We start from the raw sequence: 115,343 nt of genomic DNA, 5'->3' as shown, positions 1-115,343 counted from the left end.
CTTTTTCAATTTCTAGGTTTCTATCTTGACACCACTTACGAAGTGGTTTCCAGTCATATTGTTCCAATGTCCAAAAACTTACTGCTGTTGTTGAAGCAGTTTTCCAAGCATTTGCCATTTTCTTTTCTTGATTTTCATTTACTGCAAATGTAGGTGTAACTAAGAAGCTAAATTAGTTATCTCTTTGTTAAGCCAAATATAATTAAGTTTTGGTTTTGATAGAGAGATTTTTTATGTCTAAGTATGATGAAGCCTTAGCCAGAATGCAGTTAAGGAGTAATGAAGCCTTTGAGCGAATTACAGGTCAAACAGTTGAGCAGTATCAACAAGAGCAAAGACAAAATAGAATGCCTACTACTGCCCAGCTAGCCAGTCAATACCATGACCCCAGTTTAAACCATATAACAACATTTGATGGTGAGTTAAGCCTAAACCAAGGGAAGAACCCAAGTAATGACACACTAACATCACTTCAAATTGGTTTAAATAACACCGCAAGGGGTGTAACTCAATACGGTGCTGAGAGGCTGACTGATATGTTCTCAACAGGGAAAATTTTTCCTGAGTTTGAGATTGGGGGTGTAACACTCAATCAAGGAAATAACAAAATACCAGTTGCAGTAAATACTATGGCTAAAAAAGCCGTAGTAGGAGTAAATGATTTTTATAGCAATAAGTTTGGTGTTAATGCACTTGAAACCTTAAAAAACTCTGACAGTCCTTTTAATCGTGGTGTAGCTAAGGTTCTTCTTGGAGAATCTGCTGATTTAAATGCTGTACATGATTGGGTTGATAATGTAGGTGGTTTTGAAGAAAGAAATCAAAGATTATTTGATGGTTACAGTAATCAAGCCCAACAAGCTATTTTAGGTACAGAAGAAGCCATTGCTAATATTGATACAGGCAATCAATTCAAAGACGCATGGGGAGCAGTTAAGACCAGTTTATCTAATCCAAAGTATTTATATCACATGGGGGTGCAAAGCGTACCTATGATGATTGCTTCTGCTCTAACAAAGAAACCCTTGGTTACATCAGCTTTCTTGGAGGGTGTAGCAAGTCAAGAACAGCTTAGACAGCTAGCAGTAGAAGAGGGTTTAGATTTAAACGACAAGAAAGTACAGCAATATTTAAACCAAGCAGGTTTAAGTGCATTATTAATTACCTATGGCTTTGGACATGTTGCAAGTAAAGTAGGTGCAAGTAATGTTGATACTCTAACCAAAGGAAGTGGTGTAAGAAGTAAAACAGCAGGTGTGCTACTAGATACAACCGAAGAGATGTTTTTGGCAGGAAGTGAGACAGGACATTCTAATGCAATGCTTGGTAAAAACCTTACTGATGATATAGGTAAAAATATAGGTCAAGCAGGTGCAATAGGTGGTACAGTTTCTGGCGTATTTAGTGCTACTGGTTTAGGTTTTGACGCTACTAAACAAGCCACAAAAAATGCTACAAGCAAAGCAACCAATACCATTAAACAAAAGCTCTCTACACCACATGAAGAGCTTATCAATCCTAACTCTAAAAAATACAATCCTACAACAGCTTATGCTAACGCAGTAGCTGAGCTTAACCGTGCAGATACTGATGAAGCCAAACAAACAGCTCAAACTAAAATCAATGAAGCCACTAATAGTGTCATGTCTGTGTTAGATGGTTTTGATAAGAAGATAGCTGATGCTACTAACCAAGAAGAAATAGATAAGCTAACTCATGAAAAGCAATCATATATTGATACCTATGTTACACCACTTCAAAATACCATTCAAAGTGTTAAAAATAGTGAAACAGATGTGCATTCTGATGAGTTCTATGAAAAGCTGATTGCCAGTATAACCCACCGTGTCAATCCTGTGGTAAGTACAGATGATGTATCAAAAGATACACAAAATCCAACAGTACACACTTCACATGGTTTTACCGATACCAAAGTAAGAAGTGTAAAAGACATTAATCATAAGTTTAGAATGCCTTTTCACAATGTAAATAAATCAGGGGGTAACAGTCTATTCTCTGGTGGCGTTGTTAAAGCAGATACTCTTGGTTTTATGGCTTTGTTAGATGGTGATGATGAAATCTTTAATGCTTCTGTTGGTTTCACTTCCATCACAGGGGGCAGACATAAAAAGACAACAGGTAACTCACATGGCAATGGTTATAAGATTGACCTTGATTTAAAAAATGCTGATGATGTAGAAACCTATGCTCGTATAGGACAGCGTATTGCTGACTTAGCCAAACAACATGGCTATATCGTACAAGTTAATGCTGAAAAAGCAGGTTGGGGTAAAATTGGTAAACGTGGTGATGTAAACTTTATCAATGGTGGTGGCAGTCATCTTGATATTACTGTGGTTGGTAGAGTAGGTGCAGGGCAAGGTGGTACAGTAAAGCAATCAAGCTCATCAATTACTAAGCACACAGGTATCGCTAGCGTAAAGCAAGGTACTTCGGTTACTTATACCAATGCTAATGGCACAACCACAACAAAGTCAGGGGGAACAATCTCATGGAGAAATAACAACTCTGGTAACTTGATGTATTCATCAGTTCAAAAAGCCAAACAAGATGGTGCAATAGGACTTGATACCAAAGGTTATGCTATTTTTGCTAGTGAAGCTGATGGAGATAAAGCTCGTGAAAAAGTCATCAAAAGAAATTGGGGTAATTTGACCATTGAAGCGATGATACATAAATACGCACCTGCTGATGATGGTAAGACACCTGCTTTAAAAGGTAATAACCCTGCTCAATATACTACAAGTGTAGCAAAACATAGTGGTTTATCTAAACACTTAAAAATTAATGAGTTAAATAACTCACAAATGCAGAGCTTGTTAGAAGCCATGAAAAAGCATGAGGGTTATAAAGTAGGCAGTGTCCAAGGAGCAGTTGCAGATACAGGTGTATATAATGTTGGCTCACCCATTAATAGTGAGCAAGCCATGAACCAACCTACCCAAACTCATCAAGATGAGTTATCTTCACAAGCACTAAGTCTAATCCGTGAATTAGAAGAAACCAATGATGATGATAGCAAGCGTATCCAAGAGCTACAAGATGAGCTAACTGCTGTTCAAGATAAGCTGGCTAATATCAATAAGCCAGAGCAATCAAGCCAAGCAGAACAGACCACAGAGCAAGAACAGACACAATCACAAACCAGTAGCTTAGATGAACAAGTGATTGCTGATGTTCGTGCTAATCAGTTGGCTAACATTACCAGACGTTTTTCTCAAATGGTGATTGAATCAGATGCTGATTATTCAAAAGCATTGACACAGATTAATGAGTTAAAAGAGACTGGCATTATCACAGAGAATGAAGCCAATGGTTTTATGCAACTGTTGGATGTTAAGCTAAGAATTAAAGGCAATACAACTGATGAAGTTAGTAACCAAGTCTACAATGGCAGACACGGTAACAGTGTCCTAGAAACCAACCTAGGCATTAAGGACTATGCAACACGTCTTGATTTGGCAGTAGCAAATAACCGTAATACAGATGATATTATGGCTAATCTTACTCGTTTTAGAGATGACCATGTATCAAAAGCCAATGCCATCAAAGAAGCCATTAATGCCTTTGACAGTTCACCCATTACACTTGCACCCAATAAAAACAATCAATGGCAAGTGGTAGATAATCCAAATGAATTACCTGCCAATGCTCGTAAGTACACGGTATCTGCTGGCAGAGTTACACAGCATTTTCAAGCCATCTTTGATGAAGCCAAAGATTTAGATGACTTTACAACAGCATGGCAGAATATTTTAAATGGTTCAAGTGAGCAAGCTCCCAGTGTATCTGTTAGTTCTACTCCTGTTACACCAAAAGCACCAGTAACCACCCCTACCCCTGATACAGTTATCAGTACACCAGAGCCTGTTACACCACAAGTACAAGGCAATATCGGTGTGGCTAGCAGTCATCATAGAATGAATGACCCTAATGGTGTGTGGGTGGGTATTGCCAAAGACAGCAGTGGTAACTGGATTTCTATGAGTGCATTAAGTAATCCAGACAAAAATATCACTGGTATTGTTGATGGTATTTTGGGTAATCCGTACAGCACAAAAGGTAGAGGCACTTGGAAAGTAACTAATGACAAAGAAGCAGAAGATAAGTACCGTAGTTTGTTTGCAAGTAATTACAACAACACTTCTTTTTTAAGAGATTATTTTGAAAGCCTAAGGGGTAAAACACTCTATGGCAGAGTAGGTAGTACCGAAGTCAGACCACTAAGTGAAATGTTATCTGCTACTGCTAACATGACAGATGAGCAGAAATTAGATTACATGAAATCATTGGCTAAACCACAAAACAATCAAGCCAAACAAGTTATCATTGCTAAAAATAAGCAAGCCAAGAGTGAACGTGATAAAGCTGAACAATCTCAATCAGAACAAGTTCATAACAGTAATGACACCGAAGAGACTTCTTTTTATATACCAGAAGATGTCTCTGATGAAGACATTAACCTGTTACTAAATGAGCTTAGCAACAATGAAAACAATCATGCTACTGATGTATCTAAGCCAGTTGATGACAGTCCTAGCAATACTAATACCCATACTGCTGATAATAATAAGTCTATTCCTCAAGAAAGAGAAAAATCATCACTCATAAAAGATGGCATTAAAGTTACCAAGCAATCTCTTAAAGATGGTATTAAAGACATTGCTAAGGGTAAGAATAAATTAATTGAAGTGATTAATCATATCCCATTTAATGATGATGAATCTGTAATCGCTCATGCTATCTTAAAAGTTTATCCTGATATTACTATTAGTTTTGATAACACAGATGCTGATATTAAAGGGGATTTGGCTAAACCAAAAGACATACTTCAATCATTGGTTTCAAAATCCACTCATCAGCTACTGGCTGTCATCAATGATGATACTGATGATAAGCAGTTATTGGCTTTAAAGTCTGAATTAGACTTTATCATGACCAGATTAAACCAACTTACAGATTTACCTGTTAAAGAGGGTCGTATTGCCCAAATGCTGACCCAAGATTATGAAAGTTTAATTGGTCTTGGTTTAAGAAGCAAAGCATTCTTGTCTAAAATCCAAACCAATGGCAAAGCTAAAAGCAATCTGTTTAGCACCCTTATCAATGGTATTAAATCATTCTTTGGTATTCCTAATAAAACTGGCGTAAGTAACTTGTATGAGCGTCTGTTGGACGTTACAGCAAGAGCCGTTGAGATACAAGCCAAAGATACCAGAGAGACTGGTAAGCTCTCTGTACTCGCTTCTAATAAGCAAGAACGTATTGCAGAAGCAACCAAACCAATTAAAGAACAGAATGTATTAAAAGCAGGTATCACTCAAAATAGTGAAGCCAATTTAGTCATGGTTAAAGATTTGGTTTTGCGTATCAGACGTTTAGGTATGGCTGAGCTAAATAGACTGGGTATTAAGAAACCAACAGCTAAACAGCAAGAGCAGTTAGAGCATTTCATGGGATTTGAAGAGTCATTCAAAGAAGCTCTGATGACTTCATTTAGAACCAAAAAAGATGGTTACAAATGGCAGGATTTAAAACAGTTTGCTAACACTGGCACAAAAGATAATCCTATTTTTGATGATAACCTAATGACTGCTATGGCTCATGCGGTATATGACCTTATCATCACTAACGGTGGTGCTAGTACCTTGACTAAGCGTCAGTTAAGAAGTCTTTTGGGTGTAGAACCAGATGCTCTAATACCTAACCATATCGCTAAGAAATACCGTAATCTGGGTGTATCTATCAATGACATGACAAGCTCATTAGGCAGAGCAGTTATCAGAGACTTAGGGCTTAAACAAACAGATGATGTACCTGAACAGACCTTAGCCAGACTAGAAGCCAGTTTAGGTGATTGGCTAGTCTCTGCCATGCAAGTAGCTAATATGGTGCATATTAATACACTGCCCAGTGGTGAGTTTAACCAAGATAAACTCATCGCACAAGGCAGTGATGAGAGTGTTCCTGAATCAGATTGGCTTAAACAAGCTCACTTTGTCAGTCTATCTACCAATGAGATTAATAAACAAATCGCTGATATTGGCAAAGGTACTGGCAGTTATCTGGCTGATGTATTAGGTGTGCAGTCTCGTAAAGTTTACCCAACACTTAAACCAAACAAAGAAGTTAAAGATAAAGTTGAGAGTACTAGTGCTAAGCTATCTGCCAAACAAAAAGACAGACTTTTAAAAGCACAACAAGAACCTATTGTTATAAATCAAGACATGTTGTCTTTGGTGGATAATCTAAGACAGCAAGATAATGAATTCTTCTATGACCTATTCCAAGCTCGTGTACCTGCTGATGAAGAGTTGGTTAATATACATGTCTCTAAGCATGAGAGTTTAAAAGAATCTGCTCTGGGTAACAGCAGAGACATTGATAATTTCTTTGGTTTTGTTGATGGTTTACCCAGTAAAGATACGCCATTTTATGACAGCATTAAAACAGCTAAGAACAGCCGTATGCACTATATGTCCAATGTAGTGAACTTTCAAACATCTAAGATACACCGTGCATTGGTAGAGCTTGCTAACTTCAAAGTGGATATTGATTTATCTGGCTTTGATGGTGTTACATGGTTTGATGATAAAGGTAAACCAAAACCTGAAACATTATTTCTAAGAGCTGTATTTGAAAATGCAGAGGGAACAGAAGACATCTTTAAACCAATCCTAAAAGACATGGGATTTGATGGCTTCACAGTAGATAAAGTACCCAGTGGAGCATTCTTACCTATTGCCTATGAATATCTAACTGCTGATATTAAAGTCAATAATGCGGTATTGGCAGTCAGAGACTTACAAGCAGGTAAGACATTAAGCTCTGAGCAAAAATCTCATATCAAAGAATTGGTAGATACATGGGATATGGGAGCTAATAGTTTTAGAGCGTTGATGGAAGTATCAAACTTCCTAACCGCTACTGAAAATAAAACTACTTTTACTACTTCACTGGGTTTAGGTTCTGATGGTGTAAACAACGGTACTGCCATTGCTTCTGTACTCATGGGTATCAAAGATAATAAGCTACTTAACATGGTTGGTATCTTTGGTAAATCATCAGAGTTTAAAAGTTACTTTGATACTCGCACAGACCCTAGTGTGGGTGATTACTACACAGGGCTAAAACCTGTACTAACAAAAGCCATTGATAGCTTATCATTTCCAAATGATTACCTAAACAATGCCAAGAAAGCCTTTGAAACATTAAACACCAATTTAAAAGAACGTAAGACACTAAAAGCTATCTTAATTCCTTTTGGTTATGGTGCAGGTATATCCAGACTTATCCAATCAGCTTCTGAGCAGATGATTAAAGACATCTATGCTACCACGGAAAAGACAGCTAATATGGATAAACCCTATGAAAAAGAACAAGCATTGGGTGAATTACAAAGCAATCTACAAGCCATCTTAGGTCATGGATTTAAACTGCCAGAAGACCTATTGAACTTTACGTTTAGCGATTATCAGCTTAAAAAGCTAAATGATGTCTATGCTAAGACCATTGGTACTGCCATCAAATCTGCCATGAAAACCTATGCCAGTGAGTTCTCAAACAGACGTTCATTTAACATTGCCATCCATAATATGGCTTATGATGCTTATGAAATCTTTAAAGCTAAGCTAGAACGTGAAGCAGAAGATGAGCGTATCAAACGTGTTAGGGCTAAATATCCAGATGCTAAACCAAATGAGTTAGAGCGTTATTTGGCTTATGAGACATTAACACCAAAAGAGCGTAAAGAATGGATTGATGATAAACTAGCCAAAGCATTTCCTACCATTGCCAGTAGTTATGAGCATGATGAAGAGCATGTAGGTTCTATTGAGCTTGCAGGTACTGAAAAAACATTGACTTCTGATAAGTCAGTGGATACCGTTACTACCGTGTTTGATGTTGATAAAGGTGGTTTGATTAACCGTACTCGTAATGTGCTTATCCGCACCATCAAAGCCATTAGCACAGGGGTAACAGCGAACTCACAGATGATACAAGGCAGTGATAGTGGTATCTCATCACAAGCCATGACAGCCAGTGATGTCATCTCTATCAACGTCCATGACGCTAACATTGCTAACATACTTCACTACATGAGAATGGCTAATGAACAAAACAAAGCATTCTTTGATGTAACCAGTAACTACCATATCTATCATGAGAGTTTGCTTGGTTTGATAAATATGCTTGAAAACCTAGACACACTAAGTACTGATGAACAACAACAGCTTGTGCATACGTGGATTAAAGCATTAAACCGTGATGGCATGCTTGATTTAAATGAGTTGGTTTGGCAAGAGACAGATTTATCCGTTGTGCTGACCGAAGTAGTTGATATGCTCATTGAAAAAGCCATTGATTATGATTTAGACAAAATCAGTCTATGGCAAGAACAAGGTGTAGTACATCAGTATGCAGGTGAGGGTGGTGAATATACGCTAACAGACGCTGATTATAAGTCCTTAAAGACACAACAAGCAAAACTACAACAAGCCAAAGAAGAGCTAAAAGAGCGTATGTTAAATGCTACTAAGAGCTATCAGGGTAAGTTAGGCGTGATAGAAGGTATCCACCATGGTGAAGACTATGGCTTTAAAAACACGGGTAAGGTGTCTAAGAGAAGTTTTGACATCAGTGAAGTTAATCTTAATGAAATCACTGACTCAGTGGCTTATGCTTTCTTTGTAGAGAATTTAAAGCTCACTGATACTGGTAGTAAAGACCAAACCAAAGCCAAACAAATAGCACAGTATTTGATGGATAATAAAGACAAATGGCAAGATGTGCTTGATACTGCCATGGGTGATAATACTGATGAAGCCAGTAAGATATACCGTAAACTTGGTACTAAGACTAAGACTGACAACATAATCATTGAAAGTGTTTATGGACAAAATGGTGTAAAAAGAGCCAGAGAAATAAACGGTGTATTCTCATTAAGAACTGATGGGAAGTATCACTTTGGTAATCCGTTTAGTAGCGATAAACACTTGGTTGAACGTGATGGTCTAACCCTAACCAATAGCACCAAAGAAAGTGTGGAACGTTACATTGAGTGGGTTATTAACTCATCTGATGAGAGGGCTGTATGGATTAGAGAAATACTTAAATCAGGTAAGTTAAAAGGTAAGTCAATCATTTATTATAAAGAGTTAGGTGAACCCAGTCATGCTAATGCTTTGGATTATTTGATAAATCAATATGATTGGGGCAATGAAGATACTGCTGATAATCAAGATACTTTATCAAAACAATCTGATATAATCTTAGCCAGTGCCAAATCAGCTACCCCTTACTCAACCAACTTGTTTGAGTACTTGGTTTCAATCAATCCAAACCTTAAAGTAGGTGTGGTAACAGAAGCTACGGATAAACAGAGAGCCAAAGATGTTGGTTTAAAAGGTGGTGGTGTTTACTATACAGATACCAATGAAGCATGGTTTAATCTAAATGATGCTAACTGGTACGCCACACCTTTGGAACTTGTAAATCATGAATTAATTCATTCTGTTACTTATGATGTCATCCAGAGTGGTAAGTATGATGAACGTATTGAAGAGCTGACCAACCATATTGGTAATGCTTTGATGTTAGGTGTAATCAAAGATACAGATGATGGTATCATTACTGATAGATTAATGTATGCCTTTAACAATAAGCATGAATTACTTACTGTTACTTTGGCTGAAAAGCAGGTAAGAGATAGTTTACCCAAAAGTATTATTACCAAACTTAATGAATTATTTACTGCCATTACAGGAGACTTTAATGCTACCCTTAGTACTGCCACAAGAAGAGATAATCAAGATGACAAGGGAATTTCATCTAAACACTCTGGAACAGAACAATCCACCAAACAAAGCAGAGCTGATAGAACAAATCAATCAAGCCAAAACAACCAAAGAGATGTGGGACATCATGATACCCAACAAGTTCAAGAAAATCCCAGAACCCAAGTGGAAGCAGGAAAGGGAGAAACAACTTCTAGCCAAGAAACAGTAACCTACTCTTTACCTGATTTAGAACAGTTTTTAAACAATCTTAACAGTGAAAACTATAAAGGTTTAACTGGTTTTATCGCAGAAGCTGTTAAAAAGCATAATCCAAATATCCAAGTGGTAATGAGTGATGAAGTATTTAAAAATAACGATAACTTAGTACCTGCAAGTTATGACACCAGTACCAATATCATCACCATCTACAAACCTACCTTTGACACGCTAAATGATAATGATAAAGCCATGTATATCAATCATGAATTAATTCATGGTTTGGTAGAGCAGTCATTTAATAATCCTAAGTTAAAGCAGTATGTTGATAAGCTAGAAGCCATGAGATTAGAGCTTACTCATGTATGGCATGATAACCAATTAAATTATACCCCTAGCTTTAATGCCAGATTGTCTCTTATGCTAACAGACCATTTAAGTGAGTTTATTGCTTATGGTTTAACTGACCCAGAGATGGCTAAATGGATTAATGATAATTTATCAAGCCATAGAGTTTATTCTAAAAGAGAATTTGTTAAGTATATCCAACAGTTCTTAAAGAATGTTTATCATGCTTGGTTTGGGGGTAATCCTAGCAAAGGCTTCGGTGATTTTGTCAAAGTAAGTAAGCATTTATTTAGCGACCATAAAGCAGGCAGTACAGTCAGATTATCACAGGTCATCAATGAAGCCAATGATATAGATGTGGTGAGTTTATTTACCAGTTTACCTAGTGGTAATACTTCTAGTGAACATAATGCTCAGCTAGACAGTCTTATCAATACATTCATTGGGGGATATTATAAACACACGGCTAACAAGGCATTGGTTGATTTGGCACAAGGTAAGATTAAGAATAAAGCACTCATCTATGGTCTTAAATCATCTGATAAAGAAGCATATGTTACAGAAGCTCTTGTAAGCGTGTTTAACGTATATCTAAATAACAATGCAGGTACACTGACTGTCAATGGCATAAACAAGCTATACAGCAAAGCACAGGCTCAATTTAAGACTGCTAAGGATTTATTCCCAGACTATGATAAAGTAAGTGATGATGAAAAAGCCAGACTAAGAGCAATCCATCAAGCAGTATTTAATCCTAAGAATAAAACTGCTGACAGTTTGGCTTGGTTTATGGCTTTGTCTGTATCTAATGAAGAGTTAGGTAGAACACTATCTAATCATGTGGTTAAAGGTGAACGTTCTAATCATTCATGGTTTGATAAATTCATGGGTATCTTAGAGCAAGTGGTTAATACATTTAACAATGTGTTCTTTCATGCCAAAGGTAGAGACGCTAAGTCTCAAATAGATGCTTATATACAAGCATTAGCTTTGGCAGAAACCAAAGCCAGAAATGCTCATGTGGATTATATTCAGTTAGGCTACTCTATGGCTCATGGTGGGTTAAGAAGATTGGCAGATAAACCAGTAAGAAAAGGGTTGGTCTATGCTTTTAATAGAGAAACGTTTAGACAATCTGAATTTAGTCCTGTAAGAACGCTAGGTAAAGTTGCTAGTGTTATTAAGGATGTAGATGAACTAAATAAAGCAGAACAACTAATTAATGAAATGGTATATGAGGGTCATGCTAATTTTAGTCCTAACAACCGTATGGGATTATTGGCTGACTCTATCAATGAAATTATTGGTTTAGGTAAGCGTGGTTTGAATGTAGATAAACTCATTCGTATGACCAAAACCATTGAGCAATACAGACAATCAGTAAAAGATAATACCTACAAAGCCATAAGAAAACAGTTTACTCGTGAACTAACCAAAGAAGAGAAATTTGGCATTACCAATATATTGCTTCGTACTGACATGGCTAGTCTGTTAAATCATGGTTTTAAACCAAAAGATGTATTGGCTATACTTGATGAAACCAAGCGTAAAAAGATGATTGCCCATTATGAGGATAAACTCATAGATAAAGTAGGTCATAAAGACTACGATATGCTACAACAGGTCTATTCATTGGCTTACTACATGGCAACAGGTAACAGTAAACCAAACATGATTAAATCTGCTCATGATGTGGCTATTGGTTTAGGTAGTGATTATCAGACTACTTTTGATAAGATGGATAATGAAATCTTTGAGATGGTGGATGTGTTATCTAGTCTTATTGCTTTGGATTTTAAAGACAGTGAAGAGATTAAAGTAATACAAAAACTCTCTGCTGACCAATCCAAAGGATTAATTGCCACACTTAATTTACATAAAGAGCTTATCCAAAAAGGCAGAACTGACTTTGAAAGCAATCCTTATAACTATCAAAAAGGTTATATTCCTGAGATAGTCAATCCTTATCGTAAAGTGGTTTATGCCACACAAGATGAAGTGGCTAATTACAAACGAAAAGGTTTTGAAATCATCAATGAATTAAAACAAGATGATGCTGATGATACGGATGGTAGGGTACTGATGATACACCCAGAGTACCAACCATTTAACTATGTCTCAGGTACGTTAGATATGGTGGATACTCATCACCGTGGTACACCAGTCTATGAAAAAGGGGTGAATGATAAAGGCATTAGAGAAGTGAATAAAGCCCATCTGGTTATCCGTAAAGCTAATGCTAAGCAAAGACCCAGTGTAAGTAGTTTTGATAGAGCTGGCAATGCTTTGATACCTACTTATGATACCCAAGGTGCTATTTTGGATTATCATTATGAGATGGGTCATACTGCCAGAGATGTCTTGTTAGAGCGTGATAACAGCTTTGATGAATTACTGGCTACATTAAATGGTGGTTTAGAATTTAAGCCAGAGATGTTTAACCAACAAAAACAGATAGCCAAAGCCATTGCACAAGATGCCAAACAGAATGTAGCTAAACGTCCTAATGAATATATACAGTTAGACTTTAATTCCAAAGACCCTGATGTACAACGTGTGATTAAGATGATACCTTATTCATTTAGAACAGAGCTACAAAAGCAATTTGGTAAGAATGCTAAGAGCTACCCTATTCATAAGTCAATGTATACAGCTACTTTTGGTTATCAAGCGTATTCAGTGGTGAATATCTGGGATAAACTAGATAACAATAAGAAGCTAAATCTGGCTGAGAATTTGCTCAAAAACGTGTTTGATTTGGCATTTAAAGAGAATGGGCGTAAGAGAGCATTACAAGCTGAAAGAATTATTCAAGACACCATGACTTTCATTAAAGACATGATTGTCATCAGAAGTGGTGGGGTATTGTTAGGTAATATTTTATCTAATACTTACCTGCTTATGACACTTGGTATTAACCCAGTTCGTATCTTAAAAGACATGACATTCTCATGGCGTAACTCTAAAAACTATCGTACCATGGTTAATAGAATTGAAGAGATTAATGCTCTTTTGATGACTACCAATTCTACCAAAGATAAGTCATTACTTAATCGTGAGAAGAAGCAACTGCAAGAAGCACTAAACCGTAATCCAATGAAAGAATATATGGAAGCAGGTTTGATGAGTACCATTGTGGAAGATTTAACTAAACCAAATGAAACCAGTTATAAAACCGAGCTACAAAAGAAAGTAGACAGTTATGTAGATTTAATTCCTAAACCAATCAGTAATACCTTTAATGAGCTTACTATTGGACAAGGCTCTATGTTACATAATTTCTTATCAGAAGCTACTCAATTCTCTGACTTATCAGCCAAATATACATTGGCTAAATATCTACACGAGAATGGTACTGACAAAGACAAAGCCATTTATGAAGCACAGTTAAGTTTTATTAACTATGACATTCCTACCAATCAGTTTTTGGATTATATGAATAGAATGGGATTAATGATGTTTACTAAGTTTTTCTTACGTTTTCAAAGAGTGATGGTTAAATTGGCTTATAATGCACCTGTGTCTTCTTTAATGGGTCATTATGCTGTTGGGTATATGGGTGGGCAAGGTGTATATGACCCATTCTGGCTTAATAGATTAGGCAATCCATTAGAGTTAAGTGTGTTTAATTTACCTAATGCAATGGGTGAAGTTATTAGTGCGAATGTTTTATTTTAATGAGGGTTCAAGTCCCTCCGTTCGCACCAAATAATATGATGAAAATCAAAGGCTTAGTTTGTATGATGGGACTAAGCCTTTTTTGTACCTATATTAAAAAAAGGGGGATATGGCAACAAAAGACATTGGCTTAAAAGATGGTGGCGTTTACCATACAGATACGAAGCATGGTTTAACCTACAAGATACGCTAAAAAATATTGTTAAACACACCCAACAACTTGATAATTTCCCACAGGAGTACACCAATGTAACATTCTTAAAGTACGAAAATATGACCGAAGAAGAGACATTGGGGATTTTAAGTGAGAATCCAGAGGCATCGCCAATGAAAATCAACCCAAAACACTTAGAGAAGTTTTTCAAAGACAACCATACCCCAAACACTAAAATATCAATATCTATCGCCAATAATGATATAATGCCCATTTTATGATACCCAAAAATTAGGCACTCATGACTCAGCATTTATCACATTTATCCACAACACCCAACACCCAAAAACCCATCACCTTATACATTAGCGGCTTAACTCATGACGGACGTGGCATAGCGACCTATGATGACACACATGGGGACAAATCGGGCAAAAAAGTATTCATCAGTCATGCCCTACCCACTGAGACGGTAACGGCACACTTGACCAAATCCAAAAAAAGCTACGATGAGGCTGATTGCTTAAATGTACTAACCCCAAGCCAAAAGCGTACCACCCCCATATGTCCACATTTTGGGGTGTGTGGTGGTTGTAGTTTACAGCATTTTGATGTGGATGAGCAGATTAAACACAAACAGTCCATTTTACAAAACCATCTCACCAAATCAGGCATTATCCCCACCACATGGTTAGCACCCATCATAGGCGACACGATGCACTATCGCACCAAAGCCCGTTTGGGTGTGCGTTATCTGCCAAAGACAGACAGACTCATCGTGGGTTTTCGTGAGCGGGCGAGTAATTTTTTGACAAACATTGATACTTGCCCAATTTTGGATCAGCATGTCAATGACAGACTAAATGACTTAAAACAACTACTCAAAAACCTAAAAAGCAAAAACAATATTACCCATCTAGAAATCGCTGTCGGCGAGAGCGTAGATAAGCACACAGATATTTTACCAAGGGTGGCACTTATCATTCGCCACACCAAACCCATAAATAAAGCTGATACCGTCAAATTTATCCATTTTGGCAAATCTGTCAACTGGCAAATCTACTTGCAACCCAAAGGACATGAAAGTATTCACCGTATTGATAGCACGGACAAGGCAATACTGCCAATGAGTCACACCACACCCCCAACAGGCGGGCTATTTTACCATTTGCCAACATTTGATTTGACATTACAAAGTAGCCCTACTGACTTTACGCAGGTTAATTTATCAGTCAATAGACAAATGATAGAACTTGCATGTGAACTTTTGGGCTTAAAGCAAGGCGAGCGAGTGCTGGATTTATTTTGTGGGCTAGGAAACTTCTCACTTGCCCTGGCCAAATGCGTGGGAGAGACAGGTAGAGTCATCGGTGTGGAGGGCAGTGCTGATATGGTCATGCGTGCCAAGATGAATGCCAAAGATAATGGACTGACCAACACTGAATTTTTCGCCCAAGACTTAACCCAAGATTTCTCAGACAAGCCGTGGGTTCATCAAGTTGATGCCTTACTCATTGACCCACCACGCACAGGGGCGTGGGAGGTGATGGGTTATTTGAGTAAATTAAATGCCAAACGTATCGTTTATGTCTCATGCAACCCCACCACACTTGTTCGAGACAGCGCCCGACTTATTGAGCAAGGCTATCGGGTGACTCATGCAGGGGTCATGGACATGTTTTGTCACACAGGACACGTCGAGAGCATCGTTCGTTTTGAGAAACAGCCTTAGCCCAAATAACAATATTTTGCCAATCAAGCGTCTTTTTTACGCCCAAAACGTTTACGATCATTCTCTGTTAGGTATTTTTTACGAATGCGAATGGATTTGGGTGTTACTTCAACCAGTTCATCATCTTCGATAAACTCCAATGCCTGTTCTAAGCTATATTCCAAAGCAGGAGTTAGGATGATGGCATCATCTGAACCTGATGCACGAATGTTGGTCAGCTGTTTGGCTTTGGTTGGGTTGACCACCATATCATCGCCACGAGAATTAATACCAACAATCATACCCTCATAAACGTCAAGCTGTGGTTTGGCAAACAGTCGTCCACGCTCTTGCAAGCTAAACAAAGCATAGCCCAAGCAAGTACCTGTTACCATAGAAATTAGCACACCATTTTGACGTTTAGCAACCGCACCCTCTTTCATCTCACCATAATGACTAAAACTTGATGTCATGATACCTGTACCAGAGGTCATGGTCAAAAACTCCGAGCGAAAGCCGATAAGTCCACGAGATGGCACGGTTGCCTCGATGCGAATGCGACCCTTACCATCCACTTCCATGTTGGTCAACTCACCCTTACGGTTACCCATTTGCTCCATAACCGCCCCTTGATGCTGTTCCTCAACATCAAAAGTAACATTTTCATAAGGTTCACACATGACGCCATCAATTTCTTTGATAATGACCTCGGGACGAGACACGCCCAATTCAAAACCTTCACGTCTCATGTTCTCAATCAAAACAGACAAATGTAGCTCGCCACGACCTGACACCTTAAAGCGATCTGGACTGTCAGTGTCCTCAACACGCAAAGCAACGTTATGAATGAGTTCACGCTCTAAGCGTTCACGGATATTACGAGAGGTAACAAATTTACCCTCTTTGCCAGCAAATGGTGAATCATTGACTTGAAATGTCATTGATACGGTTGGTTCATCCACGGATAATGCTGGCAGTGCTTCAACTTCTTTGGGGTCACACAGAGTATCTGAGATATTAAGATTATCAATACCTGTTACACAGACAATATCGCCAGCTTGGGCAAAATCCACATCTATCCTTTCAAGTCCATGATAGCCCATGATTTTTAGAATACGACCGTTACGCTTATTGCCATCTTTATCCACAACTACCACAGGGGTATTGGTCTTCACCGAACCACGCTGAATGCGACCGATGCCAATCACACCAACAAAGCTATTATAATCAAGACTTGAAATTTGCATTTGAAATGCACCATCTACGTCCACTTTTGGTGGCTCAACAATGTCTACGATGGTTTCAAATAGTGGGGTCATGTCAGAGGCAAGTTCGTCAGGCGACAACCCTGCAATGCCGTTAATGCCTGATGCGTAAACAATGGGAAAGTCAAGCTGTTCATCTGTGCCACCTAAGTTGTCAAACAAATCAAACACCTGATCAATCACCCAATCAGCACGAGCGGCAGGCTTATCAATTTTATTGATGACCACAATTGGCTTTAAGCCACGAGCGAATGCCTTTTGGGTAACAAAACGGGTCTGAGGCATGGGGCCCTCTTGACTATCTACAAGCAATAGTACACAGTCTACCATAGATAGCACACGTTCAACCTCACCGCCAAAATCAGCATGCCCAGGGGTATCCACGATATTAATGCGGTATTCAATATTGGTACGCTTATCCATCCATTTGATGGCGGTATTTTTGGCTAAAATGGTAATGCCACGCTCACTTTCTAGGGCATTTGAGTCCATGACTCGTTCAATTTCACCTGCACGTTCGCCCAAGGCACCTGATTGTTGTAGAAGTTTATCAACCAAAGTGGTTTTACCATGGTCAACGTGGGCGATGATGGCGATATTGCGTAAATGTTGGATATTGTTTGACATAAAATCTCAAAAGTGTAAATAAAATAGGCGTGTAAGCTGACAGCTCACACAAAAGCTGTCTATTATAGCATGAATTTGATCAAAAACAGCATTCAATCCTATATTTTGATAAATAAAAAACCACCCAAATCTACTTTGGATGGTTTTTGAACTCATTGTATGGGTTATTTAGTTTTTAGTTTCTACCACATTAGTTACTTTATTGCCTTGGATAACAGCATACACACGACGGTTAAGTGCTTTGTTTTCAGCAGTATCATTAGGCACTACTGGACGGTCAAAGCCATAACCTACCGCAGAGATACGGTTAGGAGCAATACCAAACTCGCTAGACAGCATAGATCTTACAGCATTTGCACGAGCCTCTGACAGACGTTGGTTGTAGCGAGCACTTGAACGGTTACTGTCTTTGGAAGCGTGACCTTCAATGGCAGCAGTTGCGTTCGGGAATTCACGCATTTTCTCTGCAACCTTAGCGACTTCTTCACGGAATTGTGGCTTGATATTTGACTTATCACGGTCAAAGAATACACGAAGTTCCATGCGTAGATCTTCTTGTACCGCACGCTCAACTGGGCAACCATTGGCATCTACCACGACATTACGTGGAGTATTTGGGCATAGGTCTAAATGGTCAGCAACACCGTCACCATCGCTGTCAACAAATTCTGGTGTCTCAACCACAGCAACTGGTACTGGTACTGGCACAGGAACTTGGGTCACAGGTGGTGGTGTTACCACAGGCTCACGAACAGGCGCCACAGGTACGGTAGGTGCCAAACGACCACCTAGGGTTACTTCAAGACCTGCTAGGGCTTGACCTTCCCACCATTTGTTATCAAAGTTATGAACAGCACGAGCTTCGCCACGCAATGCTAGGGCATCATTGATCAGATAACGAGCACCCAAACCCAAGTTACCGATGGTGTCTTTTGATTCAGATATCTGTGAGCCATTTTGACGGCTATTAACTTTATATTTGGCTTGACCAGCACCCACAAGCACATAAGGTTTGAACTTATTATTGGTATAGCCTGAGAACTGCTCAGTGCCAATTAGGAAGTTACCAGAGATGGTCTCTTCTTTGGCATCAAAGACGGCGCGATTTTTATCCCCACCTGATTTAACATACTCCTCAACTTTCTTTTTTGAGGGCTTTGCTTCGGTGTCAGTAACGCCATATTCTACCTGAAATTGAGTAGATGGGCTAAGCTCCACACCCAAGGCGACACCTGTATATAAATCACTTTCTAAGGCAACACCATCTTGCTCGCCAGCTTTTTGCGTATTATAATCTGTTCCAGTATGAAAAATCTCACGTTGCTTTTTGTGGGCTTCGTTTTGATGTTGATAACCGATAAGTGGGGTTACGGTTACGCCAGCGGTGGCGGCGGTAGTAGCAGTGGCAATCAATGCCAAAGCGATTTTATTTAATTTCATAATTTCCTCCAAAGGATGGTTTTGATGAAGTCAAAAACACCAGACTGTCATGTCTATTCTAACATTAAGCTGAAATGTTTTTCAATAGCAATCTTACAAAAATACTTCAACTTCTCAATGGTCATGGTCTACTTTGTGATAGATGGTCATAGCTTAACGGTAAAATAAGAATTTGACAACCCTTTTTTGTCAAAAAATACAGTTTATTACATAAAAGTTGCCAATATTTACAATAAAATGGGCATTTTTAGCAACAAATGGTCTGATACTCAAATACCAAAAGCCTGTTTCATGTTACGCACTGCTTTATCAAGCCCCATAAACACACTATCGGCGATGATGCCATGTCCGATATTTAATTCATAAATGCCATTAATTTGGGCAATGGGAGCAACATTGTCTGCCGTCAAGCCATGCCCTGCATTCACCAAAAAGGTTGGATTTTTTGATAAAGCAAACATCACGCCTTTTTTGACACGTTCTAGCTCAAAAGCGATTTGGACTGGGTCATTTGCAAGGCAGCTTTGGGCATACGCTCCTGTATGAATCTCAATGGCATCTGCTCCAAGCTCCATCGCTCTTTCAATCTGGGCAGTATCGGGGTCTATAAAAAGCGATACTTTGATACCAGCATTTTGTAGCTTTTTGATAAAATCAGGTAATTTGTCGTTGTTGATGACATCAAGTCCGCCTTCTGTTGTTACTTCTTGACGTTTTTCAGGGACAAGGCACACCCACTTAGGGCGGACATCACAGGCAATGGCAAGCATTTCATCTGTTAGTGCCATTTCTAAGTTCATCGGAATGTCAATCGCCTGCTTCATGGCGTACACATCAGCATCCTTGATGTGGCGACGGTCTTCTCGTAAGTGCAAGGTAATGCCATCTGCCCCTGCCCGCTGACACACTAACGCTCCTTTGATGGGACACGGATAATCCACACCACGGACATTACGCAGTGTGGCAATGTGGTCAATATTAACGCCAAGCCTAGGGGCTCTCATAGAAACTCCTTGATAATCAGGGGGTATTAGATTTATTGTCTGCTGGCATGGTCGGCTCTTGACTGTTGTCAAACAGTGCCTGTTCTAGCTCGGGCAATGCCGTTTTCATGAGACTACCAACATACATCTGTGGCTGTGATGGCACAAAACCCATGAGTGCTTCTAATTCGCTTACTCGATTTTTGGCATAATCATAGGCATTGTCAAAGGTATTTTTATTGCCACGCAAACCTTCGGCAAAAAATGCCCGCCCAAAATAACTCAAATCAGCGTTATAACTACACCCAAAAGATGCTCTATCGGCAGCTGATGCGGTAATGATGAGTGTGGTTGGTGATGCCAGACGCTCAATAAACGCACCAGAGTAACACGATGAGATGACAATCACCCGCCAGCGAATGCCTGACGCATCCAATGTTTCTTTGAGCCATACAGGGTCAATGTCATCCAAATCCAGCGGAGGATTGTCAAGCACCAAATCCCCCAAAATCTGACCACTTTCGTCTACCGCCCCATGTGAGCTTAACATCAAAAACAGCACATCTTCATCAGCGTTCATTTGTTTACCGATGGCTTGGAGTGTCTCATGGATACTGGTCTTGGTGGCGATGGGGTCAGACTGCCATGTCTTTGGGTTGTTAATTAGGGCAATGGATCTGCCTTGCGTGCCAAAACGCACATCAAACAGCTGTTTTGCCTGCGTCACTTCATTACTAAAAACATCCAGTCCGCCATAGCCTGCCACACCCATAAAATACCAGTCGCTCTCGCCTGTGGCAGATTTTTCAATGCCTGCTAAATGCTCTGTTAAAATCATCGGTTGGGCATAAAAAGCGGTCTCACTGATGGTCGGATTTTGGTTTTTTAGCTTAAAAATGGGCTGATCTGCCACATTTTTTTGCCACACCACCAACAAGGCAATCGCCCCCACCATCATAATGACCCGCTCCCACCATTGCCAGTGTAAACGCTTGGCAAAAATTAAAAGCAGTGCCGCTGTCTGCCACACAAATAACGCCACGAACACATCGGGTAAAAAGCGATACATCCAATTTGGCAGCCAGTTTTGCAAACTCAAAAACTGCATGCCACTTTGTACCAAAATCAGTAGCGTATCTGCCACAAGCCATAAAATCACAGGCACGAATAGCAATGAGTAGTTCAGCGTACGTTTGGCAAGCAAAATCCCTGCAATGAGCATGATGGTCGGCCAAATCAGATAACTGATGAGTCCTTGCTCGTTAAAATCACTGCCAAAATGTGCTGTCAGCCATGCCAACAAAATATTGACCGCCAACGCCAATAAAGCAAATAGCACAAACTGCCCAAACGTGGGCTTAACCCAATTAAAGGCACGTACTGACCCCACCAACATCCACAAGGCAGCGACGATATTGGCGGCAAAGTTTAGGGAAAATCTTGGTAAAGACTGTATTTTTAGGGATTGTAGTGACAAATGGCGACTCTTTATCAGATATAAAACAAAAAGCTAATTTGGCTTATTTTCGCAAAAATTTACAGCTGTGGCAAGTGATTTTGTAAAAAATCAGTGTATGGCTGTTCATATGGCTATTTATATGGCTATTTATATGACCATTTATCCATGCTATTTATCCATGCTAAACGTTTGGCATCACCTACCAAACATTAAATCGGTTCGGTCGGCTTTTAAGAAACTTTTAAGAAAAAAGTTATGTTTATCCAAAAACCATAAATTTTTTATGGGCTTTTAAAAATTTGCTGTCAAAACTGATAAATGTGTTAAAATGTGGATTATTTGCAAACACAATTTACCTAATGTCATGAATAAGATATGATTATTTGGTTGCACATAACATGACCACATAACGCATTTTATAAAAATACCATGAGTATGGGCATGCCCCAATCAATGACCAATATACATGCCCCAATCAATGACCAATATAAAAGATGAGTGAAAAGATAAAAAACCCTGATTTGGGTAAACTAGCAAAGAACTTGTGCTTTTGGAACAGATGACATGACCAGTATCTACCTACTCATTCCGCTAAGTCTTATGTTGTTCGTTGTGGCGATTTGGGCGATTGCTTATGCGGTCAAGTCCAACCAGTTTGAAGATTTAGACAATGCCCCCGACCAAATCATCTTGGATGACCGTCAAGCTCGCCGTGATGCCTTAAATCACGCCAGCAAGGCAACCCAAAACAACCAACGTAATAAGGATGACGCATGAGTATCGTATTATTAGCGCCCGCCCTTGCCATGGGCTTTTTGGGATCACCACACTGCATGGGGATGTGTGGTGGTATCGTAACTGCTTTTGGCATCTCCATGAAGAACCTAAGCCCACAAAAACGTGGCATGCTCATCGCAACCTATCACACTGGACGCTTGATGAGTTATATGGCTCTTGGACTGATTGCAACCATCTTTGGTGAGACGGTGCTTGCCCCCTTTATGACAGGTAATGCCCTGCCTCGTATCGTGCTGGGTTTGGCGATTGTATTTGCCTCTCTGCTCATGCTTGGTTTGCCATTTTTAAACCATCTTGAAAAAATGGGGCTGGGTCTTTGGAATCGCCTTGCCCCTGTCCGTCAAAAGGTACTGCCCATGGACAGCCTGCCTAAGGCTCTTGGGGCAGGACTGCTGTGGGGACTGTTGCCTTGTGGTCTGGTCTATGGGGCTTTGGTGATGGCGATGAGTGTGGCGGCGACAGGACATGAACCCATCATGGGCGTACTGTTCATGCTTGCCTTTGGACTGGGTACTCTGCCCATGCTTATCATGACCGGGGCAACGCTGTCATGGTTACAACAAAAGGTCAAGACCTTTAACCTGCGTAAATTTAGCGGTGCTGTCATGCTCATCTCAGGGCTGTTTGTCATGCTCTCGCCTACCGTCATGCACCTAATGCATGGTCATCATCATGGCGGACATGCCCATCACAATCATGAACACAGTCATGAACTCCATGAACACAGTCATGAACTCCATGAACACAGTCATCATCATGACAAGCATCAGCATAATCATGAACACAGCTCTCATGAACACAGCCACGCCCATCATTAAAGTGCCAGTTGGCATATTAAAATGACAGGATGGGTGCTTATGGGCATTTTCACTGTTTTTATACAAAATCTTAGCCAAAAGTTGTCATGTTAGAAATCCGACATTTACAAATGCTCTCCATTCTCGCTCGTCATGGTTCGCTTGTCATGACCGCCGATGAACTCAATTTAACAGCATCCGCCATCTCTCATCAACTAAAAGAGTTGGAGAGTTATTATGACATTACACTGGTTAATCGCCGTACTCGCCCCATAAGTTTTACACCAGCAGGCAGGTCTGTATTACAATTGGCAGATAATATCCTACCGCAAGTTGCTCGCACCAAAGCTGACATTAAACGTCTGGCACATGGACAAGCAGGACGGTTTAGGCTAGCAAGTGAGTGTCATAGCTGTTTTGATTGGCTCATGCCGATTTTGAATGTATATCGCAAAGAGTATAGCGATGTAGAACTGGATTTTACACCTGGCTTTGAGCCTGAACCGCACCAAATGCTCCTAGATGGTGATATTGACCTGCTCATCACCGCAAGCAATTTGCCAATAGACGCCATTTATTATCAGCCGTTATTTACCTATGAAAGTCGCCTTGTGGTGTCGCCTACGCACCGACTGGCAAGCCAAAGTGTGATTAATGCCAGTGATTTGGCGGATGAGACGCTCATCGCTTATCCTGTGGAACAGACCCGCCTTGATGTCATCGCCAAATTTTTAGAGCCAAATGGCATCTGCCCCAAACATATCCGCATCACTGAACTGACCGCCATGCTGATTCAACTGGTGGCAAGTGAACGTGGTGTGTCAGCGTTGCCCGACTGGGTGGCAAGTGAATATGAAAAAAAAGGCTGGGTGGTAACGCGTACGCTTGGGCAGGGGGTGTATTGTCAGCTGTATGCAGGGGTGCGTAAGAGCAGTAGAGATGTGGCGTATGTTGCAGGATTTTTGGAGTTGCTAAAAGCAATTAAAAAGCCGTAAAGGGGTAAATAAACCGCCGTGGGGGCGGTTTATTTTGTGGGGTGTAAGATTTTATTCGCCACAGACTTTGCGAATTACAGCATCTCTTGAAGGTCCCCAGTCCTTGCCTTTTGGTCCTGAGGCGTGCCAAATTGACTCGTCATAACTACGCCAAGTAAGAAAGCCTTGACCGTCATCACAACGACCGCTCCACCATTCGGTAGAAGAATCTGACTTGTTCTCTTGAAATTGAATGTTGTAAGCCATTGCACTACTTGTCATGGTGGCGATTGTGGCAAGAATTGCCAAGTTTTTGATAAATTTACCCATAAGATTTCTCCATGATTGGGGGTTAAAAAAGGTGGTAATTTGTTTGTATGTGCTTTATAATAATCCCAAATTATTGAATAGTCTAAGACTTTTAGAACATTTTTCTGTCCAAATTGAGTTTTTTATGCAAATTCACGAAAAAATCAAACACCTAAGAGAATTTAATCATTGGACACAAGAAGAAGTGGCAGAACGCATGGGTATGTCGCCAAGTGGCTATGCTAAGATTGAACGTGGCGAAACCAAATTACATTTAGATAAAATCCAACAACTTACCCAAATATTTGAAGTGAATTTATTTGATTTATTGATTGCGGATAATGGTGGCGATACGTTCTATAATAATATCCATAATAATGGCAATTCGGTCTATAATAAATATTATGCTCATAATGAAAATATGGCAAATGAAATTGAAAGTTTAAAACAAATCATCGCTTGTAAAGATGAAATTATTGCCGAAAAAGAAAAGCAGATTGTGCTATTAACCAAACTTCTAGACGGTCAAGAAAATCATTAATATAAGTGAATAAAGGGCTATTTTTCAGGTAAGACATACCGCCCTTTAAACAGTTGTAAAAAGTAAGATTGGATGACAGTTATTTTTCATAACAACTGTTCTCATTTTCGCTTGCATACGCCCCACCACCACCCACAACAAATTTTTATTGCAAAATCCTACCCATTTGCCTTAAAATAATCAATTTGCCTTTATAACCATTTATAAAATGGGGATTGCCCCCATAAACCCATCATATCTTTACCGAGCGTTAAATTTTTATGAACGTATTTGCCATTGGTCAGCGTTATTTGTCCGATTCTGAGAGTAATTTGGGGTTGGGTGTGGTCATCGACGTAGATGACCGCTGTGTTCACATCTTATTCCCCCAAAGCGAAGAAAAGCGAGTGTATGCCAAAGCATCGGCTCAACTTTCAAGAGTGGTCTTTGGCAGTGGCGACACCATTTTTGACCAAGACGGACAAGAGTTTGTGGTAGCAAGCTGTGAAGAGATAGCCCATGTCATGCGTTATCATCTGACCTGTGGTAAAAGCCTCATGGAAACACGTCTGTCAGCAAACATCACACTCGCCAAACCCTTAGAGCGACTTTTGGCAGGACGTATTGAGCATAATGAAGATTATGAGATTCGTCAAAATGCTTTGAAATTGACCACCATGCTCACCCGCCATCCTTTGCGTGGACTTATTGGGGCAAGAGTGGACGTTATCAACCATCAGCTCTACATCGCCCATGAAGTTGGCAAACGCCTAGCCCCTCGGGTGCTGCTGGCGGATGAAGTGGGACTGGGCAAAACAATAGAAGCAGGGCTTATCGTTCATCAACAGCTCATCACAGGGCGAGCCAACCGTGTGCTTATCCTTGTGCCTGACAGCTTGCAATACCAATGGATGATAGAACTAAAACGCCGTTTTAACTTAGATTTTGCCATCTTTGACTTGGTGCGTACAGCATCCATCAAAGAACATAACCCTGATGAAAACGTATTTGACACAGAACAGCTCATCATCGCCAGTATTGATTTGTTACTTGACCATCATGACCTGTATGAACAGGCACATGCATCAAACTTTGATTTACTTGTGGTGGATGAAGCTCACCATCTGCACTGGGACACAGAACAAGGCGGTAATGACAAATATGAACTGGTGGCGGATTTTGCCAATCACATCGCAGGGGTATTATTACTCACTGCAACCCCTGAACAGCTTGGCGTGGAGAGTCATTTTGCTCGCCTGCGACTGCTTGACCCACACCGATTTGATGACCTAGATGATTTTATCGCATGTCAAGATGCTTTTGCTGATGTGGCCATGGTGGCAACCTTGCTGATAGACGATAAGGATTTGACCGACAAACAAATCAAAGCGGTGGCAGGACTGCTTGGGTTTGATGTGCATGAGATTGCTGATATTAATACCAATGACAAATTACGCCAATACATCATCAACGAACTCTTAGACCGCCATGGTACAGGGCGTGTACTATTTAGAAATACCCGAGACAGCGTACAAGGCTTTTATGGGCGTACCAGCATCGCCTATCCACTGCCCCTGCCAACAGCATGGCAAAACACCCCTTATACACAAGGCAAATTGCGTGAACAACTGTGGGGTGAAGAGAGTTATCCTGACGGCTCATGGTTAGAGACTGACCCCAAAGTACCATGGCTCATTGAGCTATTAAAAAATGACCTAAAACACAAAAAAGCCCTACTCATCGCCCGTTCAGGGGCAACCATTGAAAGTTTAGAGGCGGTACTGCGTCTGCATGCTGGCATTAAAACCGCCATTTTTACCGAGCAGATGAGCCTGCTAGAACGTGATCAAGCGGCAGCCTATTTTGCTGATACAGGTGGCGCCCAAATCCTGCTATGTAGCGAAATTGGCTCAGAAGGACGTAATTTCCAATTCGTCCAAGATTTGGTGCTGTTTGATTTGCCTGCCAACCCTGACACGTTAGAGCAACGTATCGGACGACTTGACCGTATCGGACAAATCGCCCAAATCCGCCTACATGTTCCTTTTGTCGTTGGCACTGCCCAAGAACGCTTGTATCATTGGTATGACCACGCCCTAAATATTTTTAACCACATCAGTCCGACCGCCCAAACAGTACAAGAGCATTTCATCGCTGATCTAAAACCCATGCTAGAAGGACAAAACAGCTTTGATGACTTTAATAGACTTGTAGCAAATGCAACCGCTCTACGCATACAACTTGAAGAAGAACTACAAGCAGGACGAGATCGCCTGTTAGAGTATAACTCATGTCGCCCCAGCGTATCAGGGCGTATCGTACAAGCCATGCACGAGATGGATAACGCACAAGTATTGCCAGCATTTCTTGACCGCTATTTGGACGCATTAGGTGTTGAGTATAGCATTAATCGTGATGATTCGTGGGTCATTCACCCCATTGACAGCACCGAAATACAGGACATCTCGGTACTGCCCATCAACGAAGATGGCTTGACCCTAACCTTTGACCGCAATCAAGCCCTAAGCCGTGAAGATATGGCATACATGAGCTTAGAACACCCACTTGTCATGAGTGTGTTGGAGTCTATAAAGTCAGGCACATTTGGTAATACCAGCGTGGTTTTGTTAAAATCGTCTGTCATGCCACAGGGGCTTATGCTCATAGAGAATCATTTTCGGATAGAAGCCATCGCCCCCAAACATCTCAATCTATCTGCCTATCTGTCAGAGCAAATCATTCGTGTACTGCTTGCTGAAAATGGCAATGACCTAACCAAAGTGGCAACCTCTGACAAACTTTTACCCATCATTGCCAGACTAGACAAAACCAAAGCACGTCAAGCCATCAAAGCAAGGCATGAGATCATTAGCAACATCACCACGCTTGCCAAATCCAAAGCAACCGATGAATTATCCGCCATCAGTGCATCAGCCCAAAGCCAATTTGCCGACCATCTGGACAAAGAAATAGGACGATTACAACGCCTACAAGCCATCAATCCCAATGTACGAGATGACGAAATTCAAACTCTGATAAAAATGAAAGAACAGGGGTTATCAGCATTGGCACAGTTGTCGCTTGTCCCTGACAGCGTGCGTATACTGATTTGTGTCAAACCTGATTAAGCTAAAAGGAAGTTTTATGCCACATCTTACCCTAGAATTATCCAAAAACCTAAAAATCGCCGATGAAGCCGATTTATTATTAAAGCTAAATACCGCCCTATTTGAAAGCGGTCAGTTTGCTCAGTCCAAAGACATTAAAAGTCGTGTGTATCATGCCACAGACAGCCTTATCGGGCTGGGGTTTGATGATGGCGAGCATTTTGTGGTGGCACATTTGGCGATTATGGCAGGTCGCAGTGATGAGATAAAGGCGGATTTAGTCGGGCGTGTGATGAGCGTCTTACAAAGCGAGATTGGCAAGAGTTATAAAAACGTGCAATATGCGGTCAATCTCACCGAATTATCTAGCGTTTATCAAAAGGCGATTGTTTAAGCCATGTCCTTTGCCCAAATACACACCCGTTCTGTCATCGGTCTGACCGCACCATCTGTTACGGTAGAAGTCCACATATCGCAAGGCTTGCCCACCCTAACCATGGTTGGCTTGCCCGAGGCCTCCGTACGTGAGAGCAAAGACCGTGTTCGTTCAGCAATCATCAACAGTGGTTTTGATTTCCCCAATCGCCGTATTACCATCAATCTTGCCCCAGCTGATCTATCCAAAGATGGTGCCAGACTTGATTTACCCATCGCCATAGGTATTTTGACAGCAAGCGGACAAATTGATGAGACAGTACTGGACAACTTTGAGTTCATCGGTGAACTTGCCCTAAATGGTGATTTACGTGGAATAACAGGTTCATTATCAGTGGCTCGCATTTTAAAAGGTGGTGAACGGACGCTAATTTTGCCACGTGCCAATGCATCCGAAGCGGTACAAGTCATGGATATTTGTGTGCTTGGGGCGGATAATCTCACTCAGGTATGCCATCATCTCAATGCCATCAATGGCGGTAACATCCATGACAGACTAACCCCAACCGCCCTGCCCATCACCAAAGCTGTGGCGACTTATCCCTTAGATTTGTCTGACGTCAAAGGACAACACCACGCCCGCCGAGCGTTAGAGATTTGTGCCACAGGTGGGCATTCTGTGCTGTTTAAAGGTTCACCCGGCTCAGGCAAAACCTTAATGGCAAGCCGACTGCCAAGCATTTTACCGCCTTTGAATGATGATGAAGCCTTAGAGGTGGCAAGTGTGTATTCAGTGGCAGGGTTGCCTTATGATTTTGGCATGCGTCCATTTCGATCTTGTCATCATACCATGAGTGCGGTGGCATTATCAGGTGGTGGTTCACGCCCCAAACCAGGGGAGATCAGTTTGGCTCATCGGGGCGTGCTTTTTCTTGATGAGTTGCCCGAATTTGACCGTAAGACCTTAGAGGTCATGCGTCAGCCATTAGAGTCCAAAGAAATCATCATCAGCCGAGCCAACGCCCAGGTGGCTTACCCTGCCAATTTTCAGCTCATCGGGGCGATGAATCCGTGTCCGTGTGGCTATCATGGCGACCCATCTAACCGCTGTCGCTGCACACCCAATCAAATTCACCGCTATCAAGACAAAATCTCAGGCCCTTTACTTGACCGTATTGACCTACATGTTCATGTGCCTGCCATGGCAATAGATGACTTACAAAGCACGCCACAAGGAGAATCATCTGCTGTCGTACGTGAACGTGTCGTGCATGCCAGAAACATCGCCCTAAACCGTCAAGGCAAAGCCAACAGTGAGCTAACTCCCAGCGAGATTGACACGCACATACCGCTTGGTATGGTAGAAAAACAATTCCTTGCCGCCGCCCAATCACGACTAAACCTATCAGCCAGAAGTTATCATCGTGTGCTAAGGGTTGCTCGTACCATTGCTGATTTGGCAGGGGCAAAGAGTGTGGGGACGGCTCATTTGGCGGAAGCACTCAGTTATCGCTAAATAAAATGTTATATCATTGCTTATCTTTATGGATTAAAAATACTTGACAGGTACGGTTATTATTATAATTATTATAATCAAGAATGACAACCAAATTATCCACCCAACCACCCAATAGATGGATTTGTCTTTTGCTTTTGATGTGGATGTGCCACAGCAAATCATAAAATGAGAAAATGAATCTAAGAGCATTGTCATCTTAGCAAGATTGTGGTAGATTTAATGTTATTATTTTCATCATGATTTAATGAATCTTTGAAAAACTTTGAGACGATGGATAAATTCTCTTATTTCTTGGCAACAATGCTACTGTTTTCTATATTTCAATTTTTTAATACTTTCATAAAAAAAGAAAGTTTGACCTTGCCAAACATCTGTTTTGCATTAGTTTTTTTGCTGTTAATAGGTTTGCTATCATCAATCAAGTCATTGGGAGCATCAAATAATCCTTTGTATTATATTGGCATGTCTTTATGTTATCCTTTTATGGGCATGGTTGCCATATTGCACATTCTTAAAAAAGATGGTAAATAATAATGTGCTTGTCTGAGTTAATTTTAGCCATTGTCGTCTTGTTGTTTGCAAGTGTTACTCACACTGACCTACCGGTTAAGTCAGACAAAGGGCAGTACAATTAAAAATACTTAGCAAACACAGTTGCGGTTGTCATATGCAACAGTAACTGTTATTGCCTTAAAGCTGTTCACCATGAGAAACGAGCCACTGACCGGATATTTGTTACATGCCCGAGCCTATCAAGAAAAACGGGCAATTTATCAGTTTTTTAGTGCCGAACATGGCGTGGTGCATGGCATGGGTGTGCGTGGCATGCCATCTTTTGTGGTCGTTAAACTGTTTGCCAGTGGACAAAACGCCCTAAAAAACTTCACCCAAATTCACATCACAACCACATCTCCCCCATACCCATTGGGACAAAATCAATACGCCTTGCTTTATCTTAATGAGATCATCTGCCGACTCATCATCGCTGAAAACCCCTGCCCCATCCTATGGCAACACTATCATGACAGCGTAATACAACTCCAAACCATCAGCCATCATGACGTGGGTGATGATAAGATGGGTGATGATGCAAGTCATAAGATGACCAGGATAGATAAGATGAAACATACCCTAAGACGCTTTGAGAGTGCATTATTTTGTGAGTTGGGTGTTAAGATTGACTGGGATACAGACGAGTTGGGGCAGGAGATTGATGTTCATGCTTATTATGACTTTATCCCCACCCAAGGCTTTATAAAGAGCGATGGCACAAACCATGGCATATCAGGGATGATGATTAAAGCACTCAGCAAGGCAGAGTATCAACAATTTAACCCCGCCAATCTAACACTACTTGGGCAAGTGCATCGGGCAATGATGGACCACCTGCTTGACCACAAACCGCTAAACAGTCGCAAACTGTGGGTAGAGCAGCTCAGATATCGTCAGCTGTCTTGATATGATTTGATTTAGTTGTATTTAGTTGTATTTAACTAAACGTTAAAATCCCCAACCAAAGGTCAGGGATTTAATGGTAATCAGTATACAGATTAGAATCTGTGGCTTACACCCAAAGCATAGACCACAGGATTGACCTCTAATTTACCAATTTTTTCACCATCTAGCTTTAAATCAGTTTTTAAATCTACATAACGCACATCGGCGAACACACCCCAAGGTGATGATGGCTTAGAGTAAGTCGCACCAATCTGGGCAGCAGGAGCAACAACGATATCCGCTTCTAGTTTGTCGTTGCTACCCATAAATTTTTCTTTATAAGGAACAAGAACGGTTGCACCGATACCGATATTAGCACCAAAGCCATTAACTGTTGGGGTATTGTATTTAACAGTCAATGTGGGAGGTAATTGCTTGAATTTGGCTATATCTGCTCTTTTATTATTATCAGAAATAATACTGACTGTATGCTCAAATGGACTTGCCAATAATAACTCTGCTGAGAATGGGCTGTTGGCAAAGCGATAATCAAAAGAGGGCAATACTGCCATCTCGCTGCTTACTTTGGCTTTTGGTATATTTGGGGCAATGTCTTTTTTGGCAGTTGGGTCAAGATAGCCCAAACCTGCTTTAAAAGTTAAGTCGGCAGATGCTGCGGCGGACAACGCAAGTACGCTGGTCGCCAAAAGAACGTGTTTTAACATTGGGGATTACCTGTGTTAATCAAAATAAATTGCTAATGATTTTAGCTCTTCATTATAACGCAAATTTGATGCTTTTGTGGCATATTTATATAATCTAAAAACAATTTTTATATAAATAATCAAAAGCCATCATGATTGCTATGATTAGCCGTTCCTTAAAACCTACCTAAATCTACCCAAAAGCAAATTTAGCGTTTAATTCCTACTTCAACGCTCGTTGCCCTTGTCGTTTGACTTGGGTCTTACATAAGCTCCATAGGCTGACACGGTGAAACTCACCGCCAACTATTTTTAAGATAAAGTTAAAACCTTATCTGCCTGATTTAAAATATTGATACTTGCATTAATATCACGGTCATGATTGGCATGGCAACTAGGACAAATCCAATGTCTAACCGCAAGTGTCAAGTTTTCTTTTGCCATAATAAAACCGCAATTTGAACAAGTTTTAGAGCTTGGGTAAAACCTGTCCAATTCTTTGATGCTCTTGCCCCATTGGTTGGCTTTATAAATAAGTTGCCGTTTAAATTCATAAAATCCCAAATCAGAGATGGCACGGCTTAATTTGCGATTTCTTACCATACCTTTGGTGTTAAGGTTTTCAATGCAAATCGCATCAAATTGTTTTACTAAGTCTGTCGTGAGTTTATTTAAAAAATCTTTTCTGATGTTTGAGATTTTATAATACAACCGTGATGGCTTGGTTTTCACCTTTTCACGGTTGTTACTGCCTTTTTGTTTACGGCTTAACGATTTATTCAATCGTCTTGGTTTTTTCAATTTGTTTTTAAGTGGTTTTGGGGCTTGGATTTTTGTACTATCTGAAAGCGTGGCTAAATCGGTAATGCCTAAGTCTAAACCGACTGATTTACCTGTTTTGGGTAAAGGTTTTTGAGTGTCATCTAATTCAACAGCAATAGACACAAACCATTTACCACCCTTGGTAAAAACTTTGGCGGATAGGATTTTGCCATTGTATCTTAGATGTTCGGTCATTCTAACCAAGCCTAAATTGGGGATTTGAATGTGTGGTTTGTTATTTTTACTTTTAAGTTTAAATTGGTCGTTGGATAGGCTAAAACGGTCATTGACGCCTTTTTTGCGAAATTGGGGATATTTGCTTTCACCCTTAAAAAAGCGTTTAAAGGCGTCGCCTAGTTGCATGATGGCAAGTTGTGGACTGCACTTAGTAACTTCAAGCATAAAGGGGAATTGTTCACGTTTTATGGCGTTAAGTTGTTTTCTTAGTTTACCTTGTGATGGTTTGTTAAGTCGGTTTTCGTCAATGGTTGTGCCTTTTACTTGACATTCATCACGGTAGTTTTTGTCTTGTTCATATTGCTTTTTCCATTGCCCCAACGCCCAATTATAGGAAAATCTGGCAACGCCACACGCTTTTTTGAGATGGGTGGCTTGGGTGTTGTTTGGGTCTAAGGCAATGATGTGTCCACGAATGGTTGTCATTGTAGTACCGCCTTAACTGCTTCTAAGACTTTTTTGTGGTAGTTCATACCACTACCCAAATCACCCACGATTTCAAATTGCTAACCTTGACTTGCACAATATAGCTCAAGCACACCAATCTGACGGTCTAAATCGTCCTTTTGGTCGTGGCTTGATACTTGTGCATAGGTAATGGTTTTTCGGTCTTTGTTGCCTATGCCATGCAGTAGGTTTGGGTTGATTTTACTAATATCGTAACGTCTGTGTCCTTAGGTGTTCTTTGGGCAACAAGCACACCACTTTCGTCCCATCTGCATAAGGTTGAGATGGACACGCCAAGTTATTTGGAAGCTTCGTTGATACTGATTAATCTATTCATTTGGATGTTATAAGATAGATTTAGTTAGATTTCAAGAAACAGTTCAAAGCCCTTAGCTTAGTCATTGGTATGAAACAACAAAAACAGCTCGGTAACATTACTCTCTAAGCTGTTAGCAAGTTGTACCATCATGTCAATATCATCTCGCATCATGTTCAAATCTTCGTTCTCTTCATCCATCCCTGATAAGATGACCATCGGCAAAGTCAGCTCTGCCACATCTTCTTCGGTGTCAGCATCATCAAACCAATCCACAGACTCATCGCCATACATCGCTTCAATAAAGCCAACACACCATGCCACCACATCCGAATCCTCGCCAAAGTCTTCTTGTTCATCATCAGCATCAAAAGGCAACTCAACAGGTTCTTCATCTTTTAGGATTTGATAAATCTCATCTCGCCATGCTGTCAAGGCAATTTTGATGTCATCGCTGACGTCATTTTCATGCCCATCAAAATAAACTGACAACCAATCTGGCAAAGGTTTACCGACAATACTGGCTGTCAAAAACCCATGCGTGGCAACAGGGTCAAGTCCATAAGGGTTCATCTCTTCACGATATAGCAGTGTTATTAATTCATCACGGGTCATAAGCTGTACTCAGGTTTGGATTAAATGGCAGGAGCAGATAGCAGATAAATGACAATGCACTTAAATGACAACGAACATTTTAAACAATCAGAATGCAAGTCTAAGCATCAAAATCATCGTCATCTAAATCATCAAATTCATCAAAATCATCGTCATCCTCTAAGGCACGCATGAGCTTATTTAGGCGTTGCTCTTCAAGCATGGCATCAATTTTAAGGCGTTTTTCTAAGGGCTTAGCCTTGGCGTCATCTGCCATTTGGGCATCGGCATCTTCTTCAAAATCATCATCAAAATCATCATCAAGACCACTCATGATAACTCCTTTTGGATAAATGGGTTGGGTAAATAGGCATCAAAAAGTGAATGATGGGCAAAACCCAATCAATCATCTGAAAAAAATAAACTGACTTAATTTTAAAATCCTTATAAAGGTAAAATCATCTTTTGTCAAGTGTATTTTAAAAATATTGCCATTGCCATCTATTTTTTTATCTATTTTTACAAATCAACCAGATAACAACACTTTATCTCGTACTTGTTCTAAACTCTTAGCATGGGAGATGCTTAGGTGCCTTAGGTGATGGCATTCACGCTCAGCAACACTGACCGGATTGGTAAGTTTTAGGAAGTTGCCGTGGGGTAATAAACCAGTCATAACACGGTTTGGCAGTAATACCAACGGTGTTTTGCGATGTTTAATACCCACACCTGCCATCTCATCTTGACGGGTCATATCACTGACATAGGTACGCATGGGCAGAGCGAAGCGTTTTAATTCACGGTGCTTATCATAGATGATTTGGTTTAGCATGAGTATCAGATGTGCCAGTAGAATGGATGCCAAAGCGGATTTGCTGTATTTGTCTTTGCCTGACAACACGATACGACAACCTCGATCATCAAAGGGGGAGATGCTCTCCATACTCACTCCATGAAAAACTGGCAGAGCAAGCAGTTCTGTGGTCGCTTTGCTTAGTAGCTGATGGCACAGCGAAAAATAGACACTTTTAGTCTGATTGGCCACCGTGGTAAGCAGGTCATTGGGGTCATCAAAGCATGCTTGGACGATATAAGTATGCTCATTTTGTGCTTGATTTGGTGAGACTTGTGTTGGGGACGTGTCGTGTTTGGCGTGTAGCGTGCCAGATGAGTCATCAGAATCTCCGATGGGGCTATCACTTTCGTGAGTGTGGGCGTGGTTCTTTTGGCTGGCATCATACAATAATCCCTTGGCTAGCAAGCGGTTACGTACATCATGGGCAATCTCAATACGAATGGCATTGGTTGGACGTGCCAAATAACCATAAATGAGCAGAAGAAGCACATGCAAAAATGCCACACCCACCAAATATATCCAGTTATCAGAGATAATCTTAGCCCGATTAATCTCATGCGTCTGCACCATCACATAACCCAGCACACTTTGACTGTCTGTTACCACCTCTTTTGCGATAAATCCATTGGTCTCTTTACCCACAGGCACCAGCAGGTTTTCATTGACATCATACACGCCCACAAATGCCACATCATCACCTCTGATATGGCGATTTGCCACCACACTCATGCTAATACGGTCATTGATGCCAAGCGGTGCGGACAACTCTTCGGCAATCGCTACCGCTTGTGTCTGTGTGCTGCGTTCATAACGTTCTTCTAACTGTTGCTCGGTACTGATGACAAAAAATAGCAAATTTAGCGTCAAACTTGCCAAAATAAAAACGGCAAATAAGCCGTGGCGGGGGGCGGTATAGGTCATGACAGATCTTTGGTTGTGGGCATATGGACAAATAATATATGGGATGTGTTAAATACTAATGGGATTTTTAATTTTTACATAAAAAATAGCTAAATTCAACACGCCCTAGATTTTATCATTTTTTTTGTGAAATTTTAAGCACTTAAAATCATGCAGGCGTAATTTGGTTAATATTTTGCACAACACTGACTAAATCATCATCGGGTCTAATGATTAACCCTTAACAATCCATCCTAAACAGAATTTCGCTTTTCATTATTTATCCAAAAATGTTACAATAGGCACAAATCATCAAACAGCGAAGCATATATGAACACCTATGCACTTCCCAAAGATTCTAAGGCATGGCAAAACGCCATTGACCGTGTGGCACACCTGCTACCCATGGGTTCCATAGGCAGCATTCAAGCATTAAAACAACTGCCCGTTTTTGCCATCATCGTGGTCGTGGCAAAAACAGCAGTTGATGAACTAACAGCCAATGGTTGTCAAGTTGATGATGTGGTGCAGGCATGGACCAAAACGCAAAGGGGTTGGCAAGCGGTGGTCGTTTTTGATGATGATGCCTCCCTTGCCAACGCCCATTTGGTTGGCACTCATGAAAGTCTGACAGATGTGGCGGTATATCGTTATTTACTCATCCCAACCGACCACAAAGAGATGAGTGCAGACAAGCGTGAAGCGGTAGCTCATATCATAGACTAGCAGTTGACCGCTTATCTTAAAAAAACATTAACACCAAAGCCCAATTACCCATTTAAAATCAATGAGATGGGGCAAGTGTCTGAACTGACAGATGAACAGATGGCAGAGCTTAAAAAAAGCCATATTGACGTGCATATTTTATCCATCGCCCAAGTACTTCGCCGCCATAAACTCATCTGTTTTGACATGGATTCAACGCTCATTAACCAAGAGGTCATCGTTGAGCTGGCAAAAATGGCAGGTGTGGCGGACAAAGTAGAAAAAATCACCGAATCTGCCATGCATGGCGAGATGGATTTTAATGAAAGTTTTGCCAAACGTGTGGCATTGTTAGAGGGTGTGGACAGCTTGGTCATTGATGAGATCATCAAAGAGCGTATCAGCTTTTGTCAAGGAGCATATACAACCATCAAAGCTCTAAAACACAAAGGCTGTCGCACGGTACTGATATCAGGAGGCTTTACCCCATTTGCCAAATATGTGGCACAAAGTTTGGGTATGGATGAGTATCATGCCAACCCTTTACTCTGTGCTGATGGCAAACTCACTGGCAAAGTGGACAAGCATATCATTGATGGCAAAGCCAAAGCTCGTATTGTCGCACGTATCGCCGATGCCATGGCAATAGACATGGAGGAGGTGGTGTGTGTGGGCGATGGAGCAAACGATTTGCCCATGATGGCCATCAGCGATATTGGTGTCGCTTATAAAGCCAAACCCATCGTACGAGTAAAAGCCGATGCAGCGGTCAATATCACAGGGTTGGAGGGTGTGCTATACGCCTTAGGTCATCGCTTTGACAAACGATAAAAGACAAGTTACCAAAAAACACTTTATAAATATCCAGTTTTGCGTTAGAGTATTAGGCAATGCTAGCCCTTTACCATAAAGGTACAATACACCCTATTTTATTATTTTTATCATTTTGAGAACAATCATGCCAACCCTACCCATCATCAATGTAAAAACCGACCCTTTGGATGCCCTACTGTACGGCTTAGGACTGCGACTGTCATCACTGGCAAAGGGCGACAACGAAAGCTATCATAATCTGGTCAAAGACAAAGAGCTTGCCATTCAGTTTAAACGTGGTGATGACGTGGCACGTTATTACCGCTTTGTTGATGGGCATTTTGGGCAAGCGTCAGGTACTGCTAGGCATGCTGATCTGACCATTGAATTTAAGGATTCTATGACAGGCGTGCAACTGCTCACCAAAGGCGACATGACAGATTTTATGAGTGCCGTCCAAGATGGCGATGTGGTCATCTTAGGTGATCATAAACTTATTCTATGGTTTGCAAGCGTTGCCAAGCAGGGAGCGACCTTGCCTGAGCCTTATGCCAATTATGTTGAACAAGCCAAACCTTATATTGAACAGGCTCGTCCTTATTTGGATAAGGCAGGCGATTTTGCCAATAAGATTTTTGGTACAAGTTTTGGTCAATCTGGCAAAAAATAACGCATCAATCATCAAAGATACATCAAAATGGGGCACAACACATGTCCCATTTTTAATCAGCACCCCAATTCATCACCCTACCCATACACCAATTTTTTATCACCGACCAGTCCTGCCAACAGCTCTTTGATGCCATCCACATCCAGCACATCCTTAGCCCGAGTACAGGCAACATAAAGCAGGCGTAACTCTTCGGGGCTGATTTTGACCGTTTGGCGATTGACGTCATACAAAAAATCATCGTCTATCTGCACTCTGCCCCATTCTAAGCCTTTGGATTTATGGGCAGTTGAGACAACATAATCAGCGTGCAAGTGCGTGGTCAGATTACTGATGGCGGAGATGATGGTCTTAGTGCCATGCTCTTCTATGAGTCGCACCCATGTTTTTAGGTCTCTGCCTTGACCTGTCTCACTAAATTCTTGGACTTCACCCCAATGACCAAAAAAGGCAAGCTCAGGAGTGCCATAAGCAGATTTTCCATTTTTAAGACTGTCCGCTCCCTGACAAAATCGTAATATTCGCTCACTGTCGGCTTGTAGGGCAACTTTATGCCCCATCTTTTGCCCTGCCAACAGACGTGCCATGGCATTGGCATTGGTGCGACACAAAATGGCATCTTTTTGTCCATTTGCCAGCAGTCGTGCTGTCATTGAGTGTTTGGCAGGATTGCCTTTTAGGGGAATCTCTTCTTGCAATGCCTTTAAAAAAATATTGGCAACTTTGGCAATCTCTCCACCAAAGCGAAATGACTGTGTGAGTAATGTGGCAGGATAAGGCAATCGTTTCATGGCATTGGTTGCTCCACGCCACTCATAAATCTGCTGATGGGCATCCCCCACATAAATGGTCTGCTTATTTTGTTGTAATAACGCCCCCATCATGAGCGGGTCAGCATCTTGGGCTTCATCAAATAAGATAAAATCGGCAGGGATGATGGGATTTGAGAGCGTCCACAGTTTAAGATAGATGTCATGTCCTATCCCTGCACTGTGGCGTGGGTCAATGGATGACAACCAACAGTATTCAAGGGCAGGGTAGAGCAGTTCTTGTAATTGTAGCTTATCGGCATCTGACAACCACGATGGAGGTGTGATATGGCGTGGCGCAGGATAGGCAGATGAGGTCTTGCAAAACGTGATGATGGCTTCACTGATGATATTGGCAAGTTTGGTAGGGGTAAGTACCACAGACTTTTTTACCCCATCAACACTGCGTTCCACCTCAATGCCACTCAAACCAAGTTCCATCGCCAATCTGGCAGGGGTCATCCGTGGCAGACTCACTTTGGTAGTAATATTCCGTGGTACATGGCGGTAAGCAAGTGAGTGAAAGGTTTGGCATTTGACATTTGGGGGGAATTTGCCTTGGGCTTCGTTGGCGATGGATTTGTTAAATGCCAAATAAAGCCCACGCCCACGTAAATTTTCGCTGATGAGTTTTAAGGTTGTGGTCTTGCCCGCCCCTGCATATGCCACGATTTTAAAAGAATCGCCTGTCATCGCCATGGTTAAAGCGGATAACTGTTCATCGGTAGGGGTGTATGCGGTCATGGCAATGAGTCTGGATAAAATATGACATTATAACAAATTTTGTCATTGTGTTGGCAATTATCAATAATAAACCGCCCTTTTTGGCGGTTTGTCTGATGCGATAATCACAATGCAATGGTAGAATTAAATCGCATTAACCTATCATAGCGTCCTGATAATAGCTCGTTTTTGCCAAGCATTTCAAGTTCATTTAACTGCTTATTTAACAGATTTTTGAGGTTTGTCATCACCACATCAGACTCAATGTGCCCACCCTGCCCCTCATCCACGACTTCATCAATGAGTCCCAATTGGTGCAAATTATGTGCCGATAGTTTCAACGCTTCGGACGCATCAGGAGCTTTTTCTGCCGTTTTCCACAAGATGGACGCACAGCCTTCTGGGCTGATGACCGAATAAATGCTGTTTTGAAGCATGTTAACCTTATCTGCCACGCCAATTGCCAACGCACCGCCTGAACCGCCTTCGCCGATGACGGTTGCGATGATTGGGGTATTTAGACTGCTAAACACAGCAATGGCACGGGCAATGGCCTCTGCCTGCCCACGCTCTTCTGCCCCAACACCAGGATACGCCCCCGGTGTGTCAATGAATGTCAGCACAGGCAGACCAAACCGCTCTGCCATCTGGACAAGGCGAATGACCTTGCGATAACCCTCAGGGCTTGCCATGCCAAAATTGTGCGTAATCCGCTCACGAGTAGAACGCCCACGGTGCTGCCCGATAACCATAACGCTCTTGCCATCAAAACGAGCAAGACCACCCAAAATGGCACGGTCATCAGCAAAAGCACGGTCGCCGTGCAACTCATCAAACTCGGTAAATAGCGTATTGATATAATCCAAAAACAACGGACGGTCAGCATGACGGGCAAGTTTGACACGCTCCCAAACGCTCACAGGCTGGTTCATAAACTTTCCTTATAAATCTTACTAAGTATTACAAATGTAAACTTATATAGTTTAGCACAATTTTTGGGGTTTGGGAAATGGTTTGGGCATCACCATTTGGGGAATCGCTGTATTAATAAATTAACCCACAAATTAACCTACCACCGACAGTTTTATCCCCCATTTGGCAAATTGGGCGATGTCAGCGGTCAATTGACCACCAATAAGCTCTTTATGTAACCCATCCCCCAGTGTGATTTTCCAATGGTCTTTGTTCTTGTTCATGACCGACAGATAAATGGGGGCGGATTTTATGGTGCGTGAGTTATTGGCAGTAATGGCAAGGCGTAGGATGAGGCACAGATAGGCAAGTTTACGACCACCTAAATTTTCAATGGTATTTAGATGCTCAGATTTTAATTTTCGTCTGTGATTTAGAGCAATTTGAGCCATACTCGCCTGCTCTGTTTGGGCAAAGCCTGCCATGTCTGAAAATTCTAATAAATAAGCACTGTGGCGTTGATAATTGCTATGACCCACAGCAAGTCCAATCTCGTGCAAATTGGATGCACGACGGAGCAAGTCCCTGTCTTCGTCATCAAAACCCAAATCCGCCTTGACCATATCAAACAGTCGCCCACAAGTTGTCATGACACGCCCCGCCTGCTTTATATCTACCGAATATCGCTTGGCAAGGGCAGACACCGAACGGTCTCGCACATCTTCATTATCAAGCCGTCCTAACATGTCATACATAACCCCCTCACGCAACGCCCCATCTGAATAATAAAGCTCTTTAATATCAAGCGTTTTCATGATTGCAAGCAGCTGTGCCATGCCTGCTGGAAATACCGCTTGACGATGAGCCTTTACCCCATCAAAGGTGATTTTGTCAATGGAGCCAATTTTGATGAGATGCTTTTTTAACTTTATCATGCCATCAAGCGTGATGACATCTTGGACAAATCCAAGCTCTTGCAATACAAGTTTACACGCCTTTGCCGTGCCAGATGATGCAATGGCGTTATCCCAGCCTGTTTTCTTGTAGCGTTTGGCGATACTTAACAGCTCGGTTTGGGTTGCCGTCATCGCCCCATCAAACGCACGCTCGCTGATACGTCCGTCTGCAAAAAATTTGCGAGTAAAAGACACACAGCCCATTTGTAAACTTTCCATTTCAATGGGTTCAAAGCCTTCTCCGATGATAAATTCAGTACTACCCCCACCGATGTCAATCACAAGGCGTTTGTCGGTGCTGGCGTTAGAGTGTGATACACCAAGATAGATAAGGCGTGCCTCTTCACGCCCTGCAATGACCTCGATGGGCTTTGGTAGAAAGGCATTGGCACGGCGGATAAACTCACCTGCATTAACCGCCTTTCTTAGGGCATTGGTTGCAACAATCCTAAGGCGTTCAGGGCTAATCTCACTGACGTGAGGCAAAAATCGCTTTAAGCAGTCAATGCCACGCTCCATGGCCTCATCAGACAGAACGTTATTCTCATCAAGCCCTGCTGCCAATTGCACTTTTTCAGAGATGCTGGCGATGCGACGAACCTCTCCATGGTCAAGCCGAGCAATTGCCAGATGAAAACTGTTTGACCCCAAATCTATCGCTCCTAGCAGTTCATCACGGCAAAGCCCTGTGGCATGAATGGATTTGGCAATGGCTTCGTGGCGAGCGGTGGTGTCGGTCTGTACAGGTTGCATGAGATTTTTTCCAAAATAATAAATTGGTTACTGTAAAATAAAATTGGCAAATTGTCCAGGGGTTTGTTTTGACGCTTTGATGCCAATCAATCTGTTCATATGTGTATTATTGCATAGGTCGTATTATTGCATGGGTTTAGATGGGTACATGGTTTAAATGGATTTTAAGCAATAGATATGATCCCCCACAACCCTCCTAATGTCATCAGGCAAATCCACCTCAAATACTTGCACGCCCTCATCTGTTGGTAAAGCCATTCGCCAAGCATGCAAACACAGCCGTTTTATGCCCTTTTGGGTGGCAAGGCTCGCCTGCGTTGGCAATTGGTATTTATCATCACCAAGCAAGGCATGACCGATACTTGCCATATGCACACGGATTTGGTGCGTGCGTCCTGTCAGTGGGCTTGCCTTGACAAGGCTTACCGCCATGCCATCCACTTCAAAGTTTGCCAGCACTGTTATCAGTGTTTGGGATGGTTTGCCATCTTTATCCACCTTAACACGTCTTTCGCCGTTTTTTAGGACATATTTAAGTAGTGGCTTATCTATCGTCTGAGTACCTTTTTGAGTGTTTTTTAACGTACCATGAACCACACACAGATAATCTTTTTGTATGGTTTTTTGCCTAAAATGACTTTGTAAGTATTTGAGTGTACTGCGTTTTTTGGCAATGAGTAACAGTCCTGATGTGTCTTTGTCAATTCTGTGAATCAGCTCCAAATATTTTTTGCCCGTTGCCACTCGCATCGCTTCAATCACGCCAAAACTCTCACCACTTCCGCCATGCACCGCTAAGCCATGCGGTTTGTTAAGCACAATTAGACCCTCATTTTCAAATACCACTCGCCCAAGTAAGCCTTTGGCAAATTCATAAGATACCACAGGCTCATCACGCACAACAAGGCGAATGGGAGCAACACGCACAACATCGCCCATATTTAGTCGGTCATGGGGCTTACAGCGTTTTTTATTGATACGAACTTCATCATCTCTGATGAGTTTATACAGGTGCGAACGTGGCAAACCCTTTAAGCGAGCAAGCAGAAAATTATCAATGCGTTGCCCATCTTGATTGGCAGTAACAGTCAAAAAATTGACACGGCTAAAATCATCAATCACATCATCAGCCGATTGGGCATTTTTGGCAGAATTTTGGGTCATATTGTTAAATTTTTAAAATTTTGATAGGAAAATTTGGGTAAATCTGATATAGTTTAGCACGTTACCAAATAAAGTGATGACAAAAGTGAAATTTTTGCCAAATCATGGTATATTTTTTAAAATATCAAACAAATATGCGATATTTATAAGTAAAACTCATCACAGGTAACCCACCCAATTTTTATTTTGCACATCAAGGTGCGTAAGATTTTTTAAGCACACAAAAACACAAGACAAACACTGTTTTTGTAGAATTTGCGTTTGGTCTCATCGGTGCAAGCGATGACCATATGATAAGGGTTTTTCCCAACCAATTTTTTAGGCGTTGAACTGATTTGGTAGGGGGCGTGTCTGCCTTTGGTACTTTTAATGAAAATGCCTTGTTAAAAAAGCAATCTGACCACTTCATTTAAATTTAAATAACAATTTACACATTTTTGTGTTATATATTTATTTGTTATATATTTACTTGGTTGAATGGTCAAAAGCCATTTTTCATGCAAAGATTGATTAGAGCATCATACTTTCATCATATTTGATTTGATAAAGATTTTGATAAAGATAATGCCAACGGTAGCCACCCTCTAATAATTGACCAAATGGGTTTTTGGTTTGTAGATTTTAGTGTAAAAATCCAAAAAAGGATGCCGACGACATCCAAATTTTTGCAAACTTAACACACCAAAAAACCCAATCATTTGTCTCATAGGCAACGCCCCATCTTACCGCCTTGATGTTTACTTTTAAGGAACATCATGAAACGCATTCTTATCAACGCAACCCACAACGAAGAGATTCGTGTGGCATTGTGCAAAGACCATCACCTTTACGATTTTGACCTAGAAAATCGCACACGTGAACAAAAAAAAGCCAATATCTACAAGGGGTACATCACTCGTATTGAACCATCATTGGAGGCGGTATTTGTAGAATATGGCTCAGCTCGTCAAGGTTTTTTACCACTTCGTGAAATATCCGCTGAATACCTAAACGGCAACCTACGCACCGACAACATCAAAGACCTTATCAAAGAAGGGGACAGTGTCATCGTTCAGGTTGAAAAAGAAGAACGTGGCAACAAAGGAGCAGCCCTATCTACCTATGTGTCGCTGGCTGGGCGTTATTTGGTACTCATGCCTAACAAAAGCAAGGCAGGAGGCATCAGTCGCCAAATCTCAGGTAAAGTACGTGAAGAGATGAAGCAAATCATCGCAAGCCTATCAATACCTCGTGGCATGAGTGTCATCGTGCGAACAGCGGGGCTGGGTAAGGGCTTTGATGACCTACAAAATGACCTAAACCATCTACTACAAACATGGTCAGCCATCCAAGAGAAAAATCGCACACACCCCAGCCCCTGCCTTGTCCATCAAGAAGCAGGCGTGGTTACTCGTGCTGTGCGTGATTATCTGCGTGATGATATCGGTGAGGTGTGGATTGACAGCGAAAACGCCTATAACGAAGCGGCACATTTTATTGCATCGGTCATGCCAACCCAAATGGGAAAATTGCGTAAATACACCGATTATGAACCACTGTTTGGTCGTTTTGGTGTAGAACGTCAGATTGAGACCGCCTATCAGCGTGAAGTACGCTTGCCATCTGGTGGCTCTATCGTCATTGACCAAACCGAAGCGATGGTTGCCATTGACATTAACTCCGCCAAATCCACCAAAGGCTCGGATGTGGCTGAGACCGCTTACCACACTAATTTGGAGGCCGCCGATGAGATTGCTCGCCAGTTACGCCTAAGAGACATGGGAGGTCTTATTGTCATTGACTTTATTGACATGAACGACTCACGCCACCAAAAGGAGGTAGAAAAACGCTTAATTGAAGCCTGCCGTTATGACAGAGCCAGAGTGCAATTTGGTGAGATTAGTAAATTTGGATTGATGGAGATGAGTCGTCAGCGTCTACGCCCATCCTTAGAAGAGGCCACAGGCTATATCTGCCCACGCTGTCATGGTAATGGCATGATTAGGGATTTGCGTTCGCTTGCCCTGTCCATCATGCGTCAGATTGAACAAATCGCCCTAAAAGAGCGTATGGGCGAGATTCAAGCTGAGGTACCAACTGAGATTGCTGCCTTTTTGTTAAACGAAAAACGTGAAAGCCTTGTCTATTTAGAGCAAGATTCAGGCACACGCATTACCGTCTTGCCCCACGCCCATTTAGAATCGCCCAATTTTAGCTTGCACTTTAATCCAAATGGCTTTGCCCCATCAAGTTATGACCGCATTGTGGATGTAGAAGAACGTGAATCTGGCGACCGTGGTTATGATGTGAACTGGCAAACCAAAACGGACGAACCTGCTATCACTACCAACCGTTGGCAAAAAGCAGATAACGCAGGAGTCAAACCCCAAAAAGACACTGCTACCAATGGCAAGGATGGGTCTGCCCAAAAAGCACCTGCTCATCAATCACAGGCTGTGGCATGGCTGTCTAATCTGTTCGCTCCCAAACCACAAGCACATCTTGCTTACACCCTAAATAACAGAGATGCAGCCGCTGCCATTGAGTCTATTATTAATCACGGTGGTGTAAGTTTGGGTTCGTTTGGCACTCTAACTCTGCCCAAAGAAGAACACAAAGAACCAAAAACTGATGATAAAATCCACGACAAAGACAATGACAAACATCACGACAAGGCAGAACGCCCTACTCGCTTTGAACGTGATGACAAACACAAGAAAAAAACCAAGCGTGAACATGGCGACAATGACAATCAAATCAAAGCGGACAAGCGTGAAAGCCATGACAAGGATAAAAACGAAAAAACTGACCGTCGCAAAAAAGAACAAGACCACCCCAAGCGTGAACCAAACTCTGTACGCCAATCTCGTGGCGAGATGGTACGTGGCGAGACGCTAACGCCTGCTGATAAAGCAAATATGGCAAATACCGACAGCCATAAGTTGGACAACCCCCCCCATGATAAAGCAGACAAAAGAGCGGATAAGGGTGTAGATAAATCACAAAACAAACCCCAAACCCATGAATCAAAGCCTGTATCAAAAGCAGATAAAACTAATGACAAAACTGCCAAAGTTGACCACAACACACGCAAATCTGCCAACCCCAATGAAGTGGTGTTGCACATTAGCCCCATCAATAGGTCTGAGATGGCAGGTGATGTGGTGCATCTTTCGCTAGACAACAGCAAATCCACGCCAGAACGCACCAAAGCCGAACCTACCAAAGAGTCCACCCAAGATACCAAAGTAGCAGAGCTGACGGCACAAACAGAGGTACAGGCAAAAACAGCAGTTAGCACTCAAATCAGAACTCTAAGTGATGATACTGCCATCACTGTCAATGATGCAAAGGCAAATCAACAAGAGCAAGCTGCCCAAGCTGATACAACCAACACCAACGCCAACAATGCAGCACAAAAAGCGAACGCATCAACCGCTGATGTCATCAGTACAGAACGCCTAAGCACGCTTGCCTACAAGATGAACAAAGCAATCAACGACCCCCGAGTCGTGGCGGTCGCCCTGCGTGAGAAGTTTAGTCCAATCAAAACACAATCAGCCACTACCGCCACTGGTTCTACCATCACAGGTACGGCAGGCGAATTCATCCAAAGTGTGCTGGGTAATACCCTGCCCCAAGCGTGGCGTGATGACTTTGTGGCATACTTTTTGCGTGCGGTAGACGCCATTCACGCTGACAAACCCACAGAGACTCACTCTGTGGCAGACGGAGAGCAAGAGTTTGAACAGGCGTTCGCCAAGCAGTTCGCCAACTATGGATATGCTCCGCTATCAAACGAATATCTGGCGGACTTTGCCGAGCATACCACCGCGCAGCGTGCATGGCACATCGGACAAGGTAAAACCAAAGCCACACCACGCCCCATCGGTCAGCGTGCCAGTAATGACCCTCGTGGACAATACCCTAGCCCAGACACAAGCCCTGTTTCCAATGAGATGGCAGACGAATCTGCTCTGGGTACGATTGCAGATGGGACGATGACCTCTACCACAAAAACTCACTCATCCGAAGCTGTGGACAATTTTGACCAGCAATCAAAAAGTGACACCACGGATAAAGTGCTAGCATCTGATGAATCCACCTTAGAATCTTTGGTGCAACCCTTGGATGACATCACCGACCCAACCGATGAAGCCAAAGATGATGGCAAAGCGTCAGACATCAAAGCTCAAAAGATGGACGATAAGGCAGATGAGACCACCAAAACCAGTCCTGCCAGCTATAAGGACATGATTGAAAGTGTCTCAGGTCAGCTACTACAACCGATGGGGATTTTAAATTTGGTAACGCCCAAAAAGCCCAAACCCCCCAAAACAAAAACCCCAAAACCCCCCAAAACCCCTGCCAAACGAACATCCAAGGCAGCCCAAAAAGCAGAAGTCATCAAACGCAAATCCAAAGCCGATGATAATGCTGTGCTTGATAAGTCACCATCAGATGATAATCTGGCACAATAAAATCACCACAACAAACCGCCCATTCTTATTGGGCGGTTTTTTATGCACAAGAGACTTTGTACCCAAAACATGTTTGTTAAAAATCACTTGCAATCTGATTAAATCATGGTATAATGTCTGCCTATTCGGGGTGTAGCGCAGCTTGGTAGCGCACTTGCATGGGGTGCAAGGGGTCGCGAGTTCGAATCCCGCCACTCCGACCATATAACAGTCTAGGGCTATCTCACATTGTGCGGTAGCACTTGATTTTTCTTACTTTTAGCCCTTTTGGTTGTCTTTGGTTGTCCACCATAATCTATTGCTATCCATAAAAAACTGGTATACAAGTTCGTAACCAAAATATGCCAGAAATGAGCCTTACAGATACCGCCATTAAACGCTTACAGCCTAATGAAAAATGCACACCGAATAAGCCCAATAAAATCAGTGATGGTAATGGGCTATGGCTTTATGTGCAACATACAGGCACAAAAGTTTTTGTGTCAATTTACAGCCACAATGGCAAGCAAAAAGAAAAGACGTCAGGCAAATACCCCGCTTTATCGTTGGCACAAGCACGAACCAAAAATACAGAAATTAAAAAACAGCCAGCACAAGGCATAGACCCCAAAGAAGTTGCCAAACAAGCCAAAATCAAGCAATCCGATAACCGTTTTGATACGTTCGATAAGCAGTGGTTGGGGCACCCTTTTCACAAAAAAACAGCTTAAAATTACTTATAAGCTGTTTTTTATTTTTTATCTTTTGTAATAAATCAATCTTTTGTTTAGTGGTTTTTAAAAAGCCATGAAACATAGATCTTACCCACCCTTTGTATTTACAACGAAAACATCCGTTTAAAAGGTAGGCATTCTCCATTCTTGACAAAATTATTTGGCTGATTTAGGATAACTCAAAAAGATTGCCAATCATGAAATTTATCACTCCCTTACTTATCGTCCTATCATGCGTGGCGATTATCGCCATTATGCTATCGTCTAATAGTCAAAGCCAATTTACCCATATTAGCTATGATATGTGCATGCATAAAGAGCTTAGTAAGATTGCCCTAAAACATGGGGCGGATTTTATGACCAATCACGATTTTGATATGCCCGCCCTTGACATCATTGGCGACAAACAAACCATTTAAACAATCCAAGATGAATTTAATCAAATCCAAAATACGCACTCGGGGGCGGATAATTGCCATATCTCCAATCTTAACTACCACGCCAAGCACGTCAATCCCAAATTAGCATCCCACATTCCTAATAACGTGGATTATATCAGCTATGCTCCGCCTAATATCGGACAGGATAAAGCGGTATATTGCCACTATCATTTTAGTGAGCAAATTTTTACCACGCCACAAGCAAAGTCGCAATGCCATTTTATTTATCTTGATAATGACCGCCTTATCACCGAAGATATTAGCGATTTAGAGCGACTGCATTTAACTCTCATGTATGACACACATCAATTTTATAAGCCGTATAGCTTTATTTATGAATGGCATGATAACGCCCATTTACGCTATGGCATCACCTTTGTTATTCAGGTTAATAATCAGCGTTATGGGTATGCAGGTGTTTATTAAGAGCAATTAAAAATTAATATAAAAAAAAATAAGGGCAAATTTAATTGCCCTTATTCATCTATCTAAAATTTAACACCAATAGATTTAAACAAACCCAAATCCCACTTTTTTATCATCAACCGCTTTATATTCTTTTTCATCAATATGGGTTAATTCGGCAAGGGTCATCTCTTTGTCCACCGTGATGTCTTTGCCAATGGATTTTAGATAGGCATTGCATTTTTTAATGGACAATTTACCAAATTGATATTCAACAATGAGTCGCCCACGCCTTAATAAAGCATGGTCAATATCCATTAAATCGGCATTAAAGGTACAAATAAACTGACATTCTAATACGTCTGACAATATCCCATCAGCGATATTTAGAATAATGCCCACCACATCCGTTTGATTGCCACCGCCGACACGCTCAGCAATATAATTTTCGCAGTCTTCTAATACCAATACCGAATTTTTTTGTTCAATGAGCATACTCATAAATTCAGGTTTGGCAAGCTCGCCAATCATATTATTTGGCACAAAGATAAAATCCTTATCGGGAATTTGGGCGGTGAGCCATTTGATATAATTGGTTTTGCCCGTCCCTGCCAAGCCGTGCAATAATACCACGCCTTTTTTTCCTTGTGTCAATTCATCTTTAATTTTAGCATGAACAGGCAAAAAGTCGTCATTATACATTGTCTGCAAATCAAGCGTATAAGGCTTAATGCCTTGATGCTTAAATACCAAATCTCGCCCTTCTTTTAATAATAGCAATACTTTGCTGTCTTTTGAGATGTATTTTTGAAAATACTCATTAAAAAAAGAGCGAATATTGATTAATGAATGCTCATTTCTTGGGTCATAAAAAATATGGTCTATTCGCAAAAATCCTGATTCAATAATGGTTTTGTCATATTCATTGCTTAGGTTTTCGCTGGCGACAATAAATAAGCCATATTTATCATAAAAATAGCAAATTTCATTTTCATAAAATACATGGTTCTTTTTGTCAAACGCCACAGGATGATAATCGGTACATTTAACAAAATCTACCAATCTTTCTTTTTTAATCACCATATCATGAAAATCAACACTAGGTAAAATGGACGATAAAAGCTGATAATAAGGGTTGTCATGCGTGGACGTAGAACGCTCCAAATCCTGTGCCACGATTTGATATTGATTATCCATATAGACTTCATTAAAAATCTTTTTTGGATGATAATGTTTGGATTGTAAAATTTTCATAAGATAACTTCGTTTTTTGTGAGTGTATTCATTGCCAAATTAAGATAATAACAGATAAAGTTAAAAATTACCAATCATCTTCAAGCACTCACTTGCCATTATCATGCCCACACTTGCCGTTACTGTTACCGCTGAACCATAGCCACCACAATGAAGACCGCCTTGGCACGCATTGGCAAGTTTTAATGGCTCGGAGGAATAGACGCATTTCATGCCAAATTTTTCTTTTAAAGACTTGTTAATATTTTTATCCCTTAGGTTTTGGCGTAATTTGGCAAGTAAAGGGTCTTGATAGACATCTTTTAAATCACTCACTTTTATTTGCAAGGGGTCAATTTTCCCTCCTGCTCCGCCTGATATGATGAGCTTGACTTTATTAAATCGACAATATAAGGCTATTGCCAATTTGGCATTCATATCATCTGTGCAGTCTAATATGACAAGTGGTCTTTTTTTGGCTTTATATGCTTTTATGGTTTGGGGACTTGGCAGTAGCTCACTGATATTATCAAGCGTAATAAATTCATCAACGGCGTGAATCTTAATATTAGGATTGATGCCATGGGCACGTTTCATCATCTCACCAATTTTTGACTCGCCAAAGGTGTCTGTTAGGGCGGGCAGTTGGCGGTTAATGTTGCTCTCTACCAGAACATCCATGTCAATGAGTGTTAATTCACCCACACCAGTACGAGCAAGGGCTTCGACTACCCATGACCCCACACCGCCAATGCCAATAACATAAACATGGGCTTTGATAAAGTCATCAAAATCATCTTGATATAGCGTGCGTGTGCCTGTAAATCTACGGTTTGTCATTGTCTACCCATTTGATTTTATCAAAAATTTATCTAAATGTATTCAAAATTAGTTTTAAAGGCTTCATTGCTATTTTGCCAAAGTTTATATGCCAATGTTTCTTTATCCATATTAAACAGCACAGATAACTCATCTAATACATGAATTAGGTTTTTTGGTTCATTAAAATAATGACCACCAATTTGGGCAGGGATGGGATTCATGTCAGGACAATCGGTCTCAATGACAAAAGCAGATACACCCATTTTATCAAATACCGCTTTTATCGCTTGACGTAATTTTTTGGCATTAGGGTTGGTAATTTGCCCTGTAATGCCAATTTTAAAACCCAATTTAGCAAAATATAAGGCCTCATTTGTACCACCACTAAAACTATGAGCAATACCACCTTGGTGATGAGCGTTGTATTTTTGTTCTTTTAACAACTTGATGACATCGGCGTGTGATTTACGAATGTGCAACACAATGGGCAAATCATGTATTTTTGACAACTTTATCTGCTCTATAAAAAATCGGCACTGTTTGTCATACACGTCAGTCTCTTTTAACTCATCAGGATAAGTATCAAGCCCCATCTCACCAATGGCGATGTTGGGATATGTGTTTAGATAATCATCTAAGGCAATCAAATCATCATCGCCATGTTCTTTGATGTATAACGGATGCAAGCCACACGCCAAATGATGTATGAGTGGATGATGGCTGTCGGCATGTTGCTTGACCTGTCTCATTCTGTCAAAATGCTTTGCCAAATAGCCAATCAACACCACATGACGCACACCATGATTAAAGGCGTTTTGATTGTATTCATCTCGCTTATCATCATATTCAGGTACGTCAAAATGAGTATGGGTGTCAAATAAATACATGAGTTACCTTTTTGGCGAATGGGGGCTACTTCGCCTTGGTATTAACAACAACATCAAGGCGGTTAGGATAAGTTTCATTGATTTGGATTTTTTCATCAGCCTTTATCCAGCACCATTTTCAAAAACCGCCCTGTGTGCGACTTATCATCACAAGCAACCTCCTCAGGAGTACCCACAGCGACAATCTCACCTCCACCAGAACCACCTTCATAGCCCAAATCCACAATATGGTCGGCGGTCTTGATGACGTCCAAATTATGCTCAATGACCACCACGGTATTACCCTTATCTCTTAGAGTGTGCAAAATATCAAGCAGTTTGGCAATGTCATGAAAGTGCAACCCTGTGGTTGGCTCATCTAGGATATAAAGCGTCTGCCCGGTATCTCGTTTGGCAAGTTCTTTGGCAAGTTTGACACGTTGTGCCTCACCTCCTGATAAGGTTGTGGCAGATTGTCCAAGCGTGATATAACCCAAGCCAACTTGCATCAGGGCTTCTAGCTTACGACGAATGGCAGGTATCGCCTCAAAAAACCCCAAAGCATCCTCCACCGTCATCGCCAGCACATCTGAGATGGATTTGCCCTTATAGTGAACCTCTAAGGTCTCACGGTTGTAACGTTTACCATGACAGGCATCGCACGGCACATACATATCAGGCAAAAAGTGCATCTCTACCTTTATCATGCCATCTCCTTGACAAACCTCACAACGACCGCCCTTAACATTAAAGCTAAACCGCCCTGCTTTGTAACCCCTTGCTCGTGCATCTTCGGTTTGGGTGTATAAATCCCTAATCAAGGTAAACACGCCTGTATAAGTGGCAGGATTAGAACGTGGGGTGCGACCAATTGGCGATTGGTCAATGTCCACCATTTTGTCAAGGTGTTCTAGCCCTGTGATTTTGTCATAAGACTCAGGCACGAGCGTTGTGGCGTTGTTTAGGTGCATGGCAGACAGCGGCATGAGCGTGCGGTTAATCAGCGTAGATTTGCCAGAGCCTGACACGCCTGTGATGCAGGTCATCACACCGATGGGGATTTGTAAATTGACATTTTTTAGGTTGTTACCACTTGCTCCGTCTAAACGGATATACAGTGGCTCATTGATGATTTTTTTGCCTTTTTTAATCTCACCCATCTTAGCAGAGTGTCGGATTTTGGGAATGTCAATGCCTTTTTTGCCTGACAGATATTGTCCTGTCAAGGAATTGTCATTTTTGGCAATCTCATCGGCTGTACCTGTGGCAATCACACACCCCCCATGCACCCCTGCCCCCATACCAATATCAATGACATGGTCAGCGGTACGAATGGCATCTTCGTCATGCTCCACGACAATGACGGTATTGCCCAAATCTCGTAAATGTGTCAAAGTGGATAATAGGCGGTCATTATCTCGTTGATGCAAGCCAATGGATGGTTCATCCAGCACATACATGACCCCCATAAGTCCCGCTCCGATTTGACTTGCCAGTCGGATACGTTGGGCTTCACCGCCTGATAAAGTCTCAGCAGAACGAGCAAGAGTTAAGTATTCAAGCCCCACTTTGGTTAAAAAACCCAACCGCTCACGGATTTGTTTAAAAATCTTATCCGCCACCTCGCCTTTATGCCCGCCAATATGCAAGTTTTCATAATATTCCCACGCCTGCCCAATGGGCAAATCAATGATATCACCCACACACCGACCGTCTACTTGAACATTACGAGCGATGTCATTTAGACGAACACCATGACAGGCATGACAGGTGGTATCTGACAGATATTGGGCAAGTTCATCTCGCACGATGTTGCTTGTTGTGCTGCGATAACGGCGTTCTAGATATGGTAAAATACCTTCAAATGGCACGGTTTTAACACTTTTGCGACCCCTCTCATCGGTAAAGTTAAAGGTCAGCTTTTCTTTGCCTGAACCAGTTAAGATGATATTTTGTGCTTTTTTGGGTAAGTCTTGCCATGGGCTATCCATATCAATGCCAAAATGCGTGCAAACCGTCGTCAATAGCCCAAAATAATAGGCATGGCGTTTGTCCCAACCATGTATCGCCCCTTGATTGAGTGATTTGGCAGGTTCGGTAACGATACGCTCAGCAGAAAAATACTGGCTTTTACCCAGCCCATCACAAGACGGACATGCCCCAGCAGGATTGTTAAAGCTAAATAGGCGTGGTTCTAACTCACTGACCGCCCTATCACAGACAGGGCAAGAGTGTTTGGCAGAAAGTAGCGTTTCACTCTTATCATTCATGTTATGTAAAATTGCAATGCCCAGCCCCAGTCGTAGTGTCGTCTCTAAACTCTCAGCCACTCGGTTGCCCAAATCATCTCGCACCTTAAACCTATCTACCACCACATCTATCGTGTGCTTGTGTGTTTTGGCAAGGGTTGGTAGCTCATCCATATCATAGACAACCTTATCAATGCGAACTTTGGTAAAACCTTGTGCTTGCAAGCTCTCCAATAAAGCAATATGCTCACCTTTACGCTCACGTACGACAGGGGCAAGCATCATAAGGGGCGTGCCATCACCTTTGGCAAGAATCTCATCCACCATCTCGCTTACCGTTTGAGCAACCATCGGCAAGCCATGTTCAGGACAATGGGGCACTCCCACACGGGCGAACAGCAGACGCAAATAATCATAGACCTCGGTGATTGTACCAACGGTAGAGCGTGGGTTGTGGTTGGTTGATTTTTGTTCAATGGCAATGGCAGGGGATAAGCCCTCAATGCTGTCCACGTCAGGTTTTTGCATCTGTGATAAAAACTGGCGAGCATAAGCAGACAGGCTCTCCACATAACGTCTTTGCCCCTCAGCATAGAGCGTATCAAAAGCAAGCGACGATTTGCCCGAACCTGATAACCCTGTAATCACAACCAGTTTATCTCGTGGAATGTCTACATTGATGTCTTTTAGGTTATGGGTTTTTGCCCCTTTGATGCTGATGAACTCGTGTGCCATGAAATGCCTTGTTTGTTTTGATGTTAAAAGCGATGAATTTTATCATTTTATAAATGGGGGTATTTTTAAAATTTGAAATGGCAGAACACCAAAATTTATAATGTCAAAAGCATGATGTCAAAAGCACGCCTAAAAATAAAAACCATTTAAATGCTTTGCATTTAAATGGTTTAAAAGAGGTCTGACTTTATTTTATCAAAAGCAATGATAAATCATAAATGCCCAACCTGATTAACGTTTGATATTAACGTTTGACATGATCCCACGCATCACGAGCGGCAAGTCTGGCTTGATCCCACGCCAAGCGTGATTCGCCTTTAACTTCATTCCACGAACGTTCCAAATCACTCTCATGGTCTTCAAAGCGAGCATCAACAGGATAACTAGGACGGTTGGCATAACCTACGGCATAAGCAGGCAGGTAGTCACGGTCATAATCATAGCCCTCTACATAATTTGGTGATGTGGCATAGTGAGCACGCCAGTAAGCTTCTTCTACGGTTGGGTCAAAGGCTTCTCCTGCGGCACTGCCTGCACCACCACCAACAACAGCACCAACAGCACCGCCAATCAAAGCCCCTAATGGACCTGCCAACGCACCAATGGCTGCACCTGCGGCTGCACCACCCAAACCGCCCACTGCTGTCCCAACTGGATGAGAGCCAGGTTCGCCTGTAATCGGATCAGCGTTAAGGTCTGCTTTTGTCTCATCAGACATGTTTTTTACAACGTCACGGTTGATATTATCATGGTTACTCATGGTATGTTCCTTATAAAATGGTTAAGTTGACATACTCCCACCACCAAACCTAGCGGTTATGATGGGGGAATCTTTGCGACCCATAACAACCTCAATTTAGATTGAGTTGCTATCTTTCGTCATGCCACTATCGCTGAATAGTATCGGCATGAGGGAACTCTTTACACAGTAGCAAGTCCTGCCACATCAGCTAATGCTTGTTTTTTATGGTTCTCTACCATATTTTTTACACCTAAATTTCAATCACATGACTGGTAGCTTGGTTTTTGCAAATCAGTTTATGCGTGACTTTATGGTGTCAGTCTAAATGGTGTAAGTCTAAACGCTGGTTGCGTACTTTTTCATGAATACGAGCAACGGCTAATTTTTTAAATTTAAGCTGATTAAATTTGCTTAAACTTATTGTAAATTTACTATTTTACTACATTGATGTCATCAGTTGATGCCATCATTTTTATCTTATGACAGACAAATGATAGAATATTTTTGGATGCTGTGATAGCCACAAAATGTAAAATCATGAATGGTCTTGTGTGTGCTTTACCCCAAAAACTTTAATAATATTACGCCATTGTTTCAACTGTCTTAGTTGTGCGAATTTATCCGCCAAAATGTAATTTTGCGTAAATTTTGGGCAGTTTGTTTGTGTCATGAATTTGCTTGCGTCATGAATTTGAACAACACTTGTTTGATGCTTGTTTTATTCATCTCTTTATTCATTTATCACTCATTCTTATTCAATTTTTTAGCATAACACTCCGCCAATTCATGTTATAATAACCAATTTAGCCCAATTTCATCCCATTATGATCGCATTACAAGGTGTTAGCAAAACTTTTGCCATAAAAAAAGACGGAAAACCTGCCACGTTTAACGCCCTACAACCGACTGACTTAACAGTAGCAGCAGGTGAGATTTTTGGTGTGATTGGGGCAAGCGGAGCAGGTAAATCCACACTCATTCGCTGTGTTAATCTTTTAGAACGTCCCACAACAGGACACGTTTTTGTGGATGGTGTGGATTTGATGAGTTTAGATAATCGTGCTCTTATTAAGGCTCGCCGTCATATCGGTATGATTTTTCAGCAGTTTAACCTGCTCTCATCTCGCACGGTGTTTGATAATGTCGCCCTTAGCCTTGAACTGGCTGGCACACCCAGGCACATCATCAAAGAAAAAGTCAGCTCCCTGCTTGATTTGGTGGGTTTATCCGAACGTCATCACGCCTATCCATCTGGATTATCAGGTGGTCAAAAACAGCGTGTTGCCATTGCTCGGGCATTGGCAACTGACCCTAAGGTGTTGCTCTGTGATGAGGCAACCAGTGCCTTAGACCCTGCCACAACTGGGGCGATTTTGGATTTATTAAAAAAAATCAACACCGAACTTGGCATTACCATCTTGCTTATCACGCACGAAATGGATGTGGTCAAACGCATCTGTGATAAAGTAGCGGTCATTGACAAGGGCATTTTGATAGAACAAGGTACGGTAGGAGAGGTTTTTGCCAATCCACAAACCAAACTTGCCCACAACTTTATTCAAGCGACTTTTCATGTCAGCTTGCCTGATGAATTTTTGGCACGCCTGCATGCCCATGAGGCAGATGGCATGTACCCTGTGATACGTTTTGAGTTTAATGGCAAGTCGGTGGACAGTCCGCTATTTTCGGAGGCAACACGGCGATTTGATGTGGCATTTAATATCTTAACCTCACAGATGGACTATGTCGGCGGCATCAAATTTGGCGTTACCATCAGTCAAATGATGGGTGAGCGGTCAGCGTGTATGGAGGCGTTGGCATTTTTTACAGAACATCATGTTGGATTTTCGGTGTTAGGCTATGTGGCATGAGATTTATCAGAGTTTTATGAATGAGCTGACCCCACAAATGTGGCAAATGGTCTACAAATCCACGTATGAGACGGTCTACATGGGGCTGGCTTCTACCGCCATATCGGTGCTGGTGGGCTTGCCTCTTGGGTTTTTGGCATTTTTGACAGGTAAGGGGCGGATTTTGGCGAACAGCTCATTATTTGCCATATTAGATGCCCTCATCAATGTGGGAAGATCGGTACCGTTCATCATCTTACTCATCATTTTACTGCCCTTTACTCGTCTGATTGTAGGGACGACATTGGGGACAACCGCTGCCATCGTTCCGCTTGCCATGACTGCCATTCCTTTTATGGCAAGGCTTAGTGCCAATGCCTTGGCGGAGATTCCCACAGGCTTGACCGAATCGGCTCACGCCATGGGGGCAACCAACTGGCAAATCATCAGCAAATACTATCTTCCAGAGAGTCTGCCAATACTCATCAACGCCATCACACTCACCTTGGTATCGCTTATCGGTTATTCAGCGATGGCAGGGGTGGTTGGTGGGGGTGGTCTGGGTAACCTTGCCATCAGCTATGGTGAACATCGTGGCATGGTCTATGTCAAATGGATGGCAACCATCATCATCGTGGCGATTGTCATGATATGTCAAAAGATAGGAGACATGCTTGCTTTGCATTATGACCACAGATGACACACCAAAATGAATGATATGCCAAAATGGCATAAGCATGGTGCAATCAATCAGCCAACATTCATATTGAAGTTTGGTGGGTTTTTTGTTTTAATATCTAATCCCTTTTTAATAGAGAATCCTTATGAGAGTAAACAATTTTTTTGGTCTGTGTGCCTTAGCATCAGGCATTGCCTTGGTTGGGTGTGGCGGCGACAAACCTACCCAAACCGATACCACCGCTCAAACGACACAGACAGCGACAACACAGACAACGTCAAGTGCTTGCCCTGCTGGCGACCCTAACACAATCAAGGTAGGCGTCATGAGTGGCCCTGAACATAAAGTTGCCGAAGTGGCCGCCAAAGTCGCCCAAGAAAAGTACGGCCTTGTGGTAGAATACGTTGAGTTCAACGACTATGCCCTGCCCAATACCGCCGTATCCAAGTGCGATTTGGATGCCAACGCCATGCAACATAAGCCCTATCTTGACAAAGACAGTCAAGAGAAAAAACTGGACAATCTGGTCATCGTAGGCAATACCTTTGTGTATCCACTGGCAGGCTATTCCAAAAAAATCAAAAGCACAGATGAGCTTAGCGATGGGGCAATGGTAGCGGTGCCAAATGACCCTTCAAATTTGGCTCGTGCGTTAATTTTGCTTGAAAAACAAGGACTCATCAAGCTAAAAGACAACACCAACCTATTTTCTACCTCGCTTGATATCATAGAAAACCCCAAAAACCTTCAAATCAAAGAGGTAGACACCTCTGTTGCTGCTCGTGCCTTAGATGATGTTGATTTGGCGGTGGTAAACAACACTTATGCAGCTCAGGTGGGACTAACTGCCAATGACGGCGTATTTGTAGAGGACAAAGACTCGCCTTATGTCAATATCATCGTTGCTCGTGCTGACAACAAAGACTCAGAGGCCATCAAAAACTTCGTTCAAGCCTATCAGTCTGATGAAGTAGAGACCGAGGCTAAAAACCAATTTAAAGACGGTGTGGTCAAAGGCTGGTAAATGCTGGCAAAAGTAAAGATTGAATAAAGACTGATTGTCCTTATTTTTAGCAATTTTTAACCAACAAAAAGCCCTTGTTTGTGTTCAAGGGCTTTTATCAACAAGGCTATTCAGAGGTTACCCGATACATCTCTTGGATGCTTGTTGTGCCTTGTAAGACTTTCATGATGCCAGAACGTCTCAAATCACGAAAGCCGTGTTTTATCGCTTCGTCTTTGATTTGGATGGCGTTACCATCTTCCATGATAATCCGTGAAATGCTCGGATGGATTTTCATCACCTCATAGATGCCCACACGCCCTTTATAGCCCTCACGACATTCAGAACAGCCCACAGGTTCATAGATGACATTGTCAGGGTTGGCAAGGTCTTCTTCGGTAAAGCCCATTTCTAACAGACTCTGCTTGGGGACATTGGTCGGTCTTTTGCATGACTTACACAAGCGACGTGCCAGACGTTGGGCGATGACCAGATTCACCGATGTGGCAATATTAAAAGATGCCACGCCCATGTTTCTAAGACGAGTTAAGGTCTCAGGAGCGGAGTTGGTATGTAGGGTGGATAACACCATATGACCAGTTTGGGCAGCTTTAATGGCAATCTCAGCGGTTTCCAAATCACGAATCTCACCGACCATGACGATGTCAGGGTCTTGACGTAGGAAGGCTTTTAGAGCAGAAGCAAAGGTCAAGCCAACCTTGGGGTTTACGTTGACTTGGTTAATCCCTTCTAAGTTAATCTCCACAGGGTCTTCGGCGGTGGATATGTTGGTCTCAGGCGTGTTTAGGATGTTTAGACCTGTGTAGAGCGAGACGGTTTTACCTGAACCTGTTGGGCCTGTGATTAGGAGCATGCCTTGTGGTTTTTCTAGGGCTTCTAAGAAGAGCTCTTTTTGGTCAGGCTCATAACCCAACGCATCAATACCGAGCATGGCAGATGATGGGTCAAGAATACGCAATACAAGTTTCTCGCCAAAGAGTGTCGGACATGAGTTCACACGAAAATCAATGGCTTTGGTTTTGGAGATTTTTAGCTTGATACGACCATCTTGGGGGGCTCTGCGTTCGGAGATGTCCATTTGCGACATGACTTTTAAGCGTGCGGCGATTTTGCCTGCCAGCTGAATGGGCGGACGACTGATGACCTGTAACACACCATCCACACGAAAACGCACACGGTAGGATTTCTCATACGGCTCAAAATGCAAATCCGATGCCCCCATGCGAATGGCATCTATGAGCATTTTATTGACAAACTTGACCACAGGGGCATCCTCACCGCTGCCAGCATTGGCATCTGTCCCCTCATCATCGTCTGTGCCACCCTCCACATCATCCGACAAATCCACATCGCCCAAATCACCCAAACCCGTGCCGCCTGAGTAGACATTTTCAATCATCTTTTTAAGCTTATCTTCTTCGACGACGACGGTCTCAACGGTCAGCTTAGCATTAAATGAAATGGCATCAATGGCATCTAAACGTGTAGGGTCAGACAAGCCCACAAAAAGTCTGTTACCTCGCCTAAATAGTGGTAACGCCCCATACTGATTGATGATTTTCTCATCTACCAGGTCTTTATTGACCGCATCGGCAGAGAGTGCATTTAGGTCAAATAATGGGTCACCAAACTCATGAGCAAGCAATTTGGCAATCTTATTGGCAGGGGCAACTTTGTTTTGTACCAAATACGGCACAATCGCCATATTTTGCTGTTGGGCTTCGGTCAGTGCCTTGGTCATGGCATCAGGGGCGACCAGTTCATTTGACACCAAAATGTGTGCCAAACCACCAAAATTAGGAGCAGACATAATATTTTTCCAAATCATTGCCAACATGAAAAGTTGGCGTGAAAATTGCAGGTATTTTTGCTTATTTTACTCCAAAAATACAAAATTTGCTGTGCTTTTGACATAAAATTGTACTCAAAGGATGAAGTTTTGGCATCATCGGACAGACACCATTTGCGATATCGCCCATCATTTGCTTGCTGATTTTTTGGGGAATGTTTGTTATAATACGCCACTTACTGATAATGACAATCAGCCAATCAACAGGATAACCCCATGAGTCAAAAATACGTCATCGGCAACTGGAAATTAAACCCTGCCACACTGTCGGATGCCATCGCCCTTGCCACAAGCCTAAATAACAGCAAAGACCAAGGCTGTACTGTGGGGGTTGTGCCAGCGTTGGTGCATTTGTCCGCCGTCAAAAACGCATTGGCAGACGGCATCATACTGGGTGTACAAGATATCACTCACAAGACAGCAGACACAGGAGCGTTTACAGGTGATGTGTCCGCTTGTCAAGTGGCGAAGATGGGGGCAGGCTTTACGCTGATAGGACATTCTGAACGCCGTCAGCATCATGGTGAGACAGAAGAGATATTATCTGCCAAAATCAATCACGCTTTGACTTGTGGCTTATCGGTCATCTATTGCATCGGCGAGAGTCAAGATGAACATGAGCGTGGTGAGACTTTTGGGACATTAAAAAACCAATTAGCCACATTGCAATCACTTGCACAGTCATCCACACGCACAGACAGCACCGATATCGCCAGATTGATCATCGCCTACGAGCCTGTTTGGGCAATCGGCACAGGTCTCACCCCAACACCAGATGACATTGAAAAAACGCACCGTTTCATCAAAGATGAATTGAGTGCATTTGGCATGACCGCCCCCATACTCTACGGAGGCAGTGTCAATGACAAAAACGCCCCCCAATTTGCCAAATCAGAGCTCATAGATGGGGTGTTGGTTGGCGGTGCTTCCTTGAAAAGTGAACATTTTAACGCCATCATTGACGCATTTGCCAATCCATCCAACCCATCAAAATAACGAGAGCAAGCATGTTTACATTTATCCTAGCCATTCATATCATCGTTGCCATCGCCCTATCAGGACTCATTCTCATCCAGCACGGCAAGGGGGCGGATGCAGGGGCAAGTTTTGGTTCTGGGGCGGCAGGTACGGTATTTGGGGCGGCAGGTTCGGCAAACTTTTTGACACGCACCACAGCAATACTTGCCACCATATTTTTTTGCACCAGTTTGGCACTGGGTTATCACGCCCAGCAAGAAGCTCGTGACCAGTTGCGTTTGGATGTGCCTGTGGCTGATGGCTCTGACTCTAAGACGCCTTGATGCTGACAAGACGCCTTGTATCAGAGCTTTTTGATGTGATGGGCGTTTATGTGCCAAGCATGACCATCACAACCATCGGTCAATAGCCCAAACTGCTTAACGCACGTTCGTCGTCGCTCCACCCCTTTTTGACTTTTACCCATAAGGTGAGCATGATTTTTTTGTCAAAGAGCTTTTCCATGTCTTGACGGGCCTCTATGCCCACTTGCTTGATGCGTGCCCCTTTATCGCCGATGACGATGGTTTTTTGTCCTGCTCTTGCCACAAAAATGGTCGCATCAATGAACGTTACCGCACGTCGCCATTTGCCCGTCTCGGGGTCTTTGTGGGCGGGTTCGTCTTTAAAGGCATCAATCTGTACGGTCAAATCATAAGGCACCTCATCGCCAGATATTCGCATGATTTTCTCACGAATGATCTCGCTTGCCAAAAACCGCTCACTGCGGTCAGTGATTTGCTCGGGGTCAAAAATGGGCGGACGAGTTGGTAAAAATCGTTTTACCACCGCCACAAGTCTGTCTAAGTTATGCCCACGCAGGGCAGAGACAGGCACGATATCGGCAAAATCAAAGCTCTCTTGGTACTCGCCCATCCGTGGCAGAAGCTGGGATTTGTCCTTGATGGTATCGGACTTATTGATGACAAGCACCACAGGCAGATCGGTTGCACTGAGCTTTTGGAGGGTAAACAAGTCATCTTCTCGCCACTGCATGCCATCCACCACAAACAGCACCACATCCACATCTGACAAAGCGGATACGGCAGTTTTATTCATCCGCTCGTTCATCGCCTTGACCTGTTTGGCATGAATGCCTGGGGTGTCCACAAACACCATCTGATGGGCATCATCGGTTAAGATGCCATGAATGCGATGGCGTGTGGTCTGTGGTTTACGGCTCGTGATGGACAGCTTTTGACCCAATAAGTGGTTCATGAGCGTGGATTTACCCACGTTGGGACGTCCGATGATTGCCACAAATCCCGCCTTAAAGTCATCACCAATGGTAGGACTGGGATGGTCATCAAAAAAGGCGGTAATGGCATCGTTTTGGTCGCTCTGGTCGCTTTTGGCAGGGTGGTCGTGTGTGTCGGTCATGGTTGTCCTAAAATAAAAATCAGCGTGTAAACCGTCATTATATAACGATGATGCAGGTGGGGCAAATGGTATTTGTAAATGTGGCAAATGTGAGACAAAGGCGACTTTGGGCGTGGCTGTCGCCGTGTGGACGGACAAAATTTGTCACAACGAACAAAATTTGTCAGTATTCTGTTCTGTTCTGTTCTGTTCTGTTCTGTTCTGTTCTGTTCTGTTCTGTTCTGTTCTGTTCTGTTCTGTTCTGTTCTGTTCTGAGCATTATCCGCAAAATTGAGCCATCAGATGAGTATTTTTGTTAATTTTTGTTAATAAATGCTCATCACTTGCCCCAATCACCCCCCCCCCCCCCCTTATTTTTAATCCGCTTTTGTGGATAACCCCCCCCAAATAGGCATGATTCTTGCATGTTTTACGTCATACATGCGTAAATACATATGTACATAAATACAGACAGATACCCATTTAATGCCCATTTAGGAGTTAGGAGTTCGCCATGAACCACATCTATAAAGTCATCTTTAACAAAGCCACAGGCACATTTATGGCGGTAGCAGAGTACGCCAAATCCCACAGCACAGGCACGCGCAAGGCAGTGGTTGGGGCGACAGGCACGCCTGCTCTTAGCACTGTCCTAACTCGTACCGCCATGGCGGTGATGCTGGCGATGATGGGGGGACAGGCTTGGGGGGCTGACCAAGGCAAAGCGGGCGGTATCGGTCAAGGTGCTTCTAAGACCGCCTTTCATGTGGACTATATGAACCCAGAGAACCGCAGTTTTACCGATGGTAGAAAAACGGTGGCATCTGGAGAAAAATACACAGATGGGGTAACGCCTTTATACTTTAGAAAGAGTGATAAAACAGGCAGTGCCAGTGTTAATAAAGCTGATACCGCAGGCTTTCGCTTAGGGGACGACGCAAAAGCTGACCATGGTGCTTGGGCATTGGGTACGGCGGCAGAGGCTGATACTTTGTTGTCTTTGGCAGTGGGGACAGGCGCTCAAACCAAAGGTGATCATACAAAACAAGCATCTATGGCGATCGGTACCGCCGCCTATGCCCATGGTATGGGGGCGGCCGCTTTGGGGACAAACTCCGCCGCCGTGGCAGACCATGCCATCGCCCTAGGCATGGTGTCGGTCGCTAAGGGCAAAAACAGCGTCGCCATCGGCCACTCTGCCACCAGCAAAGGCGAGAACGCCATCGCCATCGGCTCAGCCGACACACCCAACACAGGAGATTTTTTTAACGACAATAAATATAAAAATGACAGTACACAAGCCAACGCCAAGCGTTCTATTGCCATCGGTACAGATGCTAAGGTTGATGCTGAATCAGGCATCGCCCTAGGCTATGGCTCTGTGGTGAACGCAAGTGATGACAGCAATTCCGCCTATCAGCCTAATGGTGCAACAGCCCTAGCAAATAATGTCAAAGCCACAGGCGAAGGGGCATTGTCTATCGGTAGCAGCAATATCAAGCGTAAAATCACCAATCTCGGTGCAGGTAAAGATGACACCGATGCGGTCAATGTGGCACAGCTAAAAGCGGTGGAAAAAATTGCCAAAAATGCAAAGGGCGGTAAAACCACCACTGTCAAAAAAGCCGATGACGAAACCCATATCACCGTTAATAAAACTGCTAAGACGGATAGCGATGAGTATACCGTAGGTCTAAGCGATGAAGCCAAAAAAGTCATCAATAATTTTAAAGAGGTTACTGTAACCAAAGATGACCTTAATAAAATCAGCCAAGGCATTACCTTTACTGGTGATATAGGCGGTGGCGTTAATACAAAACTTGGCACAACCTTAAATATTAAAGGTGGTCAAGCAACAGCTGGTAACTTAACCGACAATAACATCGGTGTGGTAAAAGATGGCGATAATGGTCTAAAAGTCAAACTTGCCAAAAGCTTAACAGGACTGACATCGGTCAATACAGGCACATTAACCGCCACAAATTCAGTAACTGCTACAAATTCAGTTACCGTAGGTAGTGGCAATAGCACCGCCCAGCTACAAAACAGCGGTCTGACCTTTACCCCAACAACAGGTATAAACGCAGATAAAACGGTCTATGGCACAGATGGGCTAAAATTCACTACCAATGATAATTCAGCCCTACACCAAACCGTACGCATTAAAAGTGATGCCATTGGGTTTAGTGGTACGGATGGCTCGGTTGCCAGTAACTTACCACGCTTAACCGTCGACGGCTATGACGCCCAAGACACCAAAATCACCAACCTAAAAAAAGGCACAGACGACGCCGATGCCGTTACCATCAAACAGCTCAAAGACGCCAAGCCTAATATCAACGCAGGCACTGGTATCAGCATTACACCTAAAAAAGGTACACTAACAGTTAATAATAGTAATGGCAATGTTACCGCCCCAACTTATAACATTAGCGTAAACACCGCCACTCTTGATAGTACTGGCACTGATGCTAATAATAAATTTAGTGTTAGTAATAATAATAACAATGGCTTAGTTACCGCCCAAAATTTGGCAAACTATCTAAATACAGTCAATCAAACGGCTGAGACTGCTAACACCGCTGCCAATGCTGCCAAACAAGAAGCGACAACCGCCACAACCAAAGCCACAGCTGCCGAAAGTACCGCCAATCAAGCCAAATCTACGGCCGAAACCGCAACCAGTACCGCCAACGCTGCAAAACAGTCAGCCCAAGCCGCCCAACAGCAAGCGACAACTGCCAAGAATGAAGCGACAACCGCTCAACAAAAAGCGACAGAAGCCGCCAGTACTGCCCAAACTGCCCAAGAACAAGCCACCCAAGCACAAACAGCCGCTACCGCATCTGCAAATGAAGCTCAAACGGCTAAGAATGAAGCTAAAAAAAGTGCAGACGAAGCAACAGCTGCCCAAGAGCAAGCGACAGCAGCCAAAGATAAAGCAGAAAGTGCTAAACAATCAGCCCAAGAGGCTCAACAGCAAGCGACAGATGCTAAGAATGAAGCAACAACCGCTAAAGAACAAGCACAACAAGCACAGCAAAATGCTCAAACAGCTCAGCAACAGGCTGAAAGTGCCCAAACTAATGCTGAGACCGCTAAGAATTCTGCTCAAGAAGCCCAGCAAAAAGCGACAGAAGCACAGCAAAACGCAAATCAATCTGCTGAGCAAGCAAAGCAAGCACAGCAATCAGCTGAAACAGCTAAATCAGAAGCTACTGATGCTAAAGCCGCTGCTGAAAAGGCTAAAGAACAAGCAGCCACATCTGCAAGTAAAGCAGCCGAAGCCAAAACTAAAGCAGAAAATGCTGAAAACGCTGCCAATGAAGCGAAAAAGACAGCAGGCAATGCCCTACAAACCTTTACCGTTAAAAAAGTCAATGAAAATGGTGATGATGCTGATGACAGCGAAACCATCACCGTGGGTAATAAAGATAACAAACAAAAAACCGATACCGTCAACACCCTAAAACTCAAAGGTGAAAACGGTCTTGATGTTAAAACCGATAAAAATGGTACGGTTACCTTTGGTATTGACACCCAAAGCGGTCTAACCGTTGGCAACAGCACCCTAAATAGTGGTGGTTTAACTGTTAAAGATACCAATAGCCGTGAACAAATCCAAGTCGGTGCTGATGGCATTAAATTTGCTGATGTTAATAATAATGTTGCAGGTGCTTCAAAAGCAGATACCGCCATCATGACCAAAACTGGTTTTGGCTTTAATAATGGGTCTGGCTCACTTGATAAAAGCAAACCCCACCTAAGCCTAACTGGCATTAACGCAGGTAATCAAGAGATTAGCAATGTCAAATCTGCCATTGATGGACAAACAGACCCAAGCTTTATCACTCGTTTAGGAACTGCCAAGGGTAGTAAGCCAAACTCTGCCGCCACAGTTAAAGACTTATACGACCTATCACAATCACCGCTAACCTTTGAAGGTGATACAGGTAGCGTTGATAGAAAACTGGGCGATACTTTAAAGGTTAAAGGTGGTCAAGCAACAGCTGATAATTTAGCCGATGGTAATAACATCGGTGTGGTGGCTAATGACGATACTTTAAATATCAAACTTGCTAAAACTTTAAGCAACCTTGATGCGGTTAATACAGCTACATTAAATGCCAGCGATAAAGTTACCGTAGGCAGTGGCAACAACACCGCCCAGCTACAAAACGGTGGTTTAACCTTTAGCAAACCAAATACAGGTGCTACCCCTGCCACCAACAGCAAAACCGTCTATGGCGTTGATGGCTTGAAGTTTACTGATAACAATGGTACAGCACTTGACGGCACAACTTACATCACCAAAGACAAAGTTGGCTTTGCTGATAAAGCTGGTTCATTGGATACCAATAAACCGTATCTTGATAAAGACAAGCTAAAAGTGGGTGATGTTGAGATTAGTAAAGATAACGGTATTAATGCTGGTGGTAAAAAGATCAGTAATCTTGCCCAAGGTGAAAGTGATACCGATGCAGTAACTTATAAACAACATAAAGAAGTTGCTGATAAAGTTGCTGACTTAAACAAAGATGAGCTTGATCAAGTCAAAACCGCCCTACAAACCTTTACCGTGAAAAAACACGGTGCAACCAATGATGATGACACCATCACCGTGGGCAAAGATAACACAAGTGGTAAAGTCAACACCCTAACACTCAAAGGTGAAAACGGTCTGACCGTTGCCACCAGTAAAACAGATGGTACGGTTACCTTTGGTATTGACACCGATAAAGGCTTAACCACGCCTAAACTGACCGTGGGCAGCACTAATGGCAATGGCGTTGTCATTGACAGTAAAGATGGTCAAAATACCATCACAGGGCTAAGCAGCACCCTAACCAATGTTACCAATGATGGTGCAGGACACACACTAACCCAAGGGCTTGCCGATAACACTGACAAAACCCGTGCCGCCAGCATTGGTGATGTGCTAAATGCAGGCTTTAACTTGCAAGGTAATGGTACAGCGGTTGACTTTGTCTCAACTTATGACACTGTCAACTTTATCAATGGTAATGCCACTACTGCTAAGGTAACTTATGATGAAGCCAGCAAAACCAGTAAAGTGGCGTATGATGTCAATGTGGATGATAAAACCCTTGAAGTTACAAGTGATAAAAAACTTGGCGTAAAAACCACCACCATCACTAAGACAGATGCTAATGGTAATGCAACCACATTTAGCACCACTGATGGCAACGCCCTTGTTAAAGCCAAAGATATCGCCACCCATCTAAATACTTTGGCTGGCGACATCCAAACCGCCAAAGGGACAAGCCAAGCAGGCAACTCAGCAGGCTATGTTGATGCTGATGGTAACAAGGTCATCTATGACAGTTCCGATAAGAAGTACTATCAAGTCAATGACAACGGTCAAGCGGATAAGACCAAAGAAGTTGCCAAAGACAAACTGGTTGCCCAAGCCCAAACCCCAGATGGCAAATTGGCTCAAATGAATGTCAAATCAGTCATTACCAAAGAGAAAGAAAATGACGCTAATGGCATCAACGAAGATAATGCCTTTGTCAAAGGACTTGAAAACGCCGCCAAAGACACCAAAACCAAAAACGCCGCCGTTACCGTCAATGACTTGCATCAGGTGGCAAGCACGCCCATCACCTTTAAATCAGATGATGGCGTACACAGTCAGGTGAATCTTGGCGACACCTTTGCCATGACAGGTGGGGCTGATTATACAAACCTAAGCGATGGCAAAAATATTGGCGTGGTCTCACAGCCAAATGGCGTACAGTTCAAACTTGCCAAAGACCTAACCAATCTTAACAGCGTTAGTGCAGGTGGCACCAGAATTGATGAAAAAGGTGTGTCTTTTGTAGAGCCTAACGGTCAAGCCAAAGCAAATACCCCTGTGCTAAGTGCCAATGGGCTGGACATGGGTGGCAAACGCATCAGTAACATCGGTGCAGCTGTCAATGACAACGATGCGGTGAACTTTAAGCAGTTTAATGAAGTTGCCAAAACGGTCAACACCCTAAACAACCAAAGCAACTCAGGTGCGTCATTGCCCTTTGTGGTAACCGATGCCAATGGCAACCCCGTCAATGGCACCGATGGCAAGCCCCAAAAAGCCATTAAAGGCACCGATGGTAAATACTATCAAGCCAATGCCAACGGCGTACCTGTGGACAAAGATGGCAACCCCATCACCGATGCGGACAAACTTGCCAATCTGGCAGCTCATGGCAAACCCCTTGATACAGGTCATCAAGTGGTGGCAAAACTCGGTGGCAACTCAGATGCCATTACTCTAACCAACATCAAGGCCACTTTGCCACAAATTGCCACGCCAAACACGGGCAATAACACAAATGCAGGGCAAGCCCAAAGTCTGCCCAGTCTATCAGCAGCACAGCAAACCAATGCTGCCAGTGTCAAAGATGTGCTAAATGCAGGCTTTAACTTGCAGACCAATAACAATCAAGTGGACTTTGTCAAAGCCTATGATACCGTCAACTTTGTCAATGGTACAGGTGCCGACATCACAAGCATGCGTAGTGCTGATGGCACGATGAGTAACATCACCGTCAACACCGCCTTAGCAGCGACCGATGATAATGGCAATGTGCTTATCAAAGCCAAAGATGGTAAGTTCTACAAAGCAGACGACCTCATGCCAAACGGCTCACTAAAAGCAGGCAAATCAGCCAGTGATGCCAAAACCCCAGCTGGTCTAAGCCTTGTCAACCCCAATGCTGATAAAGGCAGTACAGGCGATGCGGTTGCTCTTAATAATTTATCAGAAGCGGTATTTAAAGCCAAAGATGGTACGACCACCACGGTAAACTCTGATGGTATCAGCATCAAAGGCAAAGATAACAGCAACATCGCCCTAAGTAAAGATGGGCTGGACATGGGCGGTAAGGTCATCAGCAATGTAGGCAAAGGCACAAAAGACACCGACGCTGCCAACATGCAACAGTTAAACGAAGTACGCAGCTTGTTGGGTCTTGGCAACTCTGGTAATGGTAATGCTGGCAGTGGCAACACTGGCAATGCTGGTAATGCTGGCGGTGGTCAGGTAAACATTGCCGACGTCAAAAAAGACCCAAATTCAGGTTCAGTTTCATCATCTAACAGCCCTGCCATCAAAGCAGGCACAGTACTTGGCGGTAAAGGTAATAACGATGCCGACAAACTTGAAAGTGGTGGCGTACAAGTGGGCGTGGATAAAGACGGCAGAGCTAACGGCGATTTAAACAATGTTTGGGTCAAAACCCAAAAAGATGGCAGTAAAAAAGCCCTGCTCACCACTTATAACGTCCAAGACCAAACCAACTATGTGACCAACAACCCCGCAGAAGCCATTGACAGAATGAACGAGCAAGGCATTCGCTTCTTCCATGTCAACGATGGCAATCAAGAACCTGTGGTACAAGGGCGTAACAGCATTGATTCAAGTGCCTCAGGCAGGCACTCAGCGGCGGTAGGTTATCAGGCCAAGGCAAGTGGTGATGCTGCCGTTGCCGTGGGCAGACAAACCCAAGCAGGCAACCAGTCCATCGCCATCGGTGATAAAGCACAAGCCACAGGCAATCAATCCATCGCCATCGGTACAGGCAATGTGGTAACAGGTAAGCACTCTGGTGCCATCGGTGACCCAAGCATCATCAAGACCGATAACAGTTACAGTGTGGGTAATAACAACCAGTTTACCGACGCCACTCAAACCGACGTCTTTGGTGTGGGTAACAACATCACCGTGACCGAAAGTAACTCGGTTGCCTTAGGTTCAAACTCCGCCATCAGTGCAGGTACACAAGCAGGCACACAAGCCAAAAAATCTGACGGCACAGCAGGTGCAACCACCACAGCAGGTGCCACAGGTACGGTTAAAGGCTTTGCTGGACAAACGGCGGTTGGTGCGGTCTCCGTGGGTGCCTCAGGTGCTGAACGCCGTATCCAAAATGTGGCGGCAGGTGAGGTCAGTGCCACCAGCACCGATGCGGTCAATGGTAGCCAGTTGTACAAAGCCACCCAAGGCATTGCCAACGCAACCAATGAGCTTGGTCATCGTATCCACCAAAACGAAAATAAAGCCAATGCAGGGATTTCATCAGCGATGGCGATGGCGTCCATGCCACAAGCCTACATTCCTGGCAGATCCATGGTTACAGGGGGCATTGCCACCTACAACGGTCAAGGAGCTGTGGCAGTGGGACTGTCTAAGCTGTCGGATAATGGTCAATGGATATTTAAAATCAATGGTTCAGCCGACACCCAAGGCAATGCAGGGGCGGCAGTTGGTGCAGGTTTTCACTGGTAATCTAAGATGGGTTTTCTAAGATAATCAATCTGTCCCAACATGTCTGATGCTTGCCTTTAAGGCATCAGACACGCCAACAAAAAAGCAGTCAGAACACTGACTGCTTTTTGCCATCTAGTGCTGACATTTTAACATATACGCCATTTTCAAGTTTATGTCAAAGCATATCGCCTTTGGCATTTACAACTTTATAAATCATTTTCATGGATAACATTTTGAATAATGACACCAAAACTCCATCCTGCCACAACCCATAAAAAACCCCGCATATTGGCAGGGTTTTTCTTTCATCGCTCTTATCTTAATTTTAATGTCATGAGTGCCAACACCACAAGGATGATACACACAATCCAAAAACGTATCACAACTTTGGTTTCTTTTAGTCCCATCTCCTCAAAATGATGATGCAAAGGTGCCATAAGAAAAACCCGTTTTTTACGCAGTTTGTATGAACCAACCTGAATAATAACCGACAATGCCTCCACAACAAAAATACCGCCCATCAAGATAAAGGCAATCTCTTGACGTGTCATCACCGCAATCGTGCCAAGCATACCGCCTAAGCTCAACGCCCCAACATCACCCATAAAAACATCAGCAGGGGCAGCATTGTACCACAAAAATCCCAAACATGCCCCAACCATAGACGCACACACCACGACCACCTCGCTGTTGTAGGCAATATGTGGCACAGACAGATAATTTGCCCACTCTGCATGACCTGACACATAGGCAAATACCCCAAGCCCTGCCGACACCAAAACCACAGGCAAAGCGACCAGTCCATCTAAACCGTCTGTTAAATTGACCGCATTGGAGGTGCCATTAATGGTAAAATAGGTAAGCGTGATAAAGCCCAACCCAAAAGGAATGGCAGATAACGGGGCGACCCAATTTTTAAAGACAGGCATGAGCAAATCCTGCATGGCGTGCATGGTGATGGGATTTTGTTGCAAAGAGATATAATACAGCGAACCACCAGCGAGCAAAGCCCCAACCGATAACCAAAAATACTTCTTTTTGGCAACCAGACCTTGGGGATTTTTATGCTTAATTTTTAGCCAATCATCACACCAGCCAACCGCCCCAAAAATGACCATCACCGCCATCAAAATCCACACATAAGGGTTGGTCAGATTTGCCCAAAGCAGCGTGGAGACCCCAATGGCAAATAAAATCAGCACACCGCCCATCGTAGGCGTGCCTTGCTTAACAAGGTGCGTTTTTGGACCGTCGGTACGTACTGCTTGACCGTATTTGAGATTCCTAAGATAGGTAATGACAGGCTTACCTGCCATCAGCACCATCATCATACTCGTCATGACCGCAAGCAAACTTCTTAGCCCCAAAGATGCAATGGTCTGACTCCTTAAAATGTCAAAATAATCAATGAGCCAATATAACATCGTTTACTCGCTTACAGGTTGGGTTAAATCGTGGATTAGGGTTTCCATGGTGGCACTTCTTGACCCTTTAAACAAAATGACAGAAGGCTCATTTAATAAGGTTTTTAATTTTTCTAATAAATCCGCTTTATTGGCAAAATGTTCGCTGTTACCACGAATGTTGTTTAGACTCTCGGTGCAATGCTTCATGAGCGTGCCAACTGTCAAAATATAATCAATATCAAGCATGGCAAGGGTTTGCCCAAGTTTGGCGTGTTCAGATACCGCCTCATCACCAAGCTCACCAATATCACCCAACACCAGTATTTTTTGTCCGCTTTGATTGGCAAGTACCTTGCCTGCCATATGGATAGAGCCAGAATTGGCATTATAAGTATCATCTATTAAAATATGCTCCCCAAAGCTAAGGCGGGTCAGTCGTCCCTTGGGTGGGGTGGCATGCTGTAAACCTGATTTTATCTTATCAAGTGGCACGCCCAGTGCGATGGCGATGGCGGTGCTGGCTAGGGCATTTACCACATTATGTTCGCCCACAAAGGGCAAATGGACATCGGTGCTGTCAAGCTCATCTATTGCCAAATTGACCGTCAGCTCAAAATCGCTATACGTGCTGGCACAGTTCACATCATCAGAAAAAACATCACCCATAATCAGCACACTATCAAGGGTGGATAATTCATCCATCTCAGCTTGGGATAGTTTGCTAAAATCCAACGCCTTATCGGGGCATTCGGCTCGCTCACCAAAACTTATATACCGCTGGGTAAATTTGGCACTCTCATTTTTTAAAAAGTCAAAGAACTCATCACCAAAGGGTAACACTGCCACGCCATCTGCTGTCAATGCTGAAAAAATCTCCGCCTTAGCATGGGCAATGTTTTGACGACCACCAAACTCGCCCAAATGTGCCGTACCAATATTTAGCACGCACGCCACATCAGGCGATACCAACCCTGCGGTATAAGCAATCTCCCCCACATGATTTGCCCCAAGCTCTATGACGGCAAATTCGTGTTCATCGGTAAGTTCTAATAGCATCATCGGCACGCCCAAATCGTTGTTTAGGTTGCCATAAGTGGTCAAAGTAGGGGCAAACTGCCCAAAAATCGCCCCAAGCATCTCTTTGGTGGTGGTCTTACCAGACGAACCTGTCAGGGCAACCACGGTAAGATTGGGGTGAGCATCACGGCGGTATTTGCCAAGTTGTCCTAATGCCAAACGAGTATCATCAACAACAATCTGAGCAAAATCACCCACAGCACGGCTCGTTATGGCAAGGCTTGCCCCTTTATCAAAAGCGGTGGCGACATAGTCATGACCGTCAAAATTGTTACCCTTTAACGCCAAAAACACATCGCCCTGCCCAATCTTGCGAGTGTCGGTGATGATTTTAATGCTTTGGGTAAAGTCATTGGCGTTGTGCCATGTGGGATTTAGGCTGGCTAATGCCTGTGTTAAATTATCGGTTTGCCAAATATATGGGGTCATGGGGTTCTCTGTTTATTTGTTTTAAAAAAATATCCAATGCAAAAGCTAACTTTTCTGAAAAGAGCGGAGGAACTGCATTGCCAATCATTTTATAATTTGCACCCGCTGATGAAATAAATTCATAGTCATCATCAAAAGTCTGCAATCTTGCCGACTCCCTTACTGTGATAGACCTAGCTTGCTTTGAATCATAATGAATATGTCTTAATCCATCCTTATGCAAATGGGCTGGGATAGTATTACTAGGTTCTTCCCTTCTTAAGACGTAATACTTATGAACAGATGATTTTTTTCCTGTTTTTTGAGTGTACAGCTCTTTGATTTTTTCTATAGAAACATATTCAAACCTAGCCATTTCAATATCTTCCGCCAATAATCTAAAAGTATCAATATCGTTCATATTATGAAATCTTGGCGAGTGATTTTTTATGAAATCATAATCAGGTTGAGTATGAGAAAATTTTTTACCTTGCAATTTATATTCTAATGTTGGATATAATTTTGGCAAATCCCCAATTGCTTGTTCAACAGTTTTGGTTCTTTCATGGTATTTTGGCAAAATATTTGTATAAAAGTCTTGCAGAACCAATTCTGAATTTTCAGACAAATCTTTGCGAAGTCCTATAATAATAACACGAGTACGTTTTTGCGGAATGCCAAACCTTGTTAAATCTTGCAAAGCAAACTTTTTTAAGTCTGAAACAATTGCATAGCCATTTTTATCAAAGTCTTCCCTTATTAAGTCTATGACTAATCTATCCTTCGGTCTTGCCGATAACATACCTACAACATTCTCAAAAACGAAGCATTTTGGTTTATAATGATTAACCACTTTAACATAACTTTCAAAAAGATAGTTTCGGTAATCATCTTTCATGCCATTTCTATCTTGTACCCTGCCTGCAATAGAATACGCTTGACATGGTGGACCACCAATAATTACATCTATATTTTTATCAGCCACAATAGCATCTAAACCCTGATTTGTACCATATTCTTTATCATCTTTCCAGCCACTTAATAATTCATCAGTACGTTGAATATCAAAACGCAATACTTTTTTATAGGCATCTTTTTCTTGCCATTTTTGAGACAATCTATGAATTAAATTTTCAACAGGCTCTTTCTCCCATTCCACTGCTGAGATAAAATTAAAATTATGGTGTTTATGAAAACCTTCTGACAGTCCACCACAACCTGCAAATAAATCAATAAAATTATACATGTTATTCATCTTGTAGGTATTTTGATAAGTTTAAAGCTAAATGATAACCCAATAATGGTGGAACAGCATTGCCCACCTGTCTATATTGTTGAGTTTTATTCCCCAAAAACTCAAAATCATCAGGAAAACTTTGCAATCTAGCATTTTCTCTAACTGTTGGGACTCTATTCCATTTGTAATGAAAATGATTACGATGCCCTGTATCAATTGTTTTTGAAGGCTTTTGACTATGGTAGCGAGTCCACGCCTCGTTAAATTTACGGCTATCACCCACACCCTTGGGCAAGTCTTTATGGTTGCCACCTTCAGGAACTTGAGCAATAACAGATTTAACCATTTCTGTATGCACAGTTCCCGTATGATTTAACAAATCAGTTGCATTTTTACGCATTTGTTTTTGATAATCTGAAATTGGAGGCGATAAGTATTCTGATTGATTGCCACCAATGTCGTATTCTAAACTTGGCAAATCCCCAATTGCTTGTTCACAAGTTACATAATTTTCTGGCGTAAAAATCGGTTTCGGAAAATCAAATTTTTTGCCATTTTTTAAACCTACAAAAAATATTCTCTTCCTAATTTGTGGGACACCATAATCAGGAGCATATAAAACCTGATAGTTTATCGTGTAACCTAAATCACCAAATTCTTTTAAGATTGCTTCTTTTGCTTTACCATTGTAGAGAGTTGCAAGACCGGGCACATTTTCTAAAATAAAAGCTTTTGGTTGAAATTTTTCTACCGCCCTTACCATGCTATAGAATAAAGTATTTCTTTCGTCATTCTCTTGTCGCTTTCCTGTTAATGAAAAACCTTGACATGGTGGACCGCCAATAATAACATCTACGGTCTGGTTATTTAACAACTCTACCATTTCGTCCAATGTTTCAGGTTTAAATAAATCCCCCTTAAAAGCAATGGCACCTTCGTGATTATGCTCAAATGTTTTTAATGCCATTTCATCAAAATCTATACCCATTAACACATTAAAATCAGCATCAATAAAGCCTTTGGAAAGACCACCACAGCCTGAAAACATATCAATTACATTGAATCTTTTTTTATTCATTATTTATACTCTCATTAGATTGACTGTTGCTAGGAACAGAAAAATCTAGATAATAAACACCTTCTGATTGCAAACTGATACTCACATCTGTTCTACCATAATTTTCCAAATCTTGTCGAGTGATTCTATGGGTTGAAGACACACCAAGTCTTTCTCTTAGATATAATCCCAACTCGGCTTTATTATGACTAGAACATACTGCTTTGGGATAGAGCATACCATTATAATGAATATTTTGCTCCAACAATCCCGCCATAATCGTACCATCATCCCAAATCAATTCAACTTCATCGTTTTGACGCTGTTGTTTTCCTTTGGTACCATCTAGTTTAATTTTTTGGGTGCCTAATTTCGGTGGGAATAAATTTGGGAAGTTTTTAACATCCTCCACTGTTATTCTAATCTCAGCATCACCTATACAGGTATGTGAAGTTCCATCAACCTGTGTTGAATTACACCCCCAATTTAAACCGCTATTGGGTGGCACTTCACCTTTATATTTACCCTTTTTAGATAAAAAAGTTAGTCTACATTCTATCGCTTGTGGGGCGTTTTGACTACTTTCATGAGCAAGCACCTTAACTTTAACTTCATCGGAATTACAAGGGATAGAATTTCTGAGAATCAAAGCAAAGTAATTATTTAATTGGTCAAAAATTAAATTATCCACCTCCACCAATACTTCTCTATTAGGCGTTGCCAATCCATTGCGAGAAAAATTAGCCGAACCAACCAAAGCATCAATCACGCAACCATTTTTTCTCCATAAATAACACTTTGCATGAACACCAGTCTTAGAATAATGTAAATTTGTATTTGTAGAGCCTTGTTGGATTTCATTTAACACCCTATTAAGGCAATAGCCAATACTATCAGAGCCATACATGCCATAAATAACTTGGCAATTTATGGGTAAATCTTTTAATTTTTTAAAAGGTTGTGGTCCTATATATCCCGTGATAACTAAAAATTCATCGGCATTATTCTCTAAATGACGATTAAACACAATGTTTTCTAAATTATTGGTAAACATAAAAAAACCTCCTTTTTAACAGCAACTCTCTCGCCACCGCCACATCATCAAAATCATGCCGTACGCCTTGTATTTCTTGATAAGTCTCATGCCCCTTACCTGCTATCACGACAATGTCCTGCTCACCTGCTTCTTTTATGGCAAGTTTGATGGCACATTTGCGGTCAGGCTCTATCACAGTGCGATAATGGTCATCGCAGCTCATGCCAACTTGCATGTCGGATAATATGGCGTTGGGATTTTCACCTCTGGGGTTATCGGAGGTTAAGATGACTTTATCCGCCAAAGCCAGAGCCGCTTGTGCCATGAGTGGACGTTTGCCCTTGTCTCTGTCGCCCCCACAACCAAAGACAGCGATGAGTTTGGCTGCACAGTGGGGTCTTAGACTCGTCAAAACTTGGGTCAAAGCATCAGGGGTATGAGCATAGTCCACAATAAACAAACCACGCTCAGATGGCACTTGTTCCATACGCCCCCTTGCTCCTTTTAAGTATTTGATATTATTGCTAATATCATCAAAACTTACGCCCATGGCAAGACTTGCTCCAATGCTTGCCAACAGGTTTTCCACGTTAAATAAGCCTAATAACGGGCTTTTTACCATCATCTCACCTTGTGGGGTTTGAATGACCAATTCTACCCCATTTAGACTTGGACTGATTTGTTTGGCAAAAAATTCCGCCTTAGGATTTTTGGTGCTGTATGTCCAAATATTAAGCTCCGACTGTTTGGCTTGGCGAATAAAAATTTCACCAAATTCATCGTCCAGATTGATAACAGCATGGCTAAGCGTGGGAAATAACGCCTTGTCAAAGAGCCGTGCCTTTGCCGCTGCATAGCCATCCATATTATCATGATAATCCAAATGGTCTCGGGATAAGTTAGAATACACCGCCACCGTTATCGGTACGCCTTGCAAGCGATGTTGATGAAGTCCGTGCGAACTTGCCTCCAAAGCAATGCACTCTACGCTAGCTTTGGCATAATCATAAAGGGCATGTTGCAAGCTAACCACCTCTGGTGTGGTGTGCGTACTTGGGGTTAGATTTGGCAAAATGCCGTTACCTGCCGTTCCCATGACAGCGGTTGTATGATTGGCAAGCGATAAAAGTTGGGCGACAAGCTGGCTGATGGTTGTTTTGCCATTGGTGCCTGTAACCGCCACAACTTTTGGTAAAGCGGTTGCGTTTGTTTTTTGTAAATATGCCCTGACCAAATCACCCAGCACAAGACGTAAATTTGGCACATGCACCACAGGCATTTTTGTATCATCCATGCCCATATCAGATGCACTTATCTCAGACAACACCGCTTGGCTGTTTATATCATCAATATAGCTTTTTGCCCTAAACTTAATGTCAGGATTGACTGATAACAGTACAAAAATCTCACCATGGACAACCTTACAGCTGTCCGACACAAAGCCTGTTATTGGCAAATCCTTGATGCGTATCCAATCATCATGGCGGATATGGGATTTTAAAATATCAGCAAAATCATCAAACGTGGTCATAAATATTCTTCTTAACAATGAGGTGGTAACACGATTTATTGGTGTAAATCCAGTGGTTTATCAAATGGCACGCTATAAATCCTAAGCGTCTCTTTCATCACCTTGGCAAACACAGGAGCGACCGTTTGTCCAGCATATTTGCCCTGTCTTGGATCTTCCACCAAAACCACCACCACAAAACGAGGGTCAGTTGCAGGGGCAAATCCTGCAAAGATGTTGCGAAATTGGTCGGTATAATAGCCACCTTTGGGGTTGGAGCGACGTGATGTGCCTGTTTTGCCTGCCACATAATAACCATCAATGGCAGCGGCTTGACCTGTACCACCTTTTTCGGTTACGCTAATCATCATGTTCGTGATATCTTTGGCATGTTGCTCGCTGATGACCTGTTTGGGGTCAGGGACAGATTCTTCTTTGATAAGTCTTAGGTGATTCATCCTACCCCCATTGGCAAGTGTTGCATACGCCCCTGCAATCTGAGCCAACGTCACCGACTGCCCATAGCCATATGCCAACGTAGCACGGCGACTGATGTCTTTGGCGGTTGGGGTTTTTAACACACCTGCCGACTCAGCGGGTAAATCCAAAGTGGTTTTTTGCCCAAAACCAAATTTTCTTTGCATGTTCACAATGGCATCAGGTTCTAAATCCAAAGCGATTTTGGCAGATGCCACATTGGATGACTTTTGGATGAGTTTACCCATGGTAATCACCCCATAGCGACCACCATCACGAATGAGATGTCTACCAAGTCTCATATTGCCTGCCCCTGTATCAATGAGCGTTTGGGTATTATAACGACCTGATTCTAAGGCGGCAGCTACCGTCAAAGGTTTGACCACCGACCCGGGTTCAAAGGTATCTAACACAGGGCGGTTACGTTCACTTGCCCCATGTCTTTTTGACAAATCATTGGGGTTAAAGGATGGCCACGATGCCATGGCAAGTACATTACCTGTCTGCACATCCACAATCATGCCTGAGCTTGACCGAGCTGATTGTACACGTCCAAGCTCCTCTAACTCTTTGTATAAAATATACTGCAAACGTGAATCTATGGTCAAATGAATGTCCTGCCCTGGCATCACCGCAGAGATTTCTTTGATGTCGCCGATACTGCCCTGCACCGCTCTTAGGCTTAGCACTTGACCATCCTTGCCTGTCAGCTTCTTATCATATTTGGCTTCTATGCCAGTTCGCCCCCCATAAATGGATGAGTCATCTTGAGAATAACCCATATAACCCAATATCTGTGCCATCGGTTCAGGTTGTAGGTAGTAGCGTTTGTCGCTTGTCTCTTTAAAGACACCCTTAAAGTTCAACACAAGAATTCGCCCAGCCACCTCAGGGGAAACCCGACTTAGTAGCACCAAACGCTTAGAACCTGTTCCTGATGGTAGGGCTTGTTTGATGGCGTCTGGGTCATCCAAATCTACCGCTCCATCCAAATCTACCGCCTGCTCTAATGTTTGACGTGAGACACCACTGGCAACTGCCAGCGTTTCTAAGTTCATTTTGTCAAGTTGTTGTAAGAGGTTTTGGCGACGCTGTTGGTTTTTGGTGTTTTTGATTTTCTTTTGCAAATCATAATAGGCCAAAGCATAATCATAAGGACTAAAAATCACCGTGGTCAAAGGAGCATTGGCAGCAAGTGGTGCATCATTGGTGTCGTAGATATTGCCACGATGGGCGGTGATGGTTCGCTTGGTGGTGATGAGCTTGTCACCTTGATTGATATAATAATCAGCATTGGCGATTTGAAGCCAATAGGCACGAGCAAAAAGTGCCAAAAAGCACACTGCCATGACCCCCCAAATTATCCTGTAACGCCCCACATCTTGAAGCCCACCCAGCAGTGAGACACCTGAGCTTTTTTTACGTTTGCGTACTTTTTGTAGGGGGCTTTGGTCTAATCTTTGGGTGTCAAAGGTGCGTTTGGTTACATGGCTTTTATCCAGTTTCTTGCCCAAATTGCCTATTTTGCTCAGTTTCTCGCCAATATCACTCTTAGGGGGCATGTCTGCCTTTTGTTTTAGATTTTTTGACCGATTTGGGGTTTGATCATGTTTACTCATAAGACACCCCTGTATTGTTTGGGTTGCCAAATTCATCCAACTGCTTTTGATTGATGTGTTCTTTTTTGGTTGGGTAATACATACCAAGCTCGCCCACTGCTCGCCTTGCTACCTGTGGGGTTGCACTAAATGTTTGCTGCTCAATCAGCAGGCGACTTTGTTCAACTTGCATCTTTGCCAACTGCTGTCTTAGATGGGTGAGCTCTTGATAAGTCTGATGGCGTTTTTGGGTTTGTAGAGCAATCATCACACCTGTGATAAGAATCCCAAGCAGTAGCCCAACGACAATCAGTCGATACAAACCCACCAAACTCATCTCTTGGGAGATGTATTCATGTAAATCGCTGTCAGTAATTGGGTTCATGGGCGTTGTGATTTATTTATGGTTTTGATTTATTTATGGTTTTGATTTATTTATGGTTTTGATTTATTTATGGTTTTGACGATAAATTTAATGGGACAAGCCATCATGATTGTGATGGGTCAAACCATCCAACTTTACCACCCCACTTCGCCTTGCCCCACGCAAATACGCACTTCTGGCTCGTGGATTGGCACGCACCTCGCTGTCGCTTGGGGCGATGCGGTAGGGCTTACCAAAGTATTTGGGGCGTTTTGGTGCTAAGGGTAATTTATCATCGCCATCATGTCGCCCTTTGCTGTGGTTGTTTAAAAATTGCTTGATAATGCGGTCTTCTAAGGAATGAAAACTAATCACAGCAAGCTGTCCGTCTGATTTTAGGGCGGTTAAGGTCTGATTTAAAAAATCTTTGACATCGGCAAGCTCATTATTGATAAATATACGCATGGCTTGAAAACTTTGTGTGGCAGGGTGTTTGCCCTTTTGCCAAGCAGGGTGAGCCTGTTTGATGACCCAAGCAAGCTCTAAGGTAGACGTGTAACACTCCATGCCCTTGATGGCACGGGCAATTCTACGGCTATGACGCTCCTCACCATATTCATACAGCACATTTGCCAATGTCTCTTCATCCACGATGGCAAGCCACTGCCCCACACTTTGTCCACAGGTGGTATCCATTCGCATGTCCACCACCCCATCTTTTATAAAACTAAATCCCCGAGCACCGTCATCAAGCTGTGGGCTGGATACACCCAAATCCGCCATGATGCCATCCACTTGACTGATGCCAAGTTTTGCTAGGTTTTCATTGAGTCTGGCAAAACTGTCATGTATCACCACCACACGACCATCATCTTTTGCAAGCTCATTTGCCACTGCAATCGCCTGTGGGTCTTTGTCAAAGACAATTAGCGTACTGTCGGCAGATAAATGGTCAAGCAACAGACGGCTATGCCCTCCACGCCCAAAGGTTGCATCCACATAAACCCCTGCCTGTGGCGATATATCTGACAAATCAGACACGCCAAGCACGCCCGCCACCGTCTCATGTAATAAAACGCTCTTATGGGATGGGCTGCTCATGTGATTGGTGGTGATTGCGGTCATGATAACTGTCTTAATTCGCTTAACTTATTTGACAAAATGAATGTAATATCAGTTCAAAAAACAGCTTAATGTCAGTGTTGATAAAAGTGTCAATTTTGATAAAAATAAACCAAGTTCGTCAGACACACTTGGTTTATTGAGGGTCAACGTCACCCATAATGATGATTATTGGTTAGTCGCTGGCTGTGTTGTTTGGGTTTCTATTTGTTTCATCATCTCTGCCATTTGGGCTTCTGTGGCAGCATGGGTATCAGCGACGGCCTTTTTGGCATCAGCTTCATCAAGCAGCTCTACGGTAAAAATCAATGCACTGTTAGGCTCAATCACAGGCGGTGCTCCTGTCTCACCATAACCTAACTCTGACGGCATGTAGAATTCATACTTACTACCAGCAGGCATGAGTTGAACACCCTCGGTAAAGCCTGGAATCATATGAGCTAGGTCAAATTGGGCAGGCTCACCACGCTCATAAGAGCTGTCAAAGACCTTACCATCAATGGTTTTACCCTCATAGTGTGCCACGACCACATCGGTTGGCTTGGGCTTGGTGCCTGTGCCTTGGGTAATGACTTTATATTGTAGTCCTGATGGGGTGGTTTTTACGTCCTCTTTGGCTTTGTTCTCTGCTAAGAATTTCGCCCCTGCTTCTTTGTTGGTGGCTGCTTTGGTTTCTAACTCCTTGGTCGCCTCTGTCTCTTTGCGTTTTTGGTATTCTTCAAAGATGGCACGAGCTTGCTCATCGGTAAATTTACTCTCTTTGCCCTCAAAGCCCTCGGAGATGGCCGCTGCGATGATTTTTGGATTAATATCACCGTCCATCTCTTTTAGGTTTTTGCCAGCGTCATGACCTAAGATATAGCTAATTTTATCCATCTCAGAGCTTTGTTCGCTGATGTTTGTGTTATTGGCGGACTTGGCAGGCTTGGCTACACTGTTGTCTTTGTTACAACCTGACAAAGCAAGCATGGATGCCATTAGGGCGGTCATCAAAAAAGTGGTGCGTGTGGTTTTCATTGTGCGTCTCTTACTTTGAAAAAATACTTAAAAATGCTTAAAAAAATGCCAAACGCCACGGACAAAATTGTCAAATGGGCATGCTAAATCATCTAACACTCAAAATCACTTGGCGAAAAAATACAGCATATCATACCAAAAAAACACAAAAATCGCCATGATGATTGTAAAAAAATTTTAATGATATAAAACGCTTAGGTATGATTGTTGTTACTTTATCTGTCTTTTATCAAAAGCGGTGAATCATGGTGCAATTTGATGATTTATTTTTATCTTGCAAATGTTTGCAAATACTAACGAGCTCTAAACACCTCCCACAGTACCATGCCCGTTGCCACACTCACATTCAGACTTTGGGGGCGGTTGGGATTGTCTGTCATGGGAACATACACAAGCGTATCGCACAGCTCGCCTGTCAGTCGTCTCATGCCATCTGCTTCTGACCCCATGACAATGGCGATTTTTGTGCCAAAATCACACATCTGTAAAGGCGTGGCAGTCTCATCAAGAGCCGTCCCAAACACAAACACCCCTGCTGTTTTTAGCTTTTGCAAGCACCGTGCCAAATTGGTAACAGCAACCACAGGCACACTCTCCGCCCCACCAACAGACACCTTGGCAACCGTTGGCGTCAGCCCCACACTTTGATGACGTGGCACGATAACCGCCGACACACCAAAGGCAGCCGCTGTACGCAGACATGCCCCAAAATTATGAGGATCACTGATTTGGTCTAACACCAAAAAAACCGCATCATCTTGCTGTGCCAACCCATCAAGTTCGCTTTCGTCCAACATGGGGCAAGAGCGAGCAGCTAATACCACGCCTTGATGTTGGGGACTGCCACACAGTTCGGTGAGTGTGTCTTTTTGGGCGGTCTGTACCGACACCCCAAACGATGTGGCAAGAGCGACAATCTCATCATGGTTGTCATTGTGATGATGGTCACGGTTTTGGATAAATAAAGCCTTAGCATCCATTGGGCGAGTGTTTAAAATTGCCTTGATGGCATGAATTCCATAAAAATGGGGAATGCTGGGTTTTTTGGATTTTTGGTTTTTTTGAAAGACTTTTTTTGGGTTTTTGTTCAAAGATTTTTGGGCAGATTTTTGGGCAAAGGGTTTTTGGGTGGTCAGTTTTTGGGTGGTCATGGGGTTTTCCAAAATAAGCAATGGACTAACGATGGATTGATGGCGATTATCTATTATAACAAACCATTATAACAAAATTTTTGCCCATCTGATATTATCAGCTGACACATCACTTGAAATTTTGCCCCACAACCTTTATCAATAAGATAAATTTTATCCCACTTGGAGAGCACCATGAGTGAACAAGAACCAACCTTAAACGAACAAGAGCCAACTGTAAATGCAAATGAGCAGGCCCAAGAGCCAAATCAAGAGCCAAACGAAACCGATGAGCTTACCAAATTGATTGCAACCATAGAGGCTCTTGAGGCAGAAGTCAAAGAAGCCAAAGAAGCACAGGCTCGTGCCAATGCTGATTCCTACAACGCCCAACGCCGTATGGAGCAAGAAACCGAAAAGGCAAAAAAATTCGCCCTACAAAAGTTCGCCAAAGAGCTGCTTGATGTGGTGGATAACTTAGAGCGTGGTTTAGAGGCGAGCGAAAAAGCAGGGGTGAACGAAGCCACACTTGAAGGATTACGCCTTACCCATAAATCACTACTGACCGTCCTAGAACGCAATGGCGTGGTAGCAGTGGGTGAGATTGGTGATACTTTTGACCCCAACATTCATGAAGCAGTGGGCATTTTCCCTAATGCAGACAAAGACATCATTGGGCAAGTATTGCAAAAAGGCTACACACTAAATGAACGCCCACTACGTCCTGCGATGGTATTGGTGGGTGCTTAATCTTACTGGCATTGTATTGTGCTGGCTCACTGGTGGTGCTTTATACAACTTATACAGCCGTGTTGCCCGCTGGTATTAAATGCTTATCCTGATTGCCAAAAATGCCTGCCTTTTATGGATTTTGTTTTAAATTTCAATGGTTTAAAATTTTTTTTACAAAGATTTCTTACAAAAAGTTTTTTAAAAATTTGTCAAATTTTCTCTTGAAAATCCAAATTTGACACAAATATAACAGACAAGTTTGGCAAAACTGTTTTATAAATTTGCCAAAATTCACTTAACAAATCGGAGAAAAATTATGGGTAAAGTTATCGGTATTGACTTAGGTACAACCAACTCATGTGTGGCAATCCTAGAAAATGGCAACGTCAAAGTCATTGAAAACAGTGAGGGTGCCAGAACCACACCTTCTATCGTGGCATTCAAAGACGGTGAGACCTTGGTTGGTCAATCTGCCAAACGTCAAGCGGTTACCAATCCACAAAACACCCTATTTGCCGTCAAACGTCTTATCGGTCGTCGTTATGATGAGCAAGCGGTTCAAAAAGACATTGGTCTTGTACCATACAAAATCGTCAAAGCAGACAATGGCGACGCGTGGGTTGAGGTGAATGGCAAAAAACAAGCACCGCCACAAATCTCTGCCGAAGTTTTGAAAAAAATGAAAAAGACCGCCGAAGATTATCTTGGCGAAACTGTTACCGAAGCGGTCGTTACCGTGCCTGCTTACTTTAATGATGCCCAGCGTCAAGCAACCAAAGATGCAGGACGCATTGCAGGACTTGATGTAAAACGCATCATCAACGAACCTACCGCTGCTGCCCTTGCTTTTGGTCTTGACAAAAAAGAAGGGGATCGCACCATTGCTGTATATGACTTAGGCGGTGGTACGTTTGATGTGTCCATCATTGAGATTGCAGATGTGGACGGCGAACAGCAATTTGAGGTACTCTCTACCAACGGTGATACGTTCCTAGGCGGTGAAGACTTTGACATTGCTCTGATTGACCATCTTGCAGATGAGTTCAAAAAAGAGCAAAACGTCAACCTAAAAGGCGACCCGCTTGCCATGCAACGCCTAAAAGAAGCTGCCGAAAAAGCCAAAATTGAACTGTCAAGCTCAACCTCTACCGAGGTGAATTTGCCATATATTACCGCAGATGCCACAGGTCCTAAGCACTTGGTGGTAACAATCAGCCGAGCCAAATTGGAGGCTTTGACCGAAGAGCTGGTAGCTCGTACCATCGCCCCCTGCAAAACCGCCCTAGAAGATGCAGGTCTGTCAGCAAGTGATATTGATGATGTGATTTTGGTTGGTGGTCAAAGCCGTATGCCATTGGTACAACAAAAGGTACAAGAGTTCTTTGGCAAAGAGCCAAGAAAAGATGTCAACCCTGACGAAGCGGTGGCAATCGGTGCCGCCATTCAAGGTGCGGTACTCTCTGGCGACAAAAAAGATGTATTGCTACTTGATGTAACCCCACTGACGCTGGGCATTGAGACCATGGGTGGTGTGATGACGGCCATCATTGAGAAAAATACGATGATTCCCACCAAAAAATCACAAGTATTTTCAACCGCCGCCGACAATCAACCTGCTGTAAGCATTCAGGTGTATCAAGGTGAGCGTAAAATTGCAAGCCAAAACAAACTGCTCGGTAACTTTGACCTAACCGACATTCCGCCTGCCCCTCGTGGCGTGCCACAGATTGAAGTTACCTTTGACATTAACGCAGATGGTATCATGAACATCTCTGCTAAGGATAAGGGTACGGGTAAATCACAATCCATCCAAATCAAAGCCGACAGTGGTCTTACGGATGAAGAGATTGAACAAATGGTGCGTGATGCCGAGGCCAATGCCGAAGCGGATAAGAAATTTGCCGAACTTGCCAACGTACGCAACGAAGCAGATGGACGTATCGCAGGGGTACAAAAAGCCCTAAAAGAAAATGGCGATAAAGCAACCGATGAAGAAAAACAAGCGGTAGAGACTGCCATTGGTGAGCTAGAACTTGCAACCAAAGAAGATGATGTGGATGCAATCAAAGCCAAACTAGAAGCTCTTGATAACGCATTCTTGCCAATCGGTACCAAAATTTATAGCACTGACCAAGGCGGTGCAGATGCAGGTCAAGCTCCAAAGCAAGACCAAACCAAACCTGCCGATGATGGCGTGGTGGATGCTGAGTTTACCGAAGTCAAAGACGATAAACAGTAATTTTTGATGGGTTACCATTGGTCAATCTCATCAATTGCAAATCTTAGATAATGTTTGACATCATCAGATAAAAGATTAGATTGTTGCCAGTGGTTTAACAAAACGGTTTAACAAAACTTAATTGGACTAAGTTTCTGCACTTAACAGAAACTTAGTCCTTTTAGTTTGCCCTTAACATTTTTTATATAAATCTACAACTTAATACACAGGTTTAGGGCAACTTTGCAACCATGTTTATTGCAGATGATTGCAAGTCCGATTTGGGTGTCTTGTTGTCCATGACGTTAAGCAACCTCCTTTGTATGTTTGTCAGTTAAGCCAGTATAAGACTGATAATCCTGATAATCCCTATCGCCCACTTTGTATTCATCTAACAAATCATGCACCGAAAGATGCCATACCAGAATTTAAAATGAAGTGTAGGCATTGGTGGAATTTTCAGATTTGATTTTGCTGGTTTTTCAAGAAGTCTAATGCAACATCATATTTATCCAAATAATAAATCAATTCAGAAATTTCAATCAATTTAATATTATTAAGCTTTGCTTGATTTTTTGAATGTTCATTAAAACCAGCATTGGTAACTGCAACAAATTGACTTGCATCATAAAAGGGTTTTGCTTGATTAATTAAAGCAATAACTGCATCATCATTTCTATTTCTGCCATTTTTAGCATGCTTACACTGAATGGCAATGATTTCATCATCTTTTTTGGCGATAATGTCCGCTCCAAAATCTTGTTGCCCAATTGGTGTTAATTGGCAGTAATACCCCTGCTTTTCATACATTTTTTTAATTAATAACTCAAACTCTTGCCATGACAACGCTTTTAATTTCTCAATCAAAATTTCATTGGGTGATTCTTGCATTGTTACACCCAAAACTTCATGCATGGTGATATTTTTTTGTGGAATTAAAAATCCTGCTGTTTGTCTTTTTTGGCTGATTAGTTGATGAATTGCTCTGTCTATACTATAAAATTCTTTGGTCTCATCTTGATGGTTTTTAGCAATTTTCTCCATTTGATGTGTTGGTAATTCACCCAAAATATAATGAATATAAACATCTTTTTGTTGTCCAATGCGATAAGCACGATCACTGGCTTGATCTTCCTTGGAAGCATTCCACCATCGTTCATAATGAATGACATGATTGGCACTGGTAATCGTTAAACCAACTCCTGCTGACAAAGGTGATAAAATAATTACCCCAAATCCCGTTATTTTATTAAATTTATCTAAAATGACTTGAACATTATTAGAACTGTTATTATCTCCATTAATAATAGAGACATCAATGTCAAATTTTTGTTCAATACCAAACTTTATCAAATTTTGTACCGCTCTTTCTATGATAAATATAATGGCTTTTTCATTATTTTGCTTAATGGTTTTTAATAATGATATAAGTTTATTTATTTTACTAAAATCATTCATGAATTTTTTATCATCTAAAATACCACTAAGTGAAAAACTCTTTAATTTATGCAAACGAGTCAATGCAATTTCATTACTATTTAGACATTCTACATAGTATCTACTTTCATCATCATTAAACAAAACTTCGTGAATTTTCTCAAATTTTCTTGGCAATTCTTTTAAATAATCTTTTTTAAGGCGGCGTAATAAATAATTTGAGGCATGTTCTCTTAACCTGTGCTCTACCTGATTGACATCATTTTTTCTGCCTACATATTCTTTTTTAAATTTTTTCCAACTACCAAAATGTTGTGGGTCAAAAACATCAAATAATGCCCATAAATCTCTTAATTCATTCTCAATTGGTGTCCCTGTCAATAATACACTAAAATCAACTTCGCTACTAATTGCACGAGAAGCTTGAGATATTTGAGCATTGGGGTTTTTTATTTTATGAGCTTCATCATAAATCACACAACCCCAGTTAAATTCTTTTTGGGCAAAACTGTATTGATAGTTTGATAAAGTTTCATAGGATGTAATCAAAATATCCAAAGGTCTTTGTAAGAAATTTTTTACATCAAAGCTATTATAAACCCCTTGTTCATTTTTATTAACCTGCCTTCTTTTTCTTAAATCTTTACCATGCACAATATGAATATTTAGGTCTTTATAAATATCTTCTTTAAAAAATTTTTCAAACTCTTCTTTCCAATTGTTTAATAAAACAGTTGGTGTAACAATTAAAATACGCTTACCTTTAAAATTACCATCTATATGTAATAAATAATTGATAAAGGCAAGCATTTGAAATGTCTTTCCAAGCCCCATATCATCAGCTAAGATACCGCCACGGAATTGATTTTGGTATAGGTCAATCAACCAATTCACCCCCTGTATCTGATAATATTTTGGCTCAAAATTTGGTTTAAAGTTATTATAAGTTTCGCCTTTATTATTATTTTGGGTATTAATCTGATTTAGATGTTTTTTATTATGATTTGGAACAATAATATCCCATTCATCATTTGGACCAATACTAATAACAATTTTTGTTGGAGAGTCTATTCTTTTTTCTTCTGCTTTTCTAATAATGCCATTTAATGCTTTCAATATGGTAGCAAAACTTTCTTTTGGAAAAAATTCTTCTTTAATAATAAAACCATCTTGGTTTTCAGCAATGGCTTGCTGTATTTTTTCTTTAAATTCTTTTATTTCTTCTGGTGTTTTTTCATGACAAATTTCTTTAATTTTATTTTTTACCTCTATTACCATTTGCATGTCGCCTGCACCCAACAAGGCTTTGGCAATCGGTGAGTCCAAAGATTTTGAGCCAAAATAACCTACATAAGGCTCGCCCATACCCAATATGCGATAACTGTCAAAATGGATGGGTAAATCATCTTGATTTTCATCGTCAAGCAAAATAAATGGAGCAGGATTTTGAATAAATTTTACCACATTCTCTTTCTCAATTACGCCAATTTGACTTAATCTTTTATAAGCCTCCACATCTTTTGGGTGCATAATATGGATAATACGGTGTCTTTCTTTATCATTGTACTTATTTATTTCAACAAGTGCTTTAATATAATCACTATTTAAAATTTGCTCCTGATATTCTTTTTGTCTTTTTTCATTAATATTAGGTAAAAAAGGCATGATTGTTGCTGTGCCATCAGCATTCATTTGAACATCAATATGCAATGGTGGTAAACTATTGACAATGTCTTTTTTTGGCAAGCCTTCTAAAATAATATTTTTATGAGTATTTGTTTTTATTTTTTCAAGAAGATGATAAAATAAATCCATATCACCATTTTCTTTTTGTTTAATATTCATATGATAAATATCAAACATTTCTTTTGGTAAAATATATCTCTGATTCTGATATTTAATTAAGCACCCATCAACTTCAAATTCTTTAATTAATGTTTGAAATTCATCTTTAAAACTTAATTCATAGTGAAAAGGTTTTGGGTATGATTTAAATTTTACCGTCATAAATCCAAGAAAAAAATCAGGGGCATCCAAATATGCCAATTGTTTTTGTTCTAGTTTATAGACATCTTGACCGTCAATAAACAGTATGTCATTTTCCACTGTTGCGATTTCATCAAGTACCAACTGACTGGCAACACTTTTCTTAAAATCATTGTCTAAAATAAACTGCATTGTCATTGCTCACTATAAAATAGATTGATTTCTTTCAAACAGATGGTCTTTGATTGATTGTAGACGATATTTATCTTCTTTCAGGATGATACCATCTAACTTAACATGGATATTAAAATTATCCATGATAAAACACCTGACTTGATTCTGCCAATAATAACTCTCTGAATTATAATGGGTAAAATCTTCTAATAAAGCATTGTCCGCTTCACCCGAATAAAATTCTTTATAATCATAATTTCTTTTACTCAAATTAATTGGTATGTCTTTATAGAACCTGAGTTTTGCATTATGTGTACCTTCAATCACATAAAATGAACCAAAATCCATAAAAATACAAGACCTTTGTGTTTGTTTATGAAACTTGCTATAAGATTCTGGATATGATTGAAACTTTTTGTACATTTCTGGGTTATTGTCTTTCAAATATTCCAAACCAGAACCACTCATTATTATTTTTGAATATTGAATATGCTTAATATATTGCAACCAAAATTGACGGCGATATTGGTACACCTCATCACCTTGACCATCAGTCATATTTTCCAAAAATGCCCTAACATCGTCTTGTGATAATTTTGCTCTTAGCCAATAATAATACTCTTCTCCTATCCGAAACCATACATTTTGATGACGTAAAATTCGTGGGTCGCCAATGTTCTTAAAAATAAAATTCAACCAATTGTCAATAATTTTATCAACGCTTTTACATTTTTTTAATATGATGAATACAGTTTCTTCTAATAAATTACGCTGTTCAACCATGATATTCTTATGTTGTAAAATTTGTTCTAATACACACTCAACATCTTTATCCCATTGATTGACTCGCCATTCTTTTGCTTTTTCTATTAAAAAAAGTATTTTAATACATTGATAAATTTCAAAACTTTCTAATAACGACAATTCTTGACCAATGGTTTTTAGTTCTTTGTATTTTTTAATTGCTTCATGCAAATCCCCTGATAAAATATATTGATTTTCTTTCGCTTTTAATAAAATCATACTTTTTCCATTAAAATTATTCACCGAATGTATTAATAATTGATAGAAATAGAACCTTTCTTTTTCTGATAAATGTCTAAAATTTAAATAACGCCCATAATATAACGACAACATTTTTTTGGCAATGATATTTTTGTAATCATCTTTTAATTGTTTACTGATGTTATTAAATAATGAATTTAATTTTGATTTTTCTATCAATAATTTCAGAACATCGTTTTTATTAGAAACTTCTTGTATTAATACAGATAACGTACGGCGAATGTCTGCTTGATTATCAAACATTATTTCTTCATTGGGACTGTCTGCATAGATAATTAATTTATTTTTTATGCGTTCATAGTCTTTGCCAATCTCCTTACCTTGCCCAATTTGTCTTAATTTTTGACTGGCATTCTCCAATGTAGTTAGAAAATTATGGCTTGGATATTGATTGTTTGACATGTCATTCTTCCAATTTTGGGCTTGTTAGGGCAAAAAATAGCTCAATCCGTCTATTTTTAGCTCTACCTTGTTCGCTGTCATTATCGCTAATGGGGCGACTCTCAGCATAACCACTATAAGAAAACAAATAGCGACCATCACGATTAATCATTTCTTTGATATTTGCACCACTGTCCATCATCAAATAAGTGTTAATCGCTCTTTGGGCAGACAATTCCATATTTGTCCAACGCCTGCCATAATTTGCCATAATTGGTACATCATCCGTATGACCTTCTATGAATATGGTATCAATTGCCTTTTTATATTTTTCATTTTGCATTTGTTGTTTGATTTCTTGTGTAATAATTATAATAACAGTTTGCCCTTCTGGATTTAAATCTGCCGACCCAACATCAAAAAAAGCATCGGATTTAATTCGCATATTACCATTTTTTGGGTCAATATCCACATTGATATTTTTTTGGTTTAAGGTTGATTGTAAATCTGTCAATAATTCACTTCTTGAATGAAAACTTTCTTCAAATCTATCAGATTTTTTGTTAAATGAATGTATGGTATAAGCCAAAATAATAATAAAAATAAATAATAAAGAAGTCATTAAATCAGAAATAGAAATCCAATAATGCCCATCATCATGATTATTTTGAGTGGTTGGTACAGAGCGTCTCATTACTATCTACCTTGCAATTTTTGGTTTAAAATCTCAATCGCTCCATTCAATTCTTCAATCGCTCCTGCTAATTCAGAGGCAAATTTACTCAAAGAACCATCAAAATTGGCAAAAGTTGTATTAATAAGTCCATCTGCTTTTTTAATAAAGACTTGAATCATTTCTTCATATTTTGCCAAATTAGTTTGGATGTGTTCATCGCTTTTAGATTTATAATCATTCAAATCCTTTTTAGCTTCTTGTAACACCTGTTTGATGTGTTGTTCCATATCGCTCAATATTTGCTTAACAAAATCATCTGTTTTATCTTGATAGTCTTCAAGCCCTTTTATCCAATGAGTCATCAATTGTTGGTTGGTGGTTAACAACTGTTTGTGCTGACTAGATAATTCTAAATAAGTACTGTTAGCATTATTAGAGACTTGTTCAATCATCTTTAAAATACCATGCAATTCGGTTGGGATAACTTTAAGCTTATCGGTAATATTATCCAAACCCTTATTAAAATCATCCATGGTTGTCGTTAATTGATTGCTGGTAGATGCTAACTTTATGCTACTTTCTTGCAATCTATCGCTTGCTGATAAGGTATTGTTAGCAGAATCTTTTAAATTCCCTGTTGCAGTTTCAAATTGTTCTAAATAATCAGGGATGATTTGTAAATGATTTTTAGCTTGTGAAACTAAATCATTAAATTCTTTTAAGGTGGTAGAAATTGGAGATAAGGCATTTTTAATCTCATCACCTGCATTTTCTGCACTTATCTTGATACTATTACTTGCTTCGCCATTTTTAGTTGCTTGGTCATCAATCTTTTCTTGAATATTATTCAATAATTTTGTCATTTGTTCTGTTAAATTACTTATATCATCATTTAGTGTTTGGGTAATAGAGGAAATATTACCAATCGTTTTATTGATATTTTCTACATCTGAGCCTGTGGATTTCTTGACTTCAACCATAAAATCCTGTAAAACTTTGTCTAGTTTCTCTGAAAAGTTCGCTCCTGTACCAGAGATAATGGCATCATGTAGGGTGTTATCTTCTGAACCGCCAATGTGCTTAACCAAACTGTCCATTGATTCAGATACAGCATTGGTCATTAGGCGTGGCAATTCTTCGGCAATGTCCATCGCCAGACCATTTAACACTTCTATCTGCTCTTTTAAACGTTCTAGTTGCTCTTGGTTATTTTCCAGTAATGATGTATTGCTCTGACTGATTTCTTCTAAATGTCTTAGTAGTTGCTCATTTGTCTCTTCTTGGTTTTTCTTAATGTCTTGAAATAATGCTAATGATTGCTTATGAAAGTCATTATTCTCTTCATGTTCTTTACGAAGAACCTGATAAATTCCATTTAAAAATTTTTGGCTTTCATTATGATTTTGTTCTAATTGATTTTTTAATAAAACAAAACCAGATTGGCTGGTTTCATTATGCGTGGAAGCAGTAACATTTAAATCATTTAATAATTTTTTATTTTGTGTTCCAATACTCTCTAAATTGAGTAAGTTTTGTTCAGAAAATGCACTGAGATATAATTCATTGATGGCATCTTGTAATTCAATAAGGCTATTTTTTGCTTTTTGAGTAAGCCATCTTTCATAGATGCCAAAAAAAATGGACAACCCAAGACCCCAAATGGATGAAGCAAATTTTGCCCCAGAAGCACGAATAAGCTGATTCATAGATGCTTGCAATTTTTCAGCATCATCCAAATTTAATTGCACCAATCCATAAAATAATCCAATAAAAGTTCCAAGTAATCCAATGCTCAATAGCAACGATGAGGTATTGGAAAATTGGGCACTACCAATCCTTTTAAAAACTGTATTTAGCGTAAAAAATTGACTAGCATCATAGATACGGTAAGTGTTTTTTTGGTCATTTTCAGAAACTTCAATGAGATTTTTTTGAAAATATTTCCAAGAATTTTGTAATTTCTCATCTTCATCAAAAGATATTTCATCCACAGTATTTATTTCATCTATAGTATGTTTAAAATTTTTTATTTTTTTTGATTTGTTTTTATATTCAATCCAACCACGCAGAATGTTTGATATAAGAACCATCCACAAAATGATGACTGCGATGGTAATAATCCAATCACTCGGCTCATTGCCAGAGAAGGGCAATAATTTTCTAAAAATTTCCCAAAAGCTCATAATATAATTCAACCAAATAAATATAGAAAAATTACTATTGTATACCAGTTAAGTTTAGTGAGGATATGTCAAACCTTTATAACACAATTATAACATAATTTATATTTTAAGATTTACAGAAATAATTTTTTGTATAAAAAGATGGGCGACTGCCCTGCTGTTTTAAGTACGAATTTTTGGCAAACGCCACAAGATAAAGGCGACTAAAAATACCATAAAATCGTTATTTTGCAGTGCTAATGATATTGTAAAAAAATAAGAGCGTATCGCTACGCCCTTATTCCTTATTGTGTTTGAATCACATCCGCTCAATCACAGTCGCAATCCCCTGCCCAAGCCCAATACACATAGTTGCAAGTCCGATTTGGGTGTCTTGTTGTTCCATGACATTAAGCAAAGTTGTGGTAATTCTAGCCCCTGAACAACCTAAGGGATGTCCTAGGGCAATCGCCCCACCATTATGATTGACAATGTCTTGCTTGTCGTATAACCCCAAACCTTTTAGCACCGATAAGCTTTGGGCGGCGAATGCTTCGTTTAGCTCCACTGTTTGGATGTCATGGATGGACAGTCCTGCTCGTTTGAGTGCTTTTTGAGTGGCAGGCACAGGGCCATAACCCATAATGGCCGCATCACAGCCTGCCACTGCCATAGAGCGAATTTTGGCTCGTGGGGTCAGCCCTAACTCTTTGGCTTTGGCGGCTGACATGATGAGCATGGCGGATGCACCGTCTGATAGGGCGGATGATGAACCTGCTGTTACCGTGCCATTGACAGGGTCAAAGACAGCTCTTAGCTTTTTTAGACTTTCTAAACTCGCATCAAAACGAATGACTTCATCCACCGTGCATAGTTGCAAATTGCCGTTTTCATCATGCCCTTCTACGCCCACGATTTCTTTATCAAATCGCCCTTCTTGGGTGGCTTTGACTGCCTTCATGTGTGAGCCTAGGGCAAATTCATCTTGTTCATCTCGGCTGATGTCATTCATACGCCCAAGCATCTCAGCGGTCAGCCCCATCATGTTGGATGCTTTGGCAATGTATTTGGAGCTACTAGGGTTGATGTCCACACCATGCATCATGGCAACATGCCCCATATGCTCCACACCACCGATGATAAAAACATCACCTTGATGGGTCATGATTTGGGCGGCGGCGGTGTGTAGGGCTTGCATGGACGAGCCACACAGGCGGTTTACCGTTTGTCCTGCGACGTGTTTTGGAATGCCTGCCAATAGGCTTGCGTGGCGGGCGATGTTCCAGCCTTGTTCTAGCGTTTGATTGACACAGCCCCAAATCACATCTTCTATGTCATTGGGGTTAAAATCATTTCGCTTTATCAAGGCATCCATCAGCTGGGCTGATAGGTTCTCAGAGCGTACATGGCGAAACATGCCATTTTTGGATTTGCCCATGGCGGTGCGTACGCCATCTATAATCACCACGTCTGTTGGAGATAGGGTTGTCATGGTTTTTTCCTTAAACTTATAAAATGGTTAAAATTACTTAATGAAGACCTGTTCATACATTTGTTTTGTGGTCAAGGTCAGCCCAATGCCATCAAGAGACGTGCCATCATCTTTTGACAAATACTCGCCCCAATCATCCATCTTGCAATAGACCGTATTGCCATAAATCCTGCTCCAACAAGACACGTTCTTGTAGGGTTGGGATTTTTGACAATATTACAATTTTGACATGATGGTCAATGTTGGCGGTTAATAAAGACAACATCTTCCTAATAAGCACAGGCTTGGTCAAAATGTTGTGGTTATGGCTTACCCCTACCATGGCGTACACTTGTCCATCAATGTATTCATAACGGTGCGTGTTGTCATTGGCATGCTGTTCAATGCACATCTGTTTAAAATATACAGCTGTTCATATTGCCACTTACTGATAAAAGCTCTCACCACGCTCTGCCATCTCTTGTAGCATTTTTGGAGCCTCATACGCCTTGCCAAGATGGGCATATTTATCACACAAAGCAACAAACTCTTTGACACCCATTTGGTCAATGTAGCGACATGGCCCACCACGAAACGGCGGAAAGCCAAGACCCAAAAGCATCGCCATATCTGCCTCGCCTGCACTTGCTACAATGCCATCCTCCAAGCAACGCACCGTCTCGGTGCAAAATGCCACCATCAAACGCTCAATAATCTCTTGCTCATCAAAGTCAGCATTGGCATCTTGTACCGTCTCTAACAGCTCATAAGTGGCATTATCCACGCTCTTTTTGGGCTTGCCTTTTTTATCAAGTTCGTACTTATAAAAACCCACGCCATTTTTTTGTCCCAAACGATTATTTTCAAACATGACAGTCGTGGCAGTCTTATAATCAGGATTCATACGCTCAGGGAAAGCATCCGCCATGACCGCACTTGCATGAACACCTGTATCAATACCCACCACGTCAAGCAGATAGGCAGGGCCCATGGGCATGCCAAACTTTTGCATGACCTTATCAATCTTGACAAAATCCGCCCCATGATGGATGAGTAAATCAAATGCCCCAAAATACGGAAATAGCACACGGTTCACCAAAAAACCTGCACAGTCATTGACCACGATTGGGGTTTTGCCCATTTTTTGGGCAAGGGCAATGGTAGTTGCCACCGCTTCATCACTGGTTTTGTCGCCACGGATAATCTCCACAAGGGGCATGCGATGAATAGGATTAAAAAAGTGCATGCCCACAAAATTCTCTGGGCGTTTTAGTGATTTGGCAAGCTCGGTAATGCTAATTGTGGACGTGTTAGATGCAAGAATCGCCGTCTCTTTGATGAGACTTTCGGTCTCGGTCAGTACCGTTTTTTTGATGTTCTCATTTTCTACCACCGCCTCGATGATGATATCAGGCGTGGCAAAATCGCCATAGTTTAGTGTTGGGCGGATTTTAGATAAGGTTGCACCCATATTGGCGACGCTGATTTTACCACGTTCTACCTCTTTGCTAAGGAGCTTACTTGCTTCATTCATGCCCAAATCAAGCTGATGTGAACTGATGTCTTTTACGATGATGGGCAAACCCTTAACCGCTGATTGATAAGCAATGCCACCTCCCATAATGCCCGCCCCAATCACTGCCATCTCCTTGATGTCACGGGCGGATTTGGACTGCTCTTTGGCACGCTTTTTGACAAGTTGGTCATTTAAAAACACACCAACCAATGCCGCAGCTTGTGGGGTTTTGGCAGATTTGGCAAAATTGATGGCCTCAATCTTAATGGCTTCATCACGCCCCAAATTGGCATGACGCTCTATCGCATCTAGTGCAAAGGCTGGTGCTGGATAATGTTTGGGGTTGGCTTTGGCAAAAATCACAGCTTTGGCAGAGCTGATTGCCATGGCCTGTTCGGTGGCATTGAGTTTAACAGGCTCTAATTTCTCGCTACGTTTGGCTTGCCGGTCAAGCTCGCCACTGATACACTTTTTGACCAAATCAAGAGCCGAACTCTCCACATGCTCATCCGCCACAACAGCATCTACCAAGCCAATTTTTAGTGCGTCGGTAGGTTTTAGGGGTTTGGCAGTGGCGATAATCTCCAAAGCGTTATCAATGCCGATAATACGTGGGGTACGCACAGAGCCACCAAATCCAGGAAAAATACCTAATTTGGTCTCAGGTAAGCCGATTTGGGCAGATTGCCCCATAACACGGTATTCACAGACAAGCGTCATCTCACAACCACCGCCTAACGCTGCACCATTGATGGCTGATACTTTGGGAAATGGCAAATCTTCAAAACGATTAAAAACGTTGTTAATGTCAAGCAACCAGTTCTCTAACTCTTCTTGGGGTCTTTTAAAATAACTGACAAACTCGGTGATGTCCGCCCCTGCGATGAATACTTTTTTACCCGATGTTACAATCAAACCCTTGATGGTCGCATCTCGCTCTAAGGCACTAACAGCGTCTTTGAACTCAGCATTGGTTGCTTGGTCAAATTTATTGACCGATTCGTCTTCATTGTTAAAATGAAATTTGACAATATCGCCGTCTAGTCGGCTAACTTGTATGGATTTTCCACAATAAATCATGATTGCTCCTGTTGCCCCAAATAGGACTTGATTAAATATGTTAAATATCGCTCATAATACAGACCGATGTGGATAAATTAACCATAGCATCCGCCATCTTTGTTATCCACAGTCCGCCCACAATCCATTATTGACAATGCTTGGTTACTATATCACAATCATTTGGGCAAAATCATATCATTTTGTAATATTGACTTATTGGTCATTTTCCAACAAAAAAGGCAGGCCTTGCCCACCTTTTAATGTCATATGTACTATCTAATCACAGGCTTACCGCCATTTTCTATCACCGCACCAGTTACCACCACCTCTTTGGCATCATCCATGCTTGGTAGCTCATACATGGTATCTAGCAAGGCATTTTCAATGATAGAACGCAGACCCCTTGCTCCTGTCTTACGCTTCATCGCTTGTTTGGCAACTGCCGTCAGGGCTTCATCTTCAAAGGTCAGTTTCGCCCCCTCCATGTCAAACAGATATTCATACTGCTTGGTTAGAGCGTTTTTAGGTTCGGTTAGGATTTGGATTAAAGCGGTTTCATCAAGCTCATCTAATGTGGCAATCACAGGTAAGCGTCCGATAAGCTCAGGAATCAAACCAAATTTAATCAAGTCCTCAGGCTCAACCTCCTTGAACAGTTCGCTGATTTTGGTTTCTTCCTGGGCTTTGACATCGGCATTAAAACCAATGCCTGTCTTTTCGGTACGTTGCTGAATGATACGGTCAAGCCCTGCAAATGCTCCGCCGACAATCATCAAAATATTGCTGGTATCCACCTGAATCATCTGCTGGTTGGGGTGCTTACGTCCACCTTGCGGGGGAATATTGGCAACCGTGCCTTCAATGAGTTTTAAGAGTGCTTGCTGAACGCCCTCGCCAGAGACATCTCGGGTGATAGAGACGTTCTCGCCTTTTTTGCTGATTTTGTCAATCTCATCAATGTAGATGATGCCACGCTCAGCTCGCTTTACATCATAATCGGCAGATTGTAGTAGCTTTTGGACAATGTTTTCCACATCTTCACCCACATAGCCTGCTTCGGTGAGTGTGGTTGCATCCGCCATGGCAAAAGGCACATCTAACATTTTGGCAAGGGTCTGGGCAAGTAAGGTTTTACCTGAACCTGTTGGCCCGATGAGCAGAATGTTACTTTTGGCAAGTTCCACAGGTGAAATTTTGTCATTGGCACGCACTTTTAGGCGTTTGTAATGGTTGTAGACCGCCACCGCCAAGGCTTTTTTGGCAGTGTCCTGACCGATGACGTACTCGTCTAAATGCTCACGAATCTCTTTGGGTTTGGGCAGAACGGCTGTTGCCCAGTTTTTATCATCAGCTTTGTTTTTTTTGGCTTTGGTTTGGTTTGGCTTTTTGTCTTGCTCACTCTTAGCATCCAAATCCATACCGCCCAGCATGTCGCCACATAGCGTCACACACTCGTTACAAATGCTGGCATCCTCATCAATGCCAGTGATGAGTTTTTTAACTTCATCTTTTTTCTTGCCACAAAAGGCACAGCTTGGCTCTTTGGTTTTAGTCATCGGTTTTCCTTTGTATACATCTTAACTGGGCAGGCAAGCCCGCTGTTATCAATCTCTGGCCATCGCTACACAGGGCGTTTTTCAAGCACAGCATCCACCAGACCGTACTCATTGGCCTCAAAGGCATCCAACCAATAATCACGTTCAACGTCTCGTTCAATTTTTTCAAGTGGCTGACCGGTACGCTCAGCAAGGATGGCATTTAGGCGTTCACGGATTTTTAGGATTTGTTTGGCACTAATCTCAATGTCAGTTGCTTGCCCTTGTGCTCCACCTGATGGTTGATGAATCATGATACGGCTATTGGCAAGAGCATAACGTTTGCCTTTTGCTCCTGCTGCCAACAAAAATGACCCCATGCTACACGCTTGCCCCAAACAGATGGTAGAAACATCAGGCTTGATAAAGTTCATGGTATCAAACATCGCCATGCCTGCGGTAACCACACCCCCAGGTGAATTAATGTATAAATGTATGTCTTTTTCAGGATTGTCCGCTTCTAAAAATAACAGCTGGGCGACTATTAAATTTGCCATGTGGTCTTCAACCTGACCTGTCAAGAAAATCACACGCTCACGCAAAAGACGTGAAAAAATATCAAACGAACGCTCGCCACGACCTGACTGTTCAATCACCACAGGCACAAGGGCAGACTGTGGGACTGCATGAAAGGTATCAGTCAGTTGGTCATAAAAGGGGTTTTTGCAAATATTACTCATATCGTGTCCTAATTAGGTATGACAATTAAATGTCACAGATTAAGTTTTAAAAATTCAAATCAAATCAAGCTATTTTACCACAAAATAAAAACACCCCAACATTTTTTGTTAGGGCATTTGTGTCATTTAGGGCATGGTGAATATCTATAAGGTAATTGTTAATATAATTTATGTTAATATAAATTACGTTTTAGAATTTCTTACATTTAGAATTTCATTAAAAGAAAAGAAAAACTCAACACACCCCAAACAACTTACATTTGGGCTTGCTGAGCTGTTGCCAATAGATCTTGGTACTTAACCTCTTTATCGGTTACTTTCGCTTGTGACAGAATGTATTCTACCACCTGATCTTCTAGCACAACCGCTTCTATGCCAGCACGTTCTTGTTTGTCATTGGTGAAGTATTCAATGACCTCATTTGGGTCTTCATAGTTTTCAGCAGCTTCGGCGATGAATGCTGTTACACGTTCTTGGTCAACTTCCAGCTTTTGTTTGTCAATGATTTGACCCACGAGCACACCCAAACGTACCGCACGCAATGCTTGGTCTTCAAACAGCTCATCGGGTAACATGTTTTTGTCAAAGGTATTTGGGTTGGCACCGAACTGCTGAGCAAAGCGTTGTAGCATTAGGTTGCGTTGACGGTCAATCTCTGCTGCAAGCATGGCATTTGGTACGTCAAATTCATTTTTATCAACCAAAGCATCAAAGGCAGCTTGTTTGACTTGATTACGAGCGGCGTTCTTAATCTCACGTTCCATGTTTTTGCGAACGTCGGTTTTTAGTTTATCAAGACCGCCTTCTGTTACACCAAATAACTCAAAGAATTCGTCGTTGAGTTCAGGCAGTTTGGCTTCTTTGACCTCTTTTAAGCTAATTTTAAAATCCGCTTCTTTGCCTTTTAGGTTCTCGGCTTGATAGTCCTCTGGGAAAGTTACCTTAATGGCTCTCTCCTCACCTGCTTTCATGCCTTTCATGCCATCTTCAAAACCCGGAATCATCTGACCTGAACCGATGACAAGACGGAAATCCTCAGCAGAGCCACCTTCGAACTTCTCGCCATCAATAGAACCTTCAAAGTCAAATGTGGCCTCATCGCCATCACCGAGCTCGCCATCTTTGGTCTCAAAAGTTTGGCGTTGTTTTTGTAGGTTTTCAATCATGGTGTCCACGTCGCTGTCAGAGACAGTGGCCATTTGACGTTCAACCTCAATCTCATCCAACCCTTTAACCTGAACCTCTGGCATGGTTTCAACAGATGCTTGATATACTAAAAAGTCGTTTTCAAGTTTGACATCATCAATACTGGGCACGCCAACGGCACGCACTTTTTTGTCAGCCAATACTTGAAATACGGTATCACGAATCACATCATTGATGACCTCTTGCTGAATGCCAGCACCATATTGGGCACGAATGTGGCTTACAGGTACTTTGCCTTTACGAAATCCATCAATTTTGGCGGTTTTGGCAAGGCTACGAATGCGACTTTCTACTTTGCTTTGAATGGTGCCAACAGGTACTTTAACGGTCAGTTGGGTTTGTTTGTCTGAGATGACATTTACAGCAACATCTAAGTTACTCATGGGAGTTCTACCTTAAAACTTGTTAAAATTCAATCACTTATTTCAATCACCTATCAGTGAATACTTAATTAGTGAATTCTTAAAAATCTGGGCAAGCATTTTATAAAAATACGCTTAAAAATCCTAAAAGGTGGTTAGTATAGCTTTTTTTTGGTAAAATTACAACCTATCAAACTCACTGCAAGTTAAAATTCACCCTGTTTTAAATGGGCAATGAGCTTATCTAAGGCTTGCCCACGATGACTTAGGGCATTTTTGGTGGCTCTGTCAAGCTCAGCGGATGTTTTGGCAAGGCTTGGTATATAAAACAGTGGGTCATAGCCAAAACCATGATTGCCCCTTGGTGCATCCAGTATCTCGCCTGCCCACTGCCCCTGTGCAATCATCGGCAAAGGGTCATTGGCATGGCGAACAAGGACAAGCACGCAGATGAATTTGGCGATGATGGGCTTATCATCTCTAAACGGCATGAGCTCTTGTAGCAGTTTGGCGTTATTGGCATCGTCATCACCGTGTACCCCCGCTCCGTCCAAACTGGCATAGCGAGCAGAATAAATCCCTGGCCTATTATCCAAAACAGGCACACACAATCCACTGTCATCTGCCAAAGCAGGTAAGCCGCTTGCAAGGCTTGCATGACGTGCCTTGATGATGGCATTTTCAATAAAAGACAGCCCTGTCTCATCAGCATCTGTAATGCTAAGCTCGCCTTGGGCAATGATGCTCATGCCCAAATTCGCTTTATCAAATAAGGATTGGAATTCGGCAAGTTTACCTTGGTTGTTGCTGGCTAAGATAAGTTTTTGCATAAAAATTAAGCCTTTATTTAGATGTCTTATTTTATCATAAAATCAATAAAATTAATCAAATCTTAATTTTTGTATTTTTGGTTGGACTTTGGTATAATTTGTGTTCAAAAAACAAGTCTTATTCTAATAATATAAGGACATAATATGTCACTACCCCCAAATGAGCCTTTTACCAACGACATTTATCACACCCCTTTTGATACACCCCCTACCCTACCGTCTACCCCGCCTGATGAGCCGTATCAATACGACTTTTATTTTTATGGGACAGGGTCAGAGTATTTTAGGATTTGGATTGTTAATTTGCTTTTGACAATCATCACCCTTGGGATTTATTCGCCGTGGGCAAAGGTTCGCCGTCTGCGGTATTTTTATGGCAACACCGAGCTAAATGATGAGTCATTTGACTTCACCGCCAACCCTAAGCGGATTTTGATTGGGCGTCTCATCGCAATTGGTGTCTATCTTGTCATCAGTGTGTTAGGAGAATTCTCGCCTGTCATCGCGGCGGTGGGCGGTCTTTTAATCATGGCTTTGTTTCCGTGGCTTGTGCGTTCTACATTACGCTTTCGGGCAAGAAACAGCCAATACAAAAATGTCCGCTTTGCCTTTGTGGGCAGTCTGCTTGGTGCTTATATGCTGTTTGGCTTGATTGTTTTTGCCAATATTCTCATCATTGGGGCAGGTTATTTGAGCATGCAGATGAATATTGGAGCAGGTTATTTGAGCATACGGATGAATGATGTCATTGGCATGATGGTGATGGCGATTGGTTTTGTCTTGCTTGCCCCATTTGCATGGCGACTGTTTAAGAGTTATCAGTTTGATAACACCCAATTTGGCGAGATGGCATTTACCTGGCACGCCAGTATGCTTGATGTGTACAAGGCGGTGTGGATACCCATTGGGATTGGCATTCTTGCATCTATTGGCGGTATGGTCATGATGGGTCTTGGGGCAGCGTTCGGGTCAGATATTGGTGTGAGAATTGCAGTGCTTGTCGTGATTGGCATGTACCTTATGATGCTACTTATCGTACCGTTCACCCAAGCCTGTCTGCACAAGGTCGTGTGGGACAACTTGACCATTGGCGAGAGTGAGTTTGTGCTAAATGAGTTTAGCATTTTTAGATTTGCTTTTATTCAATTTACCAACTTTTTGCTGATTGGCTTGACACTTGGGCTATTTACCCCGTGGGCGGCAGTGCGACTGCATCGCTATAAGACCGAGACGCTGTCTTTGGTAAGTTATGAGAATTTTGATGAGATTATCACACCCCAAATGGTAGAAGAATCCGCTTTGGGCGAAGAGATTGCCGATGTGTTTGACATTGACGTGTCATGGTAGGTTGTCATGAGTACACGCCCAATCATCGTACGCTATTTTGATGGCAAAACAAGCAAAGCCCATACCGCCCATATCCGCCCAAGCATAAGCCCCGATAGCTTTGTGCTAGAAGGCGATGGCTTTGGTGGGGCATATCAGACCGCCGATGGTGAGTTCATGCCAAGCGTGGGGCGATCGGTAGGGGTGCTTACCTTCAAAAATGGCGAACGCATTGAGTTCACTGACGGTGTGCCCAGCTGGCTTGATTTGCATCATAAACGCCTGTTTGACAAAGTCTCTGTCATGGAAGGCAGTTTTAGTTGGATTTTGGGCAGTCTGGTCGTTGTCATTATCTTCATGGTAGGGGTGCTAAAATTTGGTGTGCCGCTGGCATCGCGCCACATTGCCCACTCCCTGCCCTCTGATGTTTTGATGGAAGTTGGACAAAAGGCAGAAGAGCAAGTCATGGCACTCACCAAACCCAGCCAATTACCAAAGGCTCGTCAAGATGAAATCATTGCCTTGTATGACAAGCTAGATGGCAATCCCAAGGCCAAAGTGCTGGTGCGTTTGGGCGGGGTCATCGGAACAAATGCCCTTGCCATACCTAACAACACCATCATCATCACAGATGAACTCATCAAGCTAAGTGATGATGATAACGAAATCCTAGCCGTGCTTGCTCATGAACAGGGGCATTTGGTGCATCGTCATAGCTTAGAGCAGGCGATTAGCAGTATTGGCGTTGGGGTGCTGGTCATTATCATTACAGGTGATGCCTCTGATTTGGTGCTTGCCCTACCAACCATGCTCGCTGCCGCCCAATACTCCCAAGAAGCGGAGATGCAGGCGGATAAATTTGCCATTGATGAGTTACGACGTCTTGGCATATCACCCATACACCTTGCCAACTTTTTTGAAAAACTAGAAAAAGAGCATGGCGATGGTCATGGGCACAGCTCCATGTTATCCATGTTATCCACGCACCCTACGACGGATAAGCGAATTGAACAGGTTAAAAAGCACAGTGATTAGACACACCTGCCAAATACATCAAAAACTGCCTTTGGGTTTTTAGGTTTTTAACTTAATCATCATATCCTTTTGGATTTTGACTTTGCCAACGCCATGTATCTACGCACATTCGCTCTATGTCATGTTCTGCCGTCCAGCCTAGCAGGTTTTTGGCTTTATCGCTACTGGCATAACACATGGCAATGTCCCCTGCTCGTCTGGGAGCGATGACATAAGGCACATCTTGCCCTGTGGCATGGATAAAGGCACTTACAAGCTGTCGCACGCTTGTGCCGTTGCCTGTACCTAAGTTAATCGCCAAAAACCCAAAGGCGGATTTGGATTTGGCGATATAATTAAGTGCCGATACATGACCCTTTGCCAAATCCACCACATGAATATAATCACGCACGCCTGTACCGTCCACAGTGTCATAATCATCGCCAAAGATGGACAATCTTTCTAATTTACCTACCGCCACTTGTGAGATATAGGGCATGAGATTGTTGGGAATGTCGCTTGGGTCTTCGCCGATTGTTCCTGATACGTGCGCCCCAATGGGGTTAAAATAACGCAAGCAGATGATATTCCACAATGGGTCATCCTTGGCTGATTTTGCCAAATCCTCCAAAACATACTCTACGGTAAGTTTAGATTGCCCATAAGGGTTGGTACAGGAGCGTTTGGCGGTCTCGGTAATTGGTAAAGTTTCTGGGTCGCCATAGACCGTTGCCGATGATGAAAAGATAAAGTTGGTTACCCCCTTATCTTTCATGACGTGTAGTAGGTTTAGCGTGCCTGTTACGTTGTTTTGGTAGTATTTGAGCGGTTCTGATACGCTCTCGCCTACTGCTTTTAGTCCTGCAAAATGAATCACACCAAAAAAGTCATGTTCATCAAATACCTGTGCCAGATGAACCTTATCTAGCACATCACCTTTGATGAATTCAATCTTTGTGCGGATAATCTCTTGCACACGCTCAATGGCAACCATGCTAGAATTGGACAGATTGTCATAAACCACAGGCGTATAGCCTGCCTCCACAAGTTCAACCAAAGTATGCGAGCCGATATAACCTGCTCCGCCTGTAACGAGAATTTTTGTCATATTATTACCCATTTTTACGACCAATACCAATATAATCACTTGTTAATATTTTAATCTCATCATCGCTTAAAATATTTTTGGCATCAAATATCGGTATGTTATGTTTGTTTAATTCATGAACATCAGGTGGCGTCAGTTCTGACCAGTTAATGATGAACAGACTGTCTGTATGATTTAACGCATAAGGCTGATTTGTGATTGAAAATAATGGTTCATTGCCATACAGTTGTTGCAACTCAATTGTGGTATTATTGGCATAAATCACCGTCTTAATCTCATATGACCATAACAGCGTTAATAAAGGGTGAATGGCACTATTGGTACTAAGACCTGCCCCAATGCGATAACCTGCCCCCCATATCATCACCGTTTTATTTTCTATAAACCCATTAAAATATCGCCAAAATTTTCTAAAAATTAACTCTTTTTGGTCAGCATTGACATCAATCACAGCAGTCAATACATCTGCCTTGACGTGCTGGCTGTCAAATTGATTTTTTAACAAAGCCAACTCATTGGGCAAAGTTCTACCACCAAAGCCCCAACCCGCCCCCAAATACGCCGAACCAATACGACCATCTGACCCCATGATTTTCTCAATGTGCTTGATATTCACATTTTTCTTATCAGCAAGGCGTGTCATTTCATTGATAAATGATAAGCGAGTAGCAAGCATCGCCATGATGGCACTGCGAGCGAACTCTATGGTTTTAATGTCATCAATCTGGCATTTTTTGGCTTGGGATTTGATAAAAGAAATGATTTCACATTTTATCACGCTATTGGTTGTTTTCTCGCCAATCAATACCAAATCTGATTGATAAAAACTGCTAAAATTCGCCCCATCTTTCATAAAAATAAACGGCAAATAATACACCCATTTGCTAACCATATCATCAGCAATTTGTTGTATTTTTCCAATATCATCCATGCCACTTAGGATGATTTGGCTGTGCGGGTTGTCTTGGGTTTTGACAAATAGTGCCAATTCATCATCAGCCATATCATCAATAAATAGCCAAATCAAAGCACCTTGTGATTGCTTGATAAAATCAAAAACATCATCAAGGCTATTTTTATGATGATGAATGATTTTATTTTCATTGACATAAAGCGACCATAAGGCATTAATTTGACGGTCAAAATGATAATGAAATAAGACCTCATCAATGGCATGTTTCACACTCAATAAATGCACTTTTTTATTTAAACTAGCAAGCAAAATCCCTGCATTAATCGCTTCATGATTTGCCCCAATGATATAGACTGTATCATGTGTTTTCATACTGATTTACCGTAATTAAAATTTGCCCTGAATTTTATCTAACAGCGTCTTGGTTGATGAATCAAACGATTCCACGCCTTTTTTGTTACATAGCACATCATAGAGCTGATTTGCCATCACCTTACCCACTTCCACACCCCACTGGTCAAATGGATTGATTTGCCAAATCACGCTCATCACATAAACTTTATGTTCATACAAGGCGATGAGTGAACCCAGTGTTTTTGGGTTTAGGCTGTCAAGCAAGATGGTGGTGGATGGCTGATTGCCACGGTATTGCTTAAATTTGGCAAAATCATCGTTATTTTTATCTAAATCATCAGGCAAAGCGTGGTTACCAAATGCCAAAACTTGCGACTGGGCAAGGCAATTTGACAAAGAAAGTTGGTGCTGCTTGGACAGATGTGCGTTAGACATTTGGTGCTGATGATGGCGATGGATGGATGTGATAAAATCACAAGAGACACGCTGTGTGCCTTGATGAAGGAGCTGATAAAAAGCATGCTGAGCGTTAGAGCCAATATCGCCCCACAAAATTGGACAAGTGTCATAACCAACCTGATGCCCATCTCTTGTGACCGATTTGCCATTGGATTCCATTTCAAGTTGGGTTAGGTAATTGGGAAAATGCGACAATCTGCCATCATAAGGCAATACACTGTGGGCATTAATCCCCAAAAACGTGCTGTTCCACACACCCAAAAGCCCAAGCAGAACGGGCATATTCTGGGCAAAGTCTGCCGTGGCAAAATGCTTATCCATGCTGTGTGCCCCCGACAATAGCTCATAAAAGCCATCCATGCCAATTTTGATGGCGATGGCAAGCCCGATGACCGACCACATACTAAACCGACCACCAACCCAGTCCCACAAAAGCAGCTGATTGCTCTGATGAATGCCCCACTGGCTCATCTTGTCAGAGCGTGTGGAGATGCCGATGAAATGACGGCGTAAGATGGTAGATTTGTTATCATGGGCAGACATGAGCCAACCTAGGGCAGTTTTGGCATTAGAGAGTGTATCTACTGTGCCAAATGATTTTGATGAGATGATGAACAGCGTGGTTTGGGGATTTAACACTTTTAACAGACCATCAAGCTGCGTGCCGTCCATGTTAGAGACAAAATGCACCCGAATGGGGGTGTCTGACCATTCAGATAAGGCGGTGGTTGCCATTAATGGCCCCAAATCCGAACCACCCACACCGATATTGACCACATCTGTCATGGCATGCCCTGCATAGCCACGCCACACACCTGTGCGGATACGCTTTACCATGGTTTTGGCTTTGGCAAGGCTGTCATGAACCTGAGCATTCACATCCATACCATCTACGATGAGCATCTTGCCTTTGGGGGAACGCAGGGCAGTATGTAAGGCAGGACGGTTTTCGGTATCATTGACCTTTTTTCCTGTTAATAAGTCATTGATTTTAGATGATAACTGACAATCATCTGCTAAGGTCAATAGTGCTGACAAAACCTCATCATCAATGAGCTGCTTACTAAAATCCATGTACATATCACAAGATGACAACGCAAAGTGTTCGCCACGTCTGTCATCTTCAAACAGCTCGGTTAAGGTGCGACTGTTTTGGGCAAGGGCGTGTAGGGCTTGCCAAGCATTTGATTTATTTTGGTAAATATTGACATGATTTTGTGATTGTGCTGGCGAGTGTTTGGCAAAAACCTCATCAATTTGACTTGTATTCATCATCATTTTTCTCTATTTTCTGCATCATAACAACCCTAAGCCAAATGCCATCACTCGTACTAAACACGAACCACCCCAGATAAAATCAAATGACCAATAGATGGATATTGGCTATTTTATTTTTTAAAATTCTTGTCCGATTTTTTGAGCAAAGTAGGCAAATGCCTTGATATAAGTCGCCATGTCGCCAGCGTCAAAACTCTCCCCTTTTAAGGTTACCACGTCCATGCCCTGCTCACCGATGAGAGCATCGATGGCATCGGTGAGCTGAATCTCACCGCCCACAGATGGCTTAGTCTCTGCCAAAAAATCAAAAATCTTTGGGTCAAACACATAGCGCCCTACCACCGCAAGGTTGGACGGAGCGTCTTTTAGCAAAGGCTTTTCTACAAAACCTTTAACGTCAAAAGATTGGTTGGTGTCAGATTTGGCAATGGTCTGTTTGTCAGCAAGGCGTGCAATCCCGTATTTGTGCACATCATCATCTGCCACAGGGTCAACAAGAATCTGCGAGCGAGATGTTTTGGCAAAACAATCCAGCATATACGCCAAATTATCCGTTTTAAAATCAGTCTTAAAAGGGTCTAGCACCACATCAGGCAGTAACACAGCAAAGGGGTTGTTACCCACAACCGCACGCCCTTGTAGTACCGCATGACCCAGACCCAACGGACGAGACTGACGCACGCTGATGACACGCACATCATCGGGCAAAAAGTTCAGACTGTCGGCAAGCTCATTTTTGCCCTTGTTGCGTAACTGTGTGTCAAGCTCGCCATTGACATCAAAATAATTGTCTATCGCACCCTTTTGGGCATGATTGACCAGTACGATATGTTTAATGCCTGCACGCACCGCCTCCATGACAACATAATGAATGGCAGGCTTATCACCCAGTGGCAACAGCTCTTTTGGCACGGCTTTGGACAGTGGCAACATACGAGTACCAAAGCCTGCGGTGGGAATGATGGCGTGGGTTGGGGTTTTCATATTATGTTTGCACACTCTTAAAAGAATGAATTAAAAAATATCAATCTTTGGCAAAAATTAAAGTTGTGATTTGGGTATCATCAGGTCGCTCTGCCAATGCCTTAACCAAATCGATTTGGCGAACCAACAAACAGGTAATTGTAATACATCAACAATATCAGCAGCGGATTTTGCTTAAAATACTTCATGAATATCTGCAATAACAGGAACACCAAAGGCTCTCTTAATTTCTTCAAAATTTTTAAATACATAAGAAATACCGAGCTTATGTGTCACTTCCACATATTTTTTACAAGCATGCATTGCCAAATCACAAGATTTAGAACATTGATGGCACCGAACAATACAAAAATGGTAAGTCATTGCCCACCGTGATAGATTCTGTCACTTTTAATACATATGACCCACTTAATTAAATTAATCAATACCTGCTTGCATCAAATCTCTTAGTGTAAGCACACCAATCAATACACCATCTTCAAACACCAACAATTGATTTACTTTTTCATTTTGCATGATGTTCAGAGCATCTGATGCCATTTGCTCTGACGACACAGCGATAGGATTGGGTTTCATGGCTGTATATATTGGAGCATTCATGTCTTGACCCTGACTAAGCAATCTACGTATATCACCATCGGTCAATATACCATGTTGCCCTTGGTGTACAACCACAGTCATGCCCAATCTTTTTGATGTAATCTCAAATAACGCATCCATGATGCTTGTTTCACCGGACACAACAGGGATATCCTCACCAAATTTCATCAGATCCGCCACCTGTGTTAGAAGTTTTTTACCAAGAGAGCCTGCCGGATGAGACAATGCAAAATCCTCTGGTTTAAACCCTCTTGCTTCAAGCAAAGCAATCGCTAATGCGTCGCCTAACACCATCGTGGCTGTTGTACTAGAAGTGGGGGCTAGACCCATTGGACAGGCCTCCTCAAAATCTCCTAATGTCAGAGCAATGTCCGCCTCCTGTGGCAGACGACCTAACAGGTTCTTACTAATACTGATAAGTGGGATATCCAAACGCTTGATAATAGGCAGTAACACATTAATCTCATCGCTATTACCAGAATTGGATATTGCAAGTACCACATCACCTTTAACAATCATGCCCAGGTCACCATGTCCTGCTTCACCAGGATGCACGAAAAATGCAGGTGTTCCCGTAGATGCCATAGTAGCTGCAATCTTGCGTCCTACCAGTCCAGACTTACCCATGCCAGTAATGATTAGGCGACCTTGGCAAGAAAGAATGGTTTGGCAGGCCTCTCGAAAATTCTCTCCAATATTATCTCTTAGAACCTGTAAGGCCTTGATCTCTGTATCAATTACTCTCTGAATAAATTTAGAAAATTCCATTACCTACTCACAAACTAAACAAAATTAAGCCACACACATTAATAATCCCAATTTACTTCACTACGTACAATTTTGGCTGGAACACCCGCCAAAACAACGTTGCCATATTCAAATTTCCTAGTAACTATACTACCCATAGCAACAATAGAGTCATTTAAAATCATAGACCCTTTTAAGATTTTTACATTTTCACCAATCCATACATGATGACCAATAAATACGCTCTGAGCTTTATTTATCCTATCACCAGTTTTTATGGAGAAAATTCTATGGGAATCCGATGTAGATATAGAAATATTATCTGCAAAAAGACAATTTTCACCGATTTGAATCTCATTATTTTCTTCAGCCAAAACGATGCTAACCAAACCATTGAACGTAGTATTGTTTCCGATACTACATTTTAATTGTCTTGAGTGCCTTCCTTTACCACTAGGTAATAAAGATATGAATAAGTTTTTTTGACATGTGATATTTTCTCCCAAAACCACTTCGCAGTTATCAGCATTAATATAAATAACCAAATTGCCATGCAATAAGGGTCTTGATTTAAATACAATGGAATTGTTACACCCTTTGATTGTTAGCCTGAAATTAAGTAGCTCGTTTGGATCAAAATCGCAGGAAACTGTATTACCCTCGTCATCAAGCTGCCGTTCAATCATAGTCATAACTTATAACACCTATTCTTTTGACTTTGGAGAAATACTATTTAATTGCTTTTTAGCAACATCGAACAGGAATAATTTAGGATCTCTTTTTAATTTTCTCAACATCCGTTGCGTAGTCGATAAATTGTCACCATTTGGTATATCAGGCAAAATAGAGACCGCCCTCTTTAAGAACCCCTCACTTGTATTCAATCCTGCAATAATCATCTCGTCAATCTTGGACTCTTTATTCTCTTTTACCGGACTTGGGGTCGGACTTG

General features: G+C 41.9%; 79 protein-coding genes, 1 tRNA gene and 1 pseudogene (1 of these 81 cut by a window edge). 28 read left to right on the top strand and 53 right to left on the bottom strand.

Features of this window, described 5'->3' with window-relative positions; all coding sequences use genetic code 11:
• A protein-coding gene (locus A7456_RS00475) for a hypothetical protein (RefSeq protein WP_067006413.1) crosses the window boundary here: on the bottom strand, positions 1-118 show its 5' portion. Its footprint begins 89 nt before the window's first position; 118 of the gene's 207 nt are visible here — the first part of the coding sequence; its start codon is at positions 116-118; its stop codon lies beyond the left edge, outside the window.
• 115 nt (positions 119-233) lie between these two features.
• Here A7456_RS00475 and A7456_RS00470 point away from each other — a divergent pair, with 115 nt between their 5' ends.
• Entirely contained in the window at positions 234-14,042 is a 13,809-nt protein-coding gene (locus A7456_RS00470) for a hypothetical protein (protein WP_067006410.1), read from the top strand.
• Between the two features lie 455 nt (positions 14,043-14,497).
• Positions 14,498-15,928: a 23S rRNA (uracil(1939)-C(5))-methyltransferase RlmD gene (gene rlmD / locus A7456_RS00465; RefSeq protein ID WP_067006407.1), complete on the top strand. Its 1,431-nt coding sequence runs from the start codon at positions 14,498-14,500 to the stop codon at positions 15,926-15,928.
• 23 nt (positions 15,929-15,951) lie between these two features.
• Here rlmD and typA read toward each other — a convergent pair whose 3' ends face one another.
• The 4 genes from typA to A7456_RS00445 all read right to left on the bottom strand — a co-directional run bounded on the left by typA (position 15,952) and on the right by A7456_RS00445 (position 21,699).
• Positions 15,952-17,799, bottom strand: a complete 1,848-nt coding sequence (gene typA, locus A7456_RS00460; RefSeq protein ID WP_067006405.1) for a translational GTPase TypA — start codon at positions 17,797-17,799, stop codon at positions 15,952-15,954.
• A 168-nt stretch (positions 17,800-17,967) separates the two neighbouring features.
• A complete protein-coding gene (locus tag A7456_RS00455) occupies positions 17,968-19,239 on the bottom strand; it encodes an OmpA family protein (protein WP_067006402.1) in 1,272 nt (423 codons plus the stop codon).
• A 269-nt stretch (positions 19,240-19,508) separates the two neighbouring features.
• Positions 19,509-20,243: a pyridoxine 5'-phosphate synthase gene (locus A7456_RS00450; protein ID WP_067006399.1), complete on the bottom strand. Its 735-nt coding sequence runs from the start codon at positions 20,241-20,243 to the stop codon at positions 19,509-19,511.
• 16 nt (positions 20,244-20,259) lie between these two features.
• Positions 20,260-21,699 (bottom strand): C13 family peptidase, encoded by a 1,440-nt coding sequence (locus A7456_RS00445; protein WP_082995361.1) that lies wholly within the window; start codon positions 21,697-21,699, stop codon positions 20,260-20,262.
• Positions 21,700-22,245: 546 nt separating this feature from the next.
• Between A7456_RS00445 and ccoS the strand changes: the two genes are divergently transcribed.
• From ccoS to A7456_RS00430, 3 genes are all read left to right on the top strand, one after another.
• On the top strand, positions 22,246-22,458 hold the full coding sequence (gene ccoS / locus A7456_RS00440) for a cbb3-type cytochrome oxidase assembly protein CcoS (protein ID WP_062498601.1): 213 nt from the start codon (positions 22,246-22,248) through the stop codon (positions 22,456-22,458).
• Complete coding sequence (locus A7456_RS00435) at positions 22,455-23,297, top strand: sulfite exporter TauE/SafE family protein (protein WP_067006396.1); 843 nt, start codon at positions 22,455-22,457, stop codon at positions 23,295-23,297. Before ccoS ends, A7456_RS00435 begins: the two co-directional genes overlap by 4 nt.
• Positions 23,298-23,383: 86 nt before the next feature.
• The gene (locus A7456_RS00430; RefSeq protein ID WP_067006393.1) at positions 23,384-24,271 is read left to right on the top strand and encodes a LysR family transcriptional regulator; all 888 of its coding nucleotides are present in this window, start codon (positions 23,384-23,386) and stop codon (positions 24,269-24,271) included.
• Between the two features lie 51 nt (positions 24,272-24,322).
• Here the strand turns inward: A7456_RS00430 and A7456_RS00425 are convergent, their stop codons facing one another.
• On the bottom strand, positions 24,323-24,580 hold the full coding sequence (locus A7456_RS00425) for a hypothetical protein (protein ID WP_067006390.1): 258 nt from the start codon (positions 24,578-24,580) through the stop codon (positions 24,323-24,325).
• Between the two features lie 124 nt (positions 24,581-24,704).
• Between A7456_RS00425 and A7456_RS00420 the strand changes: the two genes are divergently transcribed.
• From A7456_RS00420 to recO, 5 genes are all read left to right on the top strand, one after another.
• The gene (locus A7456_RS00420; protein ID WP_067006387.1) at positions 24,705-25,100 is read left to right on the top strand and encodes a helix-turn-helix domain-containing protein; all 396 of its coding nucleotides are present in this window, start codon (positions 24,705-24,707) and stop codon (positions 25,098-25,100) included.
• Between the two features lie 260 nt (positions 25,101-25,360).
• Complete coding sequence (gene rapA / locus A7456_RS00415; protein ID WP_067006384.1) at positions 25,361-28,207, top strand: RNA polymerase-associated protein RapA; 2,847 nt, start codon at positions 25,361-25,363, stop codon at positions 28,205-28,207.
• 16 nt (positions 28,208-28,223) lie between these two features.
• On the top strand, positions 28,224-28,580 hold the full coding sequence (locus A7456_RS00410) for a 5-carboxymethyl-2-hydroxymuconate Delta-isomerase (protein ID WP_066886722.1): 357 nt from the start codon (positions 28,224-28,226) through the stop codon (positions 28,578-28,580).
• 3 nt (positions 28,581-28,583) lie between these two features.
• The gene (locus A7456_RS00405) at positions 28,584-30,077 is read left to right on the top strand and encodes a YifB family Mg chelatase-like AAA ATPase (protein ID WP_067006382.1); all 1,494 of its coding nucleotides are present in this window, start codon (positions 28,584-28,586) and stop codon (positions 30,075-30,077) included.
• A gap of 708 nt (positions 30,078-30,785) precedes the next feature.
• Positions 30,786-31,538: a DNA repair protein RecO gene (recO, locus tag A7456_RS00395; RefSeq protein ID WP_067006379.1), complete on the top strand. Its 753-nt coding sequence runs from the start codon at positions 30,786-30,788 to the stop codon at positions 31,536-31,538.
• 92 nt (positions 31,539-31,630) lie between these two features.
• Here the strand turns inward: recO and A7456_RS00390 are convergent, their stop codons facing one another.
• From A7456_RS00390 to A7456_RS00370, 6 genes and pseudogenes are all read right to left on the bottom strand, one after another.
• Positions 31,631-32,242 (bottom strand): OmpW/AlkL family protein, encoded by a 612-nt coding sequence (locus tag A7456_RS00390; protein WP_067006376.1) that lies wholly within the window; start codon positions 32,240-32,242, stop codon positions 31,631-31,633.
• Between the two features lie 291 nt (positions 32,243-32,533).
• Positions 32,534-33,706: an RNA-guided endonuclease InsQ/TnpB family protein gene (locus A7456_RS00385; RefSeq protein ID WP_067006374.1), complete on the bottom strand. Its 1,173-nt coding sequence runs from the start codon at positions 33,704-33,706 to the stop codon at positions 32,534-32,536.
• Between the two features lie 83 nt (positions 33,707-33,789).
• Positions 33,790-34,019 (bottom strand): annotated as a pseudogene (locus A7456_RS11660) (IS607 family transposase); the annotation flags it as partial.
• Between the two features lie 102 nt (positions 34,020-34,121).
• The gene (locus A7456_RS00380) at positions 34,122-34,658 is read right to left on the bottom strand and encodes a YecA/YgfB family protein (RefSeq protein WP_066893622.1); all 537 of its coding nucleotides are present in this window, start codon (positions 34,656-34,658) and stop codon (positions 34,122-34,124) included.
• 100 nt (positions 34,659-34,758) lie between these two features.
• The gene (locus tag A7456_RS00375) at positions 34,759-34,971 is read right to left on the bottom strand and encodes a PA3496 family putative envelope integrity protein (RefSeq protein ID WP_066886704.1); all 213 of its coding nucleotides are present in this window, start codon (positions 34,969-34,971) and stop codon (positions 34,759-34,761) included.
• Positions 34,972-35,163: 192 nt separating this feature from the next.
• Positions 35,164-36,414 (bottom strand): hypothetical protein, encoded by a 1,251-nt coding sequence (locus A7456_RS00370; RefSeq protein WP_067006371.1) that lies wholly within the window; start codon positions 36,412-36,414, stop codon positions 35,164-35,166.
• A gap of 309 nt (positions 36,415-36,723) precedes the next feature.
• Here A7456_RS00370 and A7456_RS10795 point away from each other — a divergent pair, with 309 nt between their 5' ends.
• The 3 genes from A7456_RS10795 (at position 36,724) to A7456_RS00360 (ending at position 38,581) form a co-directional block, all read left to right on the top strand.
• Positions 36,724-37,119 carry a hypothetical protein gene (locus tag A7456_RS10795; RefSeq protein WP_082995360.1) on the top strand — a complete coding sequence of 132 codons (396 nt, stop codon included), beginning with the start codon at positions 36,724-36,726 and terminating at the stop codon, positions 37,117-37,119.
• 3 nt (positions 37,120-37,122) lie between these two features.
• Complete coding sequence (serB, locus tag A7456_RS10790) at positions 37,123-37,929, top strand: phosphoserine phosphatase SerB (protein WP_227713259.1); 807 nt, start codon at positions 37,123-37,125, stop codon at positions 37,927-37,929.
• A 127-nt stretch (positions 37,930-38,056) separates the two neighbouring features.
• Complete coding sequence (locus tag A7456_RS00360; protein ID WP_067006367.1) at positions 38,057-38,581, top strand: hypothetical protein; 525 nt, start codon at positions 38,057-38,059, stop codon at positions 38,579-38,581.
• Positions 38,582-38,658: 77 nt separating this feature from the next.
• Here A7456_RS00360 and A7456_RS00355 read toward each other — a convergent pair whose 3' ends face one another.
• The 4 genes from A7456_RS00355 to A7456_RS00340 form a co-directional block, all read right to left on the bottom strand.
• Positions 38,659-40,134, bottom strand: coding sequence for a UvrD-helicase domain-containing protein (locus A7456_RS00355; RefSeq protein ID WP_067006364.1), 1,476 nt, complete (start codon positions 40,132-40,134; stop codon positions 38,659-38,661).
• Positions 40,135-40,238: 104 nt separating this feature from the next.
• Entirely contained in the window at positions 40,239-41,045 is an 807-nt protein-coding gene (locus tag A7456_RS00350) for an acetyl-CoA carboxylase carboxyltransferase subunit alpha (protein WP_066886690.1), read from the bottom strand.
• Between the two features lie 132 nt (positions 41,046-41,177).
• Positions 41,178-42,734 (bottom strand): exopolyphosphatase, encoded by a 1,557-nt coding sequence (ppx, locus tag A7456_RS00345; protein ID WP_082995359.1) that lies wholly within the window; start codon positions 42,732-42,734, stop codon positions 41,178-41,180.
• A gap of 153 nt (positions 42,735-42,887) precedes the next feature.
• Positions 42,888-43,898 carry an RluA family pseudouridine synthase gene (locus tag A7456_RS00340; protein ID WP_067006362.1) on the bottom strand — a complete coding sequence of 337 codons (1,011 nt, stop codon included), beginning with the start codon at positions 43,896-43,898 and terminating at the stop codon, positions 42,888-42,890.
• A gap of 755 nt (positions 43,899-44,653) precedes the next feature.
• Here A7456_RS00340 and A7456_RS00335 point away from each other — a divergent pair.
• The 5 genes from A7456_RS00335 to A7456_RS00315 all read left to right on the top strand — a co-directional run bounded on the left by A7456_RS00335 (position 44,654) and on the right by A7456_RS00315 (position 49,937).
• The gene (locus tag A7456_RS00335) at positions 44,654-48,358 is read left to right on the top strand and encodes an Rne/Rng family ribonuclease (RefSeq protein ID WP_067006359.1); all 3,705 of its coding nucleotides are present in this window, start codon (positions 44,654-44,656) and stop codon (positions 48,356-48,358) included.
• A gap of 126 nt (positions 48,359-48,484) precedes the next feature.
• Positions 48,485-48,561: transfer RNA gene (locus A7456_RS00330), tRNA-Pro, on the top strand.
• Between the two features lie 138 nt (positions 48,562-48,699).
• The gene (locus A7456_RS00325; protein ID WP_082995358.1) at positions 48,700-49,068 is read left to right on the top strand and encodes an Arm DNA-binding domain-containing protein; all 369 of its coding nucleotides are present in this window, start codon (positions 48,700-48,702) and stop codon (positions 49,066-49,068) included.
• 200 nt (positions 49,069-49,268) lie between these two features.
• A complete protein-coding gene (locus A7456_RS00320) occupies positions 49,269-49,490 on the top strand; it encodes a hypothetical protein (RefSeq protein WP_066893605.1) in 222 nt (73 codons plus the stop codon).
• Between the two features lie 126 nt (positions 49,491-49,616).
• Positions 49,617-49,937, top strand: a complete 321-nt coding sequence (locus A7456_RS00315; RefSeq protein WP_067006354.1) for a hypothetical protein — start codon at positions 49,617-49,619, stop codon at positions 49,935-49,937.
• An 84-nt stretch (positions 49,938-50,021) separates the two neighbouring features.
• Here the strand turns inward: A7456_RS00315 and A7456_RS00310 are convergent, their stop codons facing one another.
• From A7456_RS00310 to A7456_RS00290, 5 genes are all read right to left on the bottom strand, one after another.
• Positions 50,022-51,113, bottom strand: coding sequence for an AAA family ATPase (locus A7456_RS00310; RefSeq protein ID WP_227713403.1), 1,092 nt, complete (start codon positions 51,111-51,113; stop codon positions 50,022-50,024).
• 117 nt (positions 51,114-51,230) lie between these two features.
• Positions 51,231-51,989, bottom strand: coding sequence for a tRNA threonylcarbamoyladenosine dehydratase (locus A7456_RS00305; protein WP_067006347.1), 759 nt, complete (start codon positions 51,987-51,989; stop codon positions 51,231-51,233).
• 32 nt (positions 51,990-52,021) lie between these two features.
• The gene (locus A7456_RS00300) at positions 52,022-52,858 is read right to left on the bottom strand and encodes a TatD family hydrolase (protein ID WP_067006344.1); all 837 of its coding nucleotides are present in this window, start codon (positions 52,856-52,858) and stop codon (positions 52,022-52,024) included.
• 95 nt (positions 52,859-52,953) lie between these two features.
• Positions 52,954-55,821, bottom strand: a complete 2,868-nt coding sequence (gene uvrA / locus A7456_RS00295) for an excinuclease ABC subunit UvrA (protein WP_067006339.1) — start codon at positions 55,819-55,821, stop codon at positions 52,954-52,956.
• Positions 55,822-56,065: 244 nt separating this feature from the next.
• The gene (locus A7456_RS00290; RefSeq protein ID WP_066886663.1) at positions 56,066-56,581 is read right to left on the bottom strand and encodes a hypothetical protein; all 516 of its coding nucleotides are present in this window, start codon (positions 56,579-56,581) and stop codon (positions 56,066-56,068) included.
• Between the two features lie 806 nt (positions 56,582-57,387).
• Here A7456_RS00290 and metN point away from each other — a divergent pair.
• From metN to A7456_RS00275, 3 genes are all read left to right on the top strand, one after another.
• The gene (gene metN / locus A7456_RS00285; RefSeq protein ID WP_067006336.1) at positions 57,388-58,434 is read left to right on the top strand and encodes a methionine ABC transporter ATP-binding protein MetN; all 1,047 of its coding nucleotides are present in this window, start codon (positions 57,388-57,390) and stop codon (positions 58,432-58,434) included.
• Between the two features lie 16 nt (positions 58,435-58,450).
• A complete protein-coding gene (locus tag A7456_RS00280; RefSeq protein WP_228141017.1) occupies positions 58,451-59,113 on the top strand; it encodes a methionine ABC transporter permease in 663 nt (220 codons plus the stop codon).
• Positions 59,114-59,237: 124 nt separating this feature from the next.
• Positions 59,238-60,116, top strand: coding sequence for a MetQ/NlpA family lipoprotein (locus A7456_RS00275; RefSeq protein ID WP_067006333.1), 879 nt, complete (start codon positions 59,238-59,240; stop codon positions 60,114-60,116).
• Between the two features lie 106 nt (positions 60,117-60,222).
• Here A7456_RS00275 and pilB read toward each other — a convergent pair whose 3' ends face one another.
• The gene (gene pilB, locus A7456_RS00270; protein WP_066893592.1) at positions 60,223-61,926 is read right to left on the bottom strand and encodes a type IV-A pilus assembly ATPase PilB; all 1,704 of its coding nucleotides are present in this window, start codon (positions 61,924-61,926) and stop codon (positions 60,223-60,225) included.
• A 255-nt stretch (positions 61,927-62,181) separates the two neighbouring features.
• On the opposite strand from pilB, the gene tpiA reads away from it, so the two are divergent.
• A complete protein-coding gene (gene tpiA / locus A7456_RS00265) occupies positions 62,182-62,961 on the top strand; it encodes a triose-phosphate isomerase (RefSeq protein ID WP_067006330.1) in 780 nt (259 codons plus the stop codon).
• An 11-nt stretch (positions 62,962-62,972) separates the two neighbouring features.
• On the top strand, positions 62,973-63,266 hold the full coding sequence (secG, locus tag A7456_RS00260; RefSeq protein WP_066886650.1) for a preprotein translocase subunit SecG: 294 nt from the start codon (positions 62,973-62,975) through the stop codon (positions 63,264-63,266).
• 79 nt (positions 63,267-63,345) lie between these two features.
• Here the strand turns inward: secG and era are convergent, their stop codons facing one another.
• Positions 63,346-64,362: a GTPase Era gene (gene era / locus A7456_RS00255; protein ID WP_067006327.1), complete on the bottom strand. Its 1,017-nt coding sequence runs from the start codon at positions 64,360-64,362 to the stop codon at positions 63,346-63,348.
• 493 nt (positions 64,363-64,855) lie between these two features.
• Here era and A7456_RS00250 point away from each other — a divergent pair, with 493 nt between their 5' ends.
• Complete coding sequence (locus tag A7456_RS00250; RefSeq protein ID WP_067006324.1) at positions 64,856-72,634, top strand: YadA-like family protein; 7,779 nt, start codon at positions 64,856-64,858, stop codon at positions 72,632-72,634.
• 296 nt (positions 72,635-72,930) lie between these two features.
• Here the strand turns inward: A7456_RS00250 and mraY are convergent, their stop codons facing one another.
• The 11 genes from mraY to rlmB form a co-directional block, all read right to left on the bottom strand.
• A complete protein-coding gene (mraY, locus tag A7456_RS00245; RefSeq protein WP_067006321.1) occupies positions 72,931-74,040 on the bottom strand; it encodes a phospho-N-acetylmuramoyl-pentapeptide-transferase in 1,110 nt (369 codons plus the stop codon).
• A gap of 3 nt (positions 74,041-74,043) precedes the next feature.
• Positions 74,044-75,528 (bottom strand): UDP-N-acetylmuramoyl-tripeptide--D-alanyl-D-alanine ligase, encoded by a 1,485-nt coding sequence (locus tag A7456_RS00240; protein WP_067006318.1) that lies wholly within the window; start codon positions 75,526-75,528, stop codon positions 74,044-74,046.
• Complete coding sequence (locus A7456_RS00235) at positions 75,500-76,753, bottom strand: DNA cytosine methyltransferase (RefSeq protein ID WP_067006315.1); 1,254 nt, start codon at positions 76,751-76,753, stop codon at positions 75,500-75,502. Before A7456_RS00235 ends, A7456_RS00240 begins: the two co-directional genes overlap by 29 nt.
• A gap of 1 nt (position 76,754) precedes the next feature.
• Complete coding sequence (locus A7456_RS00230) at positions 76,755-77,822, bottom strand: DNA cytosine methyltransferase (RefSeq protein WP_067006312.1); 1,068 nt, start codon at positions 77,820-77,822, stop codon at positions 76,755-76,757.
• A complete protein-coding gene (locus A7456_RS00225) occupies positions 77,815-78,855 on the bottom strand; it encodes a restriction endonuclease PLD domain-containing protein (RefSeq protein WP_067006308.1) in 1,041 nt (346 codons plus the stop codon). Before A7456_RS00225 ends, A7456_RS00230 begins: the two co-directional genes overlap by 8 nt.
• Positions 78,842-80,368, bottom strand: coding sequence for a UDP-N-acetylmuramoyl-L-alanyl-D-glutamate--2,6-diaminopimelate ligase (locus A7456_RS00220; protein WP_067006306.1), 1,527 nt, complete (start codon positions 80,366-80,368; stop codon positions 78,842-78,844). The genes A7456_RS00225 and A7456_RS00220 overlap by 14 nt, the downstream gene beginning before the upstream one ends.
• Before the next feature lie 35 nt (positions 80,369-80,403).
• Complete coding sequence (locus A7456_RS00215) at positions 80,404-82,443, bottom strand: peptidoglycan D,D-transpeptidase FtsI family protein (RefSeq protein WP_227713261.1); 2,040 nt, start codon at positions 82,441-82,443, stop codon at positions 80,404-80,406.
• Complete coding sequence (ftsL, locus tag A7456_RS00210) at positions 82,436-82,807, bottom strand: cell division protein FtsL (protein WP_067006303.1); 372 nt, start codon at positions 82,805-82,807, stop codon at positions 82,436-82,438. The genes A7456_RS00215 and ftsL overlap by 8 nt, the downstream gene beginning before the upstream one ends.
• A gap of 87 nt (positions 82,808-82,894) precedes the next feature.
• A complete protein-coding gene (gene rsmH, locus A7456_RS00205) occupies positions 82,895-83,911 on the bottom strand; it encodes a 16S rRNA (cytosine(1402)-N(4))-methyltransferase RsmH (protein ID WP_067006300.1) in 1,017 nt (338 codons plus the stop codon).
• Between the two features lie 165 nt (positions 83,912-84,076).
• Positions 84,077-84,925 (bottom strand): FKBP-type peptidyl-prolyl cis-trans isomerase, encoded by an 849-nt coding sequence (locus A7456_RS00200; RefSeq protein ID WP_197940261.1) that lies wholly within the window; start codon positions 84,923-84,925, stop codon positions 84,077-84,079.
• 293 nt (positions 84,926-85,218) lie between these two features.
• On the bottom strand, positions 85,219-86,076 hold the full coding sequence (rlmB, locus tag A7456_RS00195; RefSeq protein ID WP_082995357.1) for a 23S rRNA (guanosine(2251)-2'-O)-methyltransferase RlmB: 858 nt from the start codon (positions 86,074-86,076) through the stop codon (positions 85,219-85,221).
• A 174-nt stretch (positions 86,077-86,250) separates the two neighbouring features.
• Here rlmB and grpE point away from each other — a divergent pair, with 174 nt between their 5' ends.
• Positions 86,251-86,805, top strand: a complete 555-nt coding sequence (gene grpE, locus A7456_RS00190) for a nucleotide exchange factor GrpE (protein ID WP_082995356.1) — start codon at positions 86,251-86,253, stop codon at positions 86,803-86,805.
• Between the two features lie 298 nt (positions 86,806-87,103).
• The gene (gene dnaK, locus A7456_RS00185; RefSeq protein ID WP_067006297.1) at positions 87,104-89,026 is read left to right on the top strand and encodes a molecular chaperone DnaK; all 1,923 of its coding nucleotides are present in this window, start codon (positions 87,104-87,106) and stop codon (positions 89,024-89,026) included.
• 438 nt (positions 89,027-89,464) lie between these two features.
• Here the strand turns inward: dnaK and A7456_RS00180 are convergent, their stop codons facing one another.
• The 11 genes from A7456_RS00180 to rdgB all read right to left on the bottom strand — a co-directional run bounded on the left by A7456_RS00180 (position 89,465) and on the right by rdgB (position 105,608).
• A complete protein-coding gene (locus tag A7456_RS00180; protein WP_082995355.1) occupies positions 89,465-92,626 on the bottom strand; it encodes an SNF2-related protein in 3,162 nt (1,053 codons plus the stop codon).
• A gap of 6 nt (positions 92,627-92,632) precedes the next feature.
• Positions 92,633-94,069 (bottom strand): EH signature domain-containing protein, encoded by a 1,437-nt coding sequence (locus tag A7456_RS00175; RefSeq protein WP_067006291.1) that lies wholly within the window; start codon positions 94,067-94,069, stop codon positions 92,633-92,635.
• 1 nt (position 94,070) lies between these two features.
• Entirely contained in the window at positions 94,071-94,742 is a 672-nt protein-coding gene (locus A7456_RS00170; RefSeq protein WP_067006287.1) for an OmpA/MotB family protein, read from the bottom strand.
• Positions 94,743-94,744: 2 nt separating this feature from the next.
• Entirely contained in the window at positions 94,745-96,907 is a 2,163-nt protein-coding gene (locus tag A7456_RS00165; RefSeq protein ID WP_067006284.1) for a hypothetical protein, read from the bottom strand.
• A 298-nt stretch (positions 96,908-97,205) separates the two neighbouring features.
• The gene (gene fadA / locus A7456_RS00160; RefSeq protein ID WP_067006282.1) at positions 97,206-98,378 is read right to left on the bottom strand and encodes an acetyl-CoA C-acyltransferase FadA; all 1,173 of its coding nucleotides are present in this window, start codon (positions 98,376-98,378) and stop codon (positions 97,206-97,208) included.
• 133 nt (positions 98,379-98,511) lie between these two features.
• Positions 98,512-98,769: a PDDEXK family nuclease gene (locus A7456_RS00155; protein ID WP_067006279.1), complete on the bottom strand. Its 258-nt coding sequence runs from the start codon at positions 98,767-98,769 to the stop codon at positions 98,512-98,514.
• A 33-nt stretch (positions 98,770-98,802) separates the two neighbouring features.
• A complete protein-coding gene (gene fadB, locus A7456_RS00150) occupies positions 98,803-100,953 on the bottom strand; it encodes a fatty acid oxidation complex subunit alpha FadB (RefSeq protein ID WP_067006276.1) in 2,151 nt (716 codons plus the stop codon).
• A 254-nt stretch (positions 100,954-101,207) separates the two neighbouring features.
• Entirely contained in the window at positions 101,208-102,491 is a 1,284-nt protein-coding gene (clpX, locus tag A7456_RS00145; RefSeq protein WP_067006273.1) for an ATP-dependent protease ATP-binding subunit ClpX, read from the bottom strand.
• A gap of 65 nt (positions 102,492-102,556) precedes the next feature.
• Positions 102,557-103,210 carry an ATP-dependent Clp endopeptidase proteolytic subunit ClpP gene (gene clpP, locus A7456_RS00140; protein WP_066886599.1) on the bottom strand — a complete coding sequence of 218 codons (654 nt, stop codon included), beginning with the start codon at positions 103,208-103,210 and terminating at the stop codon, positions 102,557-102,559.
• A 254-nt stretch (positions 103,211-103,464) separates the two neighbouring features.
• On the bottom strand, positions 103,465-104,799 hold the full coding sequence (gene tig, locus A7456_RS00135; protein ID WP_067006270.1) for a trigger factor: 1,335 nt from the start codon (positions 104,797-104,799) through the stop codon (positions 103,465-103,467).
• Between the two features lie 185 nt (positions 104,800-104,984).
• On the bottom strand, positions 104,985-105,608 hold the full coding sequence (gene rdgB, locus A7456_RS00130; protein ID WP_067006267.1) for an RdgB/HAM1 family non-canonical purine NTP pyrophosphatase: 624 nt from the start codon (positions 105,606-105,608) through the stop codon (positions 104,985-104,987).
• Between the two features lie 144 nt (positions 105,609-105,752).
• On the opposite strand from rdgB, the gene A7456_RS00125 reads away from it, so the two are divergent.
• Together A7456_RS00125 and A7456_RS00120 are read left to right on the top strand one after the other, a co-directional pair.
• A complete protein-coding gene (locus A7456_RS00125; protein ID WP_067006264.1) occupies positions 105,753-106,955 on the top strand; it encodes a YjgN family protein in 1,203 nt (400 codons plus the stop codon).
• A gap of 6 nt (positions 106,956-106,961) precedes the next feature.
• Positions 106,962-107,969: a M48 family metallopeptidase gene (locus A7456_RS00120; RefSeq protein ID WP_067006261.1), complete on the top strand. Its 1,008-nt coding sequence runs from the start codon at positions 106,962-106,964 to the stop codon at positions 107,967-107,969.
• Between the two features lie 52 nt (positions 107,970-108,021).
• Here A7456_RS00120 and galE read toward each other — a convergent pair whose 3' ends face one another.
• From galE to A7456_RS11560, 8 genes are all read right to left on the bottom strand, one after another.
• Complete coding sequence (gene galE / locus A7456_RS00115; RefSeq protein ID WP_082995365.1) at positions 108,022-109,056, bottom strand: UDP-glucose 4-epimerase GalE; 1,035 nt, start codon at positions 109,054-109,056, stop codon at positions 108,022-108,024.
• Positions 109,057-109,060: 4 nt separating this feature from the next.
• Positions 109,061-110,341 (bottom strand): UDP-glucose 6-dehydrogenase, encoded by a 1,281-nt coding sequence (locus A7456_RS00110; RefSeq protein ID WP_067006254.1) that lies wholly within the window; start codon positions 110,339-110,341, stop codon positions 109,061-109,063.
• Between the two features lie 15 nt (positions 110,342-110,356).
• Positions 110,357-112,054: a glucose-6-phosphate isomerase gene (pgi, locus tag A7456_RS00105; RefSeq protein ID WP_067006603.1), complete on the bottom strand. Its 1,698-nt coding sequence runs from the start codon at positions 112,052-112,054 to the stop codon at positions 110,357-110,359.
• A gap of 123 nt (positions 112,055-112,177) precedes the next feature.
• A complete protein-coding gene (locus A7456_RS00100; protein ID WP_067006250.1) occupies positions 112,178-113,044 on the bottom strand; it encodes a UTP--glucose-1-phosphate uridylyltransferase in 867 nt (288 codons plus the stop codon).
• Between the two features lie 174 nt (positions 113,045-113,218).
• A complete protein-coding gene (locus A7456_RS11080) occupies positions 113,219-113,407 on the bottom strand; it encodes a hypothetical protein (protein ID WP_145916017.1) in 189 nt (62 codons plus the stop codon).
• Between the two features lie 54 nt (positions 113,408-113,461).
• Complete coding sequence (locus A7456_RS00095; RefSeq protein WP_067006247.1) at positions 113,462-114,412, bottom strand: KpsF/GutQ family sugar-phosphate isomerase; 951 nt, start codon at positions 114,410-114,412, stop codon at positions 113,462-113,464.
• Positions 114,413-114,450: 38 nt separating this feature from the next.
• Positions 114,451-115,083, bottom strand: a complete 633-nt coding sequence (locus A7456_RS00090; protein WP_067006244.1) for an acyltransferase — start codon at positions 115,081-115,083, stop codon at positions 114,451-114,453.
• A 12-nt stretch (positions 115,084-115,095) separates the two neighbouring features.
• Positions 115,096-115,343 (bottom strand): hypothetical protein (locus A7456_RS11560; RefSeq protein ID WP_211266060.1); only part of this gene is annotated, 248 nt, incomplete at its 5' end.

This window comes from Moraxella nonliquefaciens, assembly GCF_001679005.1.
Taxonomy (GTDB): domain Bacteria; phylum Pseudomonadota; class Gammaproteobacteria; order Pseudomonadales; family Moraxellaceae; genus Moraxella; species Moraxella nonliquefaciens.
Note: the sequence above shows the minus strand (reverse complement) of the source record. Positions and strands in the feature narration are given on the sequence as shown.

Coding starts and splice junctions, on each gene's coding strand:
- A7456_RS00470 (WP_067006410.1), top strand. CDS start 234: ATGTCTAAGTATGATGAAGCCTTAGCCAGAATGCAGTTAAGGAGTAAT.
- rlmD (WP_067006407.1), top strand. CDS start 14,498: ATGACTCAGCATTTATCACATTTATCCACAACACCCAACACCCAAAAA.
- typA (WP_067006405.1), bottom strand. CDS start 17,799: ATGTCAAACAATATCCAACATTTACGCAATATCGCCATCATCGCCCAC.
- A7456_RS00455 (WP_067006402.1), bottom strand. CDS start 19,239: ATGAAATTAAATAAAATCGCTTTGGCATTGATTGCCACTGCTACTACC.
- A7456_RS00450 (WP_067006399.1), bottom strand. CDS start 20,243: ATGAGAGCCCCTAGGCTTGGCGTTAATATTGACCACATTGCCACACTG.
- ccoS (WP_062498601.1), top strand. CDS start 22,246: ATGACCAGTATCTACCTACTCATTCCGCTAAGTCTTATGTTGTTCGTT.
- A7456_RS00435 (WP_067006396.1), top strand. CDS start 22,455: ATGAGTATCGTATTATTAGCGCCCGCCCTTGCCATGGGCTTTTTGGGA.
- A7456_RS00430 (WP_067006393.1), top strand. CDS start 23,384: ATGTTAGAAATCCGACATTTACAAATGCTCTCCATTCTCGCTCGTCAT.
- A7456_RS00425 (WP_067006390.1), bottom strand. CDS start 24,580: ATGGGTAAATTTATCAAAAACTTGGCAATTCTTGCCACAATCGCCACC.
- A7456_RS00420 (WP_067006387.1), top strand. CDS start 24,705: ATGCAAATTCACGAAAAAATCAAACACCTAAGAGAATTTAATCATTGG.
- rapA (WP_067006384.1), top strand. CDS start 25,361: ATGAACGTATTTGCCATTGGTCAGCGTTATTTGTCCGATTCTGAGAGT.
- A7456_RS00410 (WP_066886722.1), top strand. CDS start 28,224: ATGCCACATCTTACCCTAGAATTATCCAAAAACCTAAAAATCGCCGAT.
- A7456_RS00405 (WP_067006382.1), top strand. CDS start 28,584: ATGTCCTTTGCCCAAATACACACCCGTTCTGTCATCGGTCTGACCGCA.
- recO (WP_067006379.1), top strand. CDS start 30,786: ATGAGAAACGAGCCACTGACCGGATATTTGTTACATGCCCGAGCCTAT.
- A7456_RS00390 (WP_067006376.1), bottom strand. CDS start 32,242: ATGTTAAAACACGTTCTTTTGGCGACCAGCGTACTTGCGTTGTCCGCC.
- A7456_RS00385 (WP_067006374.1), bottom strand. CDS start 33,706: ATGACAACCATTCGTGGACACATCATTGCCTTAGACCCAAACAACACC.
- A7456_RS00380 (WP_066893622.1), bottom strand. CDS start 34,658: ATGACCCGTGATGAATTAATAACACTGCTATATCGTGAAGAGATGAAC.
- A7456_RS00375 (WP_066886704.1), bottom strand. CDS start 34,971: ATGAGTGGTCTTGATGATGATTTTGATGATGATTTTGAAGAAGATGCC.
- A7456_RS00370 (WP_067006371.1), bottom strand. CDS start 36,414: ATGACCTATACCGCCCCCCGCCACGGCTTATTTGCCGTTTTTATTTTG.
- A7456_RS10795 (WP_082995360.1), top strand. CDS start 36,724: ATGAACACCTATGCACTTCCCAAAGATTCTAAGGCATGGCAAAACGCC.
- A7456_RS00360 (WP_067006367.1), top strand. CDS start 38,057: ATGCCAACCCTACCCATCATCAATGTAAAAACCGACCCTTTGGATGCC.
- A7456_RS00355 (WP_067006364.1), bottom strand. CDS start 40,134: ATGACCGCATACACCCCTACCGATGAACAGTTATCCGCTTTAACCATG.
- A7456_RS00350 (WP_066886690.1), bottom strand. CDS start 41,045: ATGAACCAGCCTGTGAGCGTTTGGGAGCGTGTCAAACTTGCCCGTCAT.
- ppx (WP_082995359.1), bottom strand. CDS start 42,734: ATGCAACCTGTACAGACCGACACCACCGCTCGCCACGAAGCCATTGCC.
- A7456_RS00340 (WP_067006362.1), bottom strand. CDS start 43,898: ATGACCCAAAATTCTGCCAAAAATGCCCAATCGGCTGATGATGTGATT.
- A7456_RS00335 (WP_067006359.1), top strand. CDS start 44,654: ATGAAACGCATTCTTATCAACGCAACCCACAACGAAGAGATTCGTGTG.
- A7456_RS00325 (WP_082995358.1), top strand. CDS start 48,700: ATGCCAGAAATGAGCCTTACAGATACCGCCATTAAACGCTTACAGCCT.
- A7456_RS00320 (WP_066893605.1), top strand. CDS start 49,269: ATGAAATTTATCACTCCCTTACTTATCGTCCTATCATGCGTGGCGATT.
- A7456_RS00310 (WP_227713403.1), bottom strand. CDS start 51,113: ATGGATAATCAATATCAAATCGTGGCACAGGATTTGGAGCGTTCTACG.
- A7456_RS00305 (WP_067006347.1), bottom strand. CDS start 51,989: ATGACAAACCGTAGATTTACAGGCACACGCACGCTATATCAAGATGAT.
- A7456_RS00300 (WP_067006344.1), bottom strand. CDS start 52,858: ATGTATTTATTTGACACCCATACTCATTTTGACGTACCTGAATATGAT.
- uvrA (WP_067006339.1), bottom strand. CDS start 55,821: ATGGCACACGAGTTCATCAGCATCAAAGGGGCAAAAACCCATAACCTA.
- A7456_RS00290 (WP_066886663.1), bottom strand. CDS start 56,581: ATGAGTAACCATGATAATATCAACCGTGACGTTGTAAAAAACATGTCT.
- metN (WP_067006336.1), top strand. CDS start 57,388: ATGATCGCATTACAAGGTGTTAGCAAAACTTTTGCCATAAAAAAAGAC.
- A7456_RS00280 (WP_228141017.1), top strand. CDS start 58,451: ATGAATGAGCTGACCCCACAAATGTGGCAAATGGTCTACAAATCCACG.
- A7456_RS00275 (WP_067006333.1), top strand. CDS start 59,238: ATGAGAGTAAACAATTTTTTTGGTCTGTGTGCCTTAGCATCAGGCATT.
- pilB (WP_066893592.1), bottom strand. CDS start 61,926: ATGTCTGCTCCTAATTTTGGTGGTTTGGCACACATTTTGGTGTCAAAT.
- tpiA (WP_067006330.1), top strand. CDS start 62,182: ATGAGTCAAAAATACGTCATCGGCAACTGGAAATTAAACCCTGCCACA.
- secG (WP_066886650.1), top strand. CDS start 62,973: ATGTTTACATTTATCCTAGCCATTCATATCATCGTTGCCATCGCCCTA.
- era (WP_067006327.1), bottom strand. CDS start 64,362: ATGACCGACACACACGACCACCCTGCCAAAAGCGACCAGAGCGACCAA.
- A7456_RS00250 (WP_067006324.1), top strand. CDS start 64,856: ATGAACCACATCTATAAAGTCATCTTTAACAAAGCCACAGGCACATTT.
- mraY (WP_067006321.1), bottom strand. CDS start 74,040: ATGTTATATTGGCTCATTGATTATTTTGACATTTTAAGGAGTCAGACC.
- A7456_RS00240 (WP_067006318.1), bottom strand. CDS start 75,528: ATGACCCCATATATTTGGCAAACCGATAATTTAACACAGGCATTAGCC.
- A7456_RS00235 (WP_067006315.1), bottom strand. CDS start 76,753: ATGTATAATTTTATTGATTTATTTGCAGGTTGTGGTGGACTGTCAGAA.
- A7456_RS00230 (WP_067006312.1), bottom strand. CDS start 77,822: ATGAATAAAAAAAGATTCAATGTAATTGATATGTTTTCAGGCTGTGGT.
- A7456_RS00225 (WP_067006308.1), bottom strand. CDS start 78,855: ATGTTTACCAATAATTTAGAAAACATTGTGTTTAATCGTCATTTAGAG.
- A7456_RS00220 (WP_067006306.1), bottom strand. CDS start 80,368: ATGACCACGTTTGATGATTTTGCTGATATTTTAAAATCCCATATCCGC.
- A7456_RS00215 (WP_227713261.1), bottom strand. CDS start 82,443: ATGAGTAAACATGATCAAACCCCAAATCGGTCAAAAAATCTAAAACAA.
- ftsL (WP_067006303.1), bottom strand. CDS start 82,807: ATGAACCCAATTACTGACAGCGATTTACATGAATACATCTCCCAAGAG.
- rsmH (WP_067006300.1), bottom strand. CDS start 83,911: ATGACCGCAATCACCACCAATCACATGAGCAGCCCATCCCATAAGAGC.
- A7456_RS00200 (WP_197940261.1), bottom strand. CDS start 84,925: ATGAAAACCACACGCACCACTTTTTTGATGACCGCCCTAATGGCATCC.
- rlmB (WP_082995357.1), bottom strand. CDS start 86,076: ATGACCACCCAAAAACTGACCACCCAAAAACCCTTTGCCCAAAAATCT.
- grpE (WP_082995356.1), top strand. CDS start 86,251: ATGAGTGAACAAGAACCAACCTTAAACGAACAAGAGCCAACTGTAAAT.
- dnaK (WP_067006297.1), top strand. CDS start 87,104: ATGGGTAAAGTTATCGGTATTGACTTAGGTACAACCAACTCATGTGTG.
- A7456_RS00180 (WP_082995355.1), bottom strand. CDS start 92,626: ATGACAATGCAGTTTATTTTAGACAATGATTTTAAGAAAAGTGTTGCC.
- A7456_RS00175 (WP_067006291.1), bottom strand. CDS start 94,069: ATGTCAAACAATCAATATCCAAGCCATAATTTTCTAACTACATTGGAG.
- A7456_RS00170 (WP_067006287.1), bottom strand. CDS start 94,742: ATGAGACGCTCTGTACCAACCACTCAAAATAATCATGATGATGGGCAT.
- A7456_RS00165 (WP_067006284.1), bottom strand. CDS start 96,907: ATGAGCTTTTGGGAAATTTTTAGAAAATTATTGCCCTTCTCTGGCAAT.
- fadA (WP_067006282.1), bottom strand. CDS start 98,378: ATGACAACCCTATCTCCAACAGACGTGGTGATTATAGATGGCGTACGC.
- A7456_RS00155 (WP_067006279.1), bottom strand. CDS start 98,769: ATGTGCATTGAACAGCATGCCAATGACAACACGCACCGTTATGAATAC.
- fadB (WP_067006276.1), bottom strand. CDS start 100,953: ATGATTTATTGTGGAAAATCCATACAAGTTAGCCGACTAGACGGCGAT.
- clpX (WP_067006273.1), bottom strand. CDS start 102,491: ATGACTAAAACCAAAGAGCCAAGCTGTGCCTTTTGTGGCAAGAAAAAA.
- clpP (WP_066886599.1), bottom strand. CDS start 103,210: ATGAGTAATATTTGCAAAAACCCCTTTTATGACCAACTGACTGATACC.
- tig (WP_067006270.1), bottom strand. CDS start 104,799: ATGAGTAACTTAGATGTTGCTGTAAATGTCATCTCAGACAAACAAACC.
- rdgB (WP_067006267.1), bottom strand. CDS start 105,608: ATGCAAAAACTTATCTTAGCCAGCAACAACCAAGGTAAACTTGCCGAA.
- A7456_RS00125 (WP_067006264.1), top strand. CDS start 105,753: ATGTCACTACCCCCAAATGAGCCTTTTACCAACGACATTTATCACACC.
- A7456_RS00120 (WP_067006261.1), top strand. CDS start 106,962: ATGAGTACACGCCCAATCATCGTACGCTATTTTGATGGCAAAACAAGC.
- galE (WP_082995365.1), bottom strand. CDS start 109,056: ATGACAAAAATTCTCGTTACAGGCGGAGCAGGTTATATCGGCTCGCAT.
- A7456_RS00110 (WP_067006254.1), bottom strand. CDS start 110,341: ATGAAAACACATGATACAGTCTATATCATTGGGGCAAATCATGAAGCG.
- pgi (WP_067006603.1), bottom strand. CDS start 112,054: ATGAATACAAGTCAAATTGATGAGGTTTTTGCCAAACACTCGCCAGCA.
- A7456_RS00100 (WP_067006250.1), bottom strand. CDS start 113,044: ATGAAAACCCCAACCCACGCCATCATTCCCACCGCAGGCTTTGGTACT.
- A7456_RS11080 (WP_145916017.1), bottom strand. CDS start 113,407: ATGACTTACCATTTTTGTATTGTTCGGTGCCATCAATGTTCTAAATCT.
- A7456_RS00095 (WP_067006247.1), bottom strand. CDS start 114,412: ATGGAATTTTCTAAATTTATTCAGAGAGTAATTGATACAGAGATCAAG.
- A7456_RS00090 (WP_067006244.1), bottom strand. CDS start 115,083: ATGACTATGATTGAACGGCAGCTTGATGACGAGGGTAATACAGTTTCC.